Origin of the sequence: Anaerotignum sp., assembly GCF_040307045.1 — a bacterium.
In the GTDB taxonomy this organism is placed as follows: Bacteria; Bacillota; Clostridia; order Lachnospirales; family Anaerotignaceae; genus Chakrabartyella.
This window is the reverse complement of record NZ_JAWRKF010000004.1, coordinates 1-115,343: the sequence shown is the minus strand read 5'-3', so window position 1 is coordinate 115,343 and position 115,343 is coordinate 1. Positions and strand designations below refer to the sequence as shown.

At 39.2% G+C, this 115,343-nt stretch carries 97 protein-coding genes, 3 pseudogenes and 1 other annotated feature (1 of these 101 running past the window's edge); of the genes and pseudogenes, 86 read left to right on the top strand and 14 right to left on the bottom strand.

Going from position 1 to position 115,343, the window contains the following annotated elements; genetic code table 11:
* From ABVZ64_RS02690 to ABVZ64_RS02645, 10 genes and pseudogenes are all read left to right on the top strand, one after another.
* On the top strand, positions 1 to 1,446 hold the 3' portion of the coding sequence (locus ABVZ64_RS02690) for an acyl-CoA dehydratase activase-related protein (protein WP_352399673.1). 2,841 nt of this gene lie to the left of the window's left edge; 1,446 of the gene's 4,287 nt are visible here — the last part of the coding sequence; its start codon lies beyond the left edge, outside the window; it ends in the stop codon at positions 1,444 to 1,446.
* A gap of 654 nt (positions 1,447 to 2,100) precedes the next feature.
* Positions 2,101 to 2,793: a response regulator gene (locus ABVZ64_RS02685; protein ID WP_352399512.1), complete on the top strand. Its 693-nt coding sequence runs from the start codon at positions 2,101 to 2,103 to the stop codon at positions 2,791 to 2,793.
* Between the two features lie 20 nt (positions 2,794 to 2,813).
* Positions 2,814 to 4,592, top strand: a complete 1,779-nt coding sequence (locus tag ABVZ64_RS02680) for an ATP-binding protein (protein WP_352399511.1) — start codon at positions 2,814 to 2,816, stop codon at positions 4,590 to 4,592.
* 144 nt (positions 4,593 to 4,736) lie between these two features.
* Positions 4,737 to 5,198 (top strand): hypothetical protein, encoded by a 462-nt coding sequence (locus tag ABVZ64_RS02675; protein ID WP_352399510.1) that lies wholly within the window; start codon positions 4,737 to 4,739, stop codon positions 5,196 to 5,198.
* A gap of 28 nt (positions 5,199 to 5,226) precedes the next feature.
* Complete coding sequence (locus tag ABVZ64_RS02670; protein ID WP_352399509.1) at positions 5,227 to 6,636, top strand: hypothetical protein; 1,410 nt, start codon at positions 5,227 to 5,229, stop codon at positions 6,634 to 6,636.
* Positions 6,637 to 6,658: 22 nt separating this feature from the next.
* Positions 6,659 to 7,522, top strand: coding sequence for a two-component system regulatory protein YycI (yycI, locus tag ABVZ64_RS02665; RefSeq protein ID WP_352399508.1), 864 nt, complete (start codon positions 6,659 to 6,661; stop codon positions 7,520 to 7,522).
* Positions 7,523 to 7,774: 252 nt separating this feature from the next.
* The gene (gene murA, locus ABVZ64_RS02660) at positions 7,775 to 9,031 is read left to right on the top strand and encodes a UDP-N-acetylglucosamine 1-carboxyvinyltransferase (RefSeq protein WP_352399507.1); all 1,257 of its coding nucleotides are present in this window, start codon (positions 7,775 to 7,777) and stop codon (positions 9,029 to 9,031) included.
* Positions 9,032 to 9,104: 73 nt separating this feature from the next.
* Positions 9,105 to 9,893 carry an MBL fold metallo-hydrolase gene (locus ABVZ64_RS02655; RefSeq protein WP_352399672.1) on the top strand — a complete coding sequence of 263 codons (789 nt, stop codon included), beginning with the start codon at positions 9,105 to 9,107 and terminating at the stop codon, positions 9,891 to 9,893.
* An 8-nt stretch (positions 9,894 to 9,901) separates the two neighbouring features.
* A complete protein-coding gene (rlmH, locus tag ABVZ64_RS02650; protein WP_352399506.1) occupies positions 9,902 to 10,381 on the top strand; it encodes a 23S rRNA (pseudouridine(1915)-N(3))-methyltransferase RlmH in 480 nt (159 codons plus the stop codon).
* 199 nt (positions 10,382 to 10,580) lie between these two features.
* A pseudogene (locus tag ABVZ64_RS02645) lies at positions 10,581 to 11,312 on the top strand (YoaK family protein).
* A 122-nt stretch (positions 11,313 to 11,434) separates the two neighbouring features.
* Here ABVZ64_RS02645 and murC read toward each other — a convergent pair.
* Positions 11,435 to 12,811, bottom strand: coding sequence for a UDP-N-acetylmuramate--L-alanine ligase (gene murC / locus ABVZ64_RS02640; RefSeq protein ID WP_352399505.1), 1,377 nt, complete (start codon positions 12,809 to 12,811; stop codon positions 11,435 to 11,437).
* 678 nt (positions 12,812 to 13,489) lie between these two features.
* Here murC and ABVZ64_RS02635 point away from each other — a divergent pair.
* The 13 genes from ABVZ64_RS02635 (at position 13,490) to ABVZ64_RS02575 (ending at position 31,122) form a co-directional block, all read left to right on the top strand.
* Positions 13,490 to 14,764: a glucose-1-phosphate adenylyltransferase gene (locus tag ABVZ64_RS02635; RefSeq protein ID WP_352399504.1), complete on the top strand. Its 1,275-nt coding sequence runs from the start codon at positions 13,490 to 13,492 to the stop codon at positions 14,762 to 14,764.
* Positions 14,761 to 15,885 (top strand): glucose-1-phosphate adenylyltransferase subunit GlgD, encoded by a 1,125-nt coding sequence (gene glgD / locus ABVZ64_RS02630; protein WP_352399503.1) that lies wholly within the window; start codon positions 14,761 to 14,763, stop codon positions 15,883 to 15,885. The genes ABVZ64_RS02635 and glgD overlap by 4 nt, the downstream gene beginning before the upstream one ends.
* A 192-nt stretch (positions 15,886 to 16,077) precedes the next feature.
* On the top strand, positions 16,078 to 17,454 hold the full coding sequence (gene glmU / locus ABVZ64_RS02625; protein ID WP_352399502.1) for a bifunctional UDP-N-acetylglucosamine diphosphorylase/glucosamine-1-phosphate N-acetyltransferase GlmU: 1,377 nt from the start codon (positions 16,078 to 16,080) through the stop codon (positions 17,452 to 17,454).
* Positions 17,455 to 17,575: 121 nt separating this feature from the next.
* Positions 17,576 to 18,535 (top strand): ribose-phosphate diphosphokinase, encoded by a 960-nt coding sequence (locus ABVZ64_RS02620; RefSeq protein ID WP_502892575.1) that lies wholly within the window; start codon positions 17,576 to 17,578, stop codon positions 18,533 to 18,535.
* A 416-nt stretch (positions 18,536 to 18,951) separates the two neighbouring features.
* Positions 18,952 to 19,932: a 2-hydroxyacid dehydrogenase gene (locus ABVZ64_RS02615; protein WP_352399501.1), complete on the top strand. Its 981-nt coding sequence runs from the start codon at positions 18,952 to 18,954 to the stop codon at positions 19,930 to 19,932.
* 460 nt (positions 19,933 to 20,392) lie between these two features.
* Positions 20,393 to 21,079, top strand: a complete 687-nt coding sequence (gene pth / locus ABVZ64_RS02610) for an aminoacyl-tRNA hydrolase (RefSeq protein WP_352399500.1) — start codon at positions 20,393 to 20,395, stop codon at positions 21,077 to 21,079.
* A complete protein-coding gene (gene mfd / locus ABVZ64_RS02605) occupies positions 21,079 to 24,582 on the top strand; it encodes a transcription-repair coupling factor (protein WP_352399499.1) in 3,504 nt (1,167 codons plus the stop codon). The genes pth and mfd overlap by 1 nt, the downstream gene beginning before the upstream one ends.
* 193 nt (positions 24,583 to 24,775) lie before the next feature.
* Entirely contained in the window at positions 24,776 to 25,756 is a 981-nt protein-coding gene (locus ABVZ64_RS02600; protein WP_352399498.1) for a peptidyl-prolyl cis-trans isomerase, read from the top strand.
* 321 nt (positions 25,757 to 26,077) lie between these two features.
* Positions 26,078 to 26,899 carry a ferredoxin gene (locus ABVZ64_RS02595; protein WP_352399670.1) on the top strand — a complete coding sequence of 274 codons (822 nt, stop codon included), beginning with the start codon at positions 26,078 to 26,080 and terminating at the stop codon, positions 26,897 to 26,899.
* Positions 26,900 to 27,067: 168 nt separating this feature from the next.
* Positions 27,068 to 27,217, top strand: a complete 150-nt coding sequence (locus ABVZ64_RS02590; protein ID WP_352399497.1) for a hypothetical protein — start codon at positions 27,068 to 27,070, stop codon at positions 27,215 to 27,217.
* A 313-nt stretch (positions 27,218 to 27,530) separates the two neighbouring features.
* Positions 27,531 to 28,451: a LysR family transcriptional regulator gene (locus ABVZ64_RS02585; RefSeq protein ID WP_352399496.1), complete on the top strand. Its 921-nt coding sequence runs from the start codon at positions 27,531 to 27,533 to the stop codon at positions 28,449 to 28,451.
* A gap of 105 nt (positions 28,452 to 28,556) precedes the next feature.
* Positions 28,557 to 28,868: an ArsR/SmtB family transcription factor gene (locus ABVZ64_RS02580; protein WP_352399669.1), complete on the top strand. Its 312-nt coding sequence runs from the start codon at positions 28,557 to 28,559 to the stop codon at positions 28,866 to 28,868.
* 94 nt (positions 28,869 to 28,962) lie between these two features.
* Positions 28,963 to 31,122 (top strand): heavy metal translocating P-type ATPase, encoded by a 2,160-nt coding sequence (locus ABVZ64_RS02575; RefSeq protein ID WP_352399495.1) that lies wholly within the window; start codon positions 28,963 to 28,965, stop codon positions 31,120 to 31,122.
* A 409-nt stretch (positions 31,123 to 31,531) separates the two neighbouring features.
* Here ABVZ64_RS02575 and ABVZ64_RS02570 read toward each other — a convergent pair whose 3' ends face one another.
* Genes ABVZ64_RS02570 through ABVZ64_RS02560 form a run of 3 tightly spaced genes read right to left on the bottom strand, consistent with a single transcriptional unit; the run spans position 31,532 to position 33,297 of the window.
* A complete protein-coding gene (locus tag ABVZ64_RS02570) occupies positions 31,532 to 31,729 on the bottom strand; it encodes a DUF951 domain-containing protein (protein WP_352399494.1) in 198 nt (65 codons plus the stop codon).
* A gap of 3 nt (positions 31,730 to 31,732) precedes the next feature.
* Entirely contained in the window at positions 31,733 to 32,590 is an 858-nt protein-coding gene (locus ABVZ64_RS02565) for a mechanosensitive ion channel family protein (protein ID WP_352399493.1), read from the bottom strand.
* 14 nt (positions 32,591 to 32,604) lie between these two features.
* Entirely contained in the window at positions 32,605 to 33,297 is a 693-nt protein-coding gene (locus ABVZ64_RS02560; protein WP_352399492.1) for a gamma-glutamyl-gamma-aminobutyrate hydrolase family protein, read from the bottom strand.
* A gap of 182 nt (positions 33,298 to 33,479) precedes the next feature.
* Here ABVZ64_RS02560 and ABVZ64_RS02555 point away from each other — a divergent pair, with 182 nt between their 5' ends.
* The 17 genes and pseudogenes from ABVZ64_RS02555 (at position 33,480) to ABVZ64_RS02475 (ending at position 47,862) form a co-directional block, all read left to right on the top strand.
* Complete coding sequence (locus tag ABVZ64_RS02555; protein WP_352399491.1) at positions 33,480 to 34,181, top strand: 5'-methylthioadenosine/adenosylhomocysteine nucleosidase; 702 nt, start codon at positions 33,480 to 33,482, stop codon at positions 34,179 to 34,181.
* A 245-nt stretch (positions 34,182 to 34,426) separates the two neighbouring features.
* Positions 34,427 to 34,885: a hypothetical protein gene (locus tag ABVZ64_RS02550; protein WP_352399490.1), complete on the top strand. Its 459-nt coding sequence runs from the start codon at positions 34,427 to 34,429 to the stop codon at positions 34,883 to 34,885.
* Positions 34,886 to 35,025: 140 nt separating this feature from the next.
* A complete protein-coding gene (locus ABVZ64_RS02545; protein ID WP_352399489.1) occupies positions 35,026 to 35,580 on the top strand; it encodes a hypothetical protein in 555 nt (184 codons plus the stop codon).
* A 12-nt stretch (positions 35,581 to 35,592) separates the two neighbouring features.
* Positions 35,593 to 36,384 carry an HAD family hydrolase gene (locus ABVZ64_RS02540; RefSeq protein WP_352399488.1) on the top strand — a complete coding sequence of 264 codons (792 nt, stop codon included), beginning with the start codon at positions 35,593 to 35,595 and terminating at the stop codon, positions 36,382 to 36,384.
* A 23-nt stretch (positions 36,385 to 36,407) separates the two neighbouring features.
* On the top strand, positions 36,408 to 37,706 hold the full coding sequence (gene mtaB / locus ABVZ64_RS02535; protein ID WP_352399487.1) for a tRNA (N(6)-L-threonylcarbamoyladenosine(37)-C(2))-methylthiotransferase MtaB: 1,299 nt from the start codon (positions 36,408 to 36,410) through the stop codon (positions 37,704 to 37,706).
* A 106-nt stretch (positions 37,707 to 37,812) separates the two neighbouring features.
* On the top strand, positions 37,813 to 38,073 hold the full coding sequence (locus ABVZ64_RS02530) for an IreB family regulatory phosphoprotein (protein ID WP_313526487.1): 261 nt from the start codon (positions 37,813 to 37,815) through the stop codon (positions 38,071 to 38,073).
* A 15-nt stretch (positions 38,074 to 38,088) separates the two neighbouring features.
* On the top strand, positions 38,089 to 38,517 hold the full coding sequence (ruvX, locus tag ABVZ64_RS02525; RefSeq protein WP_352399486.1) for a Holliday junction resolvase RuvX: 429 nt from the start codon (positions 38,089 to 38,091) through the stop codon (positions 38,515 to 38,517).
* Positions 38,518 to 38,556: 39 nt separating this feature from the next.
* Positions 38,557 to 38,859: a DUF1292 domain-containing protein gene (locus tag ABVZ64_RS02520; RefSeq protein WP_352399485.1), complete on the top strand. Its 303-nt coding sequence runs from the start codon at positions 38,557 to 38,559 to the stop codon at positions 38,857 to 38,859.
* A gap of 567 nt (positions 38,860 to 39,426) precedes the next feature.
* The gene (locus ABVZ64_RS02515) at positions 39,427 to 41,109 is read left to right on the top strand and encodes a ribonuclease J (protein WP_352399484.1); all 1,683 of its coding nucleotides are present in this window, start codon (positions 39,427 to 39,429) and stop codon (positions 41,107 to 41,109) included.
* 195 nt (positions 41,110 to 41,304) lie between these two features.
* Positions 41,305 to 42,063: pseudogene (gene rnhB / locus ABVZ64_RS02510) on the top strand (ribonuclease HII); the annotation flags it as partial.
* Entirely contained in the window at positions 42,061 to 42,426 is a 366-nt protein-coding gene (locus ABVZ64_RS02505) for a YraN family protein (protein ID WP_352399668.1), read from the top strand. The pseudogene rnhB and the gene ABVZ64_RS02505, both read left to right, overlap by 3 nt.
* A 10-nt stretch (positions 42,427 to 42,436) precedes the next feature.
* Positions 42,437 to 43,246: a peptidoglycan editing factor PgeF gene (gene pgeF / locus ABVZ64_RS02500; protein WP_352399483.1), complete on the top strand. Its 810-nt coding sequence runs from the start codon at positions 42,437 to 42,439 to the stop codon at positions 43,244 to 43,246.
* 111 nt (positions 43,247 to 43,357) lie between these two features.
* Positions 43,358 to 44,683, top strand: a complete 1,326-nt coding sequence (gene der / locus ABVZ64_RS02495) for a ribosome biogenesis GTPase Der (protein WP_352399482.1) — start codon at positions 43,358 to 43,360, stop codon at positions 44,681 to 44,683.
* A gap of 1 nt (position 44,684) precedes the next feature.
* A complete protein-coding gene (plsY, locus tag ABVZ64_RS02490) occupies positions 44,685 to 45,296 on the top strand; it encodes a glycerol-3-phosphate 1-O-acyltransferase PlsY (RefSeq protein ID WP_352399481.1) in 612 nt (203 codons plus the stop codon).
* Between the two features lie 30 nt (positions 45,297 to 45,326).
* Positions 45,327 to 46,316, top strand: coding sequence for an NAD(P)H-dependent glycerol-3-phosphate dehydrogenase (locus ABVZ64_RS02485; protein ID WP_352399480.1), 990 nt, complete (start codon positions 45,327 to 45,329; stop codon positions 46,314 to 46,316).
* 302 nt (positions 46,317 to 46,618) lie between these two features.
* Positions 46,619 to 47,164: a stage V sporulation protein T gene (spoVT, locus tag ABVZ64_RS02480; protein WP_352399479.1), complete on the top strand. Its 546-nt coding sequence runs from the start codon at positions 46,619 to 46,621 to the stop codon at positions 47,162 to 47,164.
* 482 nt (positions 47,165 to 47,646) lie between these two features.
* Positions 47,647 to 47,862, top strand: coding sequence for a DUF1653 domain-containing protein (locus ABVZ64_RS02475; protein ID WP_352399478.1), 216 nt, complete (start codon positions 47,647 to 47,649; stop codon positions 47,860 to 47,862).
* 707 nt (positions 47,863 to 48,569) lie between these two features.
* Here the strand turns inward: ABVZ64_RS02475 and ABVZ64_RS02465 are convergent.
* A complete protein-coding gene (locus tag ABVZ64_RS02465) occupies positions 48,570 to 49,457 on the bottom strand; it encodes a CPBP family glutamic-type intramembrane protease (RefSeq protein WP_352399477.1) in 888 nt (295 codons plus the stop codon).
* Between the two features lie 69 nt (positions 49,458 to 49,526).
* The gene (locus ABVZ64_RS02460; RefSeq protein WP_352399476.1) at positions 49,527 to 50,747 is read right to left on the bottom strand and encodes an AI-2E family transporter; all 1,221 of its coding nucleotides are present in this window, start codon (positions 50,745 to 50,747) and stop codon (positions 49,527 to 49,529) included.
* Between the two features lie 407 nt (positions 50,748 to 51,154).
* On the opposite strand from ABVZ64_RS02460, the gene ABVZ64_RS02455 reads away from it, so the two are divergent.
* From ABVZ64_RS02455 to mgtE, 7 genes are all read left to right on the top strand, one after another.
* Positions 51,155 to 52,120, top strand: coding sequence for an AAA family ATPase (locus ABVZ64_RS02455; RefSeq protein ID WP_352399475.1), 966 nt, complete (start codon positions 51,155 to 51,157; stop codon positions 52,118 to 52,120).
* Entirely contained in the window at positions 52,117 to 52,977 is an 861-nt protein-coding gene (locus ABVZ64_RS02450; RefSeq protein WP_352399474.1) for a DUF58 domain-containing protein, read from the top strand. Before ABVZ64_RS02455 ends, ABVZ64_RS02450 begins: the two co-directional genes overlap by 4 nt.
* A gap of 152 nt (positions 52,978 to 53,129) precedes the next feature.
* Complete coding sequence (locus tag ABVZ64_RS02445) at positions 53,130 to 53,438, top strand: MazG-like family protein (RefSeq protein WP_313526443.1); 309 nt, start codon at positions 53,130 to 53,132, stop codon at positions 53,436 to 53,438.
* A 32-nt stretch (positions 53,439 to 53,470) separates the two neighbouring features.
* Positions 53,471 to 55,441 (top strand): DHH family phosphoesterase, encoded by a 1,971-nt coding sequence (locus ABVZ64_RS02440; protein ID WP_352399473.1) that lies wholly within the window; start codon positions 53,471 to 53,473, stop codon positions 55,439 to 55,441.
* 2 nt (positions 55,442 to 55,443) lie between these two features.
* Entirely contained in the window at positions 55,444 to 55,890 is a 447-nt protein-coding gene (gene rplI, locus ABVZ64_RS02435) for a 50S ribosomal protein L9 (RefSeq protein WP_313526437.1), read from the top strand.
* 20 nt (positions 55,891 to 55,910) lie between these two features.
* Entirely contained in the window at positions 55,911 to 57,260 is a 1,350-nt protein-coding gene (gene dnaB, locus ABVZ64_RS02430; protein WP_352399472.1) for a replicative DNA helicase, read from the top strand.
* A gap of 580 nt (positions 57,261 to 57,840) precedes the next feature.
* On the top strand, positions 57,841 to 59,184 hold the full coding sequence (mgtE, locus tag ABVZ64_RS02425; protein ID WP_352399471.1) for a magnesium transporter: 1,344 nt from the start codon (positions 57,841 to 57,843) through the stop codon (positions 59,182 to 59,184).
* A 313-nt stretch (positions 59,185 to 59,497) separates the two neighbouring features.
* On the opposite strand, the gene ABVZ64_RS02420 is transcribed toward mgtE, so the two are convergent.
* Entirely contained in the window at positions 59,498 to 60,886 is a 1,389-nt protein-coding gene (locus ABVZ64_RS02420) for a sodium-dependent transporter (RefSeq protein WP_352399470.1), read from the bottom strand.
* A gap of 526 nt (positions 60,887 to 61,412) precedes the next feature.
* Positions 61,413 to 63,302, bottom strand: coding sequence for an LTA synthase family protein (locus tag ABVZ64_RS02415; RefSeq protein ID WP_352399469.1), 1,890 nt, complete (start codon positions 63,300 to 63,302; stop codon positions 61,413 to 61,415).
* A 285-nt stretch (positions 63,303 to 63,587) separates the two neighbouring features.
* On the opposite strand from ABVZ64_RS02415, the gene ABVZ64_RS02410 reads away from it, so the two are divergent.
* From ABVZ64_RS02410 to ABVZ64_RS02395, 4 genes are all read left to right on the top strand, one after another.
* On the top strand, positions 63,588 to 64,769 hold the full coding sequence (locus ABVZ64_RS02410) for an LCP family protein (protein WP_352399468.1): 1,182 nt from the start codon (positions 63,588 to 63,590) through the stop codon (positions 64,767 to 64,769).
* A gap of 93 nt (positions 64,770 to 64,862) precedes the next feature.
* The gene (locus ABVZ64_RS02405; protein WP_352399467.1) at positions 64,863 to 66,125 is read left to right on the top strand and encodes an LCP family protein; all 1,263 of its coding nucleotides are present in this window, start codon (positions 64,863 to 64,865) and stop codon (positions 66,123 to 66,125) included.
* A 28-nt stretch (positions 66,126 to 66,153) separates the two neighbouring features.
* Complete coding sequence (gene udk, locus ABVZ64_RS02400; protein WP_352399466.1) at positions 66,154 to 66,780, top strand: uridine kinase; 627 nt, start codon at positions 66,154 to 66,156, stop codon at positions 66,778 to 66,780.
* Positions 66,781 to 66,791: 11 nt separating this feature from the next.
* Entirely contained in the window at positions 66,792 to 66,977 is a 186-nt protein-coding gene (locus ABVZ64_RS02395; RefSeq protein WP_352399465.1) for a hypothetical protein, read from the top strand.
* A 121-nt stretch (positions 66,978 to 67,098) separates the two neighbouring features.
* Here ABVZ64_RS02395 and ABVZ64_RS02390 read toward each other — a convergent pair whose 3' ends face one another.
* Together ABVZ64_RS02390 and ABVZ64_RS02385 are read right to left on the bottom strand one after the other, a co-directional pair.
* Entirely contained in the window at positions 67,099 to 67,467 is a 369-nt protein-coding gene (locus tag ABVZ64_RS02390; protein ID WP_352399464.1) for a type II toxin-antitoxin system PemK/MazF family toxin, read from the bottom strand.
* A gap of 112 nt (positions 67,468 to 67,579) precedes the next feature.
* Entirely contained in the window at positions 67,580 to 68,206 is a 627-nt protein-coding gene (locus tag ABVZ64_RS02385) for a LolA family protein (RefSeq protein WP_352399463.1), read from the bottom strand.
* A 529-nt stretch (positions 68,207 to 68,735) separates the two neighbouring features.
* Here ABVZ64_RS02385 and ABVZ64_RS02380 point away from each other — a divergent pair.
* From ABVZ64_RS02380 to gdhA, 14 genes are all read left to right on the top strand, one after another.
* Complete coding sequence (locus ABVZ64_RS02380) at positions 68,736 to 71,084, top strand: phosphodiester glycosidase family protein (protein WP_352399462.1); 2,349 nt, start codon at positions 68,736 to 68,738, stop codon at positions 71,082 to 71,084.
* A 145-nt stretch (positions 71,085 to 71,229) separates the two neighbouring features.
* On the top strand, positions 71,230 to 74,379 hold the full coding sequence (murJ, locus tag ABVZ64_RS02375; RefSeq protein ID WP_352399461.1) for a murein biosynthesis integral membrane protein MurJ: 3,150 nt from the start codon (positions 71,230 to 71,232) through the stop codon (positions 74,377 to 74,379).
* The gene (locus ABVZ64_RS02370; RefSeq protein ID WP_352399460.1) at positions 74,361 to 75,473 is read left to right on the top strand and encodes a glycosyltransferase; all 1,113 of its coding nucleotides are present in this window, start codon (positions 74,361 to 74,363) and stop codon (positions 75,471 to 75,473) included. Before murJ ends, ABVZ64_RS02370 begins: the two co-directional genes overlap by 19 nt.
* Positions 75,470 to 75,955, top strand: coding sequence for a DUF4330 domain-containing protein (locus ABVZ64_RS02365; protein WP_352399459.1), 486 nt, complete (start codon positions 75,470 to 75,472; stop codon positions 75,953 to 75,955). Before ABVZ64_RS02370 ends, ABVZ64_RS02365 begins: the two co-directional genes overlap by 4 nt.
* A gap of 2 nt (positions 75,956 to 75,957) precedes the next feature.
* A complete protein-coding gene (locus tag ABVZ64_RS02360) occupies positions 75,958 to 76,434 on the top strand; it encodes a DUF4330 family protein (protein ID WP_352399458.1) in 477 nt (158 codons plus the stop codon).
* A 14-nt stretch (positions 76,435 to 76,448) separates the two neighbouring features.
* On the top strand, positions 76,449 to 78,692 hold the full coding sequence (gene csaB / locus ABVZ64_RS02355; protein ID WP_352399457.1) for a polysaccharide pyruvyl transferase CsaB: 2,244 nt from the start codon (positions 76,449 to 76,451) through the stop codon (positions 78,690 to 78,692).
* Positions 78,689 to 79,420 carry a WecB/TagA/CpsF family glycosyltransferase gene (locus tag ABVZ64_RS02350; RefSeq protein WP_352399456.1) on the top strand — a complete coding sequence of 244 codons (732 nt, stop codon included), beginning with the start codon at positions 78,689 to 78,691 and terminating at the stop codon, positions 79,418 to 79,420. Before csaB ends, ABVZ64_RS02350 begins: the two co-directional genes overlap by 4 nt.
* Positions 79,421 to 79,424: 4 nt before the next feature.
* On the top strand, positions 79,425 to 80,279 hold the full coding sequence (locus ABVZ64_RS02345) for a YitT family protein (RefSeq protein WP_352399455.1): 855 nt from the start codon (positions 79,425 to 79,427) through the stop codon (positions 80,277 to 80,279).
* A gap of 302 nt (positions 80,280 to 80,581) precedes the next feature.
* Positions 80,582 to 81,673, top strand: coding sequence for a PucR family transcriptional regulator (locus tag ABVZ64_RS02340; RefSeq protein ID WP_313526377.1), 1,092 nt, complete (start codon positions 80,582 to 80,584; stop codon positions 81,671 to 81,673).
* 351 nt (positions 81,674 to 82,024) lie between these two features.
* A complete protein-coding gene (gene ftsE, locus ABVZ64_RS02335) occupies positions 82,025 to 82,711 on the top strand; it encodes a cell division ATP-binding protein FtsE (RefSeq protein ID WP_352399454.1) in 687 nt (228 codons plus the stop codon).
* Positions 82,701 to 83,600 carry a permease-like cell division protein FtsX gene (gene ftsX / locus ABVZ64_RS02330; RefSeq protein ID WP_352399453.1) on the top strand — a complete coding sequence of 300 codons (900 nt, stop codon included), beginning with the start codon at positions 82,701 to 82,703 and terminating at the stop codon, positions 83,598 to 83,600. The genes ftsE and ftsX overlap by 11 nt, the downstream gene beginning before the upstream one ends.
* Positions 83,601 to 83,786: 186 nt before the next feature.
* A complete protein-coding gene (locus tag ABVZ64_RS02325; protein ID WP_352399666.1) occupies positions 83,787 to 84,974 on the top strand; it encodes a S41 family peptidase in 1,188 nt (395 codons plus the stop codon).
* Positions 84,975 to 85,084: 110 nt separating this feature from the next.
* Positions 85,085 to 86,128: a rod shape-determining protein MreB gene (gene mreB, locus ABVZ64_RS02320; RefSeq protein WP_352399452.1), complete on the top strand. Its 1,044-nt coding sequence runs from the start codon at positions 85,085 to 85,087 to the stop codon at positions 86,126 to 86,128.
* A gap of 495 nt (positions 86,129 to 86,623) precedes the next feature.
* On the top strand, positions 86,624 to 87,970 hold the full coding sequence (gene gdhA / locus ABVZ64_RS02315; RefSeq protein ID WP_352399451.1) for an NADP-specific glutamate dehydrogenase: 1,347 nt from the start codon (positions 86,624 to 86,626) through the stop codon (positions 87,968 to 87,970).
* 752 nt (positions 87,971 to 88,722) lie between these two features.
* On the opposite strand, the gene fdxA is transcribed toward gdhA, so the two are convergent.
* Together fdxA and ABVZ64_RS02305 are read right to left on the bottom strand one after the other, a co-directional pair.
* Positions 88,723 to 88,893: a 4Fe-4S ferredoxin gene (gene fdxA, locus ABVZ64_RS02310; RefSeq protein WP_313526360.1), complete on the bottom strand. Its 171-nt coding sequence runs from the start codon at positions 88,891 to 88,893 to the stop codon at positions 88,723 to 88,725.
* Positions 88,894 to 89,034: 141 nt separating this feature from the next.
* Positions 89,035 to 89,556, bottom strand: coding sequence for a gamma carbonic anhydrase family protein (locus ABVZ64_RS02305; protein WP_352399450.1), 522 nt, complete (start codon positions 89,554 to 89,556; stop codon positions 89,035 to 89,037).
* Positions 89,557 to 89,691: 135 nt separating this feature from the next.
* Here ABVZ64_RS02305 and ABVZ64_RS02300 point away from each other — a divergent pair, with 135 nt between their 5' ends.
* The 11 genes from ABVZ64_RS02300 to rplL all read left to right on the top strand — a co-directional run bounded on the left by ABVZ64_RS02300 (position 89,692) and on the right by rplL (position 96,207).
* Positions 89,692 to 90,708: a metal ABC transporter substrate-binding protein gene (locus tag ABVZ64_RS02300; RefSeq protein WP_352399449.1), complete on the top strand. Its 1,017-nt coding sequence runs from the start codon at positions 89,692 to 89,694 to the stop codon at positions 90,706 to 90,708.
* The gene (locus ABVZ64_RS02295) at positions 90,698 to 91,453 is read left to right on the top strand and encodes a metal ABC transporter ATP-binding protein (RefSeq protein ID WP_352399448.1); all 756 of its coding nucleotides are present in this window, start codon (positions 90,698 to 90,700) and stop codon (positions 91,451 to 91,453) included. The genes ABVZ64_RS02300 and ABVZ64_RS02295 overlap by 11 nt, the downstream gene beginning before the upstream one ends.
* On the top strand, positions 91,444 to 92,280 hold the full coding sequence (locus tag ABVZ64_RS02290) for a metal ABC transporter permease (RefSeq protein ID WP_352399447.1): 837 nt from the start codon (positions 91,444 to 91,446) through the stop codon (positions 92,278 to 92,280). The genes ABVZ64_RS02295 and ABVZ64_RS02290 overlap by 10 nt, the downstream gene beginning before the upstream one ends.
* Positions 92,281 to 92,348: 68 nt before the next feature.
* On the top strand, positions 92,349 to 92,600 hold the full coding sequence (locus ABVZ64_RS02285; RefSeq protein WP_352399446.1) for a TIGR03905 family TSCPD domain-containing protein: 252 nt from the start codon (positions 92,349 to 92,351) through the stop codon (positions 92,598 to 92,600).
* Between the two features lie 160 nt (positions 92,601 to 92,760).
* A complete protein-coding gene (gene rpmG / locus ABVZ64_RS02280; protein WP_118579801.1) occupies positions 92,761 to 92,910 on the top strand; it encodes a 50S ribosomal protein L33 in 150 nt (49 codons plus the stop codon).
* Positions 92,911 to 92,943: 33 nt separating this feature from the next.
* Positions 92,944 to 93,201 (top strand): preprotein translocase subunit SecE, encoded by a 258-nt coding sequence (gene secE / locus ABVZ64_RS02275; protein ID WP_352399445.1) that lies wholly within the window; start codon positions 92,944 to 92,946, stop codon positions 93,199 to 93,201.
* Positions 93,202 to 93,230: 29 nt separating this feature from the next.
* Positions 93,231 to 93,785, top strand: coding sequence for a transcription termination/antitermination protein NusG (gene nusG, locus ABVZ64_RS02270; protein WP_352399444.1), 555 nt, complete (start codon positions 93,231 to 93,233; stop codon positions 93,783 to 93,785).
* Positions 93,786 to 93,868: 83 nt separating this feature from the next.
* Entirely contained in the window at positions 93,869 to 94,294 is a 426-nt protein-coding gene (gene rplK / locus ABVZ64_RS02265) for a 50S ribosomal protein L11 (RefSeq protein ID WP_352399443.1), read from the top strand.
* 70 nt (positions 94,295 to 94,364) lie between these two features.
* On the top strand, positions 94,365 to 95,060 hold the full coding sequence (rplA, locus tag ABVZ64_RS02260; RefSeq protein WP_313526324.1) for a 50S ribosomal protein L1: 696 nt from the start codon (positions 94,365 to 94,367) through the stop codon (positions 95,058 to 95,060).
* A gap of 57 nt (positions 95,061 to 95,117) precedes the next feature.
* Positions 95,118 to 95,242: a sequence feature (ribosomal protein L10 leader region), on the top strand.
* Positions 95,243 to 95,264: 22 nt separating this feature from the next.
* Positions 95,265 to 95,759 (top strand): 50S ribosomal protein L10, encoded by a 495-nt coding sequence (gene rplJ / locus ABVZ64_RS02255; protein ID WP_352399442.1) that lies wholly within the window; start codon positions 95,265 to 95,267, stop codon positions 95,757 to 95,759.
* Between the two features lie 88 nt (positions 95,760 to 95,847).
* Positions 95,848 to 96,207 (top strand): 50S ribosomal protein L7/L12, encoded by a 360-nt coding sequence (gene rplL, locus ABVZ64_RS02250; RefSeq protein ID WP_502892577.1) that lies wholly within the window; start codon positions 95,848 to 95,850, stop codon positions 96,205 to 96,207.
* A gap of 341 nt (positions 96,208 to 96,548) precedes the next feature.
* Here rplL and ABVZ64_RS02245 read toward each other — a convergent pair whose 3' ends face one another.
* Together ABVZ64_RS02245 and ABVZ64_RS02240 are read right to left on the bottom strand one after the other, a co-directional pair.
* The gene (locus ABVZ64_RS02245) at positions 96,549 to 97,436 is read right to left on the bottom strand and encodes a DMT family transporter (protein WP_352399440.1); all 888 of its coding nucleotides are present in this window, start codon (positions 97,434 to 97,436) and stop codon (positions 96,549 to 96,551) included.
* 43 nt (positions 97,437 to 97,479) lie between these two features.
* Positions 97,480 to 98,112 carry an epoxyqueuosine reductase QueH gene (locus ABVZ64_RS02240; protein ID WP_352399439.1) on the bottom strand — a complete coding sequence of 211 codons (633 nt, stop codon included), beginning with the start codon at positions 98,110 to 98,112 and terminating at the stop codon, positions 97,480 to 97,482.
* A 742-nt stretch (positions 98,113 to 98,854) separates the two neighbouring features.
* Here ABVZ64_RS02240 and rpoB point away from each other — a divergent pair.
* From rpoB to ABVZ64_RS02190, 10 genes and pseudogenes are all read left to right on the top strand, one after another.
* Positions 98,855 to 102,715 (top strand): DNA-directed RNA polymerase subunit beta, encoded by a 3,861-nt coding sequence (gene rpoB, locus ABVZ64_RS02235; RefSeq protein ID WP_352399438.1) that lies wholly within the window; start codon positions 98,855 to 98,857, stop codon positions 102,713 to 102,715.
* 17 nt (positions 102,716 to 102,732) lie between these two features.
* Positions 102,733 to 106,374, top strand: a complete 3,642-nt coding sequence (rpoC, locus tag ABVZ64_RS02230) for a DNA-directed RNA polymerase subunit beta' (RefSeq protein WP_352399437.1) — start codon at positions 102,733 to 102,735, stop codon at positions 106,372 to 106,374.
* Positions 106,375 to 107,085: 711 nt separating this feature from the next.
* Positions 107,086 to 107,436, top strand: a complete 351-nt coding sequence (locus ABVZ64_RS02225; RefSeq protein ID WP_352399436.1) for a hypothetical protein — start codon at positions 107,086 to 107,088, stop codon at positions 107,434 to 107,436.
* A gap of 280 nt (positions 107,437 to 107,716) precedes the next feature.
* Positions 107,717 to 108,139 carry a 30S ribosomal protein S12 gene (rpsL, locus tag ABVZ64_RS02220; RefSeq protein ID WP_304507532.1) on the top strand — a complete coding sequence of 141 codons (423 nt, stop codon included), beginning with the start codon at positions 107,717 to 107,719 and terminating at the stop codon, positions 108,137 to 108,139.
* Between the two features lie 151 nt (positions 108,140 to 108,290).
* Positions 108,291 to 108,761 carry a 30S ribosomal protein S7 gene (rpsG, locus tag ABVZ64_RS02215; RefSeq protein ID WP_352399435.1) on the top strand — a complete coding sequence of 157 codons (471 nt, stop codon included), beginning with the start codon at positions 108,291 to 108,293 and terminating at the stop codon, positions 108,759 to 108,761.
* Positions 108,762 to 108,848: 87 nt separating this feature from the next.
* Complete coding sequence (gene fusA / locus ABVZ64_RS02210) at positions 108,849 to 110,930, top strand: elongation factor G (protein ID WP_352399434.1); 2,082 nt, start codon at positions 108,849 to 108,851, stop codon at positions 110,928 to 110,930.
* A 183-nt stretch (positions 110,931 to 111,113) separates the two neighbouring features.
* Positions 111,114 to 112,307, top strand: coding sequence for an elongation factor Tu (tuf, locus tag ABVZ64_RS02205; protein ID WP_352399433.1), 1,194 nt, complete (start codon positions 111,114 to 111,116; stop codon positions 112,305 to 112,307).
* Positions 112,308 to 113,070: 763 nt separating this feature from the next.
* Complete coding sequence (locus ABVZ64_RS02200) at positions 113,071 to 114,210, top strand: acyl-CoA dehydrogenase family protein (protein WP_352399432.1); 1,140 nt, start codon at positions 113,071 to 113,073, stop codon at positions 114,208 to 114,210.
* A gap of 65 nt (positions 114,211 to 114,275) precedes the next feature.
* Positions 114,276 to 115,067, top strand: coding sequence for an electron transfer flavoprotein subunit beta/FixA family protein (locus ABVZ64_RS02195; protein ID WP_352399431.1), 792 nt, complete (start codon positions 114,276 to 114,278; stop codon positions 115,065 to 115,067).
* 69 nt (positions 115,068 to 115,136) lie between these two features.
* Positions 115,137 to 115,343 (top strand): annotated as a pseudogene (locus ABVZ64_RS02190) (electron transfer flavoprotein subunit alpha/FixB family protein); the annotation flags it as partial.

The following is a 115,343-nucleotide window of genomic DNA, read 5'->3' as shown; positions in this document are numbered from 1 at the left end:
AAAATATATACAGTGTTAAAGATTGATGAGGTTAATAATCTTGGTGCAGCACGTATTCGTATTCGCTCTTTGATTGCTGCATTGGAAGATAGAAGAGAGAAAGGGGTATCTCTAAAGGAAGGGGATGCAAGCTTACACAGAGTATTGTTTACAAAAGAGATGAGAAAACAATATACTATACTGTGTCCACAGATGTCACCCATTCACTTCAATATCTTGCAGCCAGCTATTCGTGCCTGTGGGTATAACCTAGAGGTTATGGAAGCAATGGATAATAGTGCCATTGAAACTGGGCTTAAGTACGTAAACAACGATGCTTGTTATCCGGCGTTGATTGCCATAGGGCAGTTGATGAATGGCTTATTTTCAGGTAAATATGACTTGAATCGTACTGCTCTTTTGATTTCACAAACGGGTGGCGGATGTAGAGCAACAAACTATATTTCCTTTATCCGTAAAGCACTGGTAAATGCGGGAATGCCTAATATCCCAGTTATTTCTATCAACCCTGCGGGGCTGGAGAAGAACCCAGGGTTCGCCGTTAGCCCACGGTTGCTGAACCGAGCGTTACAGGCACTGGTATATGGTGATGTGTTTATGCGTGTCTTATATCGTACACGTCCCTATGAGAAGGTAACTGGCTCAGCGAATGCATTATATGAAAAGTGGAATGAAAAAGTAAAAAAAGATATTACCACTGGAAACTATATGACATATAAAGAAAACATTCGTGGTATTATTCGGGAATTTGATGAACTTGAACTTTTGGATATAGAAAAACCAAAAGTAGGTGTTGTAGGTGAAATTTTGGTTAAGTTCCACCCAACAGCCAATAATGATTTGGTAAATCTATTGGAAAGAGAGGGGGCTGAGGCTGTTGTACCTGATTTGTTGACCTTTGGTTTATATTGTTGCTATAATTCTACCCAGAAGGAAAAATACCTGGGTGGTTCAAGAAAAAGCAGAATCATTGCTGATACAGTGGCAAAAGTTATTGAGTTTTATCAAAAACCTATGCTCAGTGCATTGAAAAAGAGCACTCGTTTTGACTGTCCTCAAGATATAAGAGAATTAGGTAAGTATGCTGAAAAGGTGGTTTCCCTGTGTAATCAAACTGGTGAAGGTTGGTTTTTAACAGCGGAAATGATTGAGCTCATTCACAGTGGTGTTGCAAACATCGTTTGTACTCAGCCCTTTGGTTGTTTGCCAAATCATGTTGTTGGCAAAGGGGTAATAAAGGAATTGCGTAAGCAATATCCCCTTTCTAACATTGTTGCCATTGACTATGACCCTGGTGCCAGTGAGGTAAATCAGCTAAATCGTATTAAATTAATGCTGGCAAGTGCCAATAAAAACATGGAGGCTGTGCGTACTAACAGTTTAAGCAGATACCATTCCTTGAGAGAGGCTGCATTCCATGTTCGAGAGGATGAAAGGGATTGTTAATCTAATTTTCAGGAATCGTCCCTTGGTGCTTGGAGCAGAGCCAAGGTAAATGGATAAGGCATGGTGTTTTCACTATGCCTTATTTTAATGTACTTGGAAAATATGTCTAATAATTTTCTCTCTACTATGGTCCATAGAAGGCAAATGGAGATATGTTTGTAAATGCATTTTTAGGGTTAAAAGGGGTTCTGGAAGAAAGCAACTATAAATGCTGTCAATGAGATTAAAAAGTGAAACCTCTTACTTAATGCCATGTTCAGAGCCATGTGCTACACCCTACAACGTTGCTTTTCCAATTTTTGTTTGATATTTACAAAACTTTATTAAAATATCAGCAATCAGTCTGATATTTGTTCTGACAGGAACTTTATAGATGATTTTTGGGTCAAAGAGAAGGGGAACGTTGGATTTTTTTTGATAAGTTTAAGGAGGCTTATATGTAGAAAAGTTCTGGAAATAGGGACTTTTTTTCATTGAGCATGATAAAATACCAATAAAATGATATGTGGCCGCTTAGCCCACTTATTTTTTTTTCTGAGGTTTTAGGCTAAAATTGTATGGAAGATGTAAGGTGCAAAAACTGTACTTTTGTGATGATATTCTGTATAATGGAGAAAATAAGTGTATTCTGGCCTATGTAATGGGGGACAAAGAATGGAAAAGAAAATTTTAATTGTAGATGACGAGAAAAATATTGTAGAAATTATAGCCTTTAATCTAAAAAAAGAGGGTTATAAAATATTAAAGGCTGCCGATGGGGCAGAAGGTGTTAAGCTTGCTTTGGAAGAAAATCCGGATTTGATTTTATTAGACATTATGATGCCGAAAATGGATGGCTATGAGGCTTGTAAAAAAATAAGGGAAAAGAAAAATACCCCGATTATTATGCTTACGGCACGGGCAGAAGAGGTTGATAAGGTTTTGGGCTTAGAATTAGGTGCTGACGACTACGTAACCAAACCTTTTGGTGTTAGAGAATTAATGGCTAGGGTTAAGGCGAACCTTCGCCGTCAGATTGTTCAGGAGGAACCCACTACGGAAGCAGTGGAGGGCTCAGTCTATGGAAGGTTGAATGTAAATTTGGATCGATATGAAGTGCGAAAAGATGACCGAGTACTGGATTTAACTTTGCGTGAATTTGAACTTTTAAAATTTCTGACCCAACAAAAAGGACAAGTTTTTTCACGAGAAACCCTTCTAGAAAAAGTATGGGGGTATGAGTACTTTGGAGACGTTCGAACGGTAGACGTAACGGTGCGACGTTTGAGAGAAAAGTTGGAAGATGATCCGGGAAAACCTGAATATATATTAACTAAAAGAGGCGTTGGTTATTATTTTGATTGCTAAGGAAGACGGGGTTGGAGCCTTTGAGAAGTATTAAATGGAAATTAATAATTATGTATCTTGGGCTTGTGCTGATTGTGATGATTGTCAGCGGTTCTTATATTTTACTAAGCCTTAGAAATATTGAACTTGAAAAATCCAGGCAGCAGCTAGAATTATATGCAGAAAAAATCAATGATCAGGTATTGGAGGATAATATACCGGAACATTTTCAGGAGAATCTTTTAAGAACGGTTACAAATGCAGTTGGTATCCAGGGTAATATTTTAGATGGGAATGGGGATACCATCGCTTCTACCTCTGTGTTGGAGGCACCATACCCTGTCTATAATGATCAGGCCATTATTGCTGCCATGAATGGAATGGCATCCTTTTCTTCAGGAAAGAAAAGCACGGATACCTTTGGGCTGCTGAAAGAATGGATGAGTTATGCTGCGCCAATTAAGGGAGATAATGATAAAGTATCCTATATTATCTATACACGACTGGATGCAGGGGATATGCGTTCAAGCTTAGATCAGACCACAAAAACCATTATAATAGCTGTTGCTATTTCTTTACTGTTGGCAGTAATTATGGGCTATGTGTTTGCACAAACCTTAACTGGGCCAATTTTGGCATTGACCAAAGGTGCTAAAAATATGGCGGCGGGTAATTTTGAGCAGAGCCTAAAGGTGCGTAGTAGTGACGAGATTGGTCAGCTAACCAGTAGCTTTAACTATATGGCTTCGGAGTTAACTAGGAATATGTCTGAAATTTCCAAAGAAAAAAATCGCTTGGAAATTTTGCTTCATAATATGAGTGACGGTGTAATTTCGTTTAATAAAGATGGGGAATTGATGCTTGCCAATACTGCGGCAACAGAAATGTTGGGGGTAGACCACATTAATTTGGACTTCTCAAGCTTTATACGTGAGTATGATATTAATTCAGGTGTGTATTTGGATATGGGGAATGAGCCTTCCAAAAAAGTCACCTTTCCCGTGGGTAAGCAGTTTATAAATGCAAATTTTACCCCATATTACAGCTCCAACGGGCAAATCGAAGGTTTGGTGGTGGTGTTGCAGGATATCACCGAGCAGAAAAAATTGGATGATATGCGCAAAGAGTTTGTTGCCAATGTGTCTCATGAACTTAGGACGCCACTGACAACGGTTAAAAGCTATACCGAAACCTTAATGGATGGTGCAATGGATGACAAAGAAATTGCCATGGAGTTCTTAGGGATTATTGATAGCGAAGCGGACCGTATGGCTTTCTTGGTGAGAGATTTACTTCAGTTATCTCGTTTTGACAATAAGCAGGTACATCTGGATATTGTGGAAATTGATATGAATGAGTTTTTATGCCTAACCGTAAAGCAAAACAAAATTCATGCTGAAGCAAAACGGCAAGAGCTTAGTTTTGATCCTTATCCCAAGGCAGTTGTTATCCATGGTGATAGAGACCGGGTGGGTCAGGTAGTGAACAACATTATTACGAATGCTATGAAGTACAGTTTAGAACAAGCTACAATCAAGATTTATATTACAGAGGATGAAACCTATTTCAAAATATCGGTTAAAGATACGGGTATGGGCATTTCCAGGGAAGATTTACCGCGTATTTTTGAGCGTTTTTATCGGGTTGATAAGGCACGTAGCCGTGCAATGGGTGGAACTGGCCTTGGACTTGCCATTGCAAAAGAAATTATGGAGAGCCATGGAGGAAAATTAACGGCGGAAAGCGAATACGGAAAGGGGACAGTCATGACAATGTGGTTTCCTAAGGAGTCGCCAGAGGCAAGAGTAAAAGAAGTTTGATAACCTTTGACTGCAAATGAAAACCGCACATGAAGCAGTGGTAAAAGATGTTATAAAACTGTAAGCACGTTGTAACATGAATGTAATATTTCTGTTGTATAATAATATATGATAATTATGTACAATGGAATGGAGGTGTCAGGAATGGAACTGAAGAATAAGTTTGTTGCCTTTTTTATGTTTATGTTGTTATTCTCATTTTCGCCTCTTAGTGCCTATGCTAATGCAATAGACAATCCTGCACCTTTATCAATTTCCAGTGGTTTGGTTTTTGATGAGGATAGGCAGGAAGCGACTTTTGACAGCTCTCGTATGGTTTATGGTGAAGCTGTACCTTGTACCCAGATTGCTGTGTCAATTTGCCGCAAGGATTCCGAAGGAAAGCTCCTTTTAGAATATAACGAGGATTACGAAGTAGGATCTTTAGGGATATTTAGTATGGTATTGCCATTGGAGCTAGGAACCAATTATATTGAGTTTGTAGTGAATTGTAAGAACTATGATGAAGCCACCTATAATTTTGAAGTTATAAGGAAGTCTCAGACGGTGAAGGAAGAATTAAAAAGCTTAATTGCTTTGCCAAGATTGATACAAGGTTACAGATAAAAATCTATAGAAAAAGCGGTGGGATCAAATGAAATTATACAAAATCACGAATTTTGTCATTGTTGCTTTGGTCATAGCTGCGGTTTATCAAACAGGAGAGTTATGGCTTGAGGGAACGTCGAGCCATAACTTTTTTCATGTGCTGACAAAAGGAGAAGCTTCTACAAACAAACAGGCGGATGGAAATGTTCTTTTGGCGACCCGTTATGCAGTAGGTGAAGGGGAAGGTAATTTTTCTGTATATTATCCTGATGAGACGGGGACAAGCTCCCTTTTACAAGAAGCCAATGGTATTTTAAATGAAATTTTGTCGGATAAAGAAAATCAAGTGGAATTTGTTACGGCAGATTGGAAAGAAATCCTTGGTAAGCGTTGCATTGTAATGCAGTATGATTTTATGGTTTCGGCTGATGAATATTTGAATCAATACAAACGATTAAAAAGCAATGGAAGGTTGGATTCATTCGATTATATCACAATAATCCCATCAAGGCGTCCCGGTGAAGAAAGTAAGGCTTATTTTGTGAATTCTAAAACAAACGAGAGTGTGTGCTATATGACCCAAAAAAGCCAATCTGCCGCGGATTTTTACACCAAGCTAGTAACGGATGAACAGGCAATGACGTATATTTCCACTGGGCAAAAAACAGGAGCATCTGTTATTTGGAGAAACCTGTTTTTACCTCAATGGGCAAGTCTGCCATACCACTATAGTGGACTAAAAGAAGTACCTGCCTTTGAAAAGGACGGAGCTGTGAGCCGAGTTGACATGGAAAATACGGTGAAGGGATTTTTCCGAAACTTTTCTGTGGATTGGAGTACAAAGGATGAGGGTGGAGACTTTATCTTTAGCGATAACCAGACGGTAGTAAAATATTTTCCTGATGTTAGGGTTTTGGAGTATTATAGCTATGAGGCTTATGGAAACGATGTCAATAATACCAGTTTGCTTGAAGGCTATCAAATTAGCTGTAACTTTTTGGCTAATGATGCATCTTTATCAACGGATGTATATTTAGCTGATATTGAAAAAAAGAGTACTGAGACTGTTTATTATTTTGACTATGTAGTAGATCATTTACCAGTTAATCTTTCTGTGGCCTTACAGGATAGGATTGGTTGTAAGCATGCAATTGAGGTTACGGTGAGAAATCAAAGGGTAAAGAAATACCATCGTTATGTTGTTAACTATGAGTCAACGAGCAAACAGGATTTGGAGTTAAATGTACAATTTATTGATGCCTTGGACGATGCAAATAAGGCCTATCAGAAAACGGTTGAAGAAAAGATTATTACAGATGTAAAAAATATCTCTTTGGGTTACTATGTGGAATTGTCAGGAGAAATAGGACTCAAATGGTTTATTACGCTGTATGATTATTTGTTTGTAACAGAAACTCATACGGATGCCTTGGCAGCCATGAACAATATTTTGTAAAAAAAGGGAAAGGGGGAAAGTCATGGAATGGTCAGGCGCAAAGCGATTTGTAATTGTTTTGTTAATTGTATTAAATGTGGTTCTGGCAGGTTTGAATATAAATCAAAAGCAGGATAGTACCATGACTTCCGCCCAAGAAAAGGCTATCTTCGAAGTCTTGTCTGAAAATGGGATTACTATGTATACGGATTTAAGAATAGATGCGAAACCCATGTATCGTTTGGAGGCAAAGGTGCCTACATACACAAAAGAGGATTTGGAGGCTTCTATTTTCAATGGAGAAAAGACTAGAGTCTCCCTTGGAACCCAATTGGTTTATAAAACTGATACAAAGCTCCTTACGTTAGAGGGAGACAAGGGGACATTTACCGACAAAAGCATCGAAAAAGGACTAAAGGTACTAACAAAGGCAGAAGCTACGAAAATAGCGGAACACAAGATGGAGGAAATGAAGCGTATTTTTGGGGAGTATGCCTTAAGCTATGTTGCTCGGGGGGAAGATAGCTGGAGAGTGGACTTTACCATGATACATAGAGATGAGCTGATTTTTTCTAATAAATTTTCTTTTTTTGTATCTGATGAGGGGATTTATCAATTTGACTTTACCTACTGTGAAATTACAGGGATTAGCCAGGAAAAAAAAGATATTTGCCTGACTGATGAGGCTTTGATGACATTTATGCGTGAGTGGAAAAAGCGAGATGGCGAAAACGATGCAGCAATACAGAAGCTGGAGCTGGGCTATGATTTAATGGAACAAGGGTCTGCCGTGGCAGGAACCGGCCTTTACCTAGAACCATGTTACCGCATTTACTTGATGGAAGAAAGTGAACCTTATTTGGTAAATGCTTATACTTGCCAAATAGTTAAAAAGAATGTAAAATAACAAATATAAGAAAAAGAGGGGGTATCCCCTCTTTTTCTTATAAGAATACTTAAGTCTTAACAAACGATTATAAAATTTCCTATTCTAAGGCGTAGCAGGAAAAAAGGCTTTCCACAGCTGCTTTTTCATGATATAATTCCAATGTTAGGGCGACAACTAGTAGAATGGGTTGGATCAAAAAAAGAAAGACAAGCCCGGCTTTCGATACAAAGGGAGTATCCTTTGGCAATTTTTTGGAAGGATGAACGGTTAATGGATAAATTGCTTGTAAAAGGCAGAAGACGCCTGGTGGGCGAAGTTACGATTAGCGGAGCAAAAAATGCAGCGGTTGCAGTATTACCCGCAGCAATTATGGCAGGTGGAAAAAGCACTCTGGAAAACTTGCCCAATATTGAGGATGTAAGTTGTATTTGTCATACTATTGAAAAAATGGGGGGCAAATGTATTCACCGAGATAATCATACAATTGAGATTGATTGCTCTGAGGGGCTTGATTACCGTGCTACATTTGAAGAGGTACAAAGAATTAGAGCGTCTTATTATTTTTTAGGCGCGCTTTTGGCTCGTTATAAAAAGGCTGAGGTTGCTATGCCTGGTGGCTGTAACTTTGGAAAGCGTCCCATTGATTTGCATTTAAAAGGTTTTCGTGCATTAGGGGCAACTGTAGAGGAATCTGACGGTGTTGTTAGGGCCTATGCTGATAAACTTGTGGGGACATCCATTTACATGGACCAGGTTAGTGTTGGTGCTACCATTAACATTATGCTGGCCGCAACCATGGCAGAAGGCATTACAACCATTGAAAATGCGGCAAAGGAACCTCATGTTGTTGATACAGCTAACTATTTGAATATGATGGGGGCTAATATCAAAGGTGCAGGAACTGATGTCATTCGCATTAAAGGCGTAGAAAAGCTGGATGGGGCACAATATACCATTATCCCTGATCAAATTGAAGCCGGTACATATATGATTGCGGCTGCCATTACAGGTGGGGATGTATTGGTTAAAAACATCATTCCAAAACATATGGATTCATTGACAGCCAAGCTGGTTGAGATGAATGTAAAGATGGAAGAAGGGGATGACTCAATTCGTGTTATGGCAAATAAACCTTTGCGCGGTGTGAATGTGAAAACCATGAGCTATCCTGGTTTTCCTACGGACTTGCAACCCCAGATGGCTGCATTGCTAAGCATTTGCAAAGGGACAAGCGTAATTACAGAAAATGTATGGGAAAATAGATACCAATACATTGAAGAATTGCGTAAGTTGGGAGCTCGAGTAGACATCAATGGCCGTATTGCCACCATTGAAGGTATTCCGCATTATCAAGGGGCAAACGTTGAGGCAACAGATTTAAGAGCTGGTGCAGCTATGATTTTAGCTGCTTTGGCTGCAGAGGGAACCACCGAAATAGAAGGTGTTCGTTATATCGATAGAGGATATGAGGATGTTGAAATGAAGCTCAATGCCATTGGGGCTGACATTCAGCGAATTTGCGATTAATAGAAATTTTGAAAGCAGGGGTAACCCTGCTTTCTGTAATTCAGAAGGAAATAAAGGGGGGAGTTTTTTGTCAGTGGAATTTTGCACCCTTGTGAGTGGAAGCAGTGGAAATAGTAGCTATGTTGGAACAAAACATACACGTATTTTGGTGGATGCCGGGGTAAGTGGGAAAAAGATATTGGAAAGTCTGGCAGAACTGAAACTAACAGGAAACGATATAGATGCATTATTCATTACCCATGAGCATTTGGATCATATTAAAGGAGCAGGAATTTTTTCGAGACGATTTAATGTACCAATCTATGCTACATATGACACATGGATGGCAATGGAGGATAATCTGGGGAAAATTGGACCGGAAAATAAACGCTTTGTTTATGCTGGAGAAAACTGTATCATAAATGACCTTTGTATCAGGCCGTTTTCTATTCCCCATGATGCCGTAGAGCCTGTGGGATATAATATTTTTGCTGGCGAGAAAAAGATCACCATTGCCACGGATATTGGGCACATTACAGATGAGATTCGTGAGAGCATTGCAGAAAGTGAAATTTTATTGCTGGAAGCAAATCACGATGAAGAGATGGTACAAAAGGGAAGTTATCCTTGGCATTTGAAAAAGAGAATTTTAAGTGACCGCGGTCATCTATCCAATAAAACCGCTGGAGAATTGCTTTCATCAGTGGTAGATGGAAAGATGAAGCACGTTTTTTTGGGGCACTTGAGCCAAGAAAATAATGAGCCACATTTGGCTTTTGATACGGTGGAGAAGATTTTAACGAGAAATAAGATCCAAGTAGGGAAACATATAAAAATGGATATGGCTTATCGCCACAATACTGGAATAAAAGTAGAATTATAGGTGAGAAAATGAGAATTACAGTTGTGTGTGTTGGAAAGCTTAAGGAGGCATATTGGAGAGGCGCCATTGATGAATATAGTAAGCGCCTGAGCCGCTATATAAAACTTGAAATAGTGGAACTGCCCGATGAAAAAGCACCAGACACCATGAGCCCTGCTCAAGAGGGAGAGGTTCGCCAAAAAGAAGGGTTCCGAATTTTAAAGGCCATCAAGGAAGATGCATTTGCAGTAGCCTTGGCCATCGAAGGCAAGAGCCTGTCCTCAGAGGATTTGGCTGATTTCATAGAAGAAAAGGCAGTGCGTGGAGTAAGCCACATGGTATTTATCATCGGTGGTTCCCTAGGCTTGTCAAAAGAAGTAATGAAGCGTGCTGACTTTGCCCTGAGTTTTTCTCCTATGACATTTCCTCATCAAATGATGCGTGTAATTTTGCTTGAGCAAATTTATCGGGCAGAAAAAATAAATCGCAAAGAGCCATATCATAAGTAAAATGATATTAATTCCCTGGATATTGATGAGCTCTTTTTGTATGTCACAAAATATTTAAATACTTTAAGATGAATTTCGTTTTTGTTTTAAAAATGTGTTGTACATCTCCAGCTATTATTGGTTTATTATATTGAAATTTTTGGAACAAGATTTATAATGATAGTATCAGATATTTTAGGTATGGGGGATATTTTGTTCCATGGGGCTTGAATTGTTTTTGACAGAAGATCAGTTTTATCTACAATGTGAAAAAAAGTGGGTATATGCCATATTGATGGCGGTAAGCGGCTATCTTGGTGCATTTACTGTTATTTTGTGTGGTGGGGTTTTTTGCAATGCGCAAACGGCAAACTTTGTTTTTCTTGCAGTGGAATTTGGAAAAGGAGAGTTTGGAAAAGCTTTTTATTACTTTATACCAATCATGGCATACTTCTGTGGAACTTGTATCTCCGAATTTGTTCCGCCTAAGATCAAAAAGTATATGGGTATCCGCTGGGATACCTTTTTAATCGGTATTGAGATAGTGGTGATTATATTGTTGGCTTTTCTTCCCGAGAGCTGGCCCGTGCAAATCTCCCAAATAGCCATTAATTTTATTTGTTCCATGCAATATAATACATTTTGACAAACCCAGAGTATCCCCATGGCCACCACTTTTTGTACGAACCATTTGCGGCAAACGGGAATTTATTTTATGAAATGGTTGAAACATAGGGAGGACAGAACACATCTGGTTAGATTTTTAAGCCATATGGAGATGATTGTTCTTTTTGTTTCTGGTGGTATTTTATCTTCAGTATTATGTCATATTTTTCTGGGCAAAGCGTTGTTTGGCGCTGCATTATTGTTGATGATTGTTTTTATTAGCTTGCTTTACGCAGATTTAACCAGAGAAAAAAATATGCTGGATAAAATCCCAGCAGGGCATTAAAGGGAACCCTTTTTTCTGTTTTTAAGCCCATGATTTTGTTAACAACATAACGTAGAATAAAAAAGAGCCTAGTAGCGTATTAAAAACGCACTAAGGCTCTTATGTTTTATAGTAATATTTTATTACTGTGCTAGAAAGGCTTCGCCAATTTTGTAAACATCTCCTGCCCCAACGGTAAGAAGTAAATCTCCGGGCTGGCAATGGTTTTCAAGATAAGCTAAGATTTCATCAAAGTTTCCAACATAGTGGCCAGATTTACCTGTTTTTGCGATACGTTGTGCGAGCTGCTCTGCGCTAACTGTACCGTCATCTATCTCTCTTGCAGCATAAATGTCAGCAATAATAATTTCGTCGGCATTGAAAAAAGCATCACCAAAATCCTCAAATAAAAACTTTGTACGAGAGTAGGTGTGGGGTTGGAAAACACACCAAGTGGTGTTGTGTTTCACTTTTTTGGCAGCTGCTAAAGTCGCTCTGATTTCTGTAGGATGATGTGCATAATCATCTATAACCAATACACCATTTTTCTCGCCCTTACGTTGGAAACGGCGGTCTGTTCCGGCAAAGTGATTAAGTCCCTTTACCCAATCTTCGCTAGAGATGCCTAAATAGTGAGCGGAAGCCACTGCCGCCAAGGCATTGGAGATATTATGATCTCCCGGAACGTTAAGATGGATGGTTGTCATCTTGTTGTCATTGTAATACACATCAAAAGTACTTTTTCCATCTTCATGATGAAGAATGTTTTTTGCTGTCCAATTTGCATCTGCATTTAAGGAGAAGGTTTCAACACGGCATACTAAGCCCTCTGCAATTTCTGAAACACTAGGAATTTCTTTGTTAATCACTAAAACGCCATTTTCGGGAATGCGTTTTGCAAATTCATGGAAAGAATGATAAATATTTTCCAAAGAACCAAAGAAATCCAAGTGATCACTTTCGATATTGAGGATGATACCTACCAAGGGATTTAAACGCAAAAAACTGTTATAATACTCACAAGCTTCTGCAACAAAAAAAGGGGATTTTCCAATTTTCAAATTGCTTCCAATGGTGGGCAAGATGCCACCAACGGTAATGGTTGGATCTTTTTCTGCTGCCAAAAGAATTTCGGAAACCATTGATGTTGTTGTTGTTTTTCCGTGCGTACCCGATACAGCAACAGAATTGCTGTGCTCTCCCATGATTTGGCCTAAAAGCTGTGCTCGATCCATTATGATTAAACCTTTTGCTTTTGCAGCCTCTAATTCGGGGTTTCCATCGTGAATTGCAGCTGTAAAAACCACATGGGTTATATCATTTGTGATATTCTCTGCTTTGTGGCCAATATTAATATGGATACCAACAGATTGTAAATGATTTGTAACTGGTGTTTCACGAATATCAGTACCGGATACTTTATAACCCCGGCTTGCAAGAATTTCCGCCAAGCCAGACATGCTAATACCACCGATGCCAATGAAATAAATATGATCTGAATTTTGAAATATTGTTGTCATAAATTACCGCCTCTATCATTTTTACGGATCGTTCACCGATCGCTAACATAATTTTGCTTTCCATTATAGTATACTAAAATAGGAAAGGCAATGATTAACAGTGATTTCTATATTTAATTTTATACAAAAACATTTGAAATAAACCTAAAAAAACGAAAATACTGAAAAAGGCGAGAAAGACAGGATTCCGTAGAAACGAAGGGACAAATATTTGTTTTTTTTATAAGACATATATGGTATAATTGTGTAAAAACATAGAATAGTTGTAACAAAAGAGCTTTGTTACCAAAGACAATTGGATCGCTAATATAGATTTAATTGGACGAATCTCAATCTATGAGTTTCGTGTATCTTGGCAAAATGGGCGTCTTTCATACTTGCCAGATTAATGGTCTAAAGTAATGGAAAAGCACTTTACACAAGACCATATTTAAAAACCAAAATCAAAGAGGCCTACCACCGCTTTAACCGCCTCAATCTAATTTTTTTCTGTAGCGTTTGACGGTATAAAATAACCTTATGTTTTATGAGAAAGCGAATCAAACCAAATTATTTAAAGCAAATGTTTCAAAAACCTATCTTTTCTAATAGTATAGGCATAATATTATAAAATCTCTAATATATATTTGTTTTTGTAAAGGTTTACTTTGGACAAATAAAGGCAGGGGGTAGATACAAATGCGTAAAAAAGAAATGATTGCAATGCTTTTGGCTGGAGGCCAGGGAAGTCGCTTGGGTGTCTTGACACGTAAAGTGGCAAAGCCAGCAGTTGCTTATGGTGGTAAGTTTAGAATTATTGATTTTCCTTTGAGTAACTGTATTAATTCTGGGGTGGATACAGTGGGTGTATTGACCCAGTATCAACCTCTACGATTGAATCAGCACATAGGGATCGGTATCCCTTGGGATTTGGATAAGAAAAATGGAGGAGTTACTATTCTGGCTCCTCATGTAAAGGGTGGAGAAGCCGGAGAATGGTTTATGGGAACTGCAAATGCAATCTATCAGAATATCGATTATATCGATAGCAATAATCCGGAATATGTATTGATACTTTCTGGAGATCATATCTATAAAATGGACTATTCACAAATGCTTGCATTTCACAAGGAAAAGGGCGCTGCAGCAACAATAGCTGTGCTAGAGGTACCTTTTGAAGAGGCAAGTAGATTTGGTATTATGAATACAAAAGATGATGATAAAATTTATGAATTTGAAGAAAAGCCGAGTAATCCTAAAAGCAATTTGGCCTCTATGGGAATTTATATTTTTACATGGAACAGATTGAGAGAGGCTTTGGTGGAGGATAGAGAGGTACACCCTGATAGTGATTTTGGTATGCATATTATACCCAAAATGTTGGATGAGGGGCAAACAATGTATGCCTATCGGTTCAAAGGATACTGGAAAGATGTTGGAACCATCGAATCATATTGGGAATCCAATATGGAATTGATTAAGGCGTTGCCAGATTTCAATTTATACGAAGATTTTTGGAAAATATATACGAACTCTGACCACCAACCACCAACATATACGGCTCCTGATGCAGTGGTTAGGGAATCTCTGGTTACAGATGGCAGCGAAATATATGGAGAGGTATATCATTCTATTTTAGGATCGGAGGTAGTTGTTGAAAAGGGAGCGGTTATTCGAGATTCTATTATTATGGGTAGGTCTGTGATTGGGGAAAATGCGGTATTGGAACGCTGCATTGTAGATGAGAATTGCCAAGTTGGCTCAGGTGTACACATGGGTATTGGTGAGAATGTGCCCAACGAAAGAAAGCCTAATATTTACAACACGGGAATTACTGTAATTGGAAGCCACACGAGGGTACCCGAGGGTGTTAAGGTGGGGAAGAACTGTGTCATCTATGGATACACAAGAGCCGAAGATTATGTTGATGGAAAGCTAGAAAGCGGAAAATCTGTTGTTCGGGAGGGGAAATGAGTATGAAAGCCATTGGTATCATTTTAGCAGGCGGTAACAATGAGGGACGGCTCGGCGTACTTACCGATCATAGGGCGGCAGCGGCATTACCGGTGGGCAGCAGCTACCGTGCCATTGACTTTACATTAAGCAATATGTCTAACAGCAGTATTGGGAAGGTTGCGGTGCTAACACAATATAATTCTCGTTCATTACGAGACCACCTGACTTCATCCAAATGGTGGGACTTTGGAAGGAAACATGGGGGGGTATTTGTATTTACCCCTTATACAAGCAGTACTGCATCCAATTGGTTTCGAGGAACTGCAGATTCTATCTATCAAAATATGACTTATCTTTTAAGGAGCAATGAAGATTATGTGGTGATTACTAGTGGTGACTCCATTTACAAAATGGATTATCATAAACTGGTGGAACAACATGAAAAAAAAGGTGCGGAAATAACCATTGCATACCAGCGGATGGACCGAGATGACCTAAATAATTTCGGAATTATGCAGATGAGTGAGGACGGGCGTTTGCTTGAATTCGAGGAAAAGCCAGAATATCCAAAAAGCAATCATGCGTCTCTTGGGATATATGTAATTTCCAGAACCCTTCTGATTGATATTTTAAATGAGATTATCCCCAAAGGTGGATATGATATTGTAAAAGATATCTTAATTGCAAAGCGAAGGGAATTAAAAATTTTTGGCTATGAGTTTAAAGGTTATTGGAATACGTTAAGTACTGGTATTGGTGCATATTACAATGTAAATATGGATTTTTTAAGAAAAGACGTGAGGGATGCTTTTATAAACGAGTATCCATATATAGAGACAAAAGCAAAGGATGAGCCGCCAGCAAAATATAACAAAGATGCCGATGTGCGAGATTCCATTGCTGGAAGTGGAACCATTTTTAATGGTAAGGTTGAGCATTCTATTATATTTCGAAAGGTCTATACGGGGGAAGGTTCTGTTGTTAAAAACTCTATTTTGATGGAAGGGTGTAGGATTGGAAAAAATTGTGTAGTAGAAAATGCAATTTTGGATAAAGAGGTTGTACTTTCTGATGGACAACAAGTCATAGGTAAGTCCATTAATGAATTAGCTATCCTAAAAAAAGGGACAAGACTATAATGGGAAGAAGCAGGCGTGGCTAGGTATCGCCTGCTTTTCTTTACCAGCTTTTCAACGATGTTGAACTGACATTATACAGAAATAGAATGGTTTTTTAGTAAAAGCGTATATTGAATTTTTATGTCAAAGATGAGAAAATATCAAAGGTTGCGTACGGTTTGCATAAAGTGAACCGAGAGAAAGGAGAACAGCATGGAAAATTTGAAAGCCGTTATTTTAGCGGCAGGCGAAGGCACTCGCATGAAATCCAAAATGCCTAAAGTGCTGCATGAAGTTTTGAATAAAACAATGATAGATTATGTGATAGATACTGCAATGAGCTGTGGAGCAGAGGACGTTTGTATTGTTGTGGGTCATAAGGCTGATGAAGTAAAGGCTGCCGTTAAAAAAGACGGTGTTTCTTTCGCCCTACAAAGTGAGCAAAAAGGTACGGGCCATGCAGTTATGATGGTGGGGGACTTTATTGAGGAAAATAAGGATATTTTGATATTATATGGTGATACTCCATTGATTCAGGGAGAAACCCTTGAAAGATTGGTGGAGAGACATCGTAACGAGAATTTTGGTGCTACGGTAATTTCAGCAAAAATAGAAAACCCCGATGGTTATGGCCGTATTGTTCGTGATAATAATGGGGAATTTTTGAGGATTGTTGAGCATAAAGACGCTTCCGTAGAGGAACGCTTATTAAATGAAATTAATACGGGAATTTATATCTTTAAGGGGGCAGATTTAAAAGCTTCTTTAGCAAAGGTGGATAACCGTAATGTTCAAGGGGAATACTATTTGACAGATTGTTTAGAATTGATTTTAAAAAGTGGCGGCAAAGTTGGTGCTGTTGTTGCAGAGGATGACAAGGAATTTTTTGGTGTTAACTCTCGTCTGCAATTGGCAGAGGCAACAAAAATTATGAAGAACCGCATCAATCATGCACATATGCTAAATGGGGTTACTTTGGTGGATCCCGAAAACACCTATATTGGTGAAGATGTAAAAATTGGCATGGATACTGTGATATTACCCGGTTGTGTTTTAGAAGGAAATACTCTAATCGGAGAGGATTGTACCATTGGACCCAACTCTCGTATGACGGATATGGTGATTGGTGATGGTGTTACATTCCAAAGTTCAACAGGCATACAATCTGAAATTGGAAATAATACAACTGTGGGTCCCTTTGCATATATTCGTCCAAACTGTAAAATTGGAAATAATGTAAAGGTGGGGGACTTTGTTGAGGTAAAGAACTCAACGGTGGGAAATGGAACCAAAATTCCCCATCTTGCTTATATTGGCGATACCGATGCAGGTGAAAAAGTAAACTTTGGCTGTGGCAGCATAATGGTAAATTATGATGGACAGAAAAAACATCGTACTGTGGTGGAGGACAACGTTTTTGTTGGCTGCAACGTAAATCTGGTAGCGCCTGTTACTGTGAAGGCTGGAGCCTATATAGCTGCTGGCTCTACAATTACCAGGGACGTTCCTGAGGATGTGCTTGCTGTTGCAAGAGCAAGGCAACAGGTGATTGAAGGTTGGAAAAAGAAGAAAATGGAAAAAGAATCGTAAAAAATGGTGAAATACGGCGAAATACAGTTGAAATTGCTGGAGGAACGGTGTAACATATAAATGGCGGGCTGCGTTTAGCCCAAGACCATAAAATGCAAAAGATTATTAGGGGGATATTGAAATGATTAATTCTAATGGTGGCGACATCAAGATTTTTGCGTGTAATTCCAACCGCACGTTAGCAGAGGAAATCGCACAAAAACTGGGTATGACACTGGGCAGTGCAGAAGTTGAGAAATTCAGCGATGGTGAGATTTCTGTTAAAATCAACGAAACAATTCGTGGAGCGGATGTTTACATCATTCAGTCTACTTCTTCACCTGTGAATGATAGTTTGATGGAATTGTTGATCATGATTGATGCAATGAAGCGTGCTTCTGCAGCAAGAATTACAGCAGTTATGCCTTATTATGGCTATGCAAGACAGGACCGTAAGGCAAGAGCGAGAGATCCTATTAGTGCAAAATTAGTAGCAAATATTTTAACAACAGCAGGTGCAAACCGCGTGTTAACCATGGATTTGCACTGTGCACAGATTCAGGGTTTCTTTGATATCCCCGTAGATAACTTGGTGGGAAGTCCATTATTAACAAGTTATTATATCAACAAATACGGCGATGATTTGGAAAATTTCGTTGCTGTTTCCCCTGATTTGGGCAGTGTTACAAGAACAAGAAAATTTGCCGAAAGATTAAATATTCCTCTTGCAATCATTGATAAACGTAGACCAAAAGCAAATGTCAGCGAAATTATGAACATTATCGGTGATGTAAAAGGCAAGAAAGTAATTTTGGTCGATGATATGATTGACACTGCAGGAACAATCACAAATGCTGCAAATGCTTTGAAAGAAAGAGGCGCGATTGAGGTAGATGCTTGTTGTACACACGCTGTATTAAGCGGCCCTGCAATGAAGCGTATCCAGGATTCTGCAATTAATGAATTGCTGGTTCTTGACACGATTGCTTTGCCTGACGAGAAGAAGATTGACAAGATAGTGACTGTATCTGTGGCAAACATTTTTGCGAATGCATTGAAATGTATCCACGAAGGTAGCTCTATTTCTCAATTGTTTGATTAATTACTTGGGACCCTTCTCAAGTATATCATAATAAAAGCTCCTATTTTCCATTTTTTACTGGGAATTGGAGCTTTTATTATAGGGCATAATTTAAGAGAAATTGAAGATAATTTTAATTGTTAGAAGGTTATATTAGGTTGCTTTTTTCACTTTTTTTGATATAATAAGATTTATATGGGATTTTGTCCCAAAGAGGTTAGAGCTTTGAGTGTTTTTCTCGTTCATTTCTTCAAATAAGTACAAGCTAGATTCGTCAATACTGACAATTTTATGAAATGTTGGTTGACAAATTAGGATAAATGAATTATATTGTTAAAAGTAAGACAAACAAAGTCGGGAGTCTTAGTTTAATAGAAACCGAGTTTGTTGCCCAACTAATATTACTATAATTACATAATTTTAGGAGGAGTTCTAATATGAAAATCGCATTTTTTGACACCAAATCCTACTGGAAAGATTCTTTCGGTCCTGTGGCTGAAAAATATGGATTTGAAATTACTTTTTTCAATGAAAGATTGACACCTGCAACTGCACATTTGGCAGCAGGTCACGATGCTACTTGTTCTTTCGTAAACGACGAAGTACCCGCTGATGTTGTTCGCGAATTGCATAACTTAGGCATCAAAGTTCTCTTATTACGTTGTGCAGGTTTTGATAGTGTTGATTTGGCTGTTGCAAAAGAATGCGGTATGCCTGTACTTAGAGTACCTGCATATTCCCCCGAATCTGTTGCTGAACAGGGCGCTGCTTTGTTGATGGCTGTAAACAGAAAATCTCACTTGGCTTATGAAAGATCCACAAAATTTAACTTTGACATTGCTGGTTTGGATGGTATCGCTTTGGTTGGTAGAACAGCAGGCGTTATTGGTACTGGTAAAATTGGTCAGTGTATGATTAATATTTTGAAGGGCTTTGGCATGAACATCATTGCTTATGATGCATTCCCTAACCCTAATCTTGGCTTAGAATATGTTGATTTGGATGAACTGTACGCTCGTGCTGACGTTATTTCTCTTCACTGCCCTCTTATGCCTGCAACACGTCATATGATTAACGCAGAAGCTATCGCGAAGATGAAGGATGGCGTTATCTTAGTTAACGTTGCTCGTGGTGGTCTGGTTGATTCCGAAGCTTTGGCTGATGCAGTAGAAGCTGGCAAATTCCGTGGTGTTGGTATGGATGTTTGTGAAGTTGAACATGAATACTTCTTTGAAGATAGAAGCGACAAAGCAGAAAAAGATCCAACATTGGCAAGATTGTTGGCAAGTGAAAAGGTAGTTCTTTCTGGTCACTTAGCATTCTTGACCGAAGAAGCTTTGAACGCAATGGCAGAAGTTACATGCGGCAATGCAAAAGCATTCTTGGATGGTGCAGAATTAGTAAATGAAGTTAAATAATTACAAGTAATGATTTTAAGCGGACACCTAGGTGTCCGCTTTTTTATGAATTTATGCAAAAAAACCGGCAATTGGTGTTTTCATAAGATCCAATTTAGAATTTTTGCCTGAATGTTTTGTGAAAAGGATAAAAGCTTGTTGTAATCGTAAATGAAGTGGGTTTTGTCATGTTTTTTAAGCTGGAAAGGATTGTTTTTTCAGAAAATATTATGCTATAATAAACGCTATAAAAAGATATGGTTTTGAAGATTAGTAGCAAGTATACTATATTTGTTTATGTGGTGGGTATAAAACAATACGGACTGATTTAAACTAGCTCTAATTCCTAAATTAGGGCTTTTAGCTGTTGTTTATGCACCTATAGGCTACTATAAATTAAAAGGTTGAACATACAACAAAATATGGGAGGAAATTTTTCAATACGTTTTGTTAATCGGATGTTCGTTTTTTGGAGGATGAAATGGGACTTTTTGATAAATTTAAAGGCAATGATAAGGGACAGGAGTTTTTTGTTATTGCTGGGTTAGGTAATCCTGGACCTAAGTATGAAGGAACAAAGCATAACATTGGTTTTGATGTAGTAGATCGCTTGGGGAAAAAATATAATATACAAATGAACAAATTTAAACATAAGGCCTTGGTGGGTGATGGGAGTATAAACGGGCAGCGGGTGCTGTTGGTAAAGCCCCAAACCTTCATGAATTTAAGTGGTGAAAGCATACGTGAAATTGTAAACTTTTATAAAATTCCACAGGATCATTTTGTTGTAATCTACGATGACACAAGCCTGCCCGTTAGCGGTGTGCGTATTCGGGAAAAAGGAAGCCATGGTGGACATAATGGAATTCGCAATATCATTGAACAAATTGGAACCGACGAATTTTGGCGTATAAAAGTGGGTATCGGCGAAAAGCCCAATGGTTGGGATCTAGCGGATTATGTTTTAGCTAAATTTGACAAGGATGACTTACCGATGATGGAGCAAGGCGCAGATAAAGCTGTTAATGCTGTGGAACTGATTTTATCTCGAGGCATTATGGAGGCTATGAATCGTATCAATCAAAAACCAAAGACTGTAAAAAAAGAAAAAGTTCAGAAAACGGCTGAGGTTGAAGAAGCCAAAAAACCTCAAGGCGAGGTGGAATAATGAAAACGCTAACAGAACCTTTATTGGAGCTGGAAGGGTATCAAAATGTACTGGAATCCATACGTAATAATCACACCCCTGTATTTGCAACAGGGGTTATTGACGTGGAAAAGGCTCACTTACTTTTTTCTATTAAAGAGCATTGCCAAAGGCCTTTATTGATTTTAACGTATAGTGAGTTGAGGGCAAGGGAAATTTTAGAGGATATTTCTTTCTTTCATAGAAACCCAATTTACTATCCTGCCAAAGATATTTTGTTTTACAGTGCTGATGTGCATAGCATGGAAATGAATCGTCAAAGGTTTATAGCAATGGAAAGACTACTTTCTGGTGAGAGGTCGATTATTGTTGCCTCCATGGAAGCGTTGTTAGATAGATTCCCGAGAAAAGAAATATTCACCAAATTTATCCTTACCCTAAAAGTTGGGGATGTTTTGAATATGACTCAACTTATTCGGCAGTTGATTTGCTTGGGATACGAGCGTACAGAGCTGGTGGAAAGTGCAGGGCAGTTTGCACTGCGAGGGGGGATTTTGGATATATATTCCTTGACTTGTGACGAGGCTGTGCGTATTGAAATGTGGGATGATGAGATAGACTCTATCCGCTCTATGGACCCAGCAAGCCAGCGTTCTGTGGATAAGTTAGAAGAGGCCCGCATTTTTCCAATGCGAGAGTTGGTCTATGAGGAGAGCCTTGCTGAAATTGCTGCAAATAAAGTCAGCAAAGAGTTCTCAAAATGCCTACAAAACATGGAGAAAAAGGGATTGATTGGTGAAGCCGAGCGATTAAGGGAAAATATCGGAGAAGATGCAGAACGGCTAAGAATGGAAAAGAACTTGTCGAATATTGGATCATATATTCCTTATTTTTATCAGGAAACCGTCAGTTTGTTAGACTATATCCCTAAAGATACTCTTTTGTGTTTTGATGAACCGGAACGTATACGGGAGCATATGGCTACGGTTATGGAGGAATATGAAGAAAGTATGAAGGGTCGTATTTCCCAAGGATATCTTCTTCCTGGGCAGGCAAAACTTTTGTTTGACTATACAGATGTGCAAAGGCAGGCAGAGGGGTTTGGACGAATCCTTTTGGCAGGCTTAAACCAAAGGACATTAGGTTTTGAACCAAAGGTTAAGGTGGATTTTGCAGTGCGTTCAACACCATCGTTTCGTAAAAGGGTTGATCTGTTTTGCGAAGAATTACATTATCTGAAAAAGAGGGAGTATCGAACCTTAATTTTGGGTGGCACAGGCTCTAGAGCCCAGCGTATGGCAAAGGAGCTCTCGGACTTAGGTATTCCGGCAGTTTACATGGAAAACCTAGAGGCACCTATGCCTAAAGGGGCAGTTTGGGTTGCAAAAGGTAGCTTATCTAAAGGGTTTTCTTACGAATATATCAATCTTGCTGTTTTTTCTGACAGTGAGTTGTTCGGTGGCGGTGAAAAAAAGAAAAAAAAGAAGAAGAAAAATGGCACTGCGATTGAAAGCTTTACCGATTTAAAAATCGGGGATTTTGTTGTTCACGATAACCACGGCATTGGTGTGTTTTGTGGTCTTGAAAAAATTTCTGTTGAGGGCGTTCAAAAGGATTATATGAAAATTTCATATCGAGATGGGGGAAATCTTTTTGTTCCTGTAAACCAGATGGACATGGTACAAAAGTATATTGGCAGTGGAGGGGCAGCACCAAGGCTAAACAAGCTAGGCGGTCAGGAGTGGGTTAAGGCAAAGGCAAAAACCCGGGCAGCCATTAAAATTCTCGCTGAAGATTTAGTTGCTTTGTACGCAAAGCGTTCTGCTGCAAAGGGGCATTCATATTGCGGGGATACGGTGTGGCAAAGGGAGTTTGAGGAGTCATTTCCCTACGAAGAAACGGAGGATCAGCTAAATGCCATTGAAGATGTAAAACATGATATGGAAAGCGGCAAAGTGATGGATCGACTTATTTGTGGTGACGTTGGGTATGGAAAAACGGAAGTTGCCATTCGTGCTGCATTTAAAGCTGTCCAGGATGGAAAACAGGTTGCCTTTTTAGTACCAACCACGATTTTGGCACAACAACATTACAATACCTTTGTGCAAAGAATGGCAGGTTATCCTGTTACCATTGAACTTCTTTCTAGGTTTCGTACGGCTAAGCAGCAAAAAGAGAGTCTGAAAAACTTGCAACAGGGGTATGCAGACATCGTAATCGGAACCCACCGTATTTTATCCAAGGATGTGGAATTTAAAGACTTAGGGTTAATCATCGTTGATGAGGAGCAGAGATTTGGCGTTTCTCATAAGGAGAAGTTAAAGCGGTTGCGAGAAAACGTGGATGTATTGACCCTATCGGCAACGCCTATTCCCCGTACCTTGCACATGAGTTTATCGGGAATCAGGGATATGAGTTTGTTGGAAGAACCACCCCAGGAAAGACATCCCATCCAAACTTATGTTATGGAGAACAATCCGGAATTTGTTCGTGAGGCCATTCATCGTGAGATAGCCAGAGGTGGCCAGGTTTATTATTTATATAACCGAGTGGACTCCATTAGTGAGGAAGCGTTTCGCTTGCAAAAGATGATTCCTGAAGCAAACATATCCTTTGCCCATGGTCAGATGTCTGAACGTGAACTGGAAGGAATTATGGAGGACTTTATCAGTGGAGAAACCGATGTATTGGTGTGCACAACAATAATAGAAACAGGTATGGATATTTCCAATGCAAATACCATAATCATTCAAGATGCAGATCGGATGGGATTATCTCAGCTGTACCAGCTACGTGGTCGTGTAGGACGGAGCAACCGTATTGCTTATGCCTACTTGTTGTATCGACGAGACAAGATGTTACGGGAAGTGGCAGAAAAAAGACTGCAGACCATTCGTGAATTCACGGAATTCGGCTCGGGATTTAAGATTGCTATGCGGGACTTGGAGATTCGTGGAGCCGGGAATCTGCTTGGTGCAGAGCAACATGGACACATGGAGTCCGTGGGCTATGATATGTATTGTCGTTTGCTGGAAGAGGAGGTGCAAAACCTAAAAGGGGAGGCACCAAAGGAAGAACTTGCAGAGACAACGGTGGATATTAACATTAGTGCCTATATTCCTGATTTTTATATTAAAAACCAGGAACAGCGCATGGAGCTTTATAAAAAAATTGCTAACGTGCGTACCCAGGAAGCTTATTTTGATATTCAAGAAGAGATGGAAGACCGATATGGCGATTTGCCTAAAAGCGTACAAACCCTTCTGGAGATTGTACTAATAAAGGCTGAGGCTAGGAGCTTGGGCATTTCTTCAATTGTGCAAAAACGTGGCAATATTGTGATTGAATTCAGATCAGATGCAAAAACAGATCCAATCAAGTTGACAAAAATAATTTCTGAAGGAAGGGGTAAATATTTATTTACCGCAGGTGCAAACCCTTATCTGACATTAAAGCTTCAAAAAGATAAGGAAAATAAATCCCTTGAAGAAATTAAATTCATATTAAATGCAATAAAGGGATAGTCATTTATAAAAAGAATGTGTATAATGGATGCATTAGGTTATTTCCATGGATATGGGTACAAATCCTGTTTGATTGAAATTGGCATGGGATTATATAAATCCCAATACACCTTATGTCGTACAGGTAATGTAGCCAATAGAGTTTTGTGGAAAGATTACAATTCAAAAAGTGAAAAAGAAAGAGGGATTTATAATGAAGAAAAAAGGACTTCTTTGCCTGCTGACTGCTGGCGTGATGGCTCTTTCTGCCTGCGGTAGCACTAGCGAAAGCAGTAGCAATTTTAATGACGAAGTTGTCATGAAGATTGACGGCAGAGAGATCATGAAATCGGAATATATGGTTTATCTGTACACCACAACAAAGAGCTTTACTGCTGTTGGTGGTGACGAGATTTGGTCAATGGATTTTGATGGACAGACTGCAGATGAATTGGTGGAAGAACGTACGCTTAATACAATCCAGAGTGTGGTAGCTGCAAAGAAATATGCAGAAGAAAATGGAATGACATTGACTGATGAGCAGAAGGAAGAAGCTGTAAAAGCATCAGAACAGTTTGTTACGAACTTGCCCAAAGAAGATATTGAAAAAATGGGAATTGATGCCAAAAAATTAGCCCCTTTTATGGAAGATTCCTATATGTATTCCTTTGTATATCAGGCGTTGGCAGCAGAGTGTGAAGTTGATGAGGCTGAAAAAGCCAAGTATTATGAAGAAAACAAGGCACAAATGACAGAAGACTATACTCTGCTGGATATGGAAACTATTGTAATGGATGATTTAGAGAAGGCTAAGGAAGTAGTTCAAAAAGCAAGGGATGGTCAGGATTTTCAGGAGCTATTTAAAGAGTACGACATTGATGAAAATGCAAAACAGGAAGAACAGGGCGGTAAGATGTCCTTGTATAAGACCCAATTTGCTTCCTCTTTTGGTTTGATTGATGTGCCGGAGGTAGGAACTATTACAGATCCCATTGAGATGGATGGTGTTTACTTTATTATTAAGATGAATACCAATACAGTGCCACAGGAAAGTGAAATTAAAACTGTTGCTGAGGCAAGCTTTACAAACCAGAAGCAGGCAGAATATAGTGATGCTAGGTTTGCAGAGATGATTGCGGCTCAGAAGGTTGAATATATCGGTGGAGTTTTTGAAAACCTTGAAAAATTCCATTAAGTAGCATACAAACATTATAAAGGGTGTTTCCAATGGTCGGATTGGAAACACCTTTTTTTTATTTTCAATAGAATGATTTTCAACGGGCTGTTTTGAGGATGTTTTTTTTGTTTTAAAATTTAATGAAAAAATCAAATACTTAGATAATAAACAAAAGCCCCCGTAGACGATTATTGTTCATTCATTTACTGTTATATTTAATTTAAGAAGGGAATAAAGATATGTGATTTTCTTTGTTGAAAAAAAAACGAGGATGGAGTATCATGAAATAAGAAAGATTTGGAAGGGAGGAAGGGTGTCCTATGGGGATATCCGTTAGTGATGGGAATGAAGAAAGTTTGGGCGGTTTTTTTTAGTCCTACAGGGGGTACAGAAAAAGTTACAACTACTGTTGCGCAAGCAGTGGCTAAAAAATTAGGTGTTGATTATGGTATATATGACTTTACTTTACCTCAAAATCGAGTGGATAAAGTTGTGTTTGATGAGGATGATCTTGTGGTATTAGGGACACCGGTCATTGCTGGCCGTGTACCTAATCTTTTATTACCATATTTAAACGAAATGATCGTGGCTAAAGGTGCTTTGGGAGTACCTGTGGTTTCCTTTGGAAATAGAAATTATGACGATGCATTAATTGAATTAAGAAATATTATGGAGGAAAGAGGTTTCCATACTGTTGCAGGTGGCGGATTTGTAAGTGAGCATTCTTTCTCACGCATACTTGGCGCAGGTAGACCCGACGCCGAGGATATTGCCCAATTGATTCAGTTTGGCGATAAAATCGGCGAGAAAATAATTGGTGGTTGGGTTTATAACGGCCCAGTATATGTAAAAGGAGAGGAACCCATTCGACCATACTTTACACCGAGAGATCGGCATGGGAATGCCATTGATATTCGTAAGGTGAAACCCAAAACAGGCGATGGATGTTGTAGTTGTGGTATGTGTGCGCAGGTTTGTCCTCTGGGATCCATTTCTAAGGAGGATCCAACAGTTACCATAGGAACCTGCATGAAATGCTGTGCCTGTGTTAAGAAATGTCCAACAGGTGCAAAATTTTTTGATGATCCTGGATTTGTTTACCACAAAGAGGAGCTGGAAGAGCTTTACGAGGGTAGAGCCGCCGGCGAATGTTTTATTTAAAATGTAAACCAAAAAGAACCCTGAAGTAAAGTGATTAAATTGAGACACCCCTATTAAAAATAAATAGGGGTGTTTTTATGAATAATCAAGTTAAAATAAACATGCTTAGGCCTTTCGATAATATTGCATAACATGGTATACTTTAGTAAAAATCTTTTGTATAGGGGAGTGGTAGGAAGTGAAGAGTTGGTTAAAGCAGATTTTACTTTTGATGGGTTACGCAATTCCGTTTCCCTTTTTAGCCCTGTATGGAGATGCTACTTATGGGACGATGCAGTTTTATGGGTTAATGGTTATTGGATTGTTTTTGTTATGTAAGACTTCTATAAAGTTTGGTTATTACAAAATTATAATTTTAGGGAGTATCCTAAATTATTTCTTTTCTTATTTCTTGATGCTTCAACATCAAACCGAAATTTGGTCTTGGTATTTTAGCCCTTTTCGTCAAAAGGTATTTTATTTTTTATATCCTTTGTAGCATTTGCAACCCAAATGGTATTTTTCTTTTACTTTGGTGGAAGGAACAAAAGCCAGAAAAAGGTGTGATGGGTTCAAATATTTATGCTTCCAAAACCCAAAATGGATATTTTGAACAATTGCGTATATTCTATTTTTCAAGTATGATAAAGAAATGAAAGGGGTGTTGGGGTTGAAGGTGGACGTTTCGTTGGATTTGTATCGTATTTTTTGTGCGGTTGTGCGGACAGGTAATATGTCTGCGGCAGCCAGAGAACTTTATATATCACAGCCTGCTGTAAGCATGGCAATTCGACAATTAGAAGACAGGATGGGTAGTCCGTTGTTGGTTCGCACCGCTAAGGGCGTGTATCCAACTGCGGAGGGCAAATTACTATATACATATTTGGAGCAGGCTTTGGGTCTGATTCATGCGGCAGAAGAAAAGTATTTCCAGATGGTTAATATGGAAATGGGAGAGCTGAAAATTGGTGCCAGTGATACTGTTATTGCAAATTTTCTTCTGCCATATCTAGAGAAGTATCATAAGCTCTATCCTGATATCAATATCAAAGTGACGAACAAGACAACCTATGAATCCCTACGGTTGCTAAAAAACGGCAGTGTAGATGTTTGCTTTATCAATCTTCCTATCGGCGATGATGTAGACCTAGAGATAACACCTTGCATAGAGATTCATGATATTTTGGTTGGTGGAGAAAGATATAAGCTTCTTTCCCAAGTGGGACTGGAGCTTAAAGACTTGCCAGAGTATCCTTTATTGCTTTTAGAGGACCTTAGCAATTCCAGAAGATATATCGATCGTTATGCGGAGGCGAATGGTGTTGTTTTAAATCCAATTTTAGAATTAGGCAGTAGCGACTTATTAATTAGCTTTGCCCAAATTAACCTGGGGCTTACCTTTGTAATCAAAGAATTTACCGAGGAGGCCCTAAAGGGAAAGCGTTTGTTTGAGATCCCCATAGCGCCACCCTTGCCCAAACGAAACATTGGTATGGTTCGATTAAAGAATGTTGCAGCACCTCATGCGGTAAAGGGTTTTATTAAATTGATTGATTTTCAAGAAAATTTATGAGGGCGGTTGACACATGGCTGCATTCATGTTAATATATGAGCAAGTGTTCAATTGATTGAGGGTGATAATATGGAATTCTGTTGTAATAAGGCGGATGAAATCAACATGAAAGAAGAACTGGAAAGGCATTTTATTCGGGATCTTGCAGATTTTTTTAAGGTTTTTGGGGATGCTACTAGAATTAGAATATTACAAAGCCTTTTGAATAGTGAAAAAAATGTGAGTGAACTGGCAGATTCCTTGGATATGACACAATCGGCAATTAGCCATCAATTGCGGGTTCTACGCCAAAATGATTTAGTAAAGTATCGCAAAGAGGGAAAGACCGTTTTTTACTCTTTGGATGATGAACATGTAAGAACGGTGTTAGAACAAGGTATGACGCATATTCGTCACAAACGAGGTTATGTGGAATAACCAATAGGCTGTTTTAGAGGTTCCTCTTACGGCCTATTCTTTAAGAATATATATGAATAAGTAATCATATGAACAAATGTGGGGGTGTATTGTTTTGAAAGTATACTTAAAAGGGTTAACTTGTGCCAATTGTGCAAGTAAAATCGAAGCGGCAGTAAATGTACTAGGTGAGACCAAGGAGGCTAATATCAATTTGGTCAAGCAAACTATGGAAGTAACATTGGTAGATGGGGTTAAAGAGAATACGATTTTGGAACAGATAGAGAGGATTGTTCATAAATTGGAGCCAGAAGTTCAGGTTTCCTTGCAACAGAAGGAGCAAGGTCAAGAGGCTAATTGTTCTTGTGGACACTGCCATATTGAGAACCATGGGGGTGAAGAGCACTTGGATCATGGTCATACCCATGACCACGATCATGGAGCAGAAGGAGATAACAAAAAAATCTGGGCTCGTTTTGGCGGAGGCGGATTATTATTTTTGGCAGCAGTTCTTTTTAGGGATACAAATTTAGCGCTATATTTCTATTTAATTTCCTATGGAGTATTTGGCTATGATGTTTTGATCAGAGCGTGTAAAAACATTCTCCGGGGGCAGGTTTTTGATGAAAATTTCCTAATGTCTATTTCCACAGTGGGGGCAATTGCTATTGGAGAAATGCCAGAGGCAGTATTTGTTATGATGTTTTATCAGGTGGGAGAAGCCTTCCAGGATTATGCAGTTAGAAGATCCAGAAAGTCTATTACTGCCTTGTTAGATATTCGTCCTGATTTTGCAGAGGTTATTTTAGGGGAAGGCACAAAAAGAATGCATCCTGAAGAAGTAAACGTGGGAGATTTTATTTTGGTGAAAGCAGGGGAGAGAATTCCTCTGGATGGGAAGGTAAAAGAAGGGTATGCTCTTTTAGATACCGCTGCATTGACTGGGGAAGCTTTACCACGAGGCGTTGAACCAGGTAGCGATGTATTAAGTGGATGCATTAACCTTGATGGGAATTTAAAGATAGAGGTAACCAGACCTTTTGGTGACTCTACGGTAATGAAGATTTTAGAGATGGTTGAAAACGCAGCAGGCAAGAAGTCTAAAACAGAGCGATTTATCACTCGTTTTGCAAGGGTATATACCCCTGTAGTAGTTGGGCTTGCAGTAGCTTTGGCGGTTCTTCCACCTTTATTAGGATTTGGTGAGTTTCAAATGTGGTTTGGCCGTGCGCTAATATTCTTGGTTGTATCCTGCCCCTGTGCCCTGGTGCTTTCTGTACCTCTTAGTTATTTTGCTGGCATTGGAACCGCTTCTAAAAACGGTATTTTAGTAAAGGGTGGTGGCGATTTAGATACCCTTTGCCATATTGATAAGATTGTTTTTGATAAAACGGGAACATTAACAAAAGGTAGATTTTCCGTGGTTGAAATGGTTGCCGAGGACAAAGAGGAGCTATTATACTTGGCGGCTTTAGGAGAAGTGAATAGCAATCACCCTATTGCTGAGGCAATTGTAAATGAATTTAAAAAGGATAAAGAACTTTCTGGGGAATTGGTTGTGGGTTATAAGGAGTTGGGTGGTTTTGGTATTTCTTATAGCCTGGATAATGAGCAAGTTTTATTGGGGAACCAGAGGTTGATGGAACGTGAAAACATTGTATTCAAACCATTTAGCGGTGTAGGATCCGTTGTATATATCGCAAAAAATGGTAAGTTTAAAGGGTATATTGTAGTTGCTGACACGCTGAAAGAAGGTTGCAGGGAAGCCCTGGTAGCATTGCGCAACAAAGGTGTCCAATCTATGGTTATGCTCACTGGTGACCGCAAGGAAAATGCCGAAGCTATGGCTAAGGAATTGGATTTGAATAAGTTTTATGCCGACCTTTTGCCTGGCGATAAGCTAAACATACTAGAGGGATTGAAAAACAAAGAAATTTCTTTATCAAAAACAGCGTTTGTTGGAGATGGTATCAACGATGCGCCTGTATTGGCAGGTGCGGATTTGGGTATTGCAATGGGTGGTATCGGCTCAGATGCTGCTATTGAAGCTGCAGATGTTGTGTTGATGGATGATGATATTGGAAAATTGGCAGTAGGTATTCGTATTGCAAAGAATACCCGCAGGATTGTAAGGCAGAACATTACCTTTGCGTTAGGAGTAAAAGCATTGGTTTTGGTATTGAGTGCCCTTGGTATGGCCTCCATGTGGATGGCAGTTTTTGCAGATGTTGGTGTTGCAGTGTTAGCAATACTTAATGCAATGAGGAAAAAATAAAAGCATACAGAGAGTATATGTATAGTAGGTAGAGCAAGCACATATATAACCCTAAGCAACTGAGGGCACAATCGTATCGATGAATGATTGTGTCCTCAGTTGTTTTTAATGAGCAGCCAATTTTCAAGGTGAAATCCCTCCATTGGTTCCACTTATTTCGGGTCACCTCCATTACAGCCTAGTTTCTCTATGGGTTTATTGATCAGAAGTAACAAGATTTGTCCGGATTGGCAATGTAAAATGTATTACTTGAAAGAACAAGGGGTGACAGAGGAAGTGGGTGGGTAGCATATAGAAAGAGAAAAGAAAGGGAGGAAGAAGTGGGAAAAAAGGTGTTTGGGGGGAGGGGGTATTTTATAAAGCCAAAGATTATAAAACACCCCCTAAGGCAATGCTTAGAGGGTGTTTATTAGGAATTTTCATTTTTGCATTGAGCGATAATTTTCTTTACATTTTTCTCGAATTTTACCCTGGGAAGCATAACCATATGGCCACAACCACAGCATTTGATGCGAAAGTCGATGCCAGTGCGCAGGATTTCCCACTGACTTGAACCACAGGGGTGGGCCTTTTTCATTTGAACGATATCTCCGACGTTGAAGACCATAATTTAAACCTCCTTTTGTTGCACAATATGGACGGTGCGCTGAGGGAAAGGGATTTCAATACCCTCTTTATCAAAGCGATTTTTAATGCGTTTGCGTAATTCTGCTTCAACTCCATAATTTGTTTTTATTTCACATTTTGCAACAATACGAATCGAAACTGCGGAATCATCCAATCCAACGACGCCAACAACGCTAGGGGTCTCAAGGATGCTGGATATGTCCGAAGTGTGATTCATTTCATCTTGTAATATTGCCAATACACGATCAATATTTTCTTCATAGGAGATGCCTACTGTTACGATTGCATTAATAAAGTCATTACACAGGTTGGTCACGGTACCAACAGAGCCATTGGGGATAATGTGCATTCTGCCCTGGGGGTCCCTAATTTTTGTGGAACGAAGGGTTACCCCTTCCACAACTCCTGTAATGTTTTGAATTGTAACCACATCGCCTACGGCATAATGATCTTCAAAGAGAATAAAAAAACCCTCCATCATATCAGTTACAACGCTTTGTGCACCTAGCCCGATGGCAACTGAACCGGCACTTGCAATTACTAATAATGACTTGGAGTCTACACCCAATAAGTTAAGGATAGAAAAAATACCTATAAAGTAGATTACGTATTTTGTGACACTTGAAGTAATGGAATTTAGCGTGTTGGCTTTTCTTTCGGACATTGCCAAACGCTGCTTTTGCGTTTGTTTTTTGAAAAACTTTTGGGCTATTCCGTTGGAAGCACGGATCAGAAACCAGCATAAAAGCAGGATCCCGCCAATTTGCAACAGTCTGATGCCTAAATTTGCTGCAGTATCAAGCATCCACTCAATACTGGTGAGTTCTTCTAATTTTGTCATTGTTACCTCCTTAGTTACTTTTGATATCCTGTGGCTGCTTTGATAAAAGCAGAAAAGAGCAGCTTTTGTTCTTCTGTTTTCATAGCCTCGGGGTGCCACTGTACGCCTAATACAAAGGAATATTCAGTATGATCGATTGCTTCGACTAAGCCATCTTGACTCCTGGCACAAACCCGAAGACCTTTACCCAGCTGAGCAACGGCCTGATGATGGAAGGAGTTTACTGTGGTTTTTTCTTTATTTCGCCAAAGAGCTGCAAGTAAAGTACTTTGCTCAATCCAGATGCTATGAGTTGCATAGGGGCGTGGTGCCTGTTGGTTATGTTTTAATGAGCTATTTGTTTGAACAGAAATATCTTGATATATTGTTCCACCCAATGCAATATTCATAACCTGCATTCCCCTGCAAATTCCCAATATAGGAATATTTTTTTCTAATGCAGCTTTGCAAAGGGCAAGCTCAAAGTGATCTCTTTGGGGGGTGATTTCACCACTTTCTTTCAAGGGTTCTTCGTCAAACAGCAAAGGGTCTATGTCGCCGCCGCCGCTAAGGATAATGCCATCAATAAAAGCTGGAATTGAGAGTTGTGGAAAGAGAAGGATGGGATAACCGCCTCCATCTTTTACTGCTGATACATAATCCTCGTGTACTTTGTATCTATTGGATATGTTGTCATAATCTGGTGTGATTCCGATAATTGGTCCCATTGTATCAGTCCTTCTTGATTAACTTTCCTAATAGTATACAAAAGATGTCAAGGTTTTGCAATGGAGGACAAAGAGAAATATGCGTGCTTGTTTTGTAAGGTATAGTTGTGGTATGATTAAAAAACATAAATTTGGGCGAAACTGTAACCGTCCAACAAACATGACATAGAACGGAGATGAAAATGATGAAAACCATTGGCATAATTGGGGCAATGGAAGAAGAAATTCTTTGTTTGAAAGAGAAAATTGAAATTGTTACTACGAAAAATGTTGTTGGCTTAGCATTTTATATTGGTAGATACAAGGGGAATAATATTGTATTGGTTAGAAGTGGTATCGGCAAGGTAAATGCTGCAATTTGCACGCAGGCTATGATTGACCATTTTGGTGTGGATTACGTCTTAGTATTGGGCGTAGCAGGCTCATTGGTTGATGATTTGCATATAGGTGACATTGTAATCTCTACAGATGCAGTTCAGCACGATATGGATACATCTGTTTTAGGGGATCCTGTTGGTACTATACCAAGAATGGCAGAAAGCTATTTTAAAGCGGATGAAGAGTTGATTAGGTTGGCTCAAGCATCAGCGGCAGAGGTAGCTGATGGTTATCGTGTTATCACTGGGAGAATTGCCAGCGGCGATCAATTTATCAGTACAAAAGAAGGGAAAGCAAAAATACGTAAAAATGTACAGGGAACTTGTGCAGAAATGGAAGGGGCAGCAATTGCCCATGCTTGCTGGCTGAATAGAATTCCCTTTTTGGTTGTACGGGCAATATCTGATGGTGCAGGGGAAGAAGCTAATATTTCTTTTGAAAAATTCAGCATTATGGCGGCAAAGCGTTGTAGCGAGCTGGTAGAAAAAATATTGGAAAAGTTGTGATTTTTGCATATAATAATATAGGCTAGACCCTGGAAATAGAGGTAGTTTAAGAAAAATCCATATTTATGGTATGATTTAAAGTGCATGATATAAAATTGCCTAAAAACAACTTGGAAATTTTTATTGTTATTGTCCTGGATTTCTCTTGTCACGGTTGATTTGTTCCTGTATAATGCAATCAAGAAGAAATATTTAGCACACAAAATATTTTTGACGAGAGAGCGACTAGAAAGGATGTGCCATCTATGACAGCAAAAACTCATGGATATATTACAAAAGAGATTGAACTGGAACAGTTGTATCAGTTCATTTTAAAATATTTCGATACGGGTGCGAAAGTAAACCGTTATGAAAATCGTTTTGGCGAAAGTAACGAGATGGCTGTTTATTTCACTTACAAGGGTGAAGAAAGACGACTTTTTACTATGGTTTATAAAAGTCGTAAGTTTTCTAAAAACGGAGAAAAAAACCGTATGATCTTTTTAGACTTAGACTATTGGGGTCATAGTGTTGAAATTATGCGTGCAATCTTGTCTTTCTTTGGTGGTTGGCTGGATGAAAATGATTGCGATAACGAGGAAGCTTATTTTATCGAAGCCCAAGCGGATGGGGTTACTCCTAACATCATCAAAATTACCAGAAGCGAATTGAACAGACGCTTAGGCGGTATGGTTGTTATCATAGATGATGAAAATGAAAACTAAGTGAAATAAAGAGTCTTTCCTTTGGGAAAGACTCTTTTCCTTTTGTTGGAAACCTTGCAAAGCCGTTTTTGAATGTGATATACTAATAAATATTAGATCGTTGCGAAATGGTATTCCGTTGGAGGAGGGGAGGAATCTTTATGGAGAAAGAGGATTTTTGCCGCAGAGTTGATGAGGATATTGACCATAGCCGTGAAACATGGGATGCTTTTTCGTATGATGAAGAGAAAATGTCTGTTTTGTTTCGCTACCTTGTGAATACATATAAGGACGAAATAGACGGTTTTTGTGATGGACTGAAAGTAATTCAGCCTTATGAGGTTTCAGCCTTACAGGCAGAGGCGTATCGTGAAAATATTAAAAAAATGCTGGGGCGCCTGGAAGGGTTTCGCCGAAATGGCTATCAAAATGATGGTTTATTAGAGTATTATCTTAATTTGGAACACAATGAGATTTCTATGGATGTAGACTTTACAGAATTAAGGTTGGAAATTGGAATGATGAATACCATATCCAAGATGGAAAAGGATGAAATCATTGAAAAGCTTGGTGAAATCGAAGAAATTTGTTCTAAAGTATTATTTAAACATAAGAAATGGGATCTAATGAGAGAGTATTTGATTTGGTTGTCCGGAAAGGACGTAGAAATTGCTTTAAAAATACTCCCGATTTTCTTTAAAATAAATAAAAAATAAGAGGGAATACAGATGATAAAGTTAATTGTATCAGATATGGATGGAACACTGTTGAATGATGAAAAGAAAATCGACTTGGAAATATATGAGTTACTACCCAAATTGCAGGAAAAAGGGATTCGATTTGTTGTTGCTAGCGGACGACAATATCCCAGCCTAAAAAAGCATTTTCATGAGCATATAAGGGATGTGGTTGTAATTGCCGAAAATGGTGCATTTGTGGTGGACAATGGAAAAGAGCTGGTGGTTGAACCCATGGAGCCTCAAAAGGTAGCCCATTGCCTGGACACAATATTTACCCTAAAAGGGGTGGAACCTCTATTATGTGCAAAATATTGTAGTTATACTAGAAGTCCGGAGTTGTTGGAGTTTTTGTCTTCACCATTGTTTCATTACGAAATGAGGCTAACGGATGATTTGTATCAAGTGAAAGAGGATATAATAAAAGTGTCTATGGTATCCCATGAAGGTGGAAGTGCAGAAAGCTGTTACAATAGTTTGCGTCCCTTGTTGGATGACAACTTAAACCTTGTAATTTCCGGTGATGCTTGTTTGGATACGGGATTAAGGGGTGTTACAAAGGGCACTGCTGTTGCAGCTTTACAAAAAATGTGGGGGATAAAGCCGGAAGAAACCATGGTTTTTGGAGATCAGTATAATGATGTGGAGATGTTTAGTCAGGCATATTATAGTTATGCTATGGAGGATGCCTCAGAAGGTGTGAAGAAGTTTGCCCGTTTTCAGGCGGAAAGCAATAATAAAGGCGGAGTAGTAAAAGCTATACGGGAGATGACGGGGCTTTGATACTGCATAGAACGGAGAGAATCATGAAAAAAGCAGCAAGTTATGCCCTTGGTTGCAAGGTAAATCAGTATGAAAGCGAGGCAATTGCTGAGCTATTTGCCGAAAAGGGATATGAAATAGTAGGTATTGATGAAGTGGCAGATGTATATGTTATTAATACCTGTACTGTTACGAATTTTGGTGATAAAAAATCTCGCCAATTGATCCGTAAAGTGAAAAGACAAAATGAAAATGCTGTGGTTGCTGTTGTTGGGTGTTATGCCCAGACAGCTCCAAAGGAGATAATGGAAGTTGAAGGTGTGAATTTGGTGATTGGCACCAAAGACCGTGGTCAAATTGTGGAGATGGTAGAAGAATACAGGCCAGAAAAGGGCGTTGAGAACCACGTTACTGATATTATGAAAGAACGGGTATTTGAGCCCCTTTCTATTCAGAAATTGACCAACCGAACCAGAGCGTATTTAAAAATTCAAGATGGATGCAGCCAATATTGCTCTTACTGCATCATTCCCTATGCCCGTGGGCCAATTAGGAGTCGTGATCCACAGGATGTTTTGGATGAAGTAAGGCGTTTGGCGCAAAATGGCTTCAAAGAGGTTGTTTTGACAGGAATTCATGTGGCTAGTTATGGAAAAGATACTAAAGATATTAATTTATTAGAAATTTTGCGGCAGGTGCATCGAGTTGAGGGCATTGATCGCATTCGTTTTAGTTCCATTGAGCCTAATGTGGTTACGGAAGAATTTGCACAAACTATGGCAATGCTGCCAAAAGTTTGCAACCATTTTCACCTTTCGTTGCAAAGCGGGTGTGATAGAACTTTAAAAGAAATGAATCGTAAATATAATACGGAAAAATACCGCTATGCAGCAGCCCTTTTACGTAAGTATTTGCCAGAGGTAGCATTAACAACGGATATCATTGTTGGTTTTCCAGGGGAAACAGAAGAAGATTTTATGCAGTGTTATGACTTTGCAAAAGAAATTGGATTTGCAAAGATTCATGTATTCCCTTATTCTCCCAAGAAGGGAACTCCAGCAGCTGAGCGTAAGGATCAGCTCCCAAATAGCGTAAAGACAGAAAGAAGCCATAAATTACTTTCCCTTAGTGATGAGATGAGTGGGAATTTTATGCAAAACCATGTTGGAAAATCCGTAGAGGTACTTTACGAAAAATCTTTGGGTGGTGGTGAGTTTGAAGGACATACATCCAATTATATAAAAGTCCATGGCAAGTGCTCGGAGGACATATCTAACAGAATCGTAAAAACTCGAATTTCACATATTGATGGGGAAATTGCCTATGGCCAGGTTTTTTTGTAATGATACTGTAAGGATAATATAGTTGCAATCGGGATTGGTTTATATTATGATGAAGTAAGGTATATAGATGAAAAGCGAACGGATCGAGTGATGGGGAGTGAGTAGTATGAGTAACATAAATGAGACACAATATTTTGGTAGATTGGATAAAGAACCCGAAAATGAAGCGAAGAAGATCCTCATCGCTGTTAGTACGGCCTTGAAGGAAAAAGGATACAATCCCGTAAATCAGATTGTCGGGTATATTTTATCCGGTGATCCCACCTATATCACCAGCTATATGAATGCTCGTGTTATGATTCGAAAATTGGAGCGGGATGAATTATTAGAAGAATTGGTGAAAGACTATATGGAACGTAATGAATAAGAAAGAGGAAATAATTTGCGTATTTTAGGACTGGATTATGGTGATAAAACCATTGGTATTGCAGTAAGTGACCCACTGGGATGGACGGCACAGGGTGTGGAAATCATTCGGAGAGAGAACCCTGCTGAATTTAAAAAGAGTTTAAAGCGTTTGTCTGAATTGGTAGAGGAATATAACCCTGAAACCATTGTGTTGGGATATCCAAAAAATTTGGATAATTCAGAAGGGGAGCGTTGCGAGAAGACAAAAGCCTTTGCCGAAAGGATTGTCAGACGTTTTCCAAAAGTCCAAGTGATGCTTTGGGATGAGCGATTTAGTACCATTGCTGCTGAACGGGCTTTGCGAGAGGCTGACTTGAGCCATGAAAAAAGAAAAAGTGTGATAGATAAGATGGCGGCCGTGCATATTCTTCAAGGCTATTTGGATAGCCGAAATAGAGAGTAAGGATGGCGGCGAACGGAGCGTTAAAGGAGAATTGTAAAAATGGCAGATATTTTTGACGAAGTAAATGAATTTGAATTTGAGACCGTAACAATGACAGCGGAAGACGGCGCCGAAGTGGAATTTTCCATCATTGACAACGTTGCTTGTGGTGGTGAGAGATATTTATTGGTTGTTGAAACAGAATTAATGGATGATGATGAAACAGAAGCCCTTATTTTAAAAGAAATTTCAATTAATACAGATGATGTTACCTATGAATTGGTTGAAGATGATACGGAATTTGACCGTGTTGCAGAATTGTTCTCCAGCAAAGGAGAAGATTACGAAGTTGAGATTGATTAAGTGATCAATAAAAAAGCTCTTTTGGACGTAAAACACCTTGATTTACAACATTTTGCTTGTAAATGGATTGGTATTTCTATCTGTAAAGAGTTTGTTTGTAGAAGATCATGATTGATAAAATTTACTTTGAAGATAAAACAATTTATAAACAAAGCAGGATACCAAAGCAATGGGAAGCATTCTTATTTACTCTAGGTTTGGGGTGCTATGTTTATTTCAGAAAGTGGAAACAATAACAAGTTTCCTATTCTTTGCATGTAATTAAATTTTGATCACAAACGCATGATTTTGCGTTTACGATAGATGAGTGGCATTATGTCAGATCATCATGTGCGGATAAAGAAGAAAACAGAATACGTATGATTTGGCAGAACCTCTGGAAGGAAAACATGGGACGGAGAGATGTTTTCAAGGATGTTGGCAACCTGCTTTTTTTATGTATACCCAAAATATAGGTAAATTTGAATTTTATCGATATGGGTTTTTGTTTTTGCGGTTTAAACTGCGCTTTTTTACGGCATAATAATGTAATAATATAAACGGAGAAAAGAAAAGGAGGTGTGTTTTTTGGCAGGAAGAAAACCGAAGCCCAAAGCTAAGCTTAAGGTTGCAGCACTGGGTGGGTTGGATGAAATCGGGAAGAATATGACCATTTTGGAATACGGAAATGACATTATGGTGATAGATTGCGGGCTAGCATTCCCAGAAGATGATATGTTGGGAATTGACTTGGTCATCCCCGATGTAACATATCTGACCAAAAACATAGACAAAGTACGGGGTATTGTATTGACCCATGGACATGAGGATCATATTGGTGCATTACCCTATATTCTCAAACAGCTGAATGTTCCAGTGTTTGGTACACTTTTGACATTGGGACTGTTGGAGAATAAGCTTAGAGAACACAAAATGTTGGATAAGACAGCATTACACACCGTTGTACCCGGTGAAAAAGTGAAGCTGGGACAGTTTAATGTTGAGTTTATTCACACAAATCATTCTATTGCAGATGCCGTTGCCTTGGCAATTCATACGCCAATCGGAACGGTTGTGCATACTGGTGATTTTAAGGTGGATTATACACCTATTGATGGGGAAATCATTGATCTTCAGCGTTTTGCCGAGCTTGGTAAAGAAGGCGTTCTCCTTCTGATGAGCGATAGTACTAATGCAGAAAGAAAAGGCTTTACCATGTCGGAAAAAAATGTGGGTAAGGTCTTTGAAAAGATATTCGAAGATTCTCCCAAAAATCGAATAATGGTTGCCACATTTTCCTCCAATATTCACCGTATCCAACAGGTAGTGAATGCTGCGAATATGTATGGGCGTAAGGTTGCAATTATCGGTCGAAGCATGGTGAATGCAGTAAAAACCGCATCCGAATTAGAGTATTTGATGCTACCACCACGCACATTGATTGACATTAATGAAATCAAAAATTATCGTGATGAACAAATCGTTATCATTACCACCGGTAGCCAGGGTGAAACCATGTCTGCTCTCTCCAGAATTGCAATGAATGAACATAAACAGGTCAGTGTAAAACCTGATGACAAAATTATTATTAGTGCATCTGCAATTCCAGGTAATGAAAAGAATGTAATCAAAGTAATCAATGAGTTGTTGAAGAAGGGTGCAAATGTAATTTATGGGGATATGGAAGAAATCCATGTTTCCGGCCATGCACGACAAGAGGAGTTAAAATTAATGCTTGCGTTAACGAAGCCTCAATATTTCATGCCTGTTCATGGTGAGTTTATGCATTTGGCTAGCCATAGGGATTTGGCTTTGTCCATGGGCATTGATAAAAAAGATATATTTGTAATGAAATTGGGCGAAGTACTGGAAATATCCAGAACGGAAGCTAAGGCGAATGGCACCGTACCTGCAGGACAGGTTATGGTTGATGGTCTTGGCGTAGGTGATGTGGGTAATATTGTATTGCGAGATAGAAAGCACTTATCTCAGGATGGGCTGATGGTGGTTGTAGTTACAATGGATCGAGAAAATGGAACTCTTGTAGCTGGGCCAGATATAATATCTAGAGGATTTGTTTATGTTCGAGTAGCAGAGGATCTTATGGATGAAGCAAAGAAAGTTGTTCTTGAGGCTTTGCTGGAATGCGAAGAAAAGCATATAACAAGTTGGAATTATATTAAGGGTGTAATCAAAGATACGCTGAAGAATTTCCTTTGGCAGAAAACGAAGAGAAGCCCTATGATTCTACCTATCATTATGGAAGTATAATAACCATAAAAGCCGCAGAATCAGTTAGATTTTGCGGCTTTTTGTGAAGTTTTTAGATTTTGTTTTGGCGCTTTTATGTTGATTGAGTTGGTGTTCCTTGTGGCGCCCTGGGGCGAAATATGCATTTTTTAAGACACTTGTTTTTTCATTTTTTGATGTTTTATGTTATAATAAAACATGAAAGGTGGGGAACTCATGCAGTCGATAAAAGAAATCAAGGATTACCTTCAACATTGTAATATTGAAAAGTTGGATCAAGCAATTCTATCATTTTCGTTGGATGAGCGAAAAGGGGTGCAAAGTGCCATTGTATCTGCGGTGAAAAGAAAAATTGCTTATGAAAATGAACAAAATAGGTTAGAGCTGATGCTTCAATATGAAACAGCCTGTTATGAACAAGGGTTTGATTTTATTGCAGGTGTTGATGAGGTTGGCAGAGGCCCATTAGCAGGCCCGGTGGTTGCGGCGGCAGTGATTTTACCCAAAGGTTGTAAAATTTCTGGAGTGGATGATTCTAAAAAATTATCGGCAAAAAAGCGTGAGAGCTTGTATGATGAAATCTTGGAAAAGGCAGTATCCCATGGCATTGGTGTGGTTTCATGGGAGCGGATAGATGAAATCAATATTTTACAAGCTACCTACGAAGCAATGAGAGAGGCTTTGGCTCAGTTAAACCCTGCACCTAGGTTTATTTTGGCAGATGCAGTGACTATCCCTAAAGTTCCCATACCACAGCAAGGTATTGTAAAGGGGGATGCAAAGAGTTTGTCCATTGGTGCAGCCAGCATCGTTGCCAAAGTTTATCGAGATAGACTTATGGAAACTTATGATCAGTTATACCCTGCTTATGGGTTTGCATCCAATAAAGGCTATGGCTCTGCAGAGCATATTGCAGCCATTAAGGTGTATGGAATTTGTCCAATCCATAGAAAAAGCTTTGTAAAAAATTTTATGCCTACGGAGGATAATCAAACGAAAGGTGCCTTTGGTGAAGAGCTTGCGGTAAAACAGATGCGTCGTATGGGATATGAGATATTAGAAAGAAATTATCGAAGCCAAGGCGGAGAAATTGACATTATCGCAAAAAAGGATACATACATCATCTTTACTGAAGTAAAATATAGAGCAGGGCGAGAAAAGGGAGAACCTTGCCAGGCGGTGGATAAACGCAAGCAAGCCCATATTATCCGGTCTGCACAGGCTTACATTGCGGACAAATGCTTAGAGGGTGATTTTCGTTTTGATGTTGCTGAAGTTTTAGAAGAAGACGGCAAAACGTATTTTCGTTATACGAAGAATGCATTTTGGTTAACATAAGGAGTATGAGATGAAAATAGAGAAAATTGGAGAAGTGGAAGTAGTAGTTTTTGATAATTTATCTCAGACAGATATTGTGAAGCACTGCTTTACAACTCGGCATGGCGGGGTAAGTCAGGGTTATTATGGCGCCATGAATATGGGTCTAGCTAGAGGGGAAGACAGAGAGCTGGTTTTGAAAAACTATGAAATTTTGGGGGATGCCATGGGATTTTCCAATAGAAATTATGTAACCTCTCAGCAAACCCACACCACAAATATTCGTCGAATTTATGAGGAGGATAAAGGTAAAGGTGTCCTTCGGGATCGTGGGTATACTGATGTGGATGGGCTAATTACAAATGTGGCAAATATACCTCTGGTGATTTTTGGTGCGGATTGTGTACCGATATTTTTGTTAGATACCAAGAAAAAAGCCATTGGCATGGCCCACTGCGGGTGGAAGGGTACGGGAGAACGTATGGCGGAGTGTACCTTGCAAGAAATGATGGATGCTTTTAGCACAGAGCCAAAAGACGTTGTTGCCGCTATTGGTCCATCCATTGGAATGTGCTGCTTTCAGGTGGATGATCCTGTTGTGGAATTATTTCGGGCGAATATTGAATTTACCGAGGATATTGTATTTGATGACCCAAAGGAAAAGGGCAAATACCGTATTGATCTTTGGGAAACCAATCGTCGGTTATTGGCGGATATGGGGGTGGCGGATATTGAGATTGCTGGGGCTTGTACCATGTGTGACACGGACCGCTTTTATTCCCACAGAAAAATGGGGGAAAAACGAGGTGTTATGGCTGGCGTCATGGAGCTAAAAGGCTAAAACAAATCTGGCTCTATTGTGTTCGCAAAGAATACTGTGGTATAATCCTATAATGGTTTAGGATGCTAGTTAATCTAGTATATGAAAATAGAGAAACATGGAGGAATAGATATGAGCAGACCAATCGTAGCAGTGGTTGGCCGTCCCAATGTAGGCAAATCTACATTGTTTAACCGCTTGGCAGGAGAGAGGATCTCCATCGTGCAGGATACCCCTGGGGTAACCCGTGACCGTATTTATGCGGATGTGGAATGGCTTAACCATAAGTTCACTTTGATTGATACCGGAGGTATGGAGATAGGCTCCGAAGAAATTATTCAAAGACAAATCTTGCAGCAGGCAGAAATCGCCATAGAGACTGCCGATGTTGTTTTGTTTGTGACTGATGTAAAAACTGGGGTAACGGATGATGACCGCCAAGTGGCTAATCTGTTGCGTCGTACAAAGAAACCAGTAGTGCTTGCCGTTAATAAAGTTGACAGTGTAAAAAGAGATAGTTTGGATATTTATGAGTTCTACGAGTTAGGCATTGGCGATCCTATGCCTGTTTCAGCGGGACAGGCTTTGGGTCTAGGTGATATGCTGGATCAGGTGATTGAACATTTTCCTGATGAAGCGGGTGCAGGCGAAGAAGATGATGCAATTCGCGTTGCTATTATTGGTAAACCAAATGTTGGAAAATCCTCTTTGATAAATAAAATTTTGGGTGAAGACCGTTTGATTGTAAGTAATATTCCTGGTACAACAAGGGATGCCATTGATACCCCCGTGACCATTGATGGAAAGAAGTATATTTTCATCGATACTGCGGGTATGCGTCGAAAGAGTAAAATCAAAGAAGAAATTGAACGTTTTAGTATTATTCGTGCCGTGGCGGCAGTTGAGCGATGCGATGTGGCAATTTTGGTGATTGATGCCAACGAAGGCATTACAGATCAAGATACAAAAATTGCTGGTATTGCCCATGAAAGAGGCAAGGCGGCTATTGTTGCCGTAAATAAATGGGATTCCATTGATAAAGATGATAAAACTATGAACCGCTACCTTAAGGATATTGGTAACGAATTAGCATATATGCCTTATGCGCCCCGTGTATTTATTTCTGCTTTTACAGGACAAAGGTTGAATCGTATGTTGGAGCTGATTCAGACGGTTCATGAAAATCATGCACTGCGCATTAGCACAGGTGTGTTAAACGAGGTATTAATTGAGGCAACAGCAATGCAGCAGCCTCCGGCGGACAAAGGACGTCAGTTAAGATTGTATTATATGACGCAGGTTTCGGTAAAACCTCCTACGTTTGTAATTTTTGTAAATGAACGGGAATTATTCCATTTCTCCTATCGTAGATATATAGAAAATCAATTAAGAGATGCTTTTGGTTTTGTGGGTACGCCTATTCATTTTATCGTAAGGGAAAAAGGGGAAAAGGATTGATATGTTTAGAATCTTTAGTTTGCTAATCGGGTATTTTATCGGCTGTATTTCTATGGGTTTTATCGTTGGTAAGATTACAAAAACAGATTTACGCAAAAAAGGAAGTGGAAATTTAGGGACAACCAATGCCCTTCGTGTTTTGGGCTTTCGGGCAGGGTTAGCCACTTTTTTGGGGGATATTCTAAAAGGTGTGATTGCTTTCTTTATTTGTAGATGGCTGTTTCCGGACAACAGCTTATTAGCTGGTGTTTACGCTGGTGCTGGCGCTGTTTTGGGGCATGACTTCCCTTTTTATTTGCAGTTTAAAGGGGGAAAGGGCATTGCAGCAACCATTGGGCTTGTGCTTTCTTTAAGTTTTGTGTTTACGCCTATGATTGGGCTAATAACTTTTGGTGTAGGCATTATATGTGTTGCTTTTTCCCATTACATTTCTGTGGGATCCATTGCTTTTTCAATTAGTATACCATTGAGTGGGTTTTTCTTAGGAATGCCGGAAGAAGGTGTAGCTCTTTTCATTGCCCTTGCAGTTTTGGCAATTTGGCGACACAAGGAAAACTTAAAGCGTTTGAAGTCAGGTACGGAGAATAAATTTACGTTGCATAAAAGTGTGTAGTAATGTTTTTTTTATTGGAGGTGGACGGCAGTGAAAAAAGTAACGGTGATTGGTTCAGGCAGTTGGGGCACGGCTTTAGCGGTTATGCTTCAAAAGCATGGGCATGATGTTGTAATTTGGTCTAGAAGGCAGGACGCCATAGATGAGATGGAAAAGGAACGGGAAAATAAAAGGTATTTGCCCGGCATTGACCTGCCAGAAGAAATGACCTTTACAACAAACCGTGAGCAGGCGGTAAAGGATGCGGAAATTATCATTCTTGCTGTACCATCCAAGGCTGTTCGGCAAACAGCAACTGATTTTGCTCCATTTTTTACGGATAAACAAGTATTGGTAAATGTGGCTAAGGGTCTTGAAGAAGGCAGCTTAAAGCGTTTATCCCAGGTGATTGAAGAGTGTGCGCCCCAGTGCCAGGTATGTATCTTATCTGGGCCTAGCCACGCCGAAGAAGTAGCCAGAGATATTCCTACCACTTGCCTAATTGCTTCGGAAAACGAAGAAATAGCAAAGATGGTTCAAAGTGAATTTATGAATCCAAGATTCCGCCTATATACCAATACCGATGTAATTGGTGTGGAGATGGGAGCAGCATTAAAAAATGTAATGGCTCTGGCGGCAGGTATGTCGGATGGATTGGGCTTTGGAGATAATACAAAGGCGGCAATTATGACCCGTGGTATTGCAGAAATGAAGCGCCTTGGCGTAGAAATGGGTGGGAAAGCAGAAACGTTTTCCGGTTTATCAGGAATTGGTGATTTAATCGTAACATGTACCAGTATGCATTCTAGAAACCGGAGAGCAGGGATTTTACTTGGTCAAGGAAAGACTCTTGAAGAAACCTTAGACGAAATCAAAATGGTAGTTGAGGGTGTAAATACGGTTCAGGTTGCTTGTAAAGTGGCAAAAGAACATAATGTTGAAATGCCCATTACCAATGCCATTTATAATGTTTTATTTAACGGCAAAAATACTGAGCAGACGGTTTTAGAACTAATGAGTAGAGACGGTAAGGCGGAATAGATATAATAAATGTGCCAATTATGAAATAATTGTCACATTTATTTTTTTGCAAAAATAATAGAATTGGAAAACAATTATAACCTCATACTTATGTAAATTAAATAATAAGAAAATCTGCCTATTTCACACAAGGGTTTCAGGTTTTAAAAGTGCCTAAAAGGTGAATATTTTCATACAAATTTTTATTTTTGAAAAATATCTATTCAAAAATATGAGTAGGTATAATTTCGTTTCTTTTACAAATAATACAAGCACAGGAGAAATCAAAGAAACAACCTTATTTGTAAATGGAGGAATTTTGTATGAAAGCGACGGGAATCGTAAGAAGAATAGATGACTTAGGCAGGGTGGTTATCCCTAAGGAGATCCGCCGCACATTGCGGATCAGAGAAGGAGATCCATTGGAGATCTTCACAGATAGAGAGGGTGAAATTATTTTAAAAAAATACTCACCCATTGGGGAACTAGGAACGTTTGCAAAAGAATATGCAGAGTCCTTAGCACAGACCGCCGGACATGTAACTTGTATTGTAGATAAGGATCAAATTATTGCAGTTTCTGGTGGGTCTAAAAGAGAACTCTATGAAAAGCACATTAGTCAAGAAATGGAAAAATGTATCAATCGTAGAACAACATTAATTGCGGATAAAAATGATAGTAATTTTGTTCCCATTTTAGATGATGACAGTATGGAAGGATATAATCATCAATTAATTACTCCTATTATTGCTGAGGGCGATGCTATGGGAGCCATTGTATTTCTTTCAAAGGATAAAAAAATGGGCGAGGTGGAAGGAAAACTTGCTCAGACAGCAGCTGGTTTCTTAGGGAGACAGATGGAACAGTAAAATTTATACGCCTTCCCAAATTTGGTGAAATGAGAATAGTTCCATTTAGTTTTTTATGGAGCTTAAACCGTGTATATCTTATTGTAAGTACAAAAAAGCGATGTTTGTGAAGTAAATCAGATATCGCTTTTTTTATGGTGCAAAATGCTGTGTATAATTTCATGTGTGGTTGCCTTATTGTGTGCCAACTAAAAATATGGTACGCTTATACAAGCGTTATAGCAATTGGGGAAACATGAGGGTATATATTAAAAAAATGGGTAGCGATAAAGTTTTACTTTAAAAAGGGTGAAACACGGTCAACATATTCCAGGGAGCTTTTGTTTGCAGATATGGAGGGGGAAACTATCTCATTTATGGAGTTTGAACTGCAAGTTTAAAGGTAAGTGGCAAAGTTTGTTGCCATGGGCACAATTAAAGTATAGAAGCCTAAGATGATGAACTAGAGATTAACTGTTTGAAGAAAGAAGGTTGGATTTAGAATGGATTTAATGATAGGCGGGGTTTATGAACATTATAAAGGAAAAAAGTACTGTGTTGTTGGAATAGCGAAACATTCAGAAACAGTGGAAGACATGGTTGTATATCGTCAACTTTATGGGGAGTATAGCCTTTGGGTGCGACCTAAGGAAATGTTCCTAGAGAAGATAGAAGTTGATGGACAGGTGGTCCCCCGCTTTCGTCTGCTTCAAGAATGATTTTCTTGGCTGGTTAAGGAGGGAATCATTCTGAGAAAAATGGAGAATTCTCCACAGTCCCCCAGGAGAATACCAATTAAAAACATTCTCATAGTTGTTGGATATCCATAAACAACTCATATGCATTGATTTGCGAGAAAAAATTCTAATCAGGGCTTTATGATTAACAAGAAGAAAGTACAGAGAATTATGCAAACCCTTAATTTTTAAGTATTCTCCGGTACAGAAAGAGCCGTAAACACAGTCGAGAATCCTTTCAATGAAACGGTTGAAATAACATCTGATTGTCCGTATCCCAGAGTCTTTCATTCCCAACAAGGATGGGGTTACCAAATAAATTAATACCCTTATGGCCTTTGAGAAGAACAAATTTTTCAGGGCGAACCAAGCCAAGGAAACTACCACGATAATTCAGTAATAGGGAATTTCTATGTTGTTTTTTTAAAAAAATATATTACGGCGTTGTGTAATAGAATTTCAAAAAATGAAAAAAAGAAATAGAAAAATTTTTTGAGTTTTACAATGAGAAACGATTCAAAGAAAAACTAGGATGTATGAGTCCTTTGCAATACAGACTCGGCCTTTTGCAGCATAAAAGAAAAAGGCGAAGTGGAAAATCCACTCCGCTATAAAGTCTAACTTTTAGGGGGCAGTTCATTTGAGATGATGCCTTTTTTAATGCGAAAACAAGACTGCTTAAAAGTAGATTAAAAAATATAACCTAGATATGGCAGAATACCAAAGACTACGAATAAGACAAATACACAAAGTATGGAAGGGGAAAGAAAGCGTTCTGCAGTTCCATCCTTGGGGGAATATGGATTGCATAGTGGATTAATTTTTAAAAACAAGAAAAGAATCAGCCCTAGAAAAGGCAGGGAAAGCAGTGCGGATACGCTGGTATAAACTAGAAGAACAGTATTTCCCGGAGGATCCATAGCTGCAATCTCGTCGGCTACAGGGATAAACATACTAATTACGTTTGTTGCATTGATGATGAAATGGGGGATAATAGATGCCCAAATGGAACCGGTTCTTTCAACGAGGAAGCAAAAGAATAACCCAGCAAGAAACGCATAGGGAAATTGTTGAGGATTCATATGCAATAGACCAAACAAGAGGGCTGTACAAAAAATAGCTTTCCATGTGCCTAAGCGGTGATAGCCTGAAAGAAATACGCCTCTAAGGGATAGTTCTTCCAAAAAAGCTGGTAATATTGCCATAGTAATTAAGGAAATAGTGAAGCCTGCACCGTCTAATGCATTAAAAGATTCTTGTGCTACGTTTGGAAAAAACATAGATGTGAAGAATGATAGAAAACGCATAAGGGGCTGAATGGCAAACCCAAATACGATAATAAGCAAAAGATTTTTCCAGCCTAAGGGATATAATCGAAAAACTTCCTTAGGCCTCTTTTTTGTCCAAATAAAGTAACCCACAACAGGAACTGTAAAGTAAACAATTTGAACGATGCTTGAAAACCATGCATAGGGCAGATCTCTAATAAAAGGAATGGCATACAAAAGTTGCCCGCTTAATAGAAAAAAAATAAAAAATACTAAAGCAAATAGGTTTGTTTGTTTGGTTAAGTTCATTTTTATGCCTCCAAAAAATTGAAAGAACAGTGTTTTAGACAAAACTGTTCTTTCTTTTTATGTTTTATCTTATGCTTCGGATGGAGAATCATGCTCGTTGCTTTTCGGAAGCAGAGGATCATTGTTCATATATTTCTCCTCATACTTTTTGTTAATAAACTCGGAAAAGAACATTTTGATGGTTGCTAAAATAGGCACACCAATAAACATACCGATAGGGCCTAATAGAGCACCACCCAATACTACAGCCAGAATGATCCAAATTGGGCTTACATCTAGGGAGTCACCTAAAATTTTTGGCCCTAAGAAGTTTCCGTCAAACTGTTGAAGTGCAAGAATAAACAAGATTACCCATAACGCAGTAAGGGGATCTACTAAAAAGGTGATTATAGCTGCAGGGATTGCACCAATAAAGGGGCCAAAGTAAGGAATCATGTTTGTTACACCCACAATCAAGCTTAACACCAAAGCAAATGGTGCTTTTAGCAATGTGAAGCCTACAAAAGCCATAATACCAATAATTAAGGAATCCACTGCCTTACCAACTATGAAATCTTGAAATATGCGGTTAATGCGATGGGTATTATAAAATAACTGTTCAGCCTTTTCTCTATTTGTGATTGCATAAATAATTTTATGCAATTGCTTGGAGAAGTTTTCTTTGTCATAAAGCATATAAAACGAAATGAAAATTGCCATAACCACATCTATGGTAATTTTACCAAAGGAATAGAGGTTTGTTGCAATATCACTAACGAGCTTTGGAACGTTCTGGAACACACCCATGATAGGTGCAAGGACTTTATTGATGATGTTGTTTACGTCTGCTGCATTAATAAAGTCGATACGGTCAAACAAATTTGTAATGGAGGCATTTAGCTGAGCAGTATAGCTGGATAACTGAGATACAAAAGAAACAAAGGAATCCTTTAATTCAGGGATCAGATAAATAGTGATCCAGAAAAGGCCGCCGATTACAATGATGTAGTTAATCAAAATACAAAAAGTTCTGGTCAGTTTTTTTCTTTCCTTAGCCTTTGTAAAGTATTTGAATATGTTGGCTTCGAAAAATTTCATAAAGGGGTTCATAATATAAGCAATTGCAAAGCCAATAAAGAAGGGAGAACCTAAACGTAAAATGGTTTTTACTGTGGCATGAAAAACATTGCTTAAATCCGGTAAATTTCCAATGATTTTTTCAAATAAAATAAGTGAAGCAACAACTGCAAACACATACAGGCAAATCTTTAGGTAGGACTTGTCTAATTTTTTAAAGTCGATTTTTTTCATGGGTACTCCTCATAGTTATAATTGATGATAAATCATTCTCTTGCTTTCTATGATACTATGAAATCAATAATTTTTCCATATTATTTACGTTAATTTTCATCAATATAGAATAAACCCACTGCTCAAACAGTGTTATGTAAGTCATTAAGTAGATTATGTTGCAAACACCCTTTTGGAAAACAAGTAAAGGTAAAGATAAACAGTGTCATACAAAGGGTATATCAATGCGTGGAAATAAATGCATTAGATATCATGTACTATCTTGTAGTATTTGCTATTATACATTCCCTTTTTTAAGAAAAACCAAACAAATTCCTTATATTTCTTTACGTTTTTTTCCTTTGATTGACGGGCAGTGGAAAAAGGCTCTATAATGGAAAATATGGAAGAAAGGGAGGAATGTTGAGATGGAAGAGGAAATTATTCGTCAATTTAGGGCGGCGTTTTTAAACATAGAAGAAGAAATTGGCTCTGTGATTATTGGACAAAAAGAGTTAATCAGGGGCGTTTTGACAGCTATGATAGCTGGGGGTAACGTGTTGCTGGAGGGATTGCCGGGATTAGGAAAAACCCAATTGGTAAAAACCATTGGTAAGGTGTTGGAGTTAGAGTTTTCTCGTATTCAATTTACGCCTGATTTGATGCCGGCGGATGTAACGGGAACTATGGTTATGACCAACAATGTGGATGGTGGAATAGGTATGGAGTTTCGGAAAGGTCCTATTTTTTCAAACATCGTTTTGGCAGATGAGATCAACAGAGCCACTCCAAAAACCCAAAGTGCCTTGTTAGAAGCAATGCAAGAGCACACCGTAACAAGCGGTAATGAAACGTACCCATTGCCTGAACCCTTTTTTGTATTGGCAACTCAAAACCCTTTGGAGTCTGAAGGTACATATCCGTTACCTGAGGCGCAAATGGATCGCTTTTTGTTCAAGCTGAATGTAACTTTTCCAAATAAGGCAGAGTTGTTACAAATTGTTTCTGCAACAACGACAGGTCTGCCCCAAGAGGCTAAGAAGGTTTGTAATCAGGAGAAACTGATACAAATGCGCCAAGTGGCAAGAGAGGTGCCTGTGGCCACATCCGTAGCTGAATATATAATGGACATTGTGTTAAAAAGCCATCCCGACTATATCGAGGCACCGGCTTTGGTAAAAAAATATGTGCGCTTTGGAGCAAGCCCTAGGGGCGCTCAAGGGATTATGATGACTGCCAAGGTTTATGCCCTTATGGCGGGACGCTATAATGTGGCATATGATGATGTGAAGGCGGTTGCAAAGGGTGCTCTGCGCCATCGGATTTTCTTGAATTTTGAAGGAATGGCAGATGGAGTAACGGTTGATGAAATTATAGAGGCATTGTTGGTATGAGAAGCTTACAAGATATTTTTTCAAAAGAATATTTGATGCAGTTGGAGAAATTATCTTTTTCTTTGCGACAAAGACTAAGTGTAGATGGATATAGTGGTGGCAGAAAGTCTCATGGAAAAGGCAGCTCATTGGAGTTTTCGGATTTTCGTGAGTATATTATTGGGGATGACCTTCGTAGAGTAGATTGGAACAGTTATGGACGTTTTGGGAAGCTATATATAAAGCTCTTTATGGAAGAAAAACAGGCGGAAATTAATATTTTTTTAGATTGCAGCAAATCTATGGACAAGGATGAAAAATTTCTGCAGGCAAAAGCTGTTGCTTCCTCTTTGGCTTATATTAGCCTTTGTAGTGGGGATCGGGTGAATTTGTTTTTGTGGAATGAATCATTAACCATGGAGAAGCGTGGAACAAATCAGAAAAGTAGCTTTATTGAGTTATTGACGGTGTTGGATAAGGCAGAATGTGGTGGTGGTTCTGATATTTTACGGGCTAGCTTGTTAAGTGGTAAATTAGGACGTGGAGTTTCCATCGTTATTTCTGATTTTTTTTCAGAAGCTCCTTTGGAGGAAGCTTTGCGTGTTTTACAGGGTAAAAAACAGCAGGTGTGCTTTGTGCAGGTGTTATCATTGGACGAGGAAAAACCAACAGCAGGGCAGGCAGTTCGTTTGGTTGATTCTGAAACTGGAGAAGCTTGTGACTTGGCGATGAATTTGACAGTGCTGGGGGCTTATGAACGGGCTTTAAAGGAGCATAGAGGGGCTCTAGCAGAACTTTGTTATCGTTCTGGTTCAGTATTCTACTTCATGAATGAAAGGACACCATTGTTTCCTGCAATCAGAGAAATATTAAATTAATTTGGCTGAAACAGTTATTTGCATAAAATGACTGTTTCAGCCTTTTATTATCATTGGGCTTGGAACTTTACATATTGAGATAGAGGAAAGTTTATGATATAATATATCATTGCAGTAAGTAACAAAACCAACTATTAGGAGGCGGGTTTTGAATGAGTGGAAAGGATTTTGATGTTGCAAAGAATATAAAGATGACTGAGAATTTACAATGCCAAATGCTAGCGGCAGTATCTCAATTTTTTACGGCTATGCAGGACAATGCTACAAAAGGAGAGAAAACAGAAATACTGGCTGACTTGGAAATTGTGATGTATCTATTGGCGGCAAGAATGGGAATATCTAAAGAATCCCTTGATCAGAAAGCAGCAACAAAGCTGAAACTTGGGCTTTTGCAAGAAGAAAGACCAGAATGGAAAACTTCACTGTTGGAATTGCACAGGGAACTGGGGCAAAAGATGTGAGTGAGACCGTTACGTCTTGGAGGCATGTTTAAATGTATAAATTAAAAAAGCGAGATAATGTAATTATCGCAACTGTACTAATGGTAATTGTGGTTTTTGTGTGCACCCTAGTTGATATTTACTTAGGCATAGGTACACTAATTGGTGGGGTAGCTGTGTTTTTTGGCTGGCCTGCATTAAAGGAGCTGCATGCGCCTTTGGAAGGTGAAAAGGAGTGGAATGCTTCTTTTTTGGATACAGCAGTGTTGAAGGAAAACTTCCAAATTCCTCAGAATTTGCCCATTCCTTATGCTGTGCTGGATATCCGTGGACATATTTTGATGTATAATGAGAAATTTGAAGCTGTGTTTTCTAACATTGAGGACGCCAAGCCCTCTGTTGAAAAACTATTGAGAAATAGCGGAGATGGAGAGATTACCCTGTTAAAAGTTGGGGACAAGTACTATGAGGGTGCGCTGAATCATTGCGATGTAGTTGAGGAGAATGGTGCTGTTGGGACAGTGCTAACTATGACTATGATAGATGCCACTCAAAAGAATGAGCTGGTAAAACAGTTGGAGGATCAACAGCCAGTTTTGGGTATGATTTTCTTGGACAACTATGAAGAAGTGGTGGATAATCTGGATGAAAGCCGTTGGCCTATTTTATCAGCCCTGATCGACCGAAAGCTAAACCAATTAGCCCAGGACGTGGATGGTGTAATTAGAAAACTTGAAAAAGATAGGTATTTGTTTTTGCTAAAAAAGGGTAGTTTGACTCAATTAAAGGAAAAGAAATTTGATATATTGAATGAAATTCGTGAAATTAGCGTGGGAGACCATATACCGGTTACCATAAGCATGGGGATAGGCATTGGCGGAAATTCTCTAGACGAAGCAATGCAAAATGCCAAGGCTGCCATAGATCTAGCGTTAGGCAGAGGAGGCGACCAAGTCCTGATTAAAGAAGGTGAAAATTATCTTTTTTATGGAGGAAAAGCTGGTGAAATGGGACGAAATGCACGAATTCGTGCCAGAGTAAAGGCGGATGCCCTTTGGGAATTAATGGGTGAATCTTCGGGGATTTTGGTTATGGGTCATAGAAATGGCGACTTGGATAGCATGGGATCTTGTATGGGGATTTGTGCTATTGCAAGAGCCATGGACAAGCGATGCCATGTTGTTATGGATGATGTGGGTGTTGGCATCCGCAGGCTTTGGGAAAATATCAAAGCTGGGGGCAACTATCAAAATTTAACGATTAAAACACCTGATGCATTAAAAATGATGGATGAAAAAACATTGGTCATTATAGTCGATACACATCGTAAAACTATGGTGGAAAGCCCCCAGGTTTTAGAGGCTGCAAAAAGAATTGTTTTGTTTGACCATCATAGAAAAAGTACGGATGCAATTGATCAAGCAGTTTTGGTTTATCATGAGGCATATGCATCTTCTACATCTGAATTAATCACAGAGATGATACAGCATATTGGTAAAAAAGTTAAGCTTACCAGCATCGAGGCTGATGCCTTGCTAGCCGGAATAACCGTTGATACCAAGAATTTCTGTGTGAAAACGGGGGCGATCACCTTCGAGGCAGCAGGGTTCTTACGCCGCAATGGAGCAGATAGCATCCGCGTAAGACTATTATTCCAAAACGACATGGATGCCTATAAAGCAAAGGCATCTGCTGTAAAGGATGCAGAACTGTATTTGGGAAACATAGCGATTTCTGTTTGCCCTGCCAACGTAGAAAATTCCACACTTACAGCGGCTCAGGCGGCAGATGATTTGATGAATGTAACAGGTGTAAAGGCATCGTTTGTATGTTGCAAAGTTGGGGATACTGTTTATATTAGTGCCCGTAGCTTTGGGGAAATAAATGTACAAAGAATTATGGAGAAACTAGGTGGTGGCGGTCACCTTACGGTGTCGGGGGGGCAGCTTCAGGGCAGCACTTTAGATGAAGCTAAGGAAAAGATTCGTTGTGCCATTGAAGAATATCTGAAGGAGGAAGCATAACAATGAAGTTGATTTTATTACAGGATGTAAAAAGTGTTGGAAAAAAGGGTGACTTAATCAATGCAAGCGAGGGCTATGCAAAGAACTTCTTATTACCTAGAAAGCTCGCAGTAGAAGCTACAAAGTCTAATTTAAATGATTATGAATTAAAACAGAAGTCTGAGGAAAAACGTAAACAGGAAGAATTAGATAAAGCCAGAGAAATGGCTGAAATTTTAAAAGAGCAGGTTGTTACAATTAAAGTAAAAACAGGAGGCAATGGCAAATTATTCGGTTCTGTTACAAATAAAGAGGTTGCAGATGCAATTGTGGAACAAACAAAACAGGACATTGATAAAAAGAAGGTTTCTATTGGAGACCCAATAAAGATGGTTGGAGAAAGAACGGCAACCATTAAATTACACCCAAAGGTGACAGCAGAAGTAACCATTAAAATTGTAGAAGCTTAAGTGTAGCGGAGGCGGAATACATGGAACAGCAAGAAAAACAAAATGAATATATCCGTGGCGTACCGCCCCATGATGAAACAGCGGAACAAGCTGTGCTAGGCTCAATGTTTTTGGATAGAGAAGCGGCATCGATAGCCCTTGAGGTTCTTAGCGGTGAAGATTTTTATCGGCCGGATCATAAATTGGTCTTTGAAGCAGCTGAAGAATTATATCGTTCTGCATCACCAATTGATGTGATTACAGTAAAAAACAAATTGGAAGAAAAAGGCGTCTTTGAGCAAGTGGGTGGAGTACCTTTTTTAGCTACCCTTTCCACAGCAGTAGGTAGCTCTGTAAATATACGTCATTATGCTGCAATCGTTGAGGAAAAATCAGTTTTACGTCGATTAATTAAGACAGCAGGAAACATTTCTCAATTGAGTTATGAAGGAAAAGAATCTATCAATAGTATTATGGATCAGGCAGAAAAGGGCATTGCTGACATTATGCAAAAACGCCATTCTGAGGAATTTCATCATATTCGTGATATTGCTGTTGACTCAATAGAAAAAATAGAGGACATCTATCGTTCCAAGGGGAAATTGACGGGTGTGCCCACTGGCTTCGTTGATTTTGATGCAAAAACAGCGGGTTTGCAAAAGTCGGACTTGGTTTTGCTGGCGGCTCGCCCTTCCATGGGAAAGACGGCCTTTGCATTAAATATCATTCAGAATGCGGCGATTAGAAGCAATGTCCCGGTAGCAGTATTTTCCCTTGAAATGAGCCGTGAGCAGTTGGTTAACCGTATGCTCTGCTCGGAGGCAATGTTGGATGCGCAAAAGCTTAGAACTGGCGAACTAAATGACAATGATTGGGAAGACTTAATTCGGGCTATGGGCCCTTTATCTCAGGCGCCTATTTTTATTGATGATACCCCTGGTATCTCCCCTATGGATGTTCGCTCCAAATGTCGTCGTTTGAAGGCCGAAAGAGGCTTAGGATTAATTGTAATTGATTACTTGCAGTTGATGAGCGGAAATAGCAAAAACGATTCCCGACAGCAGGAGATTTCAGAAATATCCCGTAGCTTAAAGGCTATTGCCCGTGAGATGGAATCTCCGGTTATCGCGTTATCTCAGCTTAGCCGTGCCTGTGAGCAACGAAGTGATCATAGACCAATGCTTTCTGACTTGCGTGAATCGGGTGCCATTGAGCAGGATGCGGACGTTGTGGCGTTCCTTTACCGTGATGAATATTATTTCCCTGAGACTGAAAAAAAGAATCAGGCAGAATTGATCATTGCAAAACAAAGAAATGGCCCTACTGGAACTGTGGATTTGACATGGTTAGGGCAGTATACAAAATTTGGGAATTTTTTGAAAAAATATTAAATTGCCCTCCTACCTAAAATGAGGAGGGTAATTTTAGCTAATCTTGTAAGCACCCATTTTTGATGTGGTGGGTGCTTACAAATGGTCTCAGTGTTGCCTCCAAATAAGGGTGTGCAAAATTGATAGGAAATTCAACATATTATAGGTTTGCATGTTATGAAAGTGATATATGTATTGATTTAGCTGAGGATTCATTGAAATTCAGGCTTTAACGTTATTAACATTCCAAGATTACACATGATTTTTTATTTTGTCTTTTTGTGAAGAACGAGAAAAGTTTTTCTAGAAATTTCACAAATGGTGTTGACGTTAAATTTTTTCAGGCATATACTAAATGTGTATACAAAGAATTTATTATGAAAGTGGAGGTGGATTTAGATGGACGGCAAGAGTGAAAGTATTCCTTTAGAGCCTGAGAGTTATCGAACGTATCAGTTGAAGATTGCCGTGTATTTGGGTGTGCCTCATGTTTTGAGTTAGACCCTTCGGTTCGTATGCCTTTTTTCGGATAATACACGGCTAATTTGTAGAAAATAAGTCGTGTTTTTTTATTTGATTGGGGTGAAGAACGATGGAGGAAATGCAGAATTTATTTGATGAATTGAATAAATTAATGGAGTCTGGTGAGTATGCACGTTTAAAAGAGGAGTTGAACTCTGAGCAGCCTGCCAACGTAGCGGAGTATTTTGAAGAGCTGACTGCAGAAAAGCAACTGTTTATCTTCCGGTTGCTAACCAAAGATATGGCTGCAGAAGTTTTTTCCTATATGGATAGCGATACCCAAGAACATATTGTGCATTCTATTACAGATCGTGAAGTTCGTAATATTGTTGATGAAATGTTTTTGGATGACACGGTGGATTTTTTGGAAGAGGCACCTGCAAACCTTGTAAAAAAGGTCCTCAGGAATACGGATGCAGAAACAAGAAAACTGATTAACCGTTTCTTGAATTATCCTGAAAATTCTGCGGGAAGCTTGATGACCATAGAGTTTGTGAAGCTGCGTAGTAGCATGACTGTGGCTAAAGCAATGACGCAAATCAAAAGGACAGGAACAGACAAAGAAACGATTTATACCTGTTATGTTATTGATGACAGCAGAAATTTGATTGGCGTTGTTCCTTTGAGAACTTTGATTTGTGCAGCAGATGATGAAACAATTGAAGAGCTGATGCAAGATGACGTTGTTTCTGTGTTGACCACCGATGATCAGGAAGAGGTTGCAAACATTTTTAAGAAATATAATTGGATGGCGTTGCCTGTAACGGATACCGAGGGACGTTTGGTTGGTATCATTACCGTGGATGATATCGTAGATGTAATTGAGCAGGAAACAACAGAAGATATGGAAAAGATGGCTGCCTTAATTCCGTCGGATGATGAGTATTTAAAAACGCCTGTGATGATGTTGGCAAAAAACAGAATTGTCTGGTTATCGGTACTAATGATTTCAGGAACTCTAAGCAGCATCGTTATCGGACGGTTTAACGGGCTCTTGGAGACTGCAGTGGTTTTATCTGGGTTTATCCCAATCATCACGGGCACAGGCGGTAATGCTGGGTCACAGGCGTCTACAATGATTATCCGTGGTATGGCACTGGGCGAAATTGAAATGAGAGATACCTTCAAGGTTATTTGGAAGGAAATTCGTGTTGGTGCTTTGTGCGGTATTGCGTTAGGCCTGATTAATATGTTAAAGATGACATTGGTAAACACAGATACTGGATTTTGGATTGATCTCTCCGTTTCATTAAGTATGGCGGCAGTTGTTGTTTTGGCAAAGACCATCGGGTGTTTGTTGCCTATTATCGCAAAGGCTTTGAAACTTGACCCTGCTATGATGGCTGGGCCTCTGATTTCCACGGTAGTAGATGCGGTGGCATTGGTAATTTATTTTAGCATAGCGGCAGTACTGGTATTATAAATTATGATAAAAAGGAATTATAAACTTTTCATTAAGAGGTGATAACGATAGCATATTGTTATTGCCTTTATTTATCTAATCAGGGGAAAGATTGGAATCTCTTTGTATGAATATTGGGGGTAGGTATTCTACTAAAATCAAAAGGTAAGAAAGGCATTGGATAGAAGCAGGAAGGTGCTTTGACTTATTAGAAATTTTTCACGTAGAATTAGGTGGTGTTACAACTATCTGGGGGAAAACAAAAAAGCGATACTCACTTTTTAAGCGAGTATCGCTTTTCATTTACCTCGATACTATTCCTAGAAATGCTAGATTAGGAAATAGACATACCTAAGAATAAGCCAGCAACGATAATGCACAGGATGGCAATAGGAGCGGCAAACTTTACAAGGAAAGCCCAGAAGGGAGCCAATGCAAATTTATATTTACCGTCGGATGTTGCTTCTTTAATCGCATTATCTGTACCCCAAATCCAACCAACGAATACTGTTGTGAAGAACGCACCAAATGGCAACAGCAAACGGTCGGTTAGGTATTCCATGAAGTCGCCAAAGATAGGGAACTGAATGCCTTCTACAGTGAACCAAACACCCTTGATGTTCAGGTATGCCTGAGACAGTGTGTAGAAGATACCAATTGCGAAAAGAACAACGGAAACCCAAACAACGGTTTTCTTACGCTCCAAACCTTTTTCTTCAACCAGATATGCTACGGTGCCTTCCAAGATGGAAATGGAAGATGTAATAGCTGCAAAGAACAGCAATGAGTAGAACAATAAACCAAAGATAGTGCCGCCAGGAATTGATTTAAATACACCGGCTAAAGTAGCAAAAGCAAATCCGCCGCCCATACCAGGGTCGATTCCCGTTGCAAATACAGCAGGGATGATCATGAAACCAGCGAATAAAGCTACACATGTATCCAAAACGCAGACAACCCCAGTGTTTGAAATTAGGTTATCTTCTTTGCTCAGGTAAGAAGCGTATGTGATCATAACACCCATACCTAAAGAAAGTGAGAAGAATGCCTGACCAAGGGCAACTAAGAAGGTATTTCCGCTAATAGTGGATGCATCAAAGTGTAACATATATGCTACGCCTTCGCTTGCGCCAGGTAGTGTACAAGCACGAATCATCAAACCGATCAATAAAATAAACAGCAAAGGCATGAGGAACTTGCTCAGTTTTTCAATACCATCTGCAACACCACGGCTGATGATAAATGATGTTAAACCAAGGAAGATAAGAGGGTAGATGATTGCACCTTCAAGAGGGAATCCGTTAACACCCAACATATCTAGGAAGTAAGCAGTAGGATCAGCATATACAGTTGCAGACTCTGTGATGTAAGCAATGATATACTTGATGGTCCAGCCGCCAACCTGACAGTAATAACAAAGAATAATAAAACCTGTTAAAATTCCGAGACCGCCAATCCAGGAGTACTTAGAATTAAGTTCACGGATAGCGCCAATTGCATTCTTTTGTGTTTTACGACCGATTACAAATTCTGCAAGCATTACAGTTGTACCGATCAAAGCTACCATAAGTATGTAGATTACGAGGAAGGCACCGCCGCCGCAATTGTATGCTTTGCCGGGAAACTTCCAGATGTTGCCGAGACCTACTGCAGAGCCTGCAGCAGAAAGGATAAAGCCTAGTTTGGATCCAAATTGACCACGGTTTTCTATTGATGCTGACATATAATTCCTCCTTACTAAAATGAATAATTTCGTTTTGACCAAAAGTCAAACCCATCCAGCAACTATTTCGCCAACTAAAGTTTCATTTGGCGATAAAATGCTACACCTTAAGCCCCTCCCTCCATGCTAAATTGCATTGATGTAACTTTGCGATAATGCTAGTGACGCGAAACATACTCATACAATTTCCACAAACTCCAGATGTGATGGATCGCTTTTATTTTACATGAATTATTAATCAATTTCAATAAAAAAATAAAAATAGCATTAACTTTTTTGTACGTTATATTGTTCAAAATGGAGAAAAGCTTATAAAGTCAAAGGAATTTATATAAAAAATAAAATAAAAGAAGGTGAATAAGCAAAAATATTTCTGAATATTTTTTTTAATTTTCTGCAGAATATGTAAATTATTGTATTTTTGTGAGGAGAGTTTGACGAAATTTATAAAATATTGATAGTAAAAAATATTTCATTTAATGAAAAAAATGACGGGAATTCTCCCGTAATGAAATAAAATAATTTGTCATTTAATAATAACTTGATCGAAAAGCTTGTAATACTGCCAATTTCTAAGTTTCTGAATTTTTTCACTTTGTTCAACATTAGGTGTATCTGTGTAAATTCCTGCATCATCTACGAAGATCGTATTGGTGCTAACGGGAAGAACTTTACGAACCACGTTAACGTAATCATACATTGGGGATAGACCATCCATCCCCAGAAGTTGTGTTAGGAGTGCACCGAGGTAATGGGCATTGATAATGCCACTATCCGGTAAATTGGCCCCCTTAGCTGTTTCGGTGAAATCACATTGTTTTTTTGCGGCATCGTTTTGCCAAATAAGAAAAGGTGTTTCATATAAAGCAAGGCGTTCCTCCAATGTGCCGTTGGCATCAATAGGGTAGTCTAGGATATGGAAAAAATCCATACCATTGGAAAAACCAGGTAAGTGATCTCCGAAATAAACAATTACAATTGGTTCGCTGCTTGCTGCGGCGTAGTCTCGTAGGCGTGCTAATTCGTTATCGGCATCGCTCATTCCTTTAAAATACTGGGTTAGCAGATCTCTCTCTGTATCAGACAAGGGGACATCTGTGTCAAAATTTTTTATCTGTTTGCCAAATCTATTTTCATAAGGTCCGTGGTTTTGAATGGTTACGGTGAAAGAGAACAGAGGGTTTACCTTTGTCTTTAGATGATTGTCTAATGTACTGAGAATCATATCCATTGTTGCGGTTTCGTTAATGTAGCCACCTATGCCTTGGGTCGTAAGGTCGAAGGAGTCTTCTAAGAAATAACAAGTTTCAAAGCCCAGGTTAGGGTAGACATTTTGCCGATTATAAAACCATTGATATCCTGGATGTATTGCTTGTGTGTCATATCCGATTTGAGCCAATCTTCGAGGCAGTGCATCAAAGGGCTGACGAATAAAATTATAGGATGGCAGTGGATTGTTTAAATATCTGGTGGGGCAAGCTGTTAATACGTCGTATTCGGTATTAGATGTACCACCACCAAAGTTTGGAACTACAATTTTTCCGCTTACGGCATTTTCGCTTGCGGCCATTTCCTTAAAGTTTTTTAGAGGATCCTGATAGTTTGAAAAATCCAGATTGGGATTATTGCTTAAATCGGAAAAGGCTTCGCCCATAATCATTATGATATTAGGTGTATTTTTCATGGGTGAAATAGCATATCCGTCCTCAATTTCATCAAAGGTTGATTTATCATATCCTTCAGGAGGGGTAATCCTTGTGATATTAAATTGATGGCAAAATGAATAGATGAGACCTTTTGAGTTGTACTGATTTACTTCAAAATAGGGATTTTCAATTGTGGGATATTTACCATATAATTCTTTATCGGCATACCAAAAGGCATTGGAGATATAACCAACGGCAACAAAAATGATAAAACCCAATATTCGTGTTTGCCAATTGAGCCTTTCTTTTTTTGCAAAGCGGAAAGTTAAAAACAACGCTACCAACAGAGTAATTAGAAGAAACACTATGAGAAACAGCTGAAAAGGCGGAAAGGTCTTTACGATTGTGACTGCCTCTTTGAATAAAGTTAGATCGGCTGGGAGCAGAGGCTCTTGTCGCATGGTAATCTTAACTTTATCAACGATTGCAAAAAGGATAAAGACGGCAGAGGTTAGGGTGACGGAAAACGCTGTTCTTCCCGATAAAAAGTATGCAAGGCTGATAAAAAGGAAAACAGGAAGAATGTTTAAAAGCAGTAAGGTTGGATTTTTTAAAATATTAAGTGATAGTAAGTATAGATGCTCAGAGGTGATTAAGAAAACCAACCCTGTTATCACAATAGACGTAATGGCAAAAATTAACCATTGGCTATGTTTTTTTAGGAAGCTAACCCAAGAGTGTTCTTTTTTTGTTAGAATTGGTTGTGGCATAATAGTACCTCCAAAAAAATTTGATGCTTGCATTATACGAGTTTTTTTAAAAAAAGTAAAGAAAAGGTAAAATTAAGGTTCCGTGATAATTAAGAAAATTGTAGATTTTTCCTTAGGTAAATCATGTATAATGAAAACGAAACTCTAAAAATAATGAAATACCGACTCGAAATTAACAGTATTTTTGAAAAGAGCCTATTTTTTGTTGTCAGTTTTTGCTTGTTTTGGTATAATAATAAAATTGTAAAAGTGTCAGTGAAGCTGACTTTTGAGGAGAAACGAAAGATGCGCAGAAGAAGAGTAGATCACGATTATAGAGATAGACGTGATGAGATACGCGTAAATAGAGAGGCGGCACGCCGCCAACAGATACGTAGTAGTCGGCAATCAACCAAACAAAGACCCACTCCAAATGAATATCGAGAGGTGCCACCACGGGCAGCCCAAGGAAAAAGAACCCAAAGGCGTAGGCGATTAGCTCAAAGAAGAAGAGCGCAAGGAGTTTTTTTGATTCTGGGAATTCTCTTATTATTGGGGGCGGCTTATGGGGGATCAAAGTTATATGTAGCTTTGCAAAAATGGGAGGGGAAAGCAGAAACCCCTGCCTTTAATGTAACTGCATCTACCCCAGAACAAATTGAAGATGAAATAATAAATCTAGCTATTTTTGGTACGGATGAAGATGGGTTTCGGGCGGATGTAAGTATGGTTGCTAGTTTTAATACAACGACGAAAGCTCTGAGCTTAATTGCGGTGCCAAGAGATACAAGGGTAACAATGACAAATGAAATGACTTCTTATTTGGAGAAAAACGGCCGTACAGTACCTGAGAGAAATGGGGTTTATGGCCAATGCAAACTTACTGAGGTACACGCATATGCTGGAGAAGGTAAACGCAGTACATTTTCAGTCATGATGTTAGAGGAGATTTTAGGGATTAAAATGGATTATTATATCAAGGTGGATTTATCTGCGTTCCGTGATATTGTTGATGCCATTGGCGGAGTTGACATGGAAGTGCAGGACAGGCTATATTATGTTGATCCATATCAGGATCTTTATATCGACCTTCAACCTGGATATCAGCATCTGAATGGGGATAAAGCGGAACAACTGGTTCGATTTAGAGAAGGATATGCGCAAAAGGACTTAAAGCGAATTCAAGTACAGCAGGACTTTATGCGAGCATTTTTGGCAAAGGTTTGTAGCACTGAATCCATTTTGAAAAATATGAATCGTTTGATTGAAGTTGCACTAGATAAGACAGAAAGTAATATTACCCTTTCGGAAGCGCTGAAGTATGTGAAGTATTTAAAGGATATTAATCCCCAAAATATGACCACGGCTACTATTCCTGGTGAGGGTGGTGCATACTTTGATATGGACAAAGATGGAACAAAAGCTTTGATTGACCGTTTGATTTATGGTATTGAACCTGTAGAAACGGTGCAAAATATGGCAGAATAATAACGACAGATGGGTGAGAAGATGAGCGGAAAACAAAGAAAGCCTGCAAGACATACGGAAAGAACGACTCAAAGGAAAAAGGGGTTTCATCCCATGAAGATGTTTTTGAAGATTGTTTGTACCATTGTTTTAGCATTTGTAATACTAGCTGGCGGTGCTTGTTTTGCATATTACAAAATTACGGGAAATGTACCTTTTGCAAATGATAGTATTGAAAGTAATAATGCATCGGATACCAGTTTTTTGGATGCACTATTAAAAAGAAATATAAAAATGAATGTTGCTGTTTTTGGTGTGGACAAAGACGGAACTAGAACGGATGTTATTTTTGTTGTCCATTACGATAGCGCTACTAAAAGCATTAGCTTAGTTTCATTACCAAGAGATACAAGAGTGTCTCTAACAGATGAAGTGAAAGCAAATATAAAGGCGGAGGGGCGCTCTTATAGCCAAGTAACAAAGCTCAATGCGGTTCATGCATACAGTGGGGATAAAATTGGATGTAAGAACGCTGTCTTACAAATTGAGGACATTCTAGGTATTAAAATAGATCATTATGTAAAAATTGATTTGGAAGCATTCCGAGCTATTGTTGATGCCATTGGCGGCGTGGATATGTATGTTCCACAGGATATGTATTGGGACATGAGAGATACCGGGGATCCCCTGATCAACCTAAAAGAAGGTCAGCAGCATTTGGATGGAGAAAAGGCGGAACAGCTGGTTCGTTTCCGTAGATATGTCGAAGGCGATGTAGGGCGAATTGAGGTTCAACAGATTTTCTTAAAGGCTTTGGCAGAAAAAGTGTTAAGCACAGAAACCATATTAAAAAACCTTCCTGACTTGATTAAGGTTGTCTACAAATACGTTGAAACTGATGTTTCTATGGCTGATGCAATGAAATATGTAAATTATGTAGATAAAGTTGATATGAGCAAAATCTCTATGGAAACTTTGCCTGGAGTTGGACAGTATGTTGGCGGTGTGTCCTATTTTATTCATGATGTAGAGGCTACCAGAGAAATGGTCGACCGCATTTTTTACAGTGTTGCCCCTACTGCAAATGGTGCTACAGCCACCGACAGCAAATCCCTTATGATTGAAGTTTCAAACGGTGGTAATGTAACTGGATTGGCAGCAGAATATACTAAAAAACTTGAGGATGCAGGCTACCGCGTTGCATCACCCACCAATTATAGTGGGCAGCAGAATACCTACACAAGAATTCAGGTGAAAAGTGAAGGACTTGGCTCAGATTTAATTTCATTCTTTAAGGATGCCAAAGTTGAAGTTGCACCAAATGAAATTGGTAGTAATGTGGAAATTCGTATTATCTTGGGTACGAAAGAACAGTAGGGAAGATTGAAGAGGGAGGCGCAGTGGAATGGATGATATTATAATCATAGGTATCGCTGGTGGTACAGGTAGCGGCAAAACGACGTTAACGAACAGGTTAAAAGAACGATTTGGTGATGATGTTACCGTTGTATACCATGACAATTATTATAAGAGGCATGACGAAATGACCTATGAAGAGCGTTGCCTTTTGAATTACGATCATCCTGATGCATTTGATACAGATTTAATGATTGAACATATTCAAATGTTAAGACAAGGTCTTGCTATTGAAAGTCCGATTTATGATTTTACTGTACACAACCGTTCAAATACGACAATGGTGGTCCTTCCTACAAAGGTAATTGTAGTAGAGGGGATTTTGATTTTCCAGAACGAAAATTTACGAAACTTGATGGACATTAAAATTTTTGTTGATACTGATGCGGATGTAAGGATTTTACGCCGCATTTTAAGGGATGTTCAGGCAAGAGGAAGAAGTTTAGAGTCAGTGGTAAATCAGTACCTTACAACAGTAAAGCCTATGCATGAGCAGTTTGTGGAGCCTAGCAAACGTGCCTCGGATATTATTGTGTTAGAAGGCGGAAACAACGTGGTTGCCCTGGATATTCTGATTCAAAGGGTTCATAACCATGTTTGTGGTACAAAAGTTTAAGGAGATCAGAGATGAGTTGGTTAGATATGGTTAAAAAAGCAATAGGTACTGGTATTCTTTGCAGCTTACTGTACCATGGGACTCTTTTTATAATGGGACAGCCTATCATGATAAAAAGCGTGATGGTATTCACAGTAGTGTTTATCGTGCTTTATTTTATTTGGCTGTTTATGGCTTCTTTGGGAAGAAAAAAATAACAACAAATAAAATACGAATAAGAATGAATCCAAGGCAATGTATGCAGAAATGTGGATTTATGTGAATAAGATTGGGTGACTTCATATAGTTGAAGTCACCCATCATTTTATCTAAAATTTATTAAGACCCTTTTTGTTGCAAAGCTGGCTGTAGGCCTAGGCTAATCAGCAGACTTTGATCAACTCGTTGCATCATTCCTACATCTAAACGACATACTTTTTCTTTTAATCTTTGTTTATCAATGGTTCGAATTTGCTCTAAAAGAATAACAGAATCTTTAGGTAATGCGTACTCCGCGGCAGACAAGGGAATATGTGTTGGTAGCTTTGCTTTGTTCATCTGCGATGTAATGGCCGCACAAATGATAGTGGGGCTATACTTATTGCCTACATCGTTTTGAATGATTAATACGGGGCGTATTCCCCCTTGTTCACTGCCCACAACAGGGCTTAAATCTGCAAAATATATATCTCCTCTTCTAACGATCATAGGCTCACGCTCCGCTGGAAAATTCATCAGGCAGTAGCGGCATAAAATATATGTAATGTTAAAATTTGGCTTCTGTCCTGACTGCTAACATTATTGCCACGAAAGAGAGCCTTTATTCTTTAATTTGGAAAAGTTCTTCTTCGAAATCAGGATTATATATAAATTCTTCATAATCCATACGATAGCGCTCTTGCCCGTTAGAGTCATATACTACGAATCTTTTTGGTAAGAAAGTACCTCTGTCTACCCACAGCTTTTCGGAGGCTAAGGTGCTATCAGAGCCGGGAATAACGGCTTCCATTACGATGCATTCAGACTCATCCAAGGCTGCTGCCTCAACACCAACGCCTTCTGATTGCATATAATTTTTAATAAATTGCCCTAAAAATAATTCATTACGGTGTTGTGACTCGGGGACGTCTTTGATTAGCCTGCTATCAAGACGAGGGTTATATTGGCAAATTTGTTTTCCATCGAATATCGTATAGTTTCCGGCTACACTTTCGGGTGAAGTGAGCTCTAGACGGTATTCTCCTGTAGACTTGGCGTATTGCTTGGTGCCATACACAGTTTCCCCTTTGTTGGACGTGCGAGTGAGGGTAGCGGTACAGTAGTAGCCCTCCATTTCTGTTAATTGCTTTTGGATTGTCTCCAGTTCTGATAGTGGTTCCTCCTTTGTGCAGCCGCTAACGCCCAAAAGAAGTAGCAGACTAAGACAAATTGACACTGCTTTTTTCATAATAAAACCTCCTTTTATAAATCAGTATCATTTTATGAAAGGGACAAAAAGTGTATGAAAGAAGGATTTGTGAATGGGATATTCTATACTTTAAAGATTCCTAAATAAGGCAAGGGCATATGAATACTTACTGAAATTTTTTAAAACAAAGACAAGACATATAAAGCTTTAATATACTGTGCTTTAACATGGGCTTTATGGCTTTTATGGGGGAGATAATAAAAATGCTGGACATTCCTTTCTCTTGTGAATATTAGCATAAAATTTTTTGAAGGTTGTACTGCGCAACAGAACTGAATTGCAATGAACAACTGAAATAAATTTTATTGGTAATATATAGGCGATAAATTATTACAGAAAAATTAAGATTTTTAAATAAAGCAGAAATCTACTAAAAAAAATGATAATATGAAAGTCGAAAGTTGGTATATTACGTCTTTTTTGGCAAAAAACCTAATAAGTAATGGGAACATAATCCAAGAAGGTGCGTCTAAAAAGAGTAGAATTTAGAATAAAGGAGATCGGGTAAATGAAATATCGTTTGGGTGGATTAAAGAGATTCATGGGCGTATTTTTGGCAACTGTGTTGGCGGTTTCTGTGCCTTCAACTGGGGCCTTTGGCGCTACTACATATTATAACCAGAAAACTGAGCAGGCTGTAACAAGAGGGGTTGTATACGAAAAAAGTAGCCGAATGACGGATGCAGGGATTCAAAATCTTCATGTGTTAAAGGTGGATTTGACAGAAAGCACTCTGGAATTTAAGGCGGTAGAAAGCACTGTTGAGTATGGTCTGAAAGAAACAGCAAAGAAAATTCTCACGGATAATGGAGCGATTGCCGGGGTAAACGCAGACTTTTTTGGGCTTACAGGTAGCTATTCTGCATCTTTTGGCCCTGTTTTGAACGACGGAGAGTTAGTTTCTGCAGGAACATCAATCAATCATGATGAAAATCAATATGCATCCTTTTTTATGGATGAGGATAACAATCCTTTCTTTGATTACTTTAAAATGACTGCAATCTTTGCCAATGATCAAAAGGCAATTGAACTTGCATCCATTAACAAAGTAACATCTATGGTGTTCCCAATTTATTTTGACAGACAAGCGGCAGACAATACGGCTGCTATAGATAAGCGTTTTGATGGACTTGTTAAGTTTGTGGTGGAGGATGATGAAATTACTTACATTACACAACCAGGCGAAACTGTAGAGGTGCCAGAGGATGGGTATTTGATTGTTATGAGCAAAGACTATCGCACCAATGCTGCTGGTTTTTTTCAGATTGGGGACACAATTACTTTAAATGTAAACACTTCTATTGATTTGGATGATATGGAAATTGGTTTTGGTGGGGGTGGTAAGCTTCTGATTCAAGGAACAGAGGCGCCTGCAACATCTATTGTGGCCACAGGCCGTCAGCCAAGAACAGCTTTTGGTGTCTCTCAAGATGGAGATACAGCTATTTTTATGGTTGTGGATGGGCGAGGAGATAGCATTGGTGCAACCCATAGTGAAATGGCCAATTATATGAGAGAATATGGCGCATATGATGCCATGCATTTAGATGGCGGCGGATCCTCAACGATGGTGGTTCAGACGGTGGAAGATACTCAGCCAACAGTAAAGAATACAGTTTCTGAAGGTTCTGAAAGAAAAATTATGAATGCCGTAGGCATATTCCAAACTGCAGAAACAGGTGAGATTGAACAGATTGCAATATCTCCCTCACTGACTCGTACTGTTCCTAATAAAACCCTTACATTCAAAGTGTATGGCTTAGATGAATATTACAATCGTATTGAAGTTCCAGCTAGTGAAGTGAATCTTCAGGCCATTGGTGTAAAGGGCACATGGAATGGATATGACTTTACACCCTCTGAAAGCGGCACCTTTGCCGTAACAGCTACCTATAATGGACTGGGTGCTTCAACAACTGGCATAGTGTCCGGGGTTACAAGCAGATTAAAACCTTCGGCAGACATTAAGTTGAACAAAGCAGGTGAAACATCAAAAATCGCCATGCAGGTGGTGGATACAGATGGTTTTAGCCATTGGGTTTCTTCTACTACCAAATACGAAGTGGCAGACCCTTCTGTTGGCACAATGAATGGCAATGCATTTACTGCTGCAAAAGCTGGTTCAACCTATATTAAATGTAGCAGAGATGGGCAAACTGCTTATATTAAAGTTACAGTGGGTGACAACAAAACTGTCAGTACGCCTCAGGCAACTTCTGCGGCAGACCCCTTGCAAAAGAAGGTTGCAAAAGCCAACGATGGTGCTTACTACCTGAATATGATTGGTACGGTTGCATATAGCGGTGGAGCAAAAATTGATGAAAACACCTATGTGGATGTGAGAACTAAGGTTAGAAATGCTGTGGATTCCAACGCAGAAGTTGCAATTTATGGTGGTAAGAGTGATATTAAAACAGCACCAACTATAGATACCCTTAGCTGGACTGGTGGTTACCGATTCTTAAACAGAGGAGGCACAAGCCTTGCAATGGTAACTGCGGCAAAAGGTGGCATTCGTGCAACAGACCCTTCTCAGTATGCTAGCTTGACAAGGGATTTAGATGCTACAAATAACGATACAATCATTATTGTCATGGATAAAACACCAGGTGATTTTTCATCTTCTGCTGAAACTGCATATTTCCGTAGTATTTTAGGAAAGTATGTTAACCAAGGGAAAACTGTTTTTGTTGTTTCATGTAGTGGTGCCGGACAGTGGACTTCTATAAAGGATGGCGTACGCTATATCAACCTTCCTAACCTTTGGAAGACAGACGGTAGTGTAAATGGTAACTTTAGCATGTTAAAATTCCGTATTAACGGTGACGATGTTTCCTACGAGATAGCCAAGGTATAAGATTCTTTTAAAATTACAGTGTTTTATTGTAAATTTGGGCAAAATAAGGTAATATTAGGTGGGTGGAGATAAATCTCTACCCATCTTGTGTGTTTGCAAAAGAATTGGCTTCCTGAAAGGAAGTGTATTTGACAGGAGAACAATTATGTCACAAAAGGGCAATCAGGCAGTGAAGGCTGTCAGCTTTATGATGATTATCACATTGGTAGGAAAGGTTCTTGGTTTGGTTCGTGACCAATTTCTTGCCGCAAATTATGGCTTAGGAATGGAAGCGTCGGCCTTTTTGATCGCTAGCCGAATTCCCAGGACTTTTTTCGATGCAGTTTTTGCTTCGGCCATTTCAGCTAGTTTTATTCCTATTTTTAATGAGTATTTGCAAAAAAGGGGAAAAGAAGAGGCCTTTTCTCTTGCGAATCGATTTATTACCCTTATCTCAATGGTGACCCTTATCATGATGCTTGTTGGCATCGTCTTTGCAGAACAATTTGTTTGGTTGTTTGCAAATGGCTTTGATGCGGATACGGCAATGTTAAGTGCGTCCCTTTCACGTATGTTATTCCCAACAATCTTATTTACCGCAATTGCTTTTTCTTTTGTAGGAATTTTGCAGTCATTAGACGAATTTAACATTCCTGCGGCCATTAGTGTTGCTTCCAACGCAATCATTATTTTTTACTATGTATTTTTTAACGATAAATTTGGGATTTATGGTCTAACGGCGGCTTTTTTGATAGGTTGGGCTATGCAGGCGTTCATCCAAATTCCCTCTTTGCAAAAGAAGGGGTATTGGTATCGACCGGATTTCCGTTTTCGGGATGAAGGGTTAAGGAAAATTGGTAAGTTAATGTTGCCTGTTATGATTAGCACTTGGGTGCAGCCGATTAACTTTATGATTAACTGTCGATTTGCTTCTCAGCTTGCCGATGGAAAGCAGCCTGTTGCTGCATTAGAATATGCAAATAATTTATATACCATTATTGTTGGTATTTTTGTTTTGGCCATTGCCAATTTGATATTTCCCAAGTTATCAAGAATTTCTGGTGAAGAAGATAAATCCGAATTTGGGAGTACGGTTAAAATTACATTACGTTCAATGATGTTTTTACTCATACCCATGATGGTGGGGATGATGGCACTGAGTCGTCCCCTGGTATCCCTTATTTATGAAAGAGGAGATTTTGGGGCGGATGCAACTTTATTGACTTCAACTGCGCTATTCTTCTTTTCTTTAGGGGTAATGGGATATGGCGTTCAGACTATTTTAAGCAGGGCTTTTTATGCCAACCAGGATGGTAGAACTCCCTTTCTGTCAGGTGTTATTTCGGTAATAACCAACGCCATATTATGTGCACTGTTAATTGAGCAAATGGGACTTGGGGGTTTGGCGTTAGCGGCTGCTGTTTCTTCTTTGGTTTCTGCCTTAGTGCTTTTGGTGCCTGCTATTAAGCGTTATCCTGAAATTGTTGATCGAAAATTAATGATTAGCTTTGGCAAGATGGCGATGAGCGCAGGGGTTATGCTGGTGTTAGTACTGCTAAGCTTCGGGTTTTTGAAAGGAATAGTGGGGGCAGGCATTGTGGGACGCATCCTCTTGTTAGGGATTCCTACAGGTGTGGGCGTTATTTCCTACATGTTAATGGCCTTTGTGTTGGGCGTGGAAGAAGGGCAGATGGTTTTTGCTTTTATTGGAAGGCTGAAAAACAGAGGCATTCAGAATGGGAAAAGCGGACAAGTAGGCAGAAAAGAGAGAAAGCAGAGAAAGCAGAGAGGATATATACGTATGTTTCATGGAATCTCTTTGATGATAGAAGATAGCTTTTGTTTTCGAGTTTTAGAAAAAATTATTACCGCGATGATCCGTATATGGGCCAATAGCTTCACCTATGATTGTTATCGTCAAATTTGTGATAATGTGGGGAAAGCATTTTTGCACAGTGGAATATTGTTGCTTTTGCGCAAAGACTGGGATGCAGCATTGGGAACTTGGCATGGTATTATTCCAAGAACCTGGCATAGGCTAATTGTATTTTCGGGAAAAGCCGTAAAAGAAAAGAGAAATGCTTTTACAACAGTTATGTCTGAAAGCTTTTTGCTACGTATTTTCAACCCCAATTTTATTATTTTGTGTCTATGTGCCATAGTTTTTGCCATTCCTATTTTACCAACGATGCTTTTGGCTTTGCTTTGCTTTGGTACATTAGGAATTTATGCAATTAACCTTTTTATGGGACGTATTCGTGGGCAAAGGACAAGTTTGGTCAGCATTTTCCTTGGGATTTTTGGGATTTGCTTGATTTACGGAAGTTTTACAAGCTATAACTTTCCCAAGGCATTACAGGTTATGGCAATATTCTTAGTATTTATGTCTATGTTTTTTGTTGCTAAGGATTGTATAGATACGGAAGAAAAATTAGATTTTGTCCTTTTTGTATTAATCGTAACAGGTGTCTTGATTGCCCTTTACGCAGTGTATCAGTATGTTGTAGGGGTTGAAATGGATGCGGCTTGGGTAGATGCAGAGAGTTTTAATATTCGTACTCGTGCCTACGCAACCTTCAATAATCCCAATGTTTTGGGTGAGTATTTAATTATTATTGGTTCTTTGGCGGCAGGGATGCTCTGGAAAGTACGTAACTGGTTTGGGCGTATTTTCTATTTGGGATGCTTTGGCGTTGTATGCCTAGGGCTTGTGGCTACAAACTCCAGAGGGGCAATGCTAGGTTTAATGTTTTCCGCAGGTTTATTTGTGCTTTTGGCAGAGCGCAGGTTGATTCCTTTGGGAATAGCTGGTGTGCTATCCATGCCGTTTGTATTGCCTCCTGAACTTTGGAGTAGACTGGCAAGTTCCATCACCATGAGTGATTCATCATCTCAATACCGATTATCAATTTATCAAGCAGGGTTTGACATGATTGATCATTATTGGGCTACGGGAATTGGCGTGGATGCCTTTAACCAGGTATACCCTCTGTTTTCTTTTGAGGCGGCCAATGCGTATCATGTGCATAATTTATTCCTTCAAGAGTTTATAGAATTGGGCTTCTTTGGATTTTCGATTTTAATTCTGCTATTTATTTTCTTTTTCCAGAAACTATATAGTTGTATGAAAAGAGTACCTAAGCGTTTCCATATGTTATTAGCCGCATTTTTTGGTGGATTTGCAGGTTTATTGTTACAAGGTATGACTGACCATATATGGTTTGATTATAGTATTGTTTTGTTGTTCTGGTGCTTTATGGGCATTGGTATGGCGAGTGTGAGAGTGGGTGAAAAGCAGTGGCAGAGAGAAAAATAAAAGTGTTTCACGTTTTGACTGACCGAAACATTGGCGGAGCAGGAAGGTGGCTTTTAAATTATTTGGAGCATCATAATCGTGAACAATTTGATGTATGGGTTGTGTTACCGAGGGACAGTGCTTTGTACCCCGAGGTAGCCGCTTTAGATGTTGCAGTAATTCCCATGAAGGATTTGGAGGACAAATCCTTTGACAAAAAGGCTAAAGATGCTCTTTATAAATTGTTCAAAGAAGAGAAACCTGATATTGTTCATACCCATGCAAGCCTGACTGCTAGAATGGCGGCAAAAAAAGCAAAGGTTGGCCGAATTTTTAATACAAAGCATTGTATGGAGTCCACTCCAGGATCATTGCCAAAAAAAATTATCAGAAGGATGATTAACAAGCATTACAGTGACACAATTATAGCTGTCAGCAAGGCTGTGAAGCATAGCATGGTAGCAGGAGGAACAGACCCTAAGCAGATTGTAACCATCTATAATGGGGTTAATGGAATTGAACCCATTTCTGGAGAAATGAGAAATGAAATTTTATTATCCTATGGTGGGGATCCACTAAAAAAAGCAATTGGCATTGTGGCTAGGCTGGAGGCGGTTAAAGATCATGACACTTTCTTATTGGCTGCTCAAGAGGTTTTGAAACATCGCAACGACATTGAATTTTATATTGTTGGAGATGGTAGCCTGAGAGGGGCTTTGGAAGAAAGAGCAAGTGCTTTGGGAATTAAGGATTATGTTATCTTTACGGGTTTTGTAAAGGATGTTGAGAAAATTGAGTCGGCACTGGACCTAAATGTAATTACATCAAAGCATGAGGCCCTTTGCCTATCAATAATTGAATCTATGAGTGGGGGAATTCCCGCAGTTGGCACTGATAGCGGCGGGGTGAACGAGGTGATCCGCCATGGAGAAAATGGATATCTGGCTCCTGTGGGGGATTGGAAAGCATTGGCTGAGCGTATGCTTGAGGTTTTGGCTGATGAAGGGGAATATCTTAAGATGGCCATAAAGGCAAGGGCTTGGGCGAAGGAGCATTTTAGTGCCCAGAAAATGACGTCAAGGATCGAACGGCTCTATTTGGAGGAAAAAAAATGAAAAAAAACAGAAAACTATTTGGGGTATTCAATATTGTGGATATCATTTTAATTCTGCTGGTGATTGTGGCAGGGATCATTGGGTTTAAACTGTTTATTGGCGGTGGACAAGAAGATGTTTCGGCAACAAAAACCTATACTTATGTGGTTCAGGGCCGAGAGGTTTTGGACGAGACAGTAGGGGCTCCTGTTGTTGGTGAGAAAGTTTTCAATAGCTCAACCGCTGCATATTTAGGGGCGGTAAAAGAGGTGACCTCAGAACCTTATACCGAGGTTATATTTAGCAAGGAAACAGGTGCTTATCAGAAATTACCTGTAGAGGGATATAGCGATATGCTTTTGACCATTGAAGGAAATGGAACAGAAACGGAAAAAGACATTACGGTAGAGGGAACAACGGTAAAGGTTGGTATGGAATTGAACGTAAAAGGCAAGGGGTACGCTTTTAAAGGTATCATTGTTGAAGTAAGGGATGGTGAATAAAGATGGCCAAGAAAAGACCAAATGTGGTAGATATATTCATTATATTGGCGTTAGTAGCTGTGGTTGTTTTGGCTATCATAAAGGTAGGCGTTATAAATCGTGTGGAATCATCGGGTGTTGATGAGTCAGCAACCAAGGCCACATATACTGCTTTTGTTGACAAGGTTAGAAAGCCAACCGTGGATGCACTGCATGAAGGCGACTTAATCTTTGATGAAAAAACAGGGATTTGCATTGGTGAGATTAAAGCTGTTGAATATGAACCTTTATTTTATAATTTACCTGATGGTACAGGGGGGATGATTCGAGCCCAATACCCAGACTATTATAGAGTAACAATGACCATTGAAGGTTCGGTAATTGAAAAAGAGGACGGATACTTTGTAGATGGTGTAGTAGAGCTAAAAGTAAATTCCGAAATGAATGCATTTACGAAATATGCAAAGCCAACAATCAAAGTTACAAATATTGAAATGTGACAGGCGGGATGGATATGAGGTACAAAATTTTAATGGCATTAATGGGTTTGGAAATTGGCGGAGCAGAAACCCATGTCGTTGAGCTTTCGAAGGAGTTAAAGAAACAGGGATTTGACATCATAGTTGCATCTAATGGTGGTGTTTACGAAAAAGAGCTTGAAGAAGTAGGGATTAGGCATTATAAGGTGCCTATGAATCAGCGTAATGTTTTCAAGATGATTAAGTCCTATTTTCTGTTGAAAAAGATTATACGCAAAGAAAAGATAGATGTTGTACATTCCCATGCAAGAATTCCTGGATTTATCTGTGGTTTGCTATATAAGAAGGAGAAGTTTACATTTGTGACTTCTGCCCACTGGGTTTTTTATACAGGCATGGGTTTAAAATATCTTACAAACTGGGGGCAAAAGGTTGTTGCCGTAAGTGAAGATATTCGAAGATATTTAATTGAAAATTACAGAGTGCGCAATGAAGACATTTTTGTAACCATAAATGGTATTGATACTGATAAATTTTCGCCTTCAACCGATGGAAGTAAAGTTAGGGCAGAATTTGGGCTGAAGGATGAAGAGCCAACTTTGGTCTATGTTAGCCGTATGGATGAAAGCCGTGCATTGGTGGCAAGGCAGTTGATTTCCCTTGCGCCATCTCTTGCAAAGGTGATTCCTGGGTTAAGAATGATTATTGTTGGTGGTGGAGATGTTTACGACGAGCTTTTGGCAAAGAGCAACGAGGCAAACAAACAAATTGGGAATAATTGTATTACTATGACGGGAGCTAGAACGGATATCAATGAATTGGTAGCTGTGGCGGATGTCTTTGTTGGTGTTAGCCGTGCGGCCTTGGAAGCTATGGCGGCAGAAAAAACTACAATTGTAGCAGGAAATGAAGGCTACATTGGTATTTTCGGTAGAGACAAGCTTGCACTGGCACAGGAAAATAATTTTTGCTGTCGTGGCTGTGAACTATCTACAGAAAAGCAATTGTATCAAGATGTGGTTTTCACTTTCAACCAGATGACACCGGAACAACGTAGAGAAGCGGGGGCATATGGCAGAGAAGTAATTTTCCAATATTACTCGGTGTCTAAAATGGCACTTGATTGTGTGAATGCCTATGATACTGCATGGAAGGAACTGCACACACCCCAGTATCACGTGGTGATGAGTGGTTATTATGGCTTTAACAATACTGGTGACGAGGCCATTATGATCTCTATGCATAAAAATATTCAAGAAATGGGAGATAACTACCATATTACAGTTCTGTCCAATAATCCTACGGGTACTAGGGATAAATATGGGATTGAAGCGGTTTATCGTTTTGGATTTTTAGATGTATTGCGTGCAATTAAAGGGTGCGATGTTCTTTTGAGTGGCGGTGGATCTTTATTGCAAGACAGCACTAGTACTCGATCTTTGATGTACTATCTTTCCATTACCATTGCAGCTAAGTTGATGGGCAAGAAGGTAATGCTATATGCAAATGGAATTGGTCCTGTTTCTGGCAAAAGGAACAGGAGACTTGTAAAGCAGGTTGTGAATCGTGCAGATTTAATCACTCTGCGAGAAGAAAACTCCTACGATGAATTGCTATCTATGGGGGTTAATGCCAAGAAGTGTTTTGTAACTGCAGACCCTGTATTTACAATGGAGAGCATTCCAAAAGAGGACGCAAGGCATTTATTGCAGGATGAGGGGATACCTCTGGATAAACCGTTGGTTGTTGTTTCTGTTCGAAACTGGAAAGAGATGGATCGATTTATCGATCGCTTTGCGAAGCTTTGTGATACCATTGTTGAAAAATACGATAGAACCATAGTATTTCTTGCAATGCAAATGCCGAATGATATCACAGTGAGTGAAAAGGTTCGGAAAAAGATGAAGGAAAACGCTTATATTTTACGCAACAATTACTCACCCTATGAAGTAATGGGTGTGATTAGCTTGGCGGACTTTATTTTGAGTATGCGTTTACACACTTTAATTTTTGCAGCACGGCAGAAAGTTCCACTAATTGGATTTATCTACGATCCAAAAATTGAATACTATTTAGAGAAGCTAGAAATGCCTAGTGGGGGAAAATTAAAAGAATTTGACATGGGTAAAACATTGGAAATGGTGGATGATATTATCCGTGATAGGGGAAAATATATCGATATTTTATGCGAGAAAGAAGCTTTGTTGGAAGAAAAAGCACACCAAAATGAAAAGTATTTGGCAAAACTTTTACAGCATGGAAGAGGGCGGAGGAAATGAGGAAAATAACACAGGTTTTAAATGTACCTTTTGATGCCGTAACAATGAAAGAGGCAGTAGCGAGGGTGAAATTGCTATTAAACACAGAGGGGCAGCATTTTGTTTGTACGCCGAATCCGGAAATTGTTATGGAGGCTCAAAGGGATAAAGAACTTATGTCTGTTTTGCGTGAAGCGGACATGGTTGTTCCTGATGGAATTGGTGTGGTTTGGGCATCAAAGTACAGTTCTATTCGGTTAAAAGAACGTGTTGCGGGCTATGATTTAACACAAAACCTTTTTGCCGAATTGGCAGGAACAGATCATACACTTTATTTCTTTGGCGGTGCACCTGGAGTTGCTGCAGAGGCAGCAAGAAAAATGATGAAACGATACCCAGGGCTTAAAATTGCAGGTGTGCATAACGGATTTTTTGATGTGGAAGAGGAAAAAAAGATTATACATGACATAAAAAAAACATCTCCGTCCATACTGTTAGTAGGACTGGGAGCGCCAAAACAAGAAAAATGGATTTATGAAAATATGCGTCTATTTGGAGCAAAGGTTTCCATCGGTGTTGGAGGAAGCTTTGATGTAATGGCAGGTAATGTAAAAAGAGCGCCCAAGGTGTTTCAAAAATTCGGGTTGGAATGGTTTTATCGCCTAATTACGCAACCCACAAGATGGCGTAGAATGATGCGATTACCTATTTTTGCTTTCACGGTCCTGAAAACGAGGAAGCGGAGATAATGATATGAACGGAATGAAAATTGAGGATTGGGTTTTAAGAATATGCGGAACAGCAGCTATGGCGGTGGGATTTCAGTGTTTTTTGGAACCTGCTCATTTGGTTGCGGGGGGAGTAACTGGTATTGGCATTATGCTCAGCGCCTTTACAACTGCAAGATATGGCTTCCCTACGCCCCTATGGTTGGTGAACGTTGGTTTAAACTTTCCTCTTTTTCTAGCGGCTTGGAGGATGCGGGGAGGCAGATTTGTTGGGAAAACAATTTTGACCTCCCTTTTATTTTCGCTAATGCTTTTTTTAGTACAGGGGGTTACTTTTTACTCAGGAGACCTCATTTTATCATCGGTATATGGTGGTGTTTTGGTTGGTATTGGTTTAGGCTTGGTGTTAAGATGTGGAGCAACAACGGGTGGGGTTGATCTAGCGGCTTCTTTGCTTCAGAAAGCTTGGCCAAGGCCCTCAATATCTAAAAAAATATTCATAATGGATGCCATCATTATTTTATCCGGTATGTTAATGTTTGGTGGTATTAATGGTTTGTATGCCATACTATCTGTTTTCATTTCTGAAAGGTGTACGAAGTGGGTTTTGGAAGGTGGAGACATTGTAAGGGGTGCCATAGTAATTTCTGATAAAGCCTATGAAATTGGTGAGGCATTAAACTTTAGATTGGAAAGGGATGTCGCAGTTTTTGGTGGAAAAGGAACCCTAGGCGAACCCAAAAAAGAAATATTATTTTGTATTTTTTCTCAAAAAGAGATTCAAGGTGCAAAGAGTATTATCATGAATATTGACCGTGGTGCCATTTTATTGGTTACGGATATTCGGGAAGTTTTAGGAGAGGGAATTATGCTAAAGTAGAAAAAGCAATAGTTTTTCCCCTACTATGTATCTAAAAAGATACGAAAAATGTTCGGTATGGGACAGTTTAAATAAAAAAATAGACTCATTTTTATGTAAAATTCAATTTTAAAGAGATTTTGTATGTTTTTTTTGCAAATTCTCTTTATTTTTTTGTGATTATGTTATAAAATAGGATTAGGCTATTTTATCAATAGACAAAGAGTTTTCTTTTCGTCATATTTAACAGTCTTCTTATTTTTTTAGAGGTGGCTGATCAAGGATAAAGAGGCATAAAAATACTAGCTTGAGGTGAGAGCGCTATGATTTCCAATCAGATTTTGCAAAGCACAATTGACGGTTTAAAGAACATCACACGCAAGGAACTAAGTGTGGTGGAAAAAGAGGGTAAAGTTATCGCCACAACAGAAGAAAACATGATCGGCCGACAAATTGATGCGGTTGAGAACTTTATCAGTTCCCCTGCGGAAAGTCAGTTGATTTTGGGGTATCAGTATTTCAAAATCTATGACAATGGTGTGCCCGAATATGTGATTCAGGTTAAGGGTGAGGATGAGGCCGGTTACCAGATTGGTAAGATTGCCGCTTTCCAGATTCAAAGTTTACTGGTTGCTTATAAAGAAAGATATGACAAGGATAACTTTATTAAGAATCTGTTGCTTGATAACCTACTTTTGGTTGACATTTACAGTAGGGCGAAAAAGCTACATATCGAAAATAACGTTCACCGTATCGTATATTTGATTGAAACAAATATCGATAAGGAAATGAATGTTGTAGAGATTGTAAGAAGTGTTTTCCCTGCAAAAACAAAAGATTTTGTAACAGCTGTTGATGAACACAGTATTATTTTAGTGAAAGAATTAAAGGATAAAGAAACTTCAGATGATATCGATCGTATTGCAAAGAGTATTGAAGAAACATTAAATGCCGAAACAAACAGCCGTGTTTATATCTCTAGCGGTACCATTGTAAGTGACTTGAAAGATGTTTCTCGTTCTTACAAAGAAGCGAAAATGGCATTAGAAGTAGGAAAGATTTTTGAAACAGAAAAGTTTATAGTAAACTATGAAAAATTAGGTATTGGCCGTTTGATTTATCAATTACCTCTGCCTCTTTGCCGTATGTTTATCAAAGAGGTTCTTCATGGATTGACAATGGATGATTTTGATGATGAAACCTTGGCAACTGTAAACAAATTTTTTGAGAATAACTTGAACGTTTCCGAAACAAGTCGTCAGTTGTATATCCATAGAAATACATTGGTTTACAGATTGGATAAACTGCAAAAAATGACTGGTTTGGATTTAAGAAACTTTGATGATGCAATTATTTTCAAAATCACCTTAATGGTAAGCAAGTACATGATTTATATGGATAAGATGGCTTATTAATTAAGCTACAAGATAGTATCTAGACGAATTCCATAAAAGTTTGAGTTTGAAGCAGGTATTGGTTTGGCTAAACCAATACCTGCTTCTTTTATGTTAAGGATGATAAGGCATTTTATGCATAGGCACTTTCTCATAATAGGATCTTGTTACAAATTATGAGGAACTATTATATGGTAAGAAAGGATGCTCTTAACAATATTTTAATAATTTGCATGAAACCGTATGTCGGTTTAGGGTTGTTCAGCCCTTTGTTTTATGCTATACTTTTATGGTGCTTTATAAGGAAAAATGGAGAAATATGATATTTTGTTCATATTTTTTTAAAATTGATAAAGAAAGGAAGATACGTTAATGATTTGGCTCAATAACGTAACGAAAACATATCCAAATGGCTCCCGTGGTGTGGAAAATTTGAATTTGCACATTGAAAAGGGAGAATTTGTATTTATTGTAGGCTCTAGCGGGTCGGGGAAATCCACCCTAATCAAGCTGCTATTAAAAGAACTGGATCCAACTTCTGGGGACATTACCATTAACCGTGTGAAAACGAATGAATTAAGCAGAACCCAGATACCCTATCTACGTCGAAATATGGGTGTTGTTTTTCAGGATTTTCGTCTGTTGCCGAACAAAACGGTTTATGAAAATGTTGCTTTTGCAATGAGGGTCATTGAAGCACCCAGCCGTATTATTCGTAGGAACGTACCAGCGGTGCTTGCGTTGGTGGGCCTTGGTAAAAAGGGACGTAGCTATCCCAACCAGCTTTCGGGTGGCGAGCAACAGAGGACTGCCTTGGCCAGGGCTATTGTAAACAATCCACCAATTTTAATTTGTGATGAACCTACAGGTAACCTAGATCCAGAAACTGCTTGGGGTATCATGCAGTTATTAGATGATATTAACAAGCGTGGAACCACAATTGTTATGGCCACCCACGCAAGGGATATCGTTGATGATATGCAAAAAAGAGTTGTAACTTTGAATCAGGGACACATTGTTAGAGATATTAAAAAAGGTGGTTATTGTGATGAGGCCTAGTACAATCAAATATTTTTTAAGAGAAGGCCTAAGCGGATTAAAGAAGAATTTTCTGATGACAATGGCCTCAATTGTTGCAGTAATGGCTTGTATCTCAATCATGTCCTTTTCTTATTGTGTGGCCTCCAATTTGCAGCATATTTTGCAACAAATGGAGGACTCTATTGGTATTTCCGTTTTCATTAGTGGCAGCCCTACTAGTCAAGAGATTGAAGATATGAAAACAAAGATCAAGGGAATAGACCATGTTATGGATGTGCAATATGTTTCCCCTGGAGATGCTTTGGAAACGCTGAAGGATGACTGGGGTGCAGAGGAAGATATTTTTGAAGGGTTAAACGACACAAACAACCCACTTTCCCACTCGTTTCAAATTACGTTGGATAAGATAGAAAGTCAAGGTAGCGTTCTGACGGCTTTGAAAGGAATTGACGGCATAGATAATATTCGTCATGGACAAACAGAAACAGAGCTAATTATGAAAGCCAACAAGGTATTTAACATAGCAAGTGTTTTGGTAATGTTAATTCTAGGTATGATTTCCATTATGATTATAATGAATACCATTCGGATTTCAGTTGTGAACAGAAGAATTGAAATCAATATTATGAAATACGTTGGTGCAACGGATTGGTTTATTCGATGGCCCTTTATCATTGAGGGCGTGATCATCGGTATGGTTGGGGCAATCATACCACTACTCATTGGTATGCCGATTTACGCAAAGATTATTAGTTCGATTTACAACTACTTCCCAGTAATCAAAATGATCCAATTTAAGCTTATGGGTGATATATTTATTGTGCTATTCCCAGTAGCTTTGGGATTTGGTATTATTTTGGGGGTAATCGGTAGTATAACCTCCATCCGTAAGCATTTGCGGGTATAAACTTTAGAAACCATTCTATCAGATGGACTTTTTTGGAAAGATACCGCTGAAGCAAAACTTGCAGGGGCAGCTTTAAAAGAAGGCCAAGGTAGGATGGTTTTTTACTGAGAGTGATAGGGTATGATTTTCATTTGGTTTTCATAGGATAAAAGAAAGTCGTAAGAAAATGAGGCGAGCAAATTGAAGATGAAGGATTTTTGGAAGGGGTTTGGATCTGCGTTAGCGGTTGTGGTTGTTTGTGCTTTGATTTCTAGAACTGCTCTGGTTCAGCAATGGATACCGTGGGAGTACTTACCTTTTGAAGTAGGCATGACAAAATCAGCGAAAACCAATTTAATAGAGGACTTTTTGGATAGATATTATGTGGAAGATTATGATTCGGATATGGTGAAAGAGGGTATGTATGCAGGAATGGTTGCTGGCGTAGGCGACAGGTATACATATTATATGACTGCTGATAATCTGAAACAATATATGCAAAACAACAATGGTCATTTTCAAGGGATAGGTGTGAAGGTTTATCAAACGGAAAATGGAGATGTGACAGTTTACTCTTTGATGGAAGGATATCCTGCGCAGAAGGTTGGTATTTTAGAGGGCGATATCATTAAAAAGGTGGATGGGTTGGATGTTTCGGGGCTTACCTTAGATGTTGTTGCAGATAAAATGCGTGGACCCGTAGGAAGCACTGTTGAAGTGGAAGTTTACCGCCAGAGTGATGGGCAAAATCATGCCTTTACAATTTCTAGGGAAGATGTTGTTATGAAAAGCGTTGAAAGTCGAATGATTGATAACGAAAAAGGATATATACAACTAACGGGATTTAAAGAAAATACCTATGATCAGTTCATGGAAGCATTGAAAACTTTGCAAGAACAGGGTATGAAGGGTCTAATTTTAGACCTAAGGAATAATCCTGGTGGACTGGTTCGAGCTGTTTATCGTATTGGTGAGGAGCTTTTACCGCAGGGACTTATGGTGTATACTGAGGATAAGAATGGGAAACGAGAAGAGCTCATCTGTGATGATAAATATTTAGATATTCCTATGGTAGTATTGGTGAATGGCAACAGTGCAAGTGCATCAGAAATTTTTGCCGGAGCGGCAAAGGATACAGGAACTGCAACTTTAGTAGGCACACAGACCTTTGGAAAAGGGTTGGTTCAAAGGCTGTTTACCTTACCCGACGGCTCTGGTTTAAATATAACGATTCAAAAATACTACACACCCAATGGCACTTCCATTCATGGTACGGGAATTACACCTGATAAAGTGGTTCAATTGCCTGAGGGATATGCAGAAGGAGACCAGATACCTGAGGATAAAGATACACAATTAAAAGAGGGAATTAACATTCTGAATGAGAAAATGTAGAGAAAACATAAGTTTAAGTCATTTTTTGCAAAAAACATCTTTTCAGAATTGTCGGTTTCCAGTATACTGTAAGAAAAATGGGGATTATTGAAGGACAAAGGAGCGTCACAATGTTCAATTTTATGAGTTTTGGCGAGAATATAGGGATTGACTTAGGTACCGCCAGCGTATTGGTTTATATTAAAGGGCAGGGAATTGTAATTCGGGAGCCCTCTGTAGTGGCAATTGACAAAGATTCCAATAGCATTATGGCAGTTGGGGAGGAAGCAAGGCGAATGTTGGGTAGAACGCCAGGAAATATCGTTGCTATCCGTCCTTTAAGAGAAGGGGTAATATCAAATTATGATGTTACAGAAAAGATGCTTCAATATTTTATTGAGAAAGCTCTGGGCAAAAGGTCATTTGTCAAGCCGACGATTGCTGTTTGTGTGCCTAGTAGTGTTACAGAGGTGGAGAAGCGTGCGGTTGAAGATGCCACAAGACAGGCAGGAGCTAGACGTGTGCATATTATTGAAGAACCTATTGCTGCTGCCATTGGCTCAGGCATAGATATCTCCAGAGCATGTGGAAGCATGGTAGTTGATATTGGCGGTGGAACATCGGATATTGCTGTTATTTCTTTGGGTGGTGCAGTTGTGAGCCATTCGTTAAAAATTGCAGGTGATAATTTCGATGAGGCAATCATTCGATATATGAGGAAAAAACACAATGTATTGATCGGTGAACGTACCGCAGAAGAATTGAAAATTGAAATTGGTACTGTTTATGAGCGTTCTATGCCTGTAAGTATGGACGTTAGAGGACGGAATTTAATCACTGGTTTGCCTAAAAACATTACAGTTACCTCTGATGAGATGTTAGAAGCTTTGCAGGAATCTGCATTAGCAATTACCGATGCAGTACATGGTGTGTTAGAGCGTACACCACCAGAGTTGGCAGCGGATATTTATGAACGAGGAATCGTCATGACTGGTGGGGGAAGCTTGCTTTATGGATTGGATAAATTAATTCAGAGCAAAACAGGGATCAACGCAATGGTGGCGGAGGATGCTGTTAGTTGTGTAGCCATTGGCACCGGACGCTATATTGAGTTTATGGCAGACAACGCAGGGGAAGAAAAGAAAGATAAAATAGGATTTTTCACGAGAAGATAAATTAAGATGCGATTATAAGGGATTTTTCTTATAATTGCATCTTTTTTTGTAGAAATGATAACAGGAAGAAAAAGATTGTATGACATCCTCGAGAAAAGCGCAAGCTTTAGCACAGTGGTGAGAAAGTGTGAAAAAACAACTCGATTGTCAATTGGTTAATTTGATACAAAAAAGCGAATTATATCGATATTTTTTGTAATTGTTTATTACCTTGCACTAAGATTGTATCAAAAAAAATATTAAACGTTTTTTTGCATAATTTTTGAAGAAAAAATTTGTGTAAAAATAAAGACAAAACTTCAAAAAAATACTACACAAGAGAAAAAACTGTGTTATAATATCAACGTAAACAAGATGGTGGTTATCTTATTTTTCAAAGAAATGATAAAATCACCATAGTTTTTAGGAAAGATGCCTCAAAGGCGAGGTGTTTTTAAAAAGAATTTGTGTTAAAACAAAGTTAAAGAAAAGACAAAATGTAGGAGGCAATGAGTTATGAACGCTTATATGGCAAGTGTAATGGAACAGGTTAAAAAACGCAATGCTGGTGAGCCCGAATTCATCCAGACAGTAGAAGAAGTTTTCCACTCTATTGAAAAAGTAGTAGAAGCACATCCTGAATATGAAAAAACAGGTTTGTTGGAAAGAATGGTAGAGCCTGAAAGAGGTATCTCTTTTAGAGTAACATGGGTTGACGATGCTGGTAAAGTTCAGGTTAACCGTGGCTTCAGAGTACAGTTTAACAGCGCCATTGGACCTTACAAGGGCGGTCTTCGTTTCCATCCTTCTGTATATATTGGTATCATTAAGTTCCTTGGCTTCGAACAGATCTTTAAAAACAGCTTGACAGGCTTGCCTATCGGCGGTGGTAAAGGTGGTTCCGACTTCGATCCTAGAGGTAAGAGCGATATGGAAATCATGAGATTCTGCCAGGCTTTCATGACTGAACTTTATAGACACATTGGTCCCGACGTTGACGTACCTGCTGGTGACATCGGTGTTGGCGGTAGAGAAATTGGTTACTTATATGGACAGTATAAGAGAATCAAAGGCGTTTGGGAAAATGGCGTGCTTACAGGTAAGGGCATGGAATTCGGTGGCTCTTTAATTAGACCTGAAGCTACAGGATTTGGCGCTACATACTATGTAAACGAAGTATTGACTCACTTGGGTGACACAATGCAGGGTAAAACAGTAGCTATTTCCGGTTTCGGTAACGTTGCTTGGGGCGTTTGCCAGAAAGTTGCTGAATTGGGCGGTAAAGTTGTTACAATCTCCGGTCCTGACGGTTATGTGTATGATCCCGATGGCGTTGTAACACAGGAAAAAATTGACTTCTTAGTAGAAATGAGACTTTCTGGACGTGACCGTGCTCAGGATTATGCTGATAAATTTGGTTGCAAGTTTGTTGCTAAAACAAAACCTTGGGAAGTTAAAGTTGATATCTGTATGCCTTGTGCAACACAGAATGAAATCAACATGGAAGAAGCTCAGAAAATTATTAACAATGGTACAAAATACTATATTGAAGTTGCTAACATGCCTACAACAAATGAAGCATTATCCTTCATTCAGAGCAAGGGCTTAGTTGTTGGACCTTCCAAAGCTGTTAACGCTGGTGGTGTAGCAGTTTCTGCATTGGAAATGGCTCAGAACTCCATGAGATATAGCTGGTCTGCTGAAGAAGTTGATGGCAAATTGAAAGGCATCATGAAGAACATCCATGCTGTATCTGTGGAAGCAGCTGAAGAATATGGTTTAGGTTATGACTTAGTAGCAGGCGCTAACATTGCTGGCTTCAAGAAAGTTGCTGCAGCTATGATGGCTCAGGGATTAGTATAATTAATAAAAGATTTAAGGTGTCAATGAAGCCATCTTAGATAGTGTAATTTACAAAAATCAAGTTTAATAAGGGTTAAACGGATGAAGTAGATGAAAAATAGGTTGATTCCTAATAGATTACGCCCCTGTATTATTACAGGGGTGTTTTTTTGATTATCTTCGACTTTTCAAAACATATTTAAACCAAAAGTGATTTGAAGTTGCTAAGAATTTGCATTGACATTTCATGTTAACTTGATAAAAATTTATATTTTGTATATTCATGTTTCTAAGAAATTCTAAATTATAATAAATAAAATAAGAATAAGCACAGTTTTTGTTTTGTTTTAGACAGACCCTTTCGTTATAATAAAATTCCAATATATTTTATAGTAAGGTACATAATTATTTTTTGATCTATTTGTGTACATAAAATGTTTGAAAATAAAGGGTTAGCTCAACCGGTTGAGGTTAAAATGCATTAGATAACACTTTGCATTTTATTCAATTGAAATGAATACAAAGATGATGATATAAAATATATGTTTCAATGGGAATGCAGATAAAGGAGAATGAATGGTCGTTAATCTTTTACGTAATCAAAAAGGTTCAGGTTTACTTTTTAAGGAAGTATAAGAATGGGCAAAAGTTAAGATATGAATGAATAAATATCTTTGGAAAAGTTTTGGATAAGGGAAAGAGAAAACTTCACACAGTTGTAAATTGCAAAATAAAAAAGTGAGACATATACGCTCACTTTTTTTAAGTAAAAATTATTCAGGTTTGATTGCGCCTGTAGGACAAGCACCAACACATGTACCGCAATCGATACATTCAGCAGCTTTAATTTCGAAAACGCCGCCAGCATCAACGATACAGCCTGTAGGACATTCGCCAGCGCATGCGCCACAACCGATACATTCAGGTCCGATTTTGTGAGCCATTGTGAAACACCTCCTTCTTCATTCTACAATGCCTATTGTATATCAAAATAATACATTGTGCAAGGAATATTTGAGAAATTTTAAAGAAAAAAACATGAAAAAGTGTAATTTTATACAAAAAAATAAAATATTTTCAGATGTTTAAAACTTATTTTTTTCTTGTTCCTTCATCTCCCTTAAATACTCTTGGTATTCTTCCGTAGAAAGTTCGATATCCTGGTGCTCTGAATCTTTGATTGGGCGAACCACATTAACAGGGAAACCATATGCTGTGTGCCTTGGTGGGATTTTCATATTTCTTTTTACAAGGCAACCAGCACCGATAAAGGATTCTTCTCCTATCATAGCCCCATCTTGAATGATAGCACCCATACCAATTAATACATTGTCAGCTACGGTGCATCCATGCAAAATGGAGTTATGGCCGACGGTGACTCCGTTACCGACAATTACATCAAGCCCTTCTTCTACATGAAGGGTTGAATTCTCTTGAATGTTCGTATAATCACCAATCACAACCCTGTTACATTCACCTCGTATTACGCATCCAGGATAAACTATAACATTTTCACCTATGGTTACATTGCCAATGATGGTAGCGCCAGGAAAAATATAGCTGGAGGCAGCTATTTTAGGGGATAAGTGCTTATAGTTTCTTATCATACTGTCAATCCTTTCTATAGGGAGGGTGGAAAGTTTGTGTTTAACATAATAGTACTAGGTAACTTCCAGGTTGACAAGTAGTTAAGAGGAGCATAAAATCAAATTGCAAATGATTTGCATTTGAGGGGGGTTTGGATGAAAAAAAGAATTGGGTTTATAGTACTTATGATTTTTATTTTTTCTGGTTGCAGGTCAACCACTAGCGAGGATAATAGTAATACACAGATTAAAGTGTTAACCAGTTTTTACCCTATGTATCTATTGGCTGAAGAGATAACAAAAGGTGTGGAGGGTATTGATCTATATAATATGGCACAACCTCAAACTGGGTGCTTGCACGATTATACTTTGACTACGAAAGATATGCAAAAGCTCGATGAAGCAAATGTTTTATTAATCAATGGTGGTGGCATGGAAAGCTTTTTAGAACAGGCCCTTGAGCAATTTCCGGACTTAGTGGTGATAGATACATCTTTAGGAATCGACTTGTTAGAGAGCGAACATAGTCATAACCATGAACATAAAGAGGATGAGGAGGATAACCATCAAATCAACCAGGCAGAACCTTTTGACCATGACCATGAAGTCAAGTCTCATGATCATGAGTGTGAAAACGATGTATGTGGGAATAGTCACATTTGGTTATCACCAAGTCGCACTGAGAAGCAGGTGGTGAATATGGCGAAAGGGTTGGAGAAAATAGTTCCGCAACACAGGGAAAAAATTGAGAGCAACCTGAAAGTCTTTTTAGCCCAGTTAACAGAACTTCAAAATGAGGCTGAAGTATTGGATTATGAGGAGGGGCATATGAATGTTGCTATTTTTCATGAGGGCTTTGGATATTTGACTGAGTTATTTCACATGAATACAAGTGTGCAAATTTTTGTTGATGAAAATGAAGAGCCCTCTGCAAAAGAATTAGCAGAGGCTGTAGATCAGATAGGTCATAAGGAAATTCAACTTTATTTGGTGGCAGATGATAATGGAAAGAAATATGCCGAGATTTTAGCCAAAGAATGCGGTGGGAAGGTCATTGTTTTAAATCCGATTACAGGTAATGCCACAGCTGGAGAAAGTTATATCTCTGGGATGAAACACAATATTACCATAATTAAGAACTTTATTGAGGGAGGGCATTCCAATGAATCATAATTGCTGTGGCCTATGCAGTATAGAGATAGCTGATTTGGCTGTAAATAGTGGTCGGGATAGTCTGATTCACGATGTTAACTTAACCCTACATTGTGGCGAATTAACAGCATTAATCGGAAAAAATGGTGCAGGAAAAACCACGCTATTAAAGGCGATATTAGGAGAGCATCATTATCAAGGGCAGATTCGATTTTTCAACCATGAGGGCGGTATTGTGGAAAATCCTAAAATCGGATATGTTCCACAACATTTGGACTTTGATAAAAGTATGCCGGTTACAGTTTTGGATTTTCTGGTTGCAGCAAAGGGGAAATCTCCAGTTTGGCTCAAACACAGGAGGGATACAAAAAGAAATATCTTAAAATTATTGGCAGAGGTGGACAGTGAGTATTTAGTACACCGCCGTCTTGGTGCCTTGAGTGGTGGTGAATTGCAGCGTGTTTTGTTGGCGTTGGCAACAGAACCTTTGCCGGATCTTTTAATACTGGACGAGCCCGTATCTGGGGTGGATGTTTCTGGTTTGGATTTGTTTTATAAAAGGGTAACGGAGTTGCGGGATAAGTATCATATGGCAATCTTGCTGGTATCTCATGATTTAAAGCTAATCCAAAAGTATGCAGATAAGGTTGTATTGTTAGATAAAACTGTGGCAGCATGGGGAGAGGCCAGAGAAGTGTTTGCTACTGATGCGTATCAAAGTGCATTTGGCATTTTAGATTTAAGGGAGGATAAAGGATGGATTTAATATATGGGGTATTGGAAAGTTTACCAGTTTCCATGTTTCAGTACGACTTTATGAAAAATGCGTTTATCGCCCTTGTTCTATTAGCACCTTTGTTTGCCATGCTGGGAACGATGACAGTAAACAATAAAATGGCTTTTTTCTCAGATGCTTTAGGCCATAGTGCCTTTACGGGGATAGCCATTGGGACATTGTTGGGATGTGGAAATCCTCTTTTGGCCATGATTATATTTGGAATTGGGATAAGCTTAGTGATTACAAGGGTTAGGGCTTCGGGATTGGCATCCTCGGACACAGTGATAAGTGTATTTTCATCCACGGCTATGGCTTTAGGTATTGTTATTTTAACGTCTAGGGGTGGCTTTGCAAGAATATCTTCCTATTTAATAGGAGATATACTAACGGTAGGCGTGGGTGACATATTCCTAATCCTAACTGTGTTAGTACTAGCTTATTTTTTATGGATTTTTCTATATAATCCGCTTTTATTATTGAGTGTGAATCCCTCTTTAGCAGCAAGTCGAGGAATAAAGACTTTAGTGGTAGAAAATATCTTTGTTATTATGGTCGCTGTTGCTGTAATGGTCTCCATTCGGTGGGTGGGTATTTTGATGATAAATTCTCTATTGATTTTGCCAGCGGCTGCTGCAAGAAATATTAGTCAGGGAGCTAGGTCATATCACTGGGTTGCTACTGGATTTGCAGTAGTGGCATCTATAATTGGGTTGTGGATTTCGTATCAATTTGGAACATCAGCAGGGGCATCAATTGTATTGGTATTGGCTATATTTTTCTTTTTCACTTATTTGGTGGGGAGAAGGGGAAAATAAAAGTAATTGAATTTTGTCGAATTGTGTGATATGCTGTTACGGTATTTCACTAGCAAGGGGGACAAAGGATGCATTACAGCTTTAATACCAGAGGAGTTTGTGCCACAAGGTTAGAATTTGATGTGGAAGATGGCGTGGTGAAAAATGTTTCTTTTTTTGGAGGGTGCGATGGAAACCATAAAGGTTTGGCAGCTCTGGCAGAAGGAATGACACCAGATGAGGCTGCAAGAAGACTCAGAGGAATTACTTGTGGGATGAGAAAGAGCAGCTGTCCAGATCAGTTGGCTGTTGCTTTGGATGAATTCATGAAAAATCAATAATTATAGAATATACTGTAAAAATAGAAAGTTTCGTTGAAAAAAGACGGATTTTCCATGAATTGTAGTTGACACTGAAAAAGACTTGTGATATTCTAGGTTTGAAGACGCAGGTCTTTTTTTTATGTACAAAAAAATATCATCAGTAACGGAGGTGGAAATCTTGAGAACAAGGATTACCTTAGCCTGCACAGAGTGCAAACAGAGAAATTACAGCACTACCAAGGACAAGAAAGTTATGCCTGACAGAATGGAAATCAAAAAGTATTGTAAATTCTGTAAATCCCACACATTACACAAAGAAACAAAGTAATTTAAGGGAAATTCCGAAAAAGGAAGTGGACCTATGGAAGAAAACAAAAACACCAACCAAACGAACGAAACGAAAAAAGCAAAGCCAAAACAAGCAAAGAAAAACAGTGACAGAGATGGCTTCGCGGAATACAAGGCTGAATTTAAAAAAATTATTTGGCCTAGCCGTCCTGAAATTGCGAAGAAAACGTTTACCGTTATTGTTACTTCCCTGATTGTCGGTGTTATCATTTTCTGTATGGATACGGCATTCTCTGCCGGATACAGCGCGATTATCGGACTTTTGGGTTAAGACAAATCGAGTAGAAAAAGGATGGTATTATGTCTGAAGAAATCAACAAGCCAGAAGAAATCAAAACATCTACCGAATCAAGATGGTATGTTGTACATACCTATTCTGGGTATGAAAACAAAGTAAAAGCCAATATTGAAAAAACGGTTGAAAACAGAGGCATGCAAGATTTGATTCACGAGATCAGCGTACCTTTGCAGGATGTTGTGGAAATCAAGGATGGACAGAAAAAAACGGTTCAGCGCAAAGTATTTCCCGGCTATGTGCTGATTAAAATGATCATGAACGATGAAACCTGGTATGTAGTCAGAAACACAAGAGGCGTTACAAGTTTTGTGGGGCCTGGTTCCAAACCTGTACCATTGACTGAAATGGAAGTTCGTGCTATGGGTATTGGCGGCGAGGTGGAAAATTTGGATGTGGCATTGGGCGATTCTGTTCGTGTCATTTCTGGGCCTTTTGCGGATTCTGTTGGTCAGATCAAAGAGATCAATACCAATAAGAAAATCGTTGTGGTCAGTCTTTCCATCTTCGGTCGAGAGACCCCGGTTGAGCTTGATTTCGCTCAGATCGACAAGATTTAAAGTCAACGTTTCATAAGGCGGCAAGTCCGCTAGGTGGGAGGGAAAATCCCCGCTAATTACCACATTTATAGGAGGTGCCAATCATGGCAAAGAAAGTAACAGGTTATATCAAATTACAGATTCCAGCAGCGAAGGCAACACCCGCTCCTCCTGTTGGTCCTGCTTTGGGCCAGCATGGTGTAAACATCATGGGCTTTTGTAAAGAATTTAATGAAAAAACAGCTTCTCAGGCAGGTTTAATTATTCCTGTTGTTATCACTGTATACCAGGATAGAAGCTATACATTCATTACAAAAACACCCCCCGCAGCAGTTCTTCTAAAGAAAGCTTGCGGTATTGAATCCGGTTCTGGTGTGCCTAACAAGACAAAAGTTTCTAAAATTTCCAAAGCAAAAGTTATGGAAATTGCAGAGTTGAAAATGCCCGACTTGAATGCAGCAAATGTGGATACTGCTTACAGTATGATTTGCGGTACTGCAAGAAGCATGGGTATCGTTGTTGAAGAATAATAGCCGACTGATTTGACGGCAGCAGTGGGAGGGAATTCTCCCGATATTACCACATAAGGAGGTCACGAAAGTGAAAAGAGGAAAAAAATATAACGAGGTTGCAAAGCTCGTTGACAAGGCAATGCTTTACGATGCAAATGAAGCAATCGATTTGGTTCAGAAGACATCTGTAACGAAATTCGATGCTACTGTAGAAGCACATATTCGTTTGGGCGTTGACAGCAGACATGCTGATCAGCAGGTTCGTGGTGCCGTTGTTCTTCCACACGGTACAGGCAAAACAGTTCGTGTATTGGTATTCGCAAAGGGTGATAAGGCAGAAGAAGCTTTAGCAGCTGGCGCAGATTTCGTAGGAGCTGAAGATTTGATCCCCAAAATCCAGAATGAAAACTGGTTCGGTTTCGATGTTGCTGTTGCAACACCTGATATGATGGGCGTTGTTGGTCGTCTGGGTCGTGTATTGGGTCCTAAAGGTTTAATGCCTAACCCTAAAGCAGGCACAGTAACAATGGACGTTACAAAGGCTATCAATGACATCAAAGCAGGTAAGATCGAATACCGTTTGGACAAGACAAATATTATTCATGTTCCCGTAGGTAAGGTATCTTTTGGTTCCGAGAAATTGGAAGAAAACTTCCAGACTCTGATGAGTGCTATCATAAAAGCAAAACCTACAGCAGCAAAGGGTCAGTATTTGAAGAGCGTTGTATTAACAACAACAATGGGCCCTGGTGTAAAGGTAAACCCTGCGAAAATTTCTGAGTAATCTCAAAGAAAGTTCTTGACGGGAGCTTGTTTATCTTGTATAATAAACGAGTTGAAAAGAAAAAACCGAATAGTGCCGTAGACAGCAGGTGCAATTAATTGCATAATTCCTGCCGAGGAGATTGCTGAAATTGAGCTATGAGCCTCTTTGTCTATGTGCAAAGAGGCTTTCTTTATCTATAAAAGGATTTAAGGAGGTGTAGATATGGCAAAGATCGAACAGAAGCAGGTTATCGTAAATGAAATCAAAGAAAAGCTTGAAAAGGCGGCTTCCGTAGTAATGGTAGACGCTAGAGGCTTGACAGTAGAACAGGATACAGTTCTCAGAAAGCAGCTTAGAGATGCAGGTGTTGACTATAAAGTTTATAAAAACACAATGGTACACTTTGCAATTCAGGGAACACAGTTTGAAGGATTGGATCAGTTCTTATCCGGCCCTAGTGCATTTGCATTCAGCTATGAAGATGCTACAACAGCAGCATCCGTTTTAAACAAAGTAGCAAAAGATGCAAAGGCTTTGGAATTTAAAGCTGGTGTTATTGAAGGAATCGTATACGATGCAGAAGGTATGAAGCTTGTTGCAGACATTCCTTCCAAAGAAGTATTGCTTTCCAAACTTTTGGGCAGCTTCAAGAGCCCTATGTCTTCTTTCGCACGCGTTATCGATCAGATCGCGAAGAAAGATGCAGCAGCAGAATAATTTATTTTGCAAACAAGAATTGCCTATCTTGGCAAGTTAAAATTAAAAATATCCCAAATTTAATCGGAGGTGCTTTAAAATGGCAAAATTGACAATTGAAGAAATCATTGCAGCTGTAAAAGAACTTACAGTATTAGAATTAAACGACTTGGTAAAGGCAGCAGAAGAAGAATTCGGCGTATCCGCAGCAGCAGGCGTAGCAGTAGTAGCTGGCCCCGCAGCAGCAGCTGAAGAAAAAACAGAATTCGACGTTGAATTAACAGAAGTAGGCGCTGAAAAGATCAAAGTTATCAAAGTTGTTCGTGAAGTAACAGGTCTTGGCTTGAAAGAAGCTAAAGAAGCAGTAGATGGCGCTCCTAAGGTTCTTAAAGAACAGGCTTCCAAAGAAGATGCAGAAGCTATCAAAGCTAAATTAGAAGAAGTTGGCGCAAAAGTTACATTGAAGTAATTAAAAGCGTAAACAGAACCCCTAAAACATTATGTTTTAGGGGTTTTTGTGCTTCATTTGCAAGATGATAGATGTAAAATGCCAGCTTGCAAACCCTTTGGATTTTGGAATTTACATGAATTTATTTTGTTTTCAAAGGAATAAGGTTGTGGAAAAAATGAAACAGAAAAAGTTGAGTTTATCATCAGTGTGACGTTATAGGGCTAGAAATTGTATATGGCTCGCATTGAGAGAAGAAAAAGAACTTATAGAAAGTTCTTTTAAATAAAGGTATTCCTGTTTAAAATTATGTGAATTTATTCCCTCTTGGGGGGAGTCCTTGGAGATAGAGTTTACCCCAATTATGGTTTAGAATGGAGTATGTTTTTTCTGTGAAAATAACCGTTAGTATAAAGGAACATTGCGATGGCAGTGCACGAAATAATCAAATAGCCAATCCAGCTAAATACATCGGGCACTTGGCCGAAAACAAAGTAGCCCAACAAAGCAGAAAAAGGAATTTGAGAATAATCAAAGACAGAGATTTCTCTTGCTGGTGCATAGCAATAGGCGGCGGTTATGCCAAATTGTCCACCAGCGGCAGAGAGGCCTGCCAGAAGTAGGATTATAGTTTGGTTTATATTCATGGAGTGGTAATGAAAAATAAGATATGGCAACGTAACCAAACATGAGAAGGCCGAAAAGAAGAATACGATAAAAGGCCCTTGCACTCCTCGCTGCCCCATTGCTCGAACGTAGGTATATGCCGCACCTGCACAAATTCCACCTAATAGGCCAATCAAAGCGGGAAAGAGATCCATACTTAGCCCTGTTGGCCTCACAACAAATAATACGCCGATAAAGGCTGTAATGATGGAGGTGAACTGGAATAAATTTATTTTTTCTTTTAGAATCAATATTCCAAATAAAACAGCAAAAAAAGGGGACATTTTGTTTAGCAGTGATGCGTCTGAAAGAACCAAATGATCCACTGCATAAAAATTGCATAAAATTCCCAATGTGCCAAAGAGGGAACGATAAAGTAAATATCGTTTGGATTGTCGGTCTAAGGAGACGTTGGGCTTTTCCTTCAGTAGGATTAAAAGGGCAAATAGCATTGCAACTAAGTTTCGGAAGAAGCTTTTTTGGATAGAAGGTAAGTCCCCGGATAAACGGACAAATAGGTTCATGAGGGCGAAAGAAAAAGAGGACATGATAATACAAACGATACCCTTATGTCTTTGATTCATAGCACTAAATCCTTTCTAATTTTATTTACAAGAAATCCTGGGGTTATTCTTTGTTGCGTATCTGGGCTTCCAATTTTGAATAGGGACAACCACAGTAATTTTGTCGATAGAGTTGATAAATTTCAGAGAGTTGGCAGGAACGTCGATAGCCCTCTCTTTTTTTGAAGTCGGAAAATAGATAGGGGACGCTAAATTCTTCGGATAATTCTTTTCCGATTTGATTTAAAGCCTGGGCATCCTTATGGGGGCTTATGCTTAATGTCGTTGTGAAGTAGTCATACTCTCCCTGTTTTGCTTGTTCTGCTGTTTTACGAAGACGTAAATGATAGCAAGCTTTACATCTTGCGCCACCCTCGGGTTCTGTTTCGTGGCCCTTTGCAAGGTTAAAAAATGAGGCGGAATCATACTCACCCATTATGAAAGAAATTGAAGAATGCAATGGCATCTTTTCAATTAGATTTTGTTGTTCCTTGGCACGAAAAGCAAATTCCTCGTAAGGAGAAATATTTGGATTATAGTAAAAAATTGTAATATCAAAGTGGGTTGATAAATACTCCAAAACGTATGATGAACAGGGGGCACAGCAACTATGGAGTAGGAGCCTTGGACGCTGCCGTTCCTGTTCAATCTGTTTTATGGTTTTATCTAATATATGCTGGTAATTTACTTTCGTCATTATACACACCTCGATTTTAAATCTATTATGAGTGTAGCAACTTTTTGGGATAAAAGGAAGGGTTAGGGAGCTTAAAATAAATATGTACTTAAAAAAGAACAAAATTTATTCACAAAATTACTGTTTTGAGAAATGAAAGATTATAAAAAAAGTACTGAAATTTTAAACAATTATATCTTTAATTTTAGAACAATTGAAATTTCGACTAAAACAGACTAGGAGAAAGAAGTGTTAAAAGAACTGTGTTTTCCATAGGGGTAGGGGGTTTCACAAAAAACACGAAAACCTTGAAAAAGCCCATAAAAAAAGGCTTGACAACAAGCCTTATAAATGTTAAAATATTTCACACATTGAAGAACAAGGACAATGTCCCAACTTAAAAGCAGTATAACATAACAGAATTCAAAGTTCAACAGAATTTTTGAATCGAGCTGAATTTTAGTTGAAATTGCCTATTTCATTAAGCAAAATGAATTATATTTAAAGGTTTGTAGGATTGTTTTTGTTCAATATATATGAGGGTGGGACGTCATTTGGCGATATACCCGGTTGTTAAAGATTAGAATTTCTTAGAGAAAGAGACTTTTGTCATGGCCGCTGATCAAAGGGGGTGTAGGCAAAGGTCTAGCTTTGTTTAAGCAATTCTAAATTTTTTGTGTCCAGACAGGGAAAATTCCCTTTTTCGCTTGTTTTATGGAAGCGGTGTTTTGTCGGTGCAATCATTATTTCGAGAGGTGACAAGATGGAAAAAAACAGAATTCATGCACTCCGTTTTGGCGACACAACCAGAAAAAGCTATTCTAGAATCAATGAGGTTTTAGAAATGCCCAATCTGATTGAAGTGCAGAAAAACAGCTACCAGTGGTTTTTAAGCGAGGGGCTGAAAGAAGTATTTGAGGATGTTTCTCCAATTACTGACTTTAGTGGCAACCTCGTACTGGAATTCATTGACTTCTCTTTGGATTCCGAACCCAAATTCTCTATTGAGGAATGTAAAGAAAGAGATGCAACTTATGCAGCTGCATTGAAGGTAAAAGCTAGACTTTACAATAGAGAATTAGATGAATTAAAAGAGCAGGAAATCTTTATGGGTGATTTCCCATTGATGACCGAAACAGGTACCTTTATTATCAATGGCGCCGAACGTGTTATCGTAAGCCAGCTTGTTCGCTCTCCCGGCATCTACTATGCTTCTGACTTTGATAAAGTTGGTAAGAAGTTGCTTTCTGCTACTGTTATCCCCAACAGAGGTGCGTGGTTGGAATATGAAACAGACTCCAATGATGTATTTTATGTGCGTGTAGATCGTACTAGAAAAGTTCCTGTTTCTGTTTTGATTCGTGCAATGGGAATTGGTACAGATGCGGAAATCCTTGAGATGTTTGGCGAGGAGCCAAAGATTTTGGCTACGTTGGACAAAGATATCTCTAAGAGCCATGAAGAAGGTTTGATTGAGATTTATAAAAAACTCCGTCCCGGTGAACCTCCAACTGTAGAAAGCTCTAAATCTTTATTGGATGGTATGTTTTTTGACCCTAAGCGTTATGATTTGGCCAAGGTTGGTCGTTATAAATTCAACAAAAAGCTGGCTTTGAAAAACCGTATCCGTGGTGCAAAGCTTGCTGAAAGCATTGTCGACCCCATGACTGGAGAGGTTGTTGCAGAGGCGGGAACAATCTTGACCATGGAAATTTGTGAAGAAATTCAGAACACAGGTGTGCCTTTTGTGTTTATTGAAGTGGAAGATAGAGTGCTTAAAGTTCTAAGTAACCAGGCTGTTGCTATTGATGGTTACATTGAAGAATTTGGCCTTAAGGCTGAAGATTTTGGCATCAGAGAGTTGGTTTATTATCCTTTATTAATGAGGATTTTAGAAGAATATCAAAGTGCAGAAGAAATTGCTGCGGCAATCAAAGAAAACATGCACGAATTAATTCCTAAGCATATCACATTGGAGGATATTTTTGCTTCCATTAACTATGTGCTGCATTTGGATTATGCATACGGTAATGTGGATGATATCGATCACTTGGGAAATAGACGTATTCGTTCTGTCGGTGAGTTATTACAGAACCAGTTCCGGATTGGTCTCTCCAGAATGGAAAGGGTTGTTAGAGAAAGAATGACAACCCAGGACTTAGCTGTTGTTACACCTCAGGCGTTGGTAAATGTGCGCCCTGTAACGGCTGCAATCAAAGAGTTCTTTGGTAGCTCTCAGTTATCTCAGTTTATGGATCAGAATAACCCTCTTTCTGAATTGACACATAAGCGTCGTTTGTCTGCATTGGGTCCTGGTGGTTTGTCGAGAGAAAGAGCGGGCTTCGAAGTTCGAGATGTACACCATTCTCACTACGGTAGAATGTGCCCTATCGAAACACCAGAAGGTCCTAACATCGGTTTGATCAATACGCTTGCAACATTTGCAAGAATTAATGAGTATGGTTTCATAGAAGCACCTTACAGAAAAGTAGATCACAGTGGTGATGAACCTCGTGTTACTGAAGAATTTATCTATGTAACTGCTGATGAAGAAGAAAACTTTAACGTTGCTCAGGCGAATGAGCCTTTGGACGGCGTGGGGCACTTTGTGCATAAGAAAGTAACTGGCCGTCACAAAGAAGAAATTATTGAAGTGGATAGAAGCCAGATTCACCTGATGGACGTTTCCCCTAAGCAGATGGTTTCCGTTGCAACAGCACTGATTCCTTTCTTGGAAAACGACGATGCGAACCGTGCGCTGATGGGTTCGAACATGCAGCGTCAGGCGGTGCCTTTGATGGTGACAGATTCCCCTATCGTTGGTACAGGTATGGAATATAAAACTGCAAAAGACTCCGGCATCTGTGTGATTGCGAAAAACAACGGTGTCGTTGAAAGAATCTCTGCTGATGAAATCGTTGTTCGAAATGATGCATCCGGTAGAGATAGATACAAAATGATTAAATATCAGAGAAGTAACCAAAGTACTTGCTTGAATCAGAAGCCTATTGTTAATGTAGGGGACAGAGTGGAAGCCGGACAGATTATTGCAGATGGTGCATCTACTTGTGAAGGCGAATTGGCATTGGGTAAAAACCCTCTCATTGGCTTCATGACATGGGAAGGTTATAACTACGAAGATGCTGTTTTGTTAAGCGAAAAGCTTGTTCAGGATGACGTTTATACCTCTGTGCACATTAATGAATTTGAAGCTGACGCCAGAGATACAAAGCTGGGACCCGAAGAAATTACAAGGGATATTCCTAACGTAGGTGATGATGCGCTGAAAGATTTGGATGAAAGAGGTATCATTCGTATTGGTGCGGAAGTTCGTCCAAATGATATTTTGGTTGGTAAGGTTACACCTAAGGGTGAAACTGAACTAACAGCAGAAGAAAGATTGCTCCGTGCTATCTTTGGTGAAAAGGCAAGAGAGGTTAGAGATACTTCTTTGCGTGTTCCTCATGGGGAAACAGGTATCATCGTTGACGTTAAAATCTTTACAAGAGAAAACGGTGATGATGTTGGCCCTGGCGTAAACCAGTTAGTTCGTGTTTATATTGCTCAGAAGAGAAAGATTTCCGTTGGGGATAAAATGGCTGGTCGTCACGGTAACAAGGGTGTTGTTTCCCGCGTATTGCCGGTAGAAGATATGCCTTTCTTACCAAACGGTCGTCCTTTGGACATCGTATTGAACCCTCTGGGTATTCCTTCTCGTATGAATATTGGTCAGGTGTTGGAAACTCACCTTTCCTTGGCTGCAAAAGCGTTGGGTTGGAAAATCAGCACCCCTGTATTTGACGGTGCAAACGAAATTGACATCATGGATACACTGGAGATGGCCAACGACTATGTAAATACTAGTTGGGAAGAGTTTTCTGACAAATGGAAACCTTTGTTACAGGGTGATATTTATGATGAACTTTATGCAAACAGAGACCACAGAGAAGAATGGAGGGGCGTTGCTCTATCCAGAGATGGTAAGGTATCCTTGCGTGACGGTCGTACAGGTGAGTTCTTCGATAATCGTGTAACGATCGGGTTCATGCACTACTTGAAACTTCACCATTTGGTTGATGATAAGATTCATGCCCGTTCCACAGGTCCTTACTCCTTAGTTACACAGCAGCCTTTGGGTGGTAAAGCTCAGTTTGGTGGACAGCGTTTCGGTGAAATGGAAGTTTGGGCGCTGGAAGCATACGGCGCAGCATATACCCTTCAGGAAATCTTAACTGTGAAGTCTGATGATATTGTTGGTCGTGTGAAGACGTATGAATCAATTGTTAAGGGTGAAAACATTCCTGAACCTGGTGTACCTGAATCCTTCAAGGTTTTACTGAAAGAGTTGCAGTCCTTGGCGTTGGATATTCGCGTTTTGCGTGAAGACCAGACAGAAGTTGAAATCAAAGAATCCGTCGAAGATGTGGATGACTTAAATGTAAACATTGATGGTTTTGATGCCGAGGAACAGGACTATCGTCGTCCAAGACCTTTGACAGCGGAAGAGGAATTGGTTGATTTCCTCTTTGATGGCGAAGAAGGCGTTGAAGCAGACAGCAACGAAGTTCTGGAAGAAGACTTCGAAGATGAGCTGATAGATGACGAATTTGTGGATGAGGACTAAGAAGGGAGGACAGGACCATGAATACACAAAACACAGAGCAGGGAATTGTATTTGACTCCATTAAGATTGGTTTGGCGTCTCCTGAAAAAATTCATGAGTGGTCAAGAGGCGAGGTTAAAAAACCCGAAACAATTAACTACAGAACATTAAAGCCTGAAAAGGATGGTCTTTTCTGTGAAAAGATCTTCGGACCTACAAAGGACTGGGAATGCCACTGTGGTAAATATAAAAGAATTCGTTACAAAGGTGTTGTTTGTGACCGTTGTGGCGTTGAGGTAACAAAAGCAAAAGTAAGACGTGAAAGAATGGGCCATATCGAATTGGCTGCGCCCGTTTCTCATATCTGGTATTTTAAGGGTATCCCTTCCAGAATGGGCTTGATTCTTTCCATGAGCCCCAGAGCTTTGGAAAAAGTATTATATTTTGCATCTTATATCGTATTAAATGCTGGTGATACAGAATTACAGTACAAACAGCTTTTGAGCGAAAGAGAATATAGAGAAGCATATGATAAATACGGCAATACTTTTGAGGCTGCTATGGGTGCAGAAGCGATCAAGCAGTTGTTGATGGATATAGACTTGGAAAAGGAATCTGTTGAGCTGAAAGCTCAGTTGCAAGATACTGCAGGTCAGAAAAGAGTTCGTATTATCAAAAAGCTTGAAGTAATCGAAAGCTTTAGAATTTCTGGAAATAAACCTGAATGGATGATTCTGGATGCTATCCCTGTTATTCCTCCGGATATTCGTCCTATGGTTCAGCTGGATGGTGGTCGTTTTGCTACAAGTGACTTGAACGACTTGTACAGACGTGTAATCAACAGAAACAACCGTTTAAAGAGATTATTGGATTTGGGTGCACCTGACATCATCGTTAGAAACGAAAAGAGAATGTTGCAGGAAGCTGTAGATGCTTTGATTGACAACGGCAGACGTGGTAGACCAGTAACTGGCCCTGGTAACCGTGCGCTGAAATCTCTTTCTGATATGTTGAAAGGTAAGCAGGGCCGATTCCGTCAGAATCTTTTAGGCAAACGTGTTGACTACTCCGGTCGTTCCGTTATCGTAGTTGGACCGGAACTGAAGATTTATCAGTGTGGTTTACCTAAGGAAATGGCAATTGAGTTATTTAAGCCTTTCGTTATGAAAAAATTAGTGGAAGATGGCTTGGCACACAACATCAAATCTGCTAAGAGAATGGTTGAAAGACTTCAGACTGAAGTTTGGGATATTTTAGAAGATGTAATTAAAGAGCATCCTGTTATGCTCAACCGTGCCCCAACACTGCATAGATTGGGTATTCAGGCGTTTGAGCCTGTATTGGTTGAAGGTCGTGCAATTAAGTTGCATCCATTGGTATGTACTGCGTATAACGCCGATTTCGATGGTGACCAGATGGCGGTTCACGTTCCTCTTTCTGTAGAGGCACAGGCAGAATGCCGCTTCTTACTGCTTTCACCCAATAACTTATTGAAACCTTCCGATGGTGCTCCAGTAACTGTACCTTCTCAGGATATGATTTTAGGTATGTATTATCTGACCTTGGAAAGAGATGATAAAAATGCCTATTATGAAGAAGATATACTGGATGCCGAAGGCAATGTAATCAGAGCTAAAGGTGACCTGATTACGAGGGCATTCAAGGATGAAAAAGAAGCAATCCTTGCTTACGACAACCATGAAATTGCTTTACAGGAGGTAATCCGAGTAAGAAGAGTGTTAACATTTAACGGAGTTCCAGAAACTCGTATGGTTCGCACTACTGTAGGGCGTATTATCTTCAACGAAGCCATTCCTCAAAATTTGGGATATGTAGATAGAACAAATGAAGATGAAAAATTCCGCTACGAAATCGATTTCTTGGTAGATAAGAAGCAGATTGGTAAAATCATTAACAGATGTATTAATCGTTGTGGTGCCACTGAAACTGCGGCAGTTTTGGATAAGATTAAATCTTTGGGTTACAAATTCTCAACAAGGGCTGCTTTAACGGTTTCTGTATCCGATATGGAAATTCCTAAGGAAAAACAGGAGTTCTTGGCTGAGGCAGAAGACAAAGTGGAAATGATTACCAGAAAATTTAGACGTGGTTTGATGACAGATGAAGAACGTCACAACAAAGTTATCGAAGCATGGAATGTCGCCAACGAAAAGATTACTGTTGCGCTGTTGGCTGGCTTGGGTAAATACAACAATATTTATATGATGGCTAACTCTGGTGCCCGTGGTTCCAACAGCCAGATTAAGCAGTTAGCGGGTATGCGTGGTTTGATGGCCAACCCTTCTGGTGGTATCATCGAATTGCCTATTAAGTCTAACTTCCGTGAAGGTCTGTCGGTATTGGAGTACTTTATTTCCGCCCATGGTGCGAGAAAAGGTTTGACCGATACCGCCCTTAGAACAGCCGATTCGGGTTACTTGACTCGTCGTTTGGTAGATGTATCTCAGGATATTATCATTCGTGAATGGGATTGTTGCGAAGACACCGAAAAAGAAGCACCTGGTTTATGGGTTTCTGCATTTATGGATGGCAACGAAATAATCGAAGGGTTACAGGATAGAATCCGTGGCAGATGGTCTGTATTGGATGTGATTCATCCTGAAACAGGTGAAGTCATTGTTCCTGCTGATACAATGATTAGCTTTGATCAGGCGGAACAGGTTGAAAGAGCTGGCATCAAGAAAGTATTGATCCGTACGGTATTAACTTGCCGTTCTAATATTGGTATTTGTGCGAAGTGCTACGGTGCCAATATGGCCAGTGGTAGATATGTGCGTATTGGTGAATCTGTTGGTATCATTGCGGCACAGTCTATTGGTGAGCCTGGTACACAGCTTACCATGCGTACGTTCCACACCGGTGGTATCGCCGGCGATGACATCACACAGGGTCTTCCTCGTGTCGAAGAATTATTTGAAGCAAGAAAGCCTAAGGGTCTTGCAATTATCGCGGAATTTGGCGGCCGTGTAACATTGAATGACACAAAGAAGAAGAGAGAAGTTGTAATTACAAACCACGAAACTGGTGAAGTAAAAGATTACCTCATTCCCTATGGCTCCAGAATTAAAGTTTATGATGGCGATGAGGTAGAAGCTGGTGATGAAATTACCGAAGGTAGCGTGAATCCTCATGACATTCTGAAAATCAAAGGTCTACGTGGCGTTCAGGATTATATGATTCAGGAAGTGCAGCGCGTTTACCGCTTACAGGGTGTAGAAATCAACGACAAGCATATCGAAGTTATCGTTCGACAGATGTTAAAACGTGTAAAAATCGAAGAAAACGGCGATACAGAATTCTTACCAGGTAGTCTGGTAGACTGGTTAGTATTTGAAAATATCAATGCCGAATTAGAGGCAGTAGGCAAGACTCCTGCCAATGGTGCTCGTGTTCTGTTAGGTATTACAAAGGCTTCCTTGGCCACAGATTCCTTCTTGTCTGCGGCATCCTTCCAGGAAACAACAAGAGTTCTGACAGAAGCTGCGATCAAGGGTAAAATTGATCCGTTGATTGGTCTAAAAGAAAACGTTATTATTGGTAAATTGATTCCTGCAGGTACGGGGATGCAGCGGTACCGCAGCGTAGAAATCCAACCTGAAGGTAGCGAAAGCGATACTCAGGATGATGCGATTTATATGGATGAAGATGATATGATTTAATGGATTAAGTAGTGCCTATCTTTTATAAGGTGGGGACAAATGAGTCTGTTAAGTATAGTCTTAACTTAGAGAGAGAAAGTTTATGTTTATGACATAGGCTTTCTCTTTTTTATTTATCCAAAATAGAGAAAATTGTTTTTTAACTTGCAGATATAGTGATATATAAATACAGTTATGTTAAACATTGTATTATTATATTGAGAAGATGTGGCTAACGATGTAAATGAGGGGTATACTGAGGATGAAAACAAAGTGCACAATGTTTTCGGGTACAAATCAGTCTTTGAATTTAATAAGATAAATGTATACTGAAAGGGGAACAAGTAATTCCAGCCGTGAAATAATCTCAGATGACTATTGCAGTAGGTTGGGCTTTTAATATTGTCATTCAATTTGGTGGTACAACAGTCCAAATGCAGGGGCGTTTTCTTAGCAAACATCTGATTTTATACTGTATGTGCCCAAGGGTGCCAAATCTGTTTACATCTATTCCTATTTTGCATTCTACGAAGAATGGAAGCCAGGCATTCATGTTTGAGTTGGGTGGCTAGTGAATTTAAGGATCGTTCTTTTGTGATTACCGGTGTATTTTAGCCTGGGTAATGAAAAGGGCAGTAATGGATCATTTTTTCGCAAACGGCAATTTAGGTTTTGGGCAGGAATTTAAATCATACATTGTAGTTAAAAGGTTTCTAATGTTAGGGGGAGACTATGCGAGAAGAAGTACATGAGATGTCCAGACAAAAAAGAAGCGTACTTTATCAAAAGAGAGCAAAAGAGTTTGAGAGGGTTCAAGTTATTTTGTCCATTCTTATTAGTATAGTAGGTTTATTGGCAGCAAGGCAGTTTATACTGTTAGATGTGGCGGTGGAAATGTTGCCCATAGTAAAGAAGGGCCTTGTTTATTTGGGGGTCATTGTAACACTAGCGGGGCTACAATTATCTACCCGATTTGGTCATCATATTTTTAAAACTACGCCATGGATGATTGAGTTTTCTCAAAATAAGGGTGAAAATGGGATAGATAATATAGAAGAAAGTGAGAAACCTAATGAGAATTAAAAGAGCTTGTAAATGCCCGAGAGACTATTGCTAGAGGCATTTTTAATTGTAGAAACCCAATTTAGATAAATGCTGGTTTATAAATTGTAAAAAATGGGTAAAACTTAAGAAAAATAACTTAGTATTTCGCAAAAAACCTTGACTTTTAGGGAACCTGGTGATAAAATTTCCTAGTGTCTGTAACTATGGGCTTTTCTAAGCACGCCCAGAATACACACTCAAAAAGGTAAATTATATTGCAAGAGCAGAAAGTATTAATTTTTATAAGGAGGTGCAATTAATGCCTACGTTTAATCAGTTAGTAAGAAAAGGCAGACAGACTATCGAGAAAAAATCAACAGCACCCGCTTTGCAGAAAGGCTTGAACTCTCTGCAGAAGAAAGCGACAGATGTTTCTTCTCCTCAGAAACGTGGTGTATGTACAGCAGTTAAGACTTCCACACCTAAGAAGCCTAACTCCGCGCTCAGAAAGATCGCTAGAGTTCGTCTTTCCAATGGTATTGAAGTAACAGCTTATATCCCCGGTGAAGGCCACAACCTTCAGGAACATAGTGTTGTTCTTATCAGAGGTGGTAGAGTAAAAGACCTTCCTGGTGTGCGTTACCACATCGTTAGAGGTACTTTGGATACAGCAGGCGTTGCAAAAAGAATGCAGGCTAGATCCAAATACGGCGCAAAACGCCCTAAAGCAGCTAAGAAGTAATTTTAAAAAAATAAGAAGAAATGCCTTATACAGATCAATACAATCTGCGATTGCTTAGACGAGATATACATTGAATGGTAAGGCATGAAAACACGGGCATTGGGCTCGTGAAGTACCGAGAATATCATTATTCATTAAGGAGGGAAGAATCGTGCCAAGAAAAGGACATGTTGCGAAAAGAGAGGTTTTAGCGGACCCCATCTACAATAGCAAGCTTGTAACAAAGCTTATCAACAGTATTATGTTGGATGGTAAGAAGGGTGTTGCTGAAAAAATCGTTTATGGTGCATTCGACAAAGTAGCAGAAAAGACAGGTAAAGAACCTTTAGAGGCTTTTGAAGAAGCTTTAGGTAATATCATGCCTGTATTGGAAGTTAAAGCACGCCGTGTTGGTGGTGCAACTTACCAGGTTCCTATGGAAATCAGACCTGAAAGACGTCAGACATTGGGTCTTCGTTGGTTAACAACTTATTCCAGAAAACGTGGCGAAAAAACCATGGTTGATCGTTTGGCAGGCGAAATCACTGATGCATTAAGCAATGCTGGTGGTGCTTGCAAGAAAAAAGACGAAACACACAAAATGGCAGAAGCAAACAAAGCTTTCTCCCATTTCAAGTGGTAAAAAAAGAATGGAAATGTGTATTTTTGGAAAGGCTTGTTAAGGGTCTTTCCAATTATCCCATTATGAAAGCAAAAAGGAGGACTAAGCGTGGCAAACAGAGAATACCCGCTTGCTAGAACCAGAAATATTGGTATCATGGCACATATTGACGCTGGTAAGACCACTCTTACAGAGCGTATTCTGTTCTATACCGGCCGTAATTACAAAATCGGCGATACCCACGAAGGTACTGCAACCATGGACTGGATGGAGCAGGAACAGGAAAGAGGTATTACAATTACCTCCGCTGCAACAACTTGTCATTGGAATGATAATAGAATTAACATCATTGACACACCCGGACACGTTGACTTTACAGTGGAAGTAGAACGTTCTTTACGTGTATTAGATGGTGCTGTTTGTGTTCTGGATGCAAAAGGCGGCGTTGAACCTCAGACAGAAACAGTTTGGAGACAGGCTGATAACTACATGGTACCTCGTATGATTTTCGTTAATAAGATGGATATCATGGGTGCTGATTTCCTTGGTTCTATGAAGTCTATCGTAGACAGACTGGGTTGTCATCCAGTGGCTGTTACTCTGCCCATTGGTGCAGAGAACGATTTTAAAGGCATCATTGACCTGATGAAGATGAAAGCCTACTTCTATGAAAATGCAACAGGTACAGAAGTAGATGAAGATGAAATCCCTGCTGAATACACAGACTTGGCAGAAGAGTATAGAGCAATTATGATCGAAACTATCTGCGAAACAGATGAAGAGTTGATGGAAAAGTTCTTTGCTGAGGAAGAAATTTCCGAAGAAGAACTGAAGGTTGCATTGCGTAAGGCTTGTATCGCTTGCCAGTTAGTGCCCGTTATGTGTGGTTCTGCATACAGAAATAAAGGTGTTCAGAAGCTTCTGGATGGCGTTATTGAATATATGCCCGCACCTACTGACATTGCTTCAATCAAGGGTGTTGATCCTGTGACAGGCGAAGAAACAGAAAGACATTCTTCTGATGAAGAACCTTTCTCTGCATTGGCATTTAAGATTATGAATGATCCTTTCGTTGGTAAGCTGGCATTCTTCCGTGTTTACTCAGGCACACTGGATGCAGGCACATATGTTTATAACTCCACAAAGGGTAAAAAGGAACGTGTTGGCCGTATTTTGCAGATGCATGCTAACCACAGAGAAGAAATCGCCAAGGTTTACTCTGGTGATATTGCGGCAGCTGTTGGCTTCAAGCTGACAACAACAGGTGATACAATTTGTGATGAAGCTCATGAAGTAATCTTGGAATCAATGGTATTCCCTGAACCCGTTATCTCTGTTGCTATTGAGCCTAAGACAAAAGCAGGTCGTGACAAAATGGGTATTGCTCTGGCTAAGTTAGCAGAAGAAGATCCTACTTTCAAGACATTTACAGATGCAGAAACAGGCGATACCATCATCTCCGGTATGGGTGAGTTGCATTTGGAAATCATCGTTGACCGTCTACTGAGAGAATTCAAGGTAGAAGCTAACGTTGGTGCACCTCAGGTTGCTTACAAAGAAACATTCCGTAAGGCTGTTGACGTTGAAGGTAAGTTCGTACGTCAGTCTGGTGGTCGTGGTCAGTATGGTCACTGTAAAGTTCGTTTCTATCCTATTGGTACAGATGCAGAGCACAACTATGAATTCGTAAATGCAACAGTAGGTGGTTCTATTCCTAAGGAATACATCCCCGCTATTGACAAAGGTATTCAGCAGGCAATGCATTGTGGTATCCTGGGTGGTTATCCTGTATTAGGTGTTAAGGCTGAAGTTTACGATGGTTCCTACCATGACGTTGACTCCTCCGAAACAGCTTATCAGGTAGCTGGTTCCATGGCTTTCAAGGAAGCAATGAGAAAAGGTGACGCAGTTCTTCTGGAGCCCATTATGAAGGTTACAGTAACTGTACCCGAGGATTATATGGGAGATGTTATCGGTGATATCAACTCTCGTCGTGGTCGTATTGAAGGTATGGAAGCTAGATCTAACGCACAGATCATTCATTCCTTCGTACCTTTGGCTGAAATGTTTGGTTACTCTACAGACCTTCGTTCCAAAACACAGGGTCGTGGTGACTATGTAATGGAAGTTGACCATTATGAACCTTGCCCTAAATCCGTACAGGATAAGGTTCTGGAAGGCAAGAAGTAATTTGTTTTTTCCCAATCTTGAAGCAGTATCAATGGGAAGAAAAGTACCAAATTCATCGTGCATTTGGTGATTTGGTATTGCAAAAAGACATGAAGTCTAATATAATTGAAATCGATAGGTACATTCTCCTAAATGTACTAAACTCAATAGATTTCCAACAAACCTAAAGGAGGATAATTTAAAATGGCAAAGCAAAAATTTGAAAGAACCAAACCTCATATGAATATTGGTACTATCGGTCACGTTGACCATGGTAAAACAACTCTTACAGCAGCTATCACAAAGACACTTCATGAAAGATACAAAATTGGTGCAGCTGTTGATTTCGAAAACATTGATAAAGCTCCTGAAGAAAGAGAACGTGGTATCACAATTTCTACATCTCACGTAGAATATGAAACACCTATTAGACACTACGCTCACGTTGACTGCCCTGGACATGCTGACTATGTAAAGAACATGATCACTGGTGCTGCTCAGATGGACGGTGCTATTCTGGTTGTTGCTGCAACTGATGGTCCTATGGCTCAGACAAGAGAACACATTTTGCTTTCTCGTCAGGTAGGCGTTCCTTATGTTGTTGTATTCATGAACAAATGTGATATGGTTGAAGACGAAGAACTTCTTGACTTGGTTGAAATGGAAATCAGAGATTTGCTTTCTGAGTACGATTTCCCCGGCGATGATACACCTATCATCAGAGGTTCTGCATTCCAGGCTCTTCAGGATCCTAATGGTGCTTGGGGCGATAAGATTGTTGAATTGTTCAACGAAATCGAAGCTTACATTCCCGAACCTGAACGTGCTACAGACAAGCCTTTCTTGATGCCTGTGGAAGATGTATTCTCCATCACAGGCCGTGGTACAGTTGCAACTGGTAGAGTTGAAGCTGGTGTTGTTAAGGTTCAGGATGAAGTTGAAATCGTTGGTTTGACAGAAGAAACAAGAAAAGTTGTTGTAACTGGCGTTGAAATGTTCCGTAAACTTTTGGATCAGGCTGAAGCTGGTGATAACATTGGTGTTCTTCTTCGTGGTGTTCAGAGAACAGATATCGAAAGAGGTCAGGTATTGGCTAAACCCGGTTCCATCACACCTCATACAAAATTCAAAGCTCAGGTTTACGTATTGAGCAAAGAAGAAGGTGGCCGTCATACACCTTTCTTCAATAACTATAGACCTCAGTTCTACTTCAGAACAACAGACGTTACAGGCGTTATCTCTTTACCTGCTGGTACAGAAATGTGTATGCCTGGCGACAACGTTGAAATGTCTATCGAATTGATCACACCTGTTGCTATGGCTCAGGGTCTTCGTTTTGCTATCCGTGAAGGTGGTAGAACAGTAGGCGCTGGTTCTGTAACAGAAATCGTGGAATAAGATTTTTAAAGAAGTACCTTTTGGTACTTCTTTTTTTATTGAAAAAACGATTAAAATTCATTGTGAAAGAAAAATGAAAATGATAAGTTTTTAGCATGGGAAAAAAAGGAATGAGAAACACTTGTTGCACAAACAATGAGACGCTAAACATCTAGAAACAGGGCTTACTTAGGGGTGTTATTTTTTTTAGTAGTATTGACTATGAGATGTATGACAACAAAGGTGGAGAAAATTTTGTTTCTATGCGAAATATATTGACATAGAAAAGACAATAGTGTAAAGTATAGGAGGACAGGAAAGCTAGAGTTGCACTTACCCTTGTGGTAACGTGTACTTTTTTAAAGTATATATCTTGCATACTAAGTATTAACTTTGTTTATTTATTTTCATTCTTACATAAAAATAAATAGAATAAAGTGAATAACTGGTAAAAAACAAAGCATATGTACTTATAAAAAAACAGGAAGCAATGCAGCTTTTTTGTGGGTTTTTTTTGATAATCCTGCCGAAAAATACGGCGGTATTACCATAAAATGCAACCGTTTTTTATTGAATATTCGTCAACAAATCAGTTGACAATTTTTAAACAAAAATGTTATATTCATGATGGACGTGCAACCTGGCTTTTTTGATTGTGCAAGTAATTGCAATGTTTTGGTTGGACGTTTAACGGTAGCGTTAAGGAAGTAGTAGGTTATTAATAAAACGGTCGGTGGCCCGCATCGATGGTTTTAAAATTTTTTAAAAATAGGAGGAATATTAAATGGATTTCAAATTAACAAAAACTCAGTTGCTTCAGCAAGAGTTGTTCAGAAAATTTGCTGAAACAGAAATCAAACCCATAGCTAAGGATATGGACGAGTCTGAAGAATATGACATGGGCCTTGTAGCTAAATTGCAGAAGGCTGGTATGTTCGGAATTCCTTACTCCAGAGAATACGGCGGCCAGGGTGCAGATGTTCTGACATACACATTGGCTATGGAAGAGGTATCTAAAGTTGACGCTTCCACAGGTATCACACTTTCTGTTCATACATCTCTTTGCTGCCCTTGTATCAATGAATTTGGTACAGAAGAACAGAAGCAGGAATTCTTGAGACCATTGGTAGATGGTACAAAAGTTGGTTGCTTCGGTTTAACAGAACCTAACGCAGGTACAGACGCTTCCGGTGTTCAGACAACAGCTGAAAAGGATGGCGATGATTATATTATCAATGGTACAAAAATCTTTACAACAAACTCCGGCTTTGCTGATACATTTGTTGTATTCGCTTTGACAGATAAGTCTAAAGGACCTAAGGGTATGTCTGCATTCATTCTTGACAAAGAAATGCCTGGTATCACTGTTGGTGAAAACATTGAACGTATGGGTATCAGAGCTGCTTCCAACTGTGAAGTTGCTTATGAAAACGTAAGAGTACCTGCAAGCAGAATGCTTGGTAAAGAAGGTCAGGGCTATAAAATTGCTATGACAGCTTTGGGTGGCGGCCGTATCGGTATCGGTGCTCAGTCCGTTGGTATTGCACAGGGTGCAATCGACGAAGCTATGAAATATGTAAAGGAAAGAAAACAGTTTGGCAAGACAATCAACAAATTCCAGAACACACAGTTCAAACTTGCTGAGTGCCAGACAAAAGTTGATGCTGCTAGATTGATGGTTTGGAGAGCAGCAACAGCAAAAGACAATCATGAAAACTACGCTCCTTTGGCAGCTATGTGTAAACTGTTTGGCTCTGAAGTAGCTAACGAAGTAACAAGAGTATGCGTTCAGTTGCTTGGTGGTTACGGTTACTGCCGCGAATATCCTGTAGAAAGAGCTATGCGTGACGCTAAGATTACAGAAATTTACGAAGGTACATCTGAAGCAATGAAGATGATCATCTCCGGCGCAATGAAAGTTTGATAAATAGTTTCTGAATCTAGATACGAAGCGAGATACTACTATATTTTGGAAGGAGAACAACTATAATGAAAATCGTTGTATGTATTAAACAAGTACCAGACACAGTTGAAGTTAAAATCGATCCTAAAACAGGCACCCTGATCCGTGACGGTGTTCCTTCTATCATTAACCATGACGACAAAACAGGTATCGAAGCAGCTCTTCAGTTGAAAGAGGAATTGGGTGGCACTGTAACAGTTGTATCCATGGGACCTCCTCAGGCAGACGTTGCTTTGAGAGAAGCTTTGGCTATGGGTTGCGATGAAGCTTACTTGGTTTCCGCTAGAGAATTCGGTGGTTCCGACACATATGCTACATCCGGTATTTTAGCAGCAGCATTGAAGAAAATCGGTTATGATTTGATTATCACAGGCCGTCAGGCTATCGATGGTGACACAGCTCAGGTTGGACCTCAGATTGCTGAAAAATTACAGGTTCCTCAGGTTTCTTATGTTGAAGAAGTGCAAGAAGCAGCTGAAGATCACGTTGTTGTTAAGAGACAGTTTGAAGATGGTTATCACATCATCAAAATTAAAACACCTTGCCTTTTGACAGCTATCGCTGAATTGGCAGATGCTAGATACATGTCCGTAAGAGGTATCGTTGAAGCTTACGAAAAAGAAATCAAAGTATTAGGCTTTGAAGATTTGAAAGACGAGCTTGAACTTGACATGATCGGCTTAAAGGGTTCCCCTACAAACGTATACCAGTCCTTCACTAAAGAAGTTAAGGGTGCTGGTACAATCCTGAAAGATCTGTCCGCAGAACAGGCTGTTCAGGCTATCATCGAAAAGTTGGAAGCTAAGTTTATCATCTAATTTGTTGACAACTTAAATCGAAAAAAAGAACTAAATACTAAATTTGGAATATAAGGAGGAAACCCTACAATGAGTAAAGGTATTTTTGTAGTAATCGAACAGAGAAGCGGTAAAGTTCAGAACGTAGGTCTTGAACTGATCGGCGAATCCACCAGACTGAAAGAAGATTTGAAGGACGACGTTGTTGCTGTCCTGTTAGGTCATGAAATCGAAGGCGAAGTTGAAAAACTGTATCACTATGGTGCAGACAAGGTTATCCTTGTTGACAGCCCTTAT

What these genes read in the sequence shown, in the direction of transcription:
- ABVZ64_RS02245 (WP_352399440.1), bottom strand. Translation starts at nt 97,436, where the DNA reads ATGAATCAAAGACATAAGGGTATCGTTTGTATTATCATGTCCTCTTTT.
- ABVZ64_RS02440 (WP_352399473.1), top strand. Translation starts at nt 53,471, where the DNA reads ATGTATAAATTAAAAAAGCGAGATAATGTAATTATCGCAACTGTACTA.
- ABVZ64_RS02475 (WP_352399478.1), top strand. Translation starts at nt 47,647, where the DNA reads ATGGATTTAATGATAGGCGGGGTTTATGAACATTATAAAGGAAAAAAG.
- yycI (WP_352399508.1), top strand. Translation starts at nt 6,659, where the DNA reads ATGGAATGGTCAGGCGCAAAGCGATTTGTAATTGTTTTGTTAATTGTA.
- ABVZ64_RS02405 (WP_352399467.1), top strand. Translation starts at nt 64,863, where the DNA reads ATGAAGATGTTTTTGAAGATTGTTTGTACCATTGTTTTAGCATTTGTA.
- ABVZ64_RS02345 (WP_352399455.1), top strand. Translation starts at nt 79,425, where the DNA reads ATGAACGGAATGAAAATTGAGGATTGGGTTTTAAGAATATGCGGAACA.
- gdhA (WP_352399451.1), top strand. Translation starts at nt 86,624, where the DNA reads ATGAACGCTTATATGGCAAGTGTAATGGAACAGGTTAAAAAACGCAAT.
- udk (WP_352399466.1), top strand. Translation starts at nt 66,154, where the DNA reads ATGGATGATATTATAATCATAGGTATCGCTGGTGGTACAGGTAGCGGC.
- ABVZ64_RS02675 (WP_352399510.1), top strand. Translation starts at nt 4,737, where the DNA reads ATGGAACTGAAGAATAAGTTTGTTGCCTTTTTTATGTTTATGTTGTTA.
- ABVZ64_RS02240 (WP_352399439.1), bottom strand. Translation starts at nt 98,112, where the DNA reads ATGACGAAAGTAAATTACCAGCATATATTAGATAAAACCATAAAACAG.
- ABVZ64_RS02445 (WP_313526443.1), top strand. Translation starts at nt 53,130, where the DNA reads ATGAGTGGAAAGGATTTTGATGTTGCAAAGAATATAAAGATGACTGAG.
- murA (WP_352399507.1), top strand. Translation starts at nt 7,775, where the DNA reads ATGGATAAATTGCTTGTAAAAGGCAGAAGACGCCTGGTGGGCGAAGTT.
- ABVZ64_RS02390 (WP_352399464.1), bottom strand. Translation starts at nt 67,467, where the DNA reads ATGATCGTTAGAAGAGGAGATATATATTTTGCAGATTTAAGCCCTGTT.
- rpoC (WP_352399437.1), top strand. Translation starts at nt 102,733, where the DNA reads ATGAATACACAAAACACAGAGCAGGGAATTGTATTTGACTCCATTAAG.
- ABVZ64_RS02555 (WP_352399491.1), top strand. Translation starts at nt 33,480, where the DNA reads ATGATGAAAACCATTGGCATAATTGGGGCAATGGAAGAAGAAATTCTT.
- glmU (WP_352399502.1), top strand. Translation starts at nt 16,078, where the DNA reads ATGGAAAATTTGAAAGCCGTTATTTTAGCGGCAGGCGAAGGCACTCGC.
- ABVZ64_RS02465 (WP_352399477.1), bottom strand. Translation starts at nt 49,457, where the DNA reads ATGAACTTAACCAAACAAACAAACCTATTTGCTTTAGTATTTTTTATT.
- mtaB (WP_352399487.1), top strand. Translation starts at nt 36,408, where the DNA reads ATGAAAAAAGCAGCAAGTTATGCCCTTGGTTGCAAGGTAAATCAGTAT.
- ABVZ64_RS02295 (WP_352399448.1), top strand. Translation starts at nt 90,698, where the DNA reads ATGAATCATAATTGCTGTGGCCTATGCAGTATAGAGATAGCTGATTTG.
- nusG (WP_352399444.1), top strand. Translation starts at nt 93,231, where the DNA reads ATGTCTGAAGAAATCAACAAGCCAGAAGAAATCAAAACATCTACCGAA.
- murC (WP_352399505.1), bottom strand. Translation starts at nt 12,811, where the DNA reads ATGACAACAATATTTCAAAATTCAGATCATATTTATTTCATTGGCATC.
- mgtE (WP_352399471.1), top strand. Translation starts at nt 57,841, where the DNA reads ATGCAGAATTTATTTGATGAATTGAATAAATTAATGGAGTCTGGTGAG.
- ABVZ64_RS02595 (WP_352399670.1), top strand. Translation starts at nt 26,078, where the DNA reads ATGGGAATGAAGAAAGTTTGGGCGGTTTTTTTTAGTCCTACAGGGGGT.
- ABVZ64_RS02635 (WP_352399504.1), top strand. Translation starts at nt 13,490, where the DNA reads ATGCGTAAAAAAGAAATGATTGCAATGCTTTTGGCTGGAGGCCAGGGA.
- mreB (WP_352399452.1), top strand. Translation starts at nt 85,085, where the DNA reads ATGTTCAATTTTATGAGTTTTGGCGAGAATATAGGGATTGACTTAGGT.
- ABVZ64_RS02620 (WP_502892575.1), top strand. Translation starts at nt 17,576, where the DNA reads ATGATTAATTCTAATGGTGGCGACATCAAGATTTTTGCGTGTAATTCC.
- ABVZ64_RS02395 (WP_352399465.1), top strand. Translation starts at nt 66,792, where the DNA reads ATGAGTTGGTTAGATATGGTTAAAAAAGCAATAGGTACTGGTATTCTT.
- ABVZ64_RS02460 (WP_352399476.1), bottom strand. Translation starts at nt 50,747, where the DNA reads ATGAAAAAAATCGACTTTAAAAAATTAGACAAGTCCTACCTAAAGATT.
- ABVZ64_RS02200 (WP_352399432.1), top strand. Translation starts at nt 113,071, where the DNA reads ATGGATTTCAAATTAACAAAAACTCAGTTGCTTCAGCAAGAGTTGTTC.
- ABVZ64_RS02365 (WP_352399459.1), top strand. Translation starts at nt 75,470, where the DNA reads ATGAAAAAAAACAGAAAACTATTTGGGGTATTCAATATTGTGGATATC.
- ABVZ64_RS02380 (WP_352399462.1), top strand. Translation starts at nt 68,736, where the DNA reads ATGAAATATCGTTTGGGTGGATTAAAGAGATTCATGGGCGTATTTTTG.
- ABVZ64_RS02325 (WP_352399666.1), top strand. Translation starts at nt 83,787, where the DNA reads ATGAAGGATTTTTGGAAGGGGTTTGGATCTGCGTTAGCGGTTGTGGTT.
- ABVZ64_RS02350 (WP_352399456.1), top strand. Translation starts at nt 78,689, where the DNA reads ATGAGGAAAATAACACAGGTTTTAAATGTACCTTTTGATGCCGTAACA.
- ABVZ64_RS02570 (WP_352399494.1), bottom strand. Translation starts at nt 31,729, where the DNA reads ATGGTCTTCAACGTCGGAGATATCGTTCAAATGAAAAAGGCCCACCCC.
- ABVZ64_RS02360 (WP_352399458.1), top strand. Translation starts at nt 75,958, where the DNA reads ATGGCCAAGAAAAGACCAAATGTGGTAGATATATTCATTATATTGGCG.
- ABVZ64_RS02420 (WP_352399470.1), bottom strand. Translation starts at nt 60,886, where the DNA reads ATGTCAGCATCAATAGAAAACCGTGGTCAATTTGGATCCAAACTAGGC.
- ABVZ64_RS02615 (WP_352399501.1), top strand. Translation starts at nt 18,952, where the DNA reads ATGAAAATCGCATTTTTTGACACCAAATCCTACTGGAAAGATTCTTTC.
- csaB (WP_352399457.1), top strand. Translation starts at nt 76,449, where the DNA reads ATGAGGTACAAAATTTTAATGGCATTAATGGGTTTGGAAATTGGCGGA.
- pth (WP_352399500.1), top strand. Translation starts at nt 20,393, where the DNA reads ATGGGACTTTTTGATAAATTTAAAGGCAATGATAAGGGACAGGAGTTT.
- ABVZ64_RS02550 (WP_352399490.1), top strand. Translation starts at nt 34,427, where the DNA reads ATGACAGCAAAAACTCATGGATATATTACAAAAGAGATTGAACTGGAA.
- ftsX (WP_352399453.1), top strand. Translation starts at nt 82,701, where the DNA reads ATGAGGCCTAGTACAATCAAATATTTTTTAAGAGAAGGCCTAAGCGGA.
- rpsL (WP_304507532.1), top strand. Translation starts at nt 107,717, where the DNA reads ATGCCTACGTTTAATCAGTTAGTAAGAAAAGGCAGACAGACTATCGAG.
- ABVZ64_RS02415 (WP_352399469.1), bottom strand. Translation starts at nt 63,302, where the DNA reads ATGCCACAACCAATTCTAACAAAAAAAGAACACTCTTGGGTTAGCTTC.
- ABVZ64_RS02300 (WP_352399449.1), top strand. Translation starts at nt 89,692, where the DNA reads ATGAAAAAAAGAATTGGGTTTATAGTACTTATGATTTTTATTTTTTCT.
- ABVZ64_RS02560 (WP_352399492.1), bottom strand. Translation starts at nt 33,297, where the DNA reads ATGGGACCAATTATCGGAATCACACCAGATTATGACAACATATCCAAT.
- ABVZ64_RS02340 (WP_313526377.1), top strand. Translation starts at nt 80,582, where the DNA reads ATGATTTCCAATCAGATTTTGCAAAGCACAATTGACGGTTTAAAGAAC.
- ABVZ64_RS02225 (WP_352399436.1), top strand. Translation starts at nt 107,086, where the DNA reads ATGCGAGAAGAAGTACATGAGATGTCCAGACAAAAAAGAAGCGTACTT.
- ABVZ64_RS02410 (WP_352399468.1), top strand. Translation starts at nt 63,588, where the DNA reads ATGCGCAGAAGAAGAGTAGATCACGATTATAGAGATAGACGTGATGAG.
- der (WP_352399482.1), top strand. Translation starts at nt 43,358, where the DNA reads ATGAGCAGACCAATCGTAGCAGTGGTTGGCCGTCCCAATGTAGGCAAA.
- tuf (WP_352399433.1), top strand. Translation starts at nt 111,114, where the DNA reads ATGGCAAAGCAAAAATTTGAAAGAACCAAACCTCATATGAATATTGGT.
- ABVZ64_RS02305 (WP_352399450.1), bottom strand. Translation starts at nt 89,556, where the DNA reads ATGATAAGAAACTATAAGCACTTATCCCCTAAAATAGCTGCCTCCAGC.
- ABVZ64_RS02450 (WP_352399474.1), top strand. Translation starts at nt 52,117, where the DNA reads ATGAGAAGCTTACAAGATATTTTTTCAAAAGAATATTTGATGCAGTTG.
- ABVZ64_RS02455 (WP_352399475.1), top strand. Translation starts at nt 51,155, where the DNA reads ATGGAAGAGGAAATTATTCGTCAATTTAGGGCGGCGTTTTTAAACATA.
- rpoB (WP_352399438.1), top strand. Translation starts at nt 98,855, where the DNA reads ATGGAAAAAAACAGAATTCATGCACTCCGTTTTGGCGACACAACCAGA.
- mfd (WP_352399499.1), top strand. Translation starts at nt 21,079, where the DNA reads ATGAAAACGCTAACAGAACCTTTATTGGAGCTGGAAGGGTATCAAAAT.
- fdxA (WP_313526360.1), bottom strand. Translation starts at nt 88,893, where the DNA reads ATGGCTCACAAAATCGGACCTGAATGTATCGGTTGTGGCGCATGCGCT.
- ABVZ64_RS02195 (WP_352399431.1), top strand. Translation starts at nt 114,276, where the DNA reads ATGAAAATCGTTGTATGTATTAAACAAGTACCAGACACAGTTGAAGTT.
- secE (WP_352399445.1), top strand. Translation starts at nt 92,944, where the DNA reads ATGGAAGAAAACAAAAACACCAACCAAACGAACGAAACGAAAAAAGCA.
- ABVZ64_RS02540 (WP_352399488.1), top strand. Translation starts at nt 35,593, where the DNA reads ATGATAAAGTTAATTGTATCAGATATGGATGGAACACTGTTGAATGAT.
- plsY (WP_352399481.1), top strand. Translation starts at nt 44,685, where the DNA reads ATGTTTAGAATCTTTAGTTTGCTAATCGGGTATTTTATCGGCTGTATT.
- glgD (WP_352399503.1), top strand. Translation starts at nt 14,761, where the DNA reads ATGAGTATGAAAGCCATTGGTATCATTTTAGCAGGCGGTAACAATGAG.
- ABVZ64_RS02600 (WP_352399498.1), top strand. Translation starts at nt 24,776, where the DNA reads ATGAAGAAAAAAGGACTTCTTTGCCTGCTGACTGCTGGCGTGATGGCT.
- ABVZ64_RS02580 (WP_352399669.1), top strand. Translation starts at nt 28,557, where the DNA reads ATGAAAGAAGAACTGGAAAGGCATTTTATTCGGGATCTTGCAGATTTT.
- rplI (WP_313526437.1), top strand. Translation starts at nt 55,444, where the DNA reads ATGAAGTTGATTTTATTACAGGATGTAAAAAGTGTTGGAAAAAAGGGT.
- ABVZ64_RS02290 (WP_352399447.1), top strand. Translation starts at nt 91,444, where the DNA reads ATGGATTTAATATATGGGGTATTGGAAAGTTTACCAGTTTCCATGTTT.
- rlmH (WP_352399506.1), top strand. Translation starts at nt 9,902, where the DNA reads ATGAGAATTACAGTTGTGTGTGTTGGAAAGCTTAAGGAGGCATATTGG.
- ABVZ64_RS02685 (WP_352399512.1), top strand. Translation starts at nt 2,101, where the DNA reads ATGGAAAAGAAAATTTTAATTGTAGATGACGAGAAAAATATTGTAGAA.
- ABVZ64_RS02505 (WP_352399668.1), top strand. Translation starts at nt 42,061, where the DNA reads ATGCCTACGGAGGATAATCAAACGAAAGGTGCCTTTGGTGAAGAGCTT.
- dnaB (WP_352399472.1), top strand. Translation starts at nt 55,911, where the DNA reads ATGGAACAGCAAGAAAAACAAAATGAATATATCCGTGGCGTACCGCCC.
- ABVZ64_RS02520 (WP_352399485.1), top strand. Translation starts at nt 38,557, where the DNA reads ATGGCAGATATTTTTGACGAAGTAAATGAATTTGAATTTGAGACCGTA.
- ABVZ64_RS02670 (WP_352399509.1), top strand. Translation starts at nt 5,227, where the DNA reads ATGAAATTATACAAAATCACGAATTTTGTCATTGTTGCTTTGGTCATA.
- ABVZ64_RS02385 (WP_352399463.1), bottom strand. Translation starts at nt 68,206, where the DNA reads ATGAAAAAAGCAGTGTCAATTTGTCTTAGTCTGCTACTTCTTTTGGGC.
- murJ (WP_352399461.1), top strand. Translation starts at nt 71,230, where the DNA reads ATGTCACAAAAGGGCAATCAGGCAGTGAAGGCTGTCAGCTTTATGATG.
- ABVZ64_RS02545 (WP_352399489.1), top strand. Translation starts at nt 35,026, where the DNA reads ATGGAGAAAGAGGATTTTTGCCGCAGAGTTGATGAGGATATTGACCAT.
- ABVZ64_RS02585 (WP_352399496.1), top strand. Translation starts at nt 27,531, where the DNA reads ATGAAAGGGGTGTTGGGGTTGAAGGTGGACGTTTCGTTGGATTTGTAT.
- ABVZ64_RS02285 (WP_352399446.1), top strand. Translation starts at nt 92,349, where the DNA reads ATGCATTACAGCTTTAATACCAGAGGAGTTTGTGCCACAAGGTTAGAA.
- spoVT (WP_352399479.1), top strand. Translation starts at nt 46,619, where the DNA reads ATGAAAGCGACGGGAATCGTAAGAAGAATAGATGACTTAGGCAGGGTG.
- ABVZ64_RS02530 (WP_313526487.1), top strand. Translation starts at nt 37,813, where the DNA reads ATGAGTAACATAAATGAGACACAATATTTTGGTAGATTGGATAAAGAA.
- rplJ (WP_352399442.1), top strand. Translation starts at nt 95,265, where the DNA reads ATGGCAAAGATCGAACAGAAGCAGGTTATCGTAAATGAAATCAAAGAA.
- pgeF (WP_352399483.1), top strand. Translation starts at nt 42,437, where the DNA reads ATGAAAATAGAGAAAATTGGAGAAGTGGAAGTAGTAGTTTTTGATAAT.
- ABVZ64_RS02565 (WP_352399493.1), bottom strand. Translation starts at nt 32,590, where the DNA reads ATGACAAAATTAGAAGAACTCACCAGTATTGAGTGGATGCTTGATACT.
- ftsE (WP_352399454.1), top strand. Translation starts at nt 82,025, where the DNA reads ATGATTTGGCTCAATAACGTAACGAAAACATATCCAAATGGCTCCCGT.
- rplK (WP_352399443.1), top strand. Translation starts at nt 93,869, where the DNA reads ATGGCAAAGAAAGTAACAGGTTATATCAAATTACAGATTCCAGCAGCG.